102 protein-coding genes, 4 tRNA genes, 2 pseudogenes and 1 riboswitch (2 of these 109 only partly in view) are annotated in these 114,724 nt (G+C 61.4%); of the genes and pseudogenes, 59 read left to right on the forward strand and 49 right to left on the reverse strand.

Features of this window, described 5'->3' with window-relative positions:
• Positions 1 to 552, reverse strand: the 5' end (the start) of a protein-coding gene (locus ATY29_RS06645; protein WP_097535589.1) for an ROK family transcriptional regulator. 630 nt of this gene lie to the left of the window's left edge; only the first 552 of its 1,182 coding nucleotides appear in the window; it begins with the start codon at positions 550 to 552; its stop codon lies off the left edge, out of view.
• A gap of 362 nt (positions 553 to 914) precedes the next feature.
• Between ATY29_RS06645 and ATY29_RS06650 the strand changes: the two genes are divergently transcribed.
• Positions 915 to 2,672 carry a glucosidase family protein gene (locus ATY29_RS06650; RefSeq protein ID WP_097535591.1) on the forward strand — a complete coding sequence of 586 codons (1,758 nt, stop codon included), beginning with the start codon at positions 915 to 917 and terminating at the stop codon, positions 2,670 to 2,672.
• Positions 2,673 to 2,692: 20 nt separating this feature from the next.
• On the opposite strand, the gene ATY29_RS06655 is transcribed toward ATY29_RS06650, so the two are convergent.
• On the reverse strand, positions 2,693 to 3,307 hold the full coding sequence (locus ATY29_RS06655) for a GNAT family N-acetyltransferase (RefSeq protein ID WP_097535593.1): 615 nt from the start codon (positions 3,305 to 3,307) through the stop codon (positions 2,693 to 2,695).
• Positions 3,308 to 3,484: 177 nt separating this feature from the next.
• On the opposite strand from ATY29_RS06655, the gene ATY29_RS06660 reads away from it, so the two are divergent.
• From ATY29_RS06660 to ATY29_RS06670, 3 genes are all read left to right on the forward strand, one after another.
• Complete coding sequence (locus ATY29_RS06660; RefSeq protein WP_003573992.1) at positions 3,485 to 4,819, forward strand: extracellular solute-binding protein; 1,335 nt, start codon at positions 3,485 to 3,487, stop codon at positions 4,817 to 4,819.
• Positions 4,820 to 4,950: 131 nt separating this feature from the next.
• Positions 4,951 to 5,844, forward strand: a complete 894-nt coding sequence (locus ATY29_RS06665; RefSeq protein ID WP_025415856.1) for a carbohydrate ABC transporter permease — start codon at positions 4,951 to 4,953, stop codon at positions 5,842 to 5,844.
• Positions 5,844 to 6,674: a carbohydrate ABC transporter permease gene (locus ATY29_RS06670; RefSeq protein ID WP_025415857.1), complete on the forward strand. Its 831-nt coding sequence runs from the start codon at positions 5,844 to 5,846 to the stop codon at positions 6,672 to 6,674. Before ATY29_RS06665 ends, ATY29_RS06670 begins: the two co-directional genes overlap by 1 nt.
• A 15-nt stretch (positions 6,675 to 6,689) precedes the next feature.
• Here ATY29_RS06670 and ATY29_RS06675 read toward each other — a convergent pair whose 3' ends face one another.
• Genes ATY29_RS06675 through ATY29_RS06690 form a run of 4 tightly spaced genes read right to left on the reverse strand, consistent with a single transcriptional unit; the run spans position 6,690 to position 11,288 of the window.
• Entirely contained in the window at positions 6,690 to 7,922 is a 1,233-nt protein-coding gene (locus ATY29_RS06675) for an O-antigen ligase family protein (protein WP_025415858.1), read from the reverse strand.
• Positions 7,919 to 9,484 (reverse strand): undecaprenyl-phosphate glucose phosphotransferase, encoded by a 1,566-nt coding sequence (locus ATY29_RS06680; protein WP_097535595.1) that lies wholly within the window; start codon positions 9,482 to 9,484, stop codon positions 7,919 to 7,921. Before ATY29_RS06680 ends, ATY29_RS06675 begins: the two co-directional genes overlap by 4 nt.
• Positions 9,485 to 9,539: 55 nt before the next feature.
• Entirely contained in the window at positions 9,540 to 10,709 is a 1,170-nt protein-coding gene (locus ATY29_RS06685) for a glycosyltransferase family 4 protein (RefSeq protein ID WP_097535597.1), read from the reverse strand.
• Positions 10,710 to 10,712: 3 nt separating this feature from the next.
• Positions 10,713 to 11,288, reverse strand: coding sequence for a polysaccharide biosynthesis/export family protein (locus tag ATY29_RS06690; protein ID WP_003573986.1), 576 nt, complete (start codon positions 11,286 to 11,288; stop codon positions 10,713 to 10,715).
• Positions 11,289 to 11,477: 189 nt separating this feature from the next.
• Here ATY29_RS06690 and ATY29_RS06695 point away from each other — a divergent pair, with 189 nt between their 5' ends.
• Positions 11,478 to 13,652, forward strand: a complete 2,175-nt coding sequence (locus ATY29_RS06695) for a GumC family protein (RefSeq protein ID WP_003573985.1) — start codon at positions 11,478 to 11,480, stop codon at positions 13,650 to 13,652.
• 33 nt (positions 13,653 to 13,685) lie between these two features.
• Here ATY29_RS06695 and ATY29_RS06700 read toward each other — a convergent pair whose 3' ends face one another.
• Together ATY29_RS06700 and ATY29_RS06705 are read right to left on the reverse strand one after the other, a co-directional pair.
• The gene (locus ATY29_RS06700; RefSeq protein ID WP_003573984.1) at positions 13,686 to 14,927 is read right to left on the reverse strand and encodes a GNAT family N-acetyltransferase; all 1,242 of its coding nucleotides are present in this window, start codon (positions 14,925 to 14,927) and stop codon (positions 13,686 to 13,688) included.
• Positions 14,928 to 15,046: 119 nt separating this feature from the next.
• Positions 15,047 to 15,256 (reverse strand): DUF2842 domain-containing protein, encoded by a 210-nt coding sequence (locus tag ATY29_RS06705; protein ID WP_003573983.1) that lies wholly within the window; start codon positions 15,254 to 15,256, stop codon positions 15,047 to 15,049.
• Between the two features lie 115 nt (positions 15,257 to 15,371).
• Between ATY29_RS06705 and ATY29_RS06710 the strand changes: the two genes are divergently transcribed.
• Positions 15,372 to 16,475 (forward strand): COX15/CtaA family protein, encoded by a 1,104-nt coding sequence (locus ATY29_RS06710; RefSeq protein ID WP_003573982.1) that lies wholly within the window; start codon positions 15,372 to 15,374, stop codon positions 16,473 to 16,475.
• A gap of 24 nt (positions 16,476 to 16,499) precedes the next feature.
• Here ATY29_RS06710 and ATY29_RS06715 read toward each other — a convergent pair whose 3' ends face one another.
• From ATY29_RS06715 to cml, 4 genes are all read right to left on the reverse strand, one after another.
• A complete protein-coding gene (locus ATY29_RS06715) occupies positions 16,500 to 17,291 on the reverse strand; it encodes a sulfite exporter TauE/SafE family protein (protein ID WP_003573981.1) in 792 nt (263 codons plus the stop codon).
• Between the two features lie 4 nt (positions 17,292 to 17,295).
• The gene (gene argC, locus ATY29_RS06720) at positions 17,296 to 18,228 is read right to left on the reverse strand and encodes an N-acetyl-gamma-glutamyl-phosphate reductase (RefSeq protein WP_097535599.1); all 933 of its coding nucleotides are present in this window, start codon (positions 18,226 to 18,228) and stop codon (positions 17,296 to 17,298) included.
• Between the two features lie 58 nt (positions 18,229 to 18,286).
• Positions 18,287 to 19,249, reverse strand: coding sequence for an agmatinase (gene speB, locus ATY29_RS06725; RefSeq protein WP_003573978.1), 963 nt, complete (start codon positions 19,247 to 19,249; stop codon positions 18,287 to 18,289).
• A 217-nt stretch (positions 19,250 to 19,466) separates the two neighbouring features.
• Entirely contained in the window at positions 19,467 to 20,651 is a 1,185-nt protein-coding gene (cml, locus tag ATY29_RS06730; protein WP_097535601.1) for a CmlA/FloR family chloramphenicol efflux MFS transporter, read from the reverse strand.
• Positions 20,652 to 21,027: 376 nt separating this feature from the next.
• Between cml and ATY29_RS06735 the strand changes: the two genes are divergently transcribed.
• The gene (locus tag ATY29_RS06735; protein WP_097535603.1) at positions 21,028 to 22,998 is read left to right on the forward strand and encodes an acyltransferase family protein; all 1,971 of its coding nucleotides are present in this window, start codon (positions 21,028 to 21,030) and stop codon (positions 22,996 to 22,998) included.
• A gap of 311 nt (positions 22,999 to 23,309) precedes the next feature.
• On the opposite strand, the gene rpsI is transcribed toward ATY29_RS06735, so the two are convergent.
• The 3 genes from rpsI to ATY29_RS06750 all read right to left on the reverse strand — a co-directional run bounded on the left by rpsI (position 23,310) and on the right by ATY29_RS06750 (position 25,509).
• Positions 23,310 to 23,777 carry a 30S ribosomal protein S9 gene (gene rpsI, locus ATY29_RS06740; protein WP_003573972.1) on the reverse strand — a complete coding sequence of 156 codons (468 nt, stop codon included), beginning with the start codon at positions 23,775 to 23,777 and terminating at the stop codon, positions 23,310 to 23,312.
• Positions 23,778 to 23,779: 2 nt separating this feature from the next.
• On the reverse strand, positions 23,780 to 24,244 hold the full coding sequence (gene rplM, locus ATY29_RS06745) for a 50S ribosomal protein L13 (protein WP_003573970.1): 465 nt from the start codon (positions 24,242 to 24,244) through the stop codon (positions 23,780 to 23,782).
• Between the two features lie 314 nt (positions 24,245 to 24,558).
• The gene (locus ATY29_RS06750) at positions 24,559 to 25,509 is read right to left on the reverse strand and encodes a LysR family transcriptional regulator (protein WP_193550347.1); all 951 of its coding nucleotides are present in this window, start codon (positions 25,507 to 25,509) and stop codon (positions 24,559 to 24,561) included.
• A 23-nt stretch (positions 25,510 to 25,532) separates the two neighbouring features.
• Between ATY29_RS06750 and ATY29_RS06755 the strand changes: the two genes are divergently transcribed.
• Together ATY29_RS06755 and ATY29_RS06760 are read left to right on the forward strand one after the other, a co-directional pair.
• Positions 25,533 to 25,760, forward strand: coding sequence for a DUF1127 domain-containing protein (locus ATY29_RS06755; RefSeq protein WP_097535605.1), 228 nt, complete (start codon positions 25,533 to 25,535; stop codon positions 25,758 to 25,760).
• Between the two features lie 97 nt (positions 25,761 to 25,857).
• Positions 25,858 to 26,682, forward strand: coding sequence for an enoyl-CoA hydratase (locus ATY29_RS06760; RefSeq protein ID WP_097535607.1), 825 nt, complete (start codon positions 25,858 to 25,860; stop codon positions 26,680 to 26,682).
• On the opposite strand, the gene ATY29_RS06765 is transcribed toward ATY29_RS06760, so the two are convergent.
• Positions 26,683 to 27,519: an EamA family transporter gene (locus tag ATY29_RS06765; protein WP_025415870.1), complete on the reverse strand. Its 837-nt coding sequence runs from the start codon at positions 27,517 to 27,519 to the stop codon at positions 26,683 to 26,685. It abuts the gene before it with no gap.
• Between the two features lie 476 nt (positions 27,520 to 27,995).
• Positions 27,996 to 28,319, reverse strand: coding sequence for a hypothetical protein (locus ATY29_RS06770; protein WP_003573959.1), 324 nt, complete (start codon positions 28,317 to 28,319; stop codon positions 27,996 to 27,998).
• A gap of 117 nt (positions 28,320 to 28,436) precedes the next feature.
• On the opposite strand from ATY29_RS06770, the gene ATY29_RS06775 reads away from it, so the two are divergent.
• The 6 genes and pseudogenes from ATY29_RS06775 to ATY29_RS06800 all read left to right on the forward strand — a co-directional run.
• A complete protein-coding gene (locus ATY29_RS06775; RefSeq protein WP_025415872.1) occupies positions 28,437 to 28,865 on the forward strand; it encodes a CoA-binding protein in 429 nt (142 codons plus the stop codon).
• 117 nt (positions 28,866 to 28,982) lie between these two features.
• Positions 28,983 to 30,266: an O-acetylhomoserine aminocarboxypropyltransferase gene (locus ATY29_RS06780; protein WP_003573955.1), complete on the forward strand. Its 1,284-nt coding sequence runs from the start codon at positions 28,983 to 28,985 to the stop codon at positions 30,264 to 30,266.
• Between the two features lie 103 nt (positions 30,267 to 30,369).
• Entirely contained in the window at positions 30,370 to 31,104 is a 735-nt protein-coding gene (locus tag ATY29_RS06785) for a phosphotransferase (RefSeq protein WP_097535609.1), read from the forward strand.
• Between the two features lie 220 nt (positions 31,105 to 31,324).
• Positions 31,325 to 31,669 (forward strand): cupin domain-containing protein, encoded by a 345-nt coding sequence (locus ATY29_RS06790; protein WP_037092936.1) that lies wholly within the window; start codon positions 31,325 to 31,327, stop codon positions 31,667 to 31,669.
• Between the two features lie 235 nt (positions 31,670 to 31,904).
• Positions 31,905 to 34,034 carry a bifunctional diguanylate cyclase/phosphodiesterase gene (locus ATY29_RS06795; protein ID WP_025415875.1) on the forward strand — a complete coding sequence of 710 codons (2,130 nt, stop codon included), beginning with the start codon at positions 31,905 to 31,907 and terminating at the stop codon, positions 34,032 to 34,034.
• 50 nt (positions 34,035 to 34,084) lie between these two features.
• Positions 34,085 to 34,457: pseudogene (locus ATY29_RS06800) on the forward strand (phosphate ABC transporter ATP-binding protein); the annotation flags it as partial.
• 15 nt (positions 34,458 to 34,472) lie between these two features.
• Here ATY29_RS06800 and ATY29_RS06805 read toward each other — a convergent pair.
• On the reverse strand, positions 34,473 to 35,717 hold the full coding sequence (locus tag ATY29_RS06805) for a cytochrome P450 (RefSeq protein ID WP_025415876.1): 1,245 nt from the start codon (positions 35,715 to 35,717) through the stop codon (positions 34,473 to 34,475).
• A gap of 150 nt (positions 35,718 to 35,867) precedes the next feature.
• Positions 35,868 to 37,121, reverse strand: a complete 1,254-nt coding sequence (locus tag ATY29_RS06810) for a GGDEF domain-containing protein (protein WP_003573946.1) — start codon at positions 37,119 to 37,121, stop codon at positions 35,868 to 35,870.
• A 395-nt stretch (positions 37,122 to 37,516) separates the two neighbouring features.
• Here ATY29_RS06810 and clpP point away from each other — a divergent pair, with 395 nt between their 5' ends.
• The 6 genes and pseudogenes from clpP to ATY29_RS06840 form a co-directional block, all read left to right on the forward strand.
• A complete protein-coding gene (clpP, locus tag ATY29_RS06815) occupies positions 37,517 to 38,146 on the forward strand; it encodes an ATP-dependent Clp endopeptidase proteolytic subunit ClpP (protein WP_003573944.1) in 630 nt (209 codons plus the stop codon).
• 301 nt (positions 38,147 to 38,447) lie between these two features.
• Positions 38,448 to 39,725 (forward strand): ATP-dependent Clp protease ATP-binding subunit ClpX, encoded by a 1,278-nt coding sequence (clpX, locus tag ATY29_RS06820; RefSeq protein ID WP_003573940.1) that lies wholly within the window; start codon positions 38,448 to 38,450, stop codon positions 39,723 to 39,725.
• Between the two features lie 421 nt (positions 39,726 to 40,146).
• Positions 40,147 to 42,564 (forward strand): endopeptidase La, encoded by a 2,418-nt coding sequence (gene lon / locus ATY29_RS06825; RefSeq protein ID WP_097535611.1) that lies wholly within the window; start codon positions 40,147 to 40,149, stop codon positions 42,562 to 42,564.
• Between the two features lie 206 nt (positions 42,565 to 42,770).
• Complete coding sequence (gene hupB / locus ATY29_RS06830) at positions 42,771 to 43,046, forward strand: DNA-binding protein HupB (protein WP_003573937.1); 276 nt, start codon at positions 42,771 to 42,773, stop codon at positions 43,044 to 43,046.
• 121 nt (positions 43,047 to 43,167) lie between these two features.
• Positions 43,168 to 43,318, forward strand: a riboswitch (FMN riboswitch).
• A gap of 79 nt (positions 43,319 to 43,397) precedes the next feature.
• Positions 43,398 to 44,306 (forward strand): DMT family transporter, encoded by a 909-nt coding sequence (locus tag ATY29_RS06835; protein WP_425299292.1) that lies wholly within the window; start codon positions 43,398 to 43,400, stop codon positions 44,304 to 44,306.
• A gap of 20 nt (positions 44,307 to 44,326) precedes the next feature.
• Positions 44,327 to 45,388: pseudogene (locus ATY29_RS06840) on the forward strand (esterase-like activity of phytase family protein); the annotation flags it as partial.
• Positions 45,389 to 45,610: 222 nt separating this feature from the next.
• Here the strand turns inward: ATY29_RS06840 and ATY29_RS06845 are convergent.
• Positions 45,611 to 46,597, reverse strand: a complete 987-nt coding sequence (locus ATY29_RS06845; RefSeq protein WP_097535615.1) for an aldo/keto reductase — start codon at positions 46,595 to 46,597, stop codon at positions 45,611 to 45,613.
• A 248-nt stretch (positions 46,598 to 46,845) separates the two neighbouring features.
• Between ATY29_RS06845 and ATY29_RS06850 the strand changes: the two genes are divergently transcribed.
• On the forward strand, positions 46,846 to 47,247 hold the full coding sequence (locus ATY29_RS06850; protein ID WP_003573929.1) for a (R)-mandelonitrile lyase: 402 nt from the start codon (positions 46,846 to 46,848) through the stop codon (positions 47,245 to 47,247).
• Here ATY29_RS06850 and ATY29_RS06855 read toward each other — a convergent pair whose 3' ends face one another.
• Entirely contained in the window at positions 47,248 to 47,853 is a 606-nt protein-coding gene (locus tag ATY29_RS06855) for a class I SAM-dependent methyltransferase (RefSeq protein WP_003573928.1), read from the reverse strand.
• A 163-nt stretch (positions 47,854 to 48,016) separates the two neighbouring features.
• Here ATY29_RS06855 and ATY29_RS06860 point away from each other — a divergent pair, with 163 nt between their 5' ends.
• Together ATY29_RS06860 and ATY29_RS06865 are read left to right on the forward strand one after the other, a co-directional pair.
• The gene (locus ATY29_RS06860; protein WP_003573926.1) at positions 48,017 to 48,370 is read left to right on the forward strand and encodes a hypothetical protein; all 354 of its coding nucleotides are present in this window, start codon (positions 48,017 to 48,019) and stop codon (positions 48,368 to 48,370) included.
• A 130-nt stretch (positions 48,371 to 48,500) separates the two neighbouring features.
• Positions 48,501 to 49,049 (forward strand): glutathione peroxidase, encoded by a 549-nt coding sequence (locus ATY29_RS06865; protein WP_097535645.1) that lies wholly within the window; start codon positions 48,501 to 48,503, stop codon positions 49,047 to 49,049.
• A 305-nt stretch (positions 49,050 to 49,354) separates the two neighbouring features.
• On the opposite strand, the gene ATY29_RS06870 is transcribed toward ATY29_RS06865, so the two are convergent.
• Positions 49,355 to 49,567, reverse strand: a complete 213-nt coding sequence (locus tag ATY29_RS06870; protein ID WP_003573920.1) for a hypothetical protein — start codon at positions 49,565 to 49,567, stop codon at positions 49,355 to 49,357.
• Positions 49,568 to 49,832: 265 nt separating this feature from the next.
• Positions 49,833 to 49,908: transfer RNA gene (locus ATY29_RS06875), tRNA-Val, on the reverse strand.
• Positions 49,909 to 50,323: 415 nt separating this feature from the next.
• On the opposite strand from ATY29_RS06875, the gene ATY29_RS06880 reads away from it, so the two are divergent.
• From ATY29_RS06880 to ATY29_RS06985, 22 genes are all read left to right on the forward strand, one after another.
• Positions 50,324 to 50,400: transfer RNA gene (locus tag ATY29_RS06880), tRNA-Asp, on the forward strand.
• Positions 50,401 to 50,484: 84 nt separating this feature from the next.
• A tRNA-Asp gene (locus ATY29_RS06885) sits at positions 50,485 to 50,561 on the forward strand.
• A gap of 247 nt (positions 50,562 to 50,808) precedes the next feature.
• Positions 50,809 to 51,174: an NADH-quinone oxidoreductase subunit A gene (locus tag ATY29_RS06890; protein WP_007626195.1), complete on the forward strand. Its 366-nt coding sequence runs from the start codon at positions 50,809 to 50,811 to the stop codon at positions 51,172 to 51,174.
• The gene (locus ATY29_RS06895) at positions 51,165 to 51,749 is read left to right on the forward strand and encodes a NuoB/complex I 20 kDa subunit family protein (protein WP_003573916.1); all 585 of its coding nucleotides are present in this window, start codon (positions 51,165 to 51,167) and stop codon (positions 51,747 to 51,749) included. Before ATY29_RS06890 ends, ATY29_RS06895 begins: the two co-directional genes overlap by 10 nt.
• A gap of 18 nt (positions 51,750 to 51,767) precedes the next feature.
• On the forward strand, positions 51,768 to 52,370 hold the full coding sequence (locus ATY29_RS06900) for an NADH-quinone oxidoreductase subunit C (protein WP_003573914.1): 603 nt from the start codon (positions 51,768 to 51,770) through the stop codon (positions 52,368 to 52,370).
• A gap of 65 nt (positions 52,371 to 52,435) precedes the next feature.
• Positions 52,436 to 53,626 (forward strand): NADH-quinone oxidoreductase subunit D, encoded by a 1,191-nt coding sequence (locus ATY29_RS06905; RefSeq protein WP_003573912.1) that lies wholly within the window; start codon positions 52,436 to 52,438, stop codon positions 53,624 to 53,626.
• Entirely contained in the window at positions 53,626 to 53,898 is a 273-nt protein-coding gene (locus ATY29_RS06910; protein WP_003573910.1) for a hypothetical protein, read from the forward strand. Before ATY29_RS06905 ends, ATY29_RS06910 begins: the two co-directional genes overlap by 1 nt.
• Positions 53,899 to 53,914: 16 nt before the next feature.
• A complete protein-coding gene (locus tag ATY29_RS06915) occupies positions 53,915 to 55,081 on the forward strand; it encodes an NADH-quinone oxidoreductase subunit E (protein WP_097535618.1) in 1,167 nt (388 codons plus the stop codon).
• 10 nt (positions 55,082 to 55,091) lie between these two features.
• Entirely contained in the window at positions 55,092 to 56,396 is a 1,305-nt protein-coding gene (gene nuoF, locus ATY29_RS06920) for an NADH-quinone oxidoreductase subunit NuoF (protein WP_003573907.1), read from the forward strand.
• Between the two features lie 2 nt (positions 56,397 to 56,398).
• A complete protein-coding gene (locus ATY29_RS06925) occupies positions 56,399 to 57,115 on the forward strand; it encodes a helix-hairpin-helix domain-containing protein (RefSeq protein ID WP_097535620.1) in 717 nt (238 codons plus the stop codon).
• Between the two features lie 224 nt (positions 57,116 to 57,339).
• A complete protein-coding gene (nuoG, locus tag ATY29_RS06930) occupies positions 57,340 to 59,421 on the forward strand; it encodes an NADH-quinone oxidoreductase subunit NuoG (protein ID WP_025415888.1) in 2,082 nt (693 codons plus the stop codon).
• 12 nt (positions 59,422 to 59,433) lie between these two features.
• Positions 59,434 to 60,477: an NADH-quinone oxidoreductase subunit NuoH gene (gene nuoH, locus ATY29_RS06935; RefSeq protein ID WP_003573903.1), complete on the forward strand. Its 1,044-nt coding sequence runs from the start codon at positions 59,434 to 59,436 to the stop codon at positions 60,475 to 60,477.
• A gap of 40 nt (positions 60,478 to 60,517) precedes the next feature.
• Positions 60,518 to 61,009 carry an NADH-quinone oxidoreductase subunit NuoI gene (nuoI, locus tag ATY29_RS06940; protein ID WP_003573902.1) on the forward strand — a complete coding sequence of 164 codons (492 nt, stop codon included), beginning with the start codon at positions 60,518 to 60,520 and terminating at the stop codon, positions 61,007 to 61,009.
• 141 nt (positions 61,010 to 61,150) lie between these two features.
• Entirely contained in the window at positions 61,151 to 61,765 is a 615-nt protein-coding gene (locus tag ATY29_RS06945; protein ID WP_003573901.1) for an NADH-quinone oxidoreductase subunit J, read from the forward strand.
• A 23-nt stretch (positions 61,766 to 61,788) separates the two neighbouring features.
• Positions 61,789 to 62,097, forward strand: coding sequence for an NADH-quinone oxidoreductase subunit NuoK (gene nuoK, locus ATY29_RS06950; protein ID WP_003547388.1), 309 nt, complete (start codon positions 61,789 to 61,791; stop codon positions 62,095 to 62,097).
• Positions 62,098 to 62,104: 7 nt separating this feature from the next.
• Positions 62,105 to 64,105: an NADH-quinone oxidoreductase subunit L gene (gene nuoL / locus ATY29_RS06955; RefSeq protein ID WP_025415889.1), complete on the forward strand. Its 2,001-nt coding sequence runs from the start codon at positions 62,105 to 62,107 to the stop codon at positions 64,103 to 64,105.
• Positions 64,105 to 65,616 carry an NADH-quinone oxidoreductase subunit M gene (locus tag ATY29_RS06960; protein WP_003573899.1) on the forward strand — a complete coding sequence of 504 codons (1,512 nt, stop codon included), beginning with the start codon at positions 64,105 to 64,107 and terminating at the stop codon, positions 65,614 to 65,616. The genes nuoL and ATY29_RS06960 overlap by 1 nt, the downstream gene beginning before the upstream one ends.
• An 18-nt stretch (positions 65,617 to 65,634) precedes the next feature.
• Positions 65,635 to 67,080: an NADH-quinone oxidoreductase subunit NuoN gene (nuoN, locus tag ATY29_RS06965; protein WP_003573898.1), complete on the forward strand. Its 1,446-nt coding sequence runs from the start codon at positions 65,635 to 65,637 to the stop codon at positions 67,078 to 67,080.
• Positions 67,080 to 67,841 carry a biotin--[acetyl-CoA-carboxylase] ligase gene (locus tag ATY29_RS06970; RefSeq protein ID WP_097535622.1) on the forward strand — a complete coding sequence of 254 codons (762 nt, stop codon included), beginning with the start codon at positions 67,080 to 67,082 and terminating at the stop codon, positions 67,839 to 67,841. Before nuoN ends, ATY29_RS06970 begins: the two co-directional genes overlap by 1 nt.
• A gap of 17 nt (positions 67,842 to 67,858) precedes the next feature.
• A complete protein-coding gene (locus ATY29_RS06975) occupies positions 67,859 to 69,529 on the forward strand; it encodes a ribonuclease J (RefSeq protein WP_003573896.1) in 1,671 nt (556 codons plus the stop codon).
• Between the two features lie 2 nt (positions 69,530 to 69,531).
• Entirely contained in the window at positions 69,532 to 69,936 is a 405-nt protein-coding gene (gene mce / locus ATY29_RS06980) for a methylmalonyl-CoA epimerase (RefSeq protein WP_003573895.1), read from the forward strand.
• Between the two features lie 151 nt (positions 69,937 to 70,087).
• Positions 70,088 to 70,363: a DUF1467 family protein gene (locus ATY29_RS06985; RefSeq protein ID WP_003573894.1), complete on the forward strand. Its 276-nt coding sequence runs from the start codon at positions 70,088 to 70,090 to the stop codon at positions 70,361 to 70,363.
• A gap of 317 nt (positions 70,364 to 70,680) precedes the next feature.
• On the opposite strand, the gene ATY29_RS36760 is transcribed toward ATY29_RS06985, so the two are convergent.
• A complete protein-coding gene (locus ATY29_RS36760) occupies positions 70,681 to 70,956 on the reverse strand; it encodes a hypothetical protein (RefSeq protein WP_164895976.1) in 276 nt (91 codons plus the stop codon).
• Between ATY29_RS36760 and proS the strand changes: the two genes are divergently transcribed.
• From proS to ATY29_RS07000, 3 genes are read left to right on the forward strand one after another with little or no spacing between them, the layout of a single operon-like run.
• Entirely contained in the window at positions 70,955 to 72,277 is a 1,323-nt protein-coding gene (gene proS / locus ATY29_RS06990) for a proline--tRNA ligase (RefSeq protein ID WP_003573892.1), read from the forward strand. The genes ATY29_RS36760 and proS overlap by 2 nt on opposite strands.
• Positions 72,278 to 72,292: 15 nt before the next feature.
• On the forward strand, positions 72,293 to 73,597 hold the full coding sequence (locus ATY29_RS06995) for a lipoprotein-releasing ABC transporter permease subunit (protein ID WP_003573890.1): 1,305 nt from the start codon (positions 72,293 to 72,295) through the stop codon (positions 73,595 to 73,597).
• Between the two features lie 14 nt (positions 73,598 to 73,611).
• Positions 73,612 to 74,295, forward strand: a complete 684-nt coding sequence (locus tag ATY29_RS07000) for an ABC transporter ATP-binding protein (protein WP_003573888.1) — start codon at positions 73,612 to 73,614, stop codon at positions 74,293 to 74,295.
• Between the two features lie 257 nt (positions 74,296 to 74,552).
• Here the strand turns inward: ATY29_RS07000 and ATY29_RS07005 are convergent, their stop codons facing one another.
• Entirely contained in the window at positions 74,553 to 75,017 is a 465-nt protein-coding gene (locus ATY29_RS07005) for a DUF5680 domain-containing protein (protein ID WP_097535624.1), read from the reverse strand.
• A 501-nt stretch (positions 75,018 to 75,518) separates the two neighbouring features.
• Between ATY29_RS07005 and dnaE the strand changes: the two genes are divergently transcribed.
• Entirely contained in the window at positions 75,519 to 79,016 is a 3,498-nt protein-coding gene (gene dnaE, locus ATY29_RS07010) for a DNA polymerase III subunit alpha (RefSeq protein WP_097535626.1), read from the forward strand.
• Between the two features lie 84 nt (positions 79,017 to 79,100).
• Here the strand turns inward: dnaE and ATY29_RS07015 are convergent, their stop codons facing one another.
• From ATY29_RS07015 to ATY29_RS07030, 4 genes are all read right to left on the reverse strand, one after another.
• Entirely contained in the window at positions 79,101 to 80,354 is a 1,254-nt protein-coding gene (locus tag ATY29_RS07015; protein WP_097535628.1) for a L,D-transpeptidase family protein, read from the reverse strand.
• A 92-nt stretch (positions 80,355 to 80,446) separates the two neighbouring features.
• A complete protein-coding gene (locus ATY29_RS07020; RefSeq protein ID WP_003573880.1) occupies positions 80,447 to 81,739 on the reverse strand; it encodes a DNA polymerase IV in 1,293 nt (430 codons plus the stop codon).
• Between the two features lie 131 nt (positions 81,740 to 81,870).
• A complete protein-coding gene (locus ATY29_RS07025; protein WP_003573878.1) occupies positions 81,871 to 82,548 on the reverse strand; it encodes a hypothetical protein in 678 nt (225 codons plus the stop codon).
• 2 nt (positions 82,549 to 82,550) lie between these two features.
• On the reverse strand, positions 82,551 to 82,859 hold the full coding sequence (locus tag ATY29_RS07030; protein ID WP_003573876.1) for a DUF3572 domain-containing protein: 309 nt from the start codon (positions 82,857 to 82,859) through the stop codon (positions 82,551 to 82,553).
• Between the two features lie 130 nt (positions 82,860 to 82,989).
• Between ATY29_RS07030 and ATY29_RS07035 the strand changes: the two genes are divergently transcribed.
• Both ATY29_RS07035 and ATY29_RS07040 read left to right on the forward strand, forming a co-directional pair.
• Entirely contained in the window at positions 82,990 to 83,361 is a 372-nt protein-coding gene (locus tag ATY29_RS07035) for a response regulator (RefSeq protein ID WP_003547430.1), read from the forward strand.
• 18 nt (positions 83,362 to 83,379) lie between these two features.
• Positions 83,380 to 84,753 (forward strand): PleD family two-component system response regulator, encoded by a 1,374-nt coding sequence (locus tag ATY29_RS07040; protein WP_003573874.1) that lies wholly within the window; start codon positions 83,380 to 83,382, stop codon positions 84,751 to 84,753.
• Between the two features lie 751 nt (positions 84,754 to 85,504).
• Here ATY29_RS07040 and rpmG read toward each other — a convergent pair.
• The 9 genes from rpmG to ATY29_RS07085 all read right to left on the reverse strand — a co-directional run bounded on the left by rpmG (position 85,505) and on the right by ATY29_RS07085 (position 97,008).
• Positions 85,505 to 85,672: a 50S ribosomal protein L33 gene (rpmG, locus tag ATY29_RS07045; protein ID WP_003547442.1), complete on the reverse strand. Its 168-nt coding sequence runs from the start codon at positions 85,670 to 85,672 to the stop codon at positions 85,505 to 85,507.
• A gap of 93 nt (positions 85,673 to 85,765) precedes the next feature.
• Positions 85,766 to 86,950, reverse strand: a complete 1,185-nt coding sequence (locus ATY29_RS07050) for an MFS transporter (RefSeq protein ID WP_097535630.1) — start codon at positions 86,948 to 86,950, stop codon at positions 85,766 to 85,768.
• 256 nt (positions 86,951 to 87,206) lie between these two features.
• Positions 87,207 to 87,659 (reverse strand): DUF983 domain-containing protein, encoded by a 453-nt coding sequence (locus ATY29_RS07055; RefSeq protein ID WP_003573871.1) that lies wholly within the window; start codon positions 87,657 to 87,659, stop codon positions 87,207 to 87,209.
• Between the two features lie 19 nt (positions 87,660 to 87,678).
• Entirely contained in the window at positions 87,679 to 90,051 is a 2,373-nt protein-coding gene (gene rnr, locus ATY29_RS07060) for a ribonuclease R (protein WP_003573869.1), read from the reverse strand.
• Position 90,052: 1 nt separating this feature from the next.
• Positions 90,053 to 92,707: a type I DNA topoisomerase gene (topA, locus tag ATY29_RS07065; RefSeq protein ID WP_025415897.1), complete on the reverse strand. Its 2,655-nt coding sequence runs from the start codon at positions 92,705 to 92,707 to the stop codon at positions 90,053 to 90,055.
• A gap of 250 nt (positions 92,708 to 92,957) precedes the next feature.
• Positions 92,958 to 94,100, reverse strand: coding sequence for a DNA-processing protein DprA (gene dprA, locus ATY29_RS07070; RefSeq protein WP_003573865.1), 1,143 nt, complete (start codon positions 94,098 to 94,100; stop codon positions 92,958 to 92,960).
• On the reverse strand, positions 94,100 to 94,720 hold the full coding sequence (gene plsY, locus ATY29_RS07075) for a glycerol-3-phosphate 1-O-acyltransferase PlsY (RefSeq protein WP_003573863.1): 621 nt from the start codon (positions 94,718 to 94,720) through the stop codon (positions 94,100 to 94,102). Before plsY ends, dprA begins: the two co-directional genes overlap by 1 nt.
• A 45-nt stretch (positions 94,721 to 94,765) precedes the next feature.
• The gene (locus tag ATY29_RS07080) at positions 94,766 to 96,055 is read right to left on the reverse strand and encodes a dihydroorotase (protein WP_097535632.1); all 1,290 of its coding nucleotides are present in this window, start codon (positions 96,053 to 96,055) and stop codon (positions 94,766 to 94,768) included.
• Positions 96,052 to 97,008, reverse strand: coding sequence for an aspartate carbamoyltransferase catalytic subunit (locus ATY29_RS07085; protein ID WP_097535634.1), 957 nt, complete (start codon positions 97,006 to 97,008; stop codon positions 96,052 to 96,054). The genes ATY29_RS07080 and ATY29_RS07085 overlap by 4 nt, the downstream gene beginning before the upstream one ends.
• Before the next feature lie 179 nt (positions 97,009 to 97,187).
• Between ATY29_RS07085 and ATY29_RS07090 the strand changes: the two genes are divergently transcribed.
• A complete protein-coding gene (locus ATY29_RS07090) occupies positions 97,188 to 98,846 on the forward strand; it encodes an acyl-CoA dehydrogenase family protein (protein WP_003573858.1) in 1,659 nt (552 codons plus the stop codon).
• Positions 98,847 to 98,876: 30 nt separating this feature from the next.
• Here ATY29_RS07090 and vapC read toward each other — a convergent pair whose 3' ends face one another.
• The 3 genes from vapC to ATY29_RS07105 all read right to left on the reverse strand — a co-directional run bounded on the left by vapC (position 98,877) and on the right by ATY29_RS07105 (position 102,512).
• Positions 98,877 to 99,266 (reverse strand): type II toxin-antitoxin system VapC family toxin, encoded by a 390-nt coding sequence (gene vapC / locus ATY29_RS07095; RefSeq protein ID WP_003573857.1) that lies wholly within the window; start codon positions 99,264 to 99,266, stop codon positions 98,877 to 98,879.
• Entirely contained in the window at positions 99,263 to 99,472 is a 210-nt protein-coding gene (locus ATY29_RS07100; protein ID WP_003573855.1) for a type II toxin-antitoxin system VapB family antitoxin, read from the reverse strand. Before ATY29_RS07100 ends, vapC begins: the two co-directional genes overlap by 4 nt.
• 142 nt (positions 99,473 to 99,614) lie before the next feature.
• Positions 99,615 to 102,512 (reverse strand): Rne/Rng family ribonuclease, encoded by a 2,898-nt coding sequence (locus tag ATY29_RS07105; RefSeq protein ID WP_097535636.1) that lies wholly within the window; start codon positions 102,510 to 102,512, stop codon positions 99,615 to 99,617.
• A gap of 623 nt (positions 102,513 to 103,135) precedes the next feature.
• Here ATY29_RS07105 and ATY29_RS07110 point away from each other — a divergent pair.
• From ATY29_RS07110 to prfB, 3 genes are all read left to right on the forward strand, one after another.
• Complete coding sequence (locus tag ATY29_RS07110) at positions 103,136 to 104,392, forward strand: N-acetylmuramoyl-L-alanine amidase (RefSeq protein WP_025415902.1); 1,257 nt, start codon at positions 103,136 to 103,138, stop codon at positions 104,390 to 104,392.
• Between the two features lie 361 nt (positions 104,393 to 104,753).
• On the forward strand, positions 104,754 to 107,213 hold the full coding sequence (locus ATY29_RS07115) for a penicillin-binding protein 1A (protein WP_025415903.1): 2,460 nt from the start codon (positions 104,754 to 104,756) through the stop codon (positions 107,211 to 107,213).
• 98 nt (positions 107,214 to 107,311) lie between these two features.
• A protein-coding gene (prfB, locus tag ATY29_RS07120; protein ID WP_003573848.1) for a peptide chain release factor 2 occupies positions 107,312 to 108,443 on the forward strand; the annotation gives its coding sequence in 2 pieces (ribosomal slippage) (positions 107,312 to 107,380 and positions 107,382 to 108,443; 1,131 coding nt in all).
• Positions 108,444 to 108,497: 54 nt separating this feature from the next.
• Here prfB and ATY29_RS07125 read toward each other — a convergent pair.
• Genes ATY29_RS07125 through ATY29_RS07135 form a run of 3 tightly spaced genes read right to left on the reverse strand, consistent with a single transcriptional unit; the run spans position 108,498 to position 110,839 of the window.
• Positions 108,498 to 109,517, reverse strand: a complete 1,020-nt coding sequence (locus ATY29_RS07125; RefSeq protein ID WP_003573846.1) for an alpha/beta hydrolase family protein — start codon at positions 109,515 to 109,517, stop codon at positions 108,498 to 108,500.
• A gap of 34 nt (positions 109,518 to 109,551) precedes the next feature.
• Entirely contained in the window at positions 109,552 to 110,061 is a 510-nt protein-coding gene (locus ATY29_RS07130; RefSeq protein ID WP_097535638.1) for a hypothetical protein, read from the reverse strand.
• A gap of 4 nt (positions 110,062 to 110,065) precedes the next feature.
• Entirely contained in the window at positions 110,066 to 110,839 is a 774-nt protein-coding gene (locus ATY29_RS07135) for an NAD kinase (protein ID WP_003573842.1), read from the reverse strand.
• 156 nt (positions 110,840 to 110,995) lie between these two features.
• Here ATY29_RS07135 and ATY29_RS07140 point away from each other — a divergent pair.
• Positions 110,996 to 111,071: transfer RNA gene (locus ATY29_RS07140), tRNA-Thr, on the forward strand.
• 105 nt (positions 111,072 to 111,176) lie between these two features.
• Entirely contained in the window at positions 111,177 to 111,590 is a 414-nt protein-coding gene (locus tag ATY29_RS07145) for a hypothetical protein (protein WP_172643070.1), read from the forward strand.
• A 41-nt stretch (positions 111,591 to 111,631) separates the two neighbouring features.
• Here ATY29_RS07145 and ATY29_RS36765 read toward each other — a convergent pair whose 3' ends face one another.
• Together ATY29_RS36765 and ATY29_RS36770 are read right to left on the reverse strand one after the other, a co-directional pair.
• Positions 111,632 to 111,769 carry a hypothetical protein gene (locus ATY29_RS36765; protein WP_003573837.1) on the reverse strand — a complete coding sequence of 46 codons (138 nt, stop codon included), beginning with the start codon at positions 111,767 to 111,769 and terminating at the stop codon, positions 111,632 to 111,634.
• Positions 111,770 to 111,830: 61 nt separating this feature from the next.
• Positions 111,831 to 111,989, reverse strand: a complete 159-nt coding sequence (locus ATY29_RS36770) for a hypothetical protein (protein ID WP_003578649.1) — start codon at positions 111,987 to 111,989, stop codon at positions 111,831 to 111,833.
• Between the two features lie 206 nt (positions 111,990 to 112,195).
• On the opposite strand from ATY29_RS36770, the gene ATY29_RS07150 reads away from it, so the two are divergent.
• Entirely contained in the window at positions 112,196 to 112,936 is a 741-nt protein-coding gene (locus tag ATY29_RS07150; protein ID WP_003573835.1) for a hypothetical protein, read from the forward strand.
• 7 nt (positions 112,937 to 112,943) lie between these two features.
• Here ATY29_RS07150 and ATY29_RS07155 read toward each other — a convergent pair whose 3' ends face one another.
• The 3 genes in view from ATY29_RS07155 to ATY29_RS36775 are tightly spaced (at most 38 nt apart) and all read right to left on the reverse strand, a layout consistent with a single transcriptional unit that may run on beyond the window.
• Complete coding sequence (locus ATY29_RS07155) at positions 112,944 to 113,636, reverse strand: AprI/Inh family metalloprotease inhibitor (RefSeq protein ID WP_003573833.1); 693 nt, start codon at positions 113,634 to 113,636, stop codon at positions 112,944 to 112,946.
• A 38-nt stretch (positions 113,637 to 113,674) separates the two neighbouring features.
• Positions 113,675 to 114,565 carry a 23S rRNA (guanosine(2251)-2'-O)-methyltransferase RlmB gene (rlmB, locus tag ATY29_RS07160; RefSeq protein WP_003573831.1) on the reverse strand — a complete coding sequence of 297 codons (891 nt, stop codon included), beginning with the start codon at positions 114,563 to 114,565 and terminating at the stop codon, positions 113,675 to 113,677.
• On the reverse strand, positions 114,562 to 114,724 hold the 3' portion of the coding sequence (locus ATY29_RS36775) for a hypothetical protein (RefSeq protein WP_155256623.1). 14 nt of this gene lie beyond the right edge of the window; only the last 163 of its 177 coding nucleotides appear in the window; its start codon lies off the right edge, out of view; it ends in the stop codon at positions 114,562 to 114,564. Before ATY29_RS36775 ends, rlmB begins: the two co-directional genes overlap by 4 nt.

The following is a 114,724-nucleotide window of genomic DNA, read 5'->3' on the forward strand; positions in this document are numbered from 1 at the left end:
TCTGTCGCTGAAGACCTGCCGCAGATTGATCGCGTCGATGCCGGGGATATTCGGCGCCACATTGATATGGCCGGTGGCCGGATCGAGCACGCCGGGACTGCCCAGAACGACGACACGGAGCTTGTCGGCGGTCGTTCCGGCAACAAGCGCGAGGTCAGAGATAAGGTCGCTGAACTGATTGACGAGGTGCAATCCGCCGCGCGGGTCAGTGGCCACTTTGGTTTCGGCAACGATGTTGCCCAATAGATCGCAGATCGCCGCGTCGATCTTGGTGCCGCCGAGATCGATGGAGACGGCGAGACCAGCCCTCGCGTTGATTTCATAGGTAATGGCATTTCGGCCCGGGCGACCATCGGTCTGGCCCACAGGTTTCAGCCATCCAGCATCCTCGAGGTCGCGCACGACATCGGAAATCGTCTGCTTCGACAGTCCGGTCAGCTTGGCAATATCGGCGCGGGAGATCGACCCGTTGGCCAACACGGTCCGGATCACGGCATGGGTTGAGATTTTTCGCGCGATGGGAGTCTGGGCGGTAGAAAGTGTCGGTGCCATCCGGCTAGCTCGTTCCAATTAGTTCGGAGCATATACCTAATTAAGGGCCGATAATTGATCCACAGCGATGGGAAAAGGGAAGGCTGCAGTTCAATTGCGTCAGCTTACGGGATTTTAATACATGCAAGGCAGCGATTTGTCTATGTCCTTGACAAATGGGAGGTCGCCTGTAGGCTGATATCAACGTGCAATGAAATGCGCGACGAAACAAAGAGGTCGAGGACAAGTATGCGCCACCCGCATTGCCTGGATAGCCGCGCGCTCGCCAAGGTCGCTCGAAGAGGAGCAGGCCCCGGCTCGTCCCTCTATTTTTCGTTTTCGCGTTATGCAGCCTCTTCAACTTGGCTGTCGGGGTTTTATCCATGATAAAGCCCTTGACCGATGGACAGCTTTCCGCCGAACAAGGCGTTTTACTGCCTGTCATGGCGCCGCGGCTTCAGGCGGATGTTCATCCGGACGGATATGCTGATCTCGCTTTGTGGGGCGCCGGCAGTCTGGGGCGCGTGCGGTTTTCTGCCATCGCCGGCCCTTTTACCTATGCGCCGAACCGCATGGTCTCCAGGCATGGCGGCATATTCGTCGCGCAGTCGCTGCCGGCAATGCTGATCAGCGGCGTCCGCCTTCAAGGCCTATATCCGGCGCGTCGTTGCGCCTGGTGGCATGAGCCGGATGGGCAAGGCGAGAGGGTGCGGGTCACGCGGGACCAACATCGGCAGACTGCCGAAATGGGCTGGGGTGTGCTGATCGTGGACCTTCTCGGGTCCGATCTGCGCATTGCAGTCGGCGCCTCGAGAGACGAAGCCGAGAGGGCTCTCACCCTCACCAGCGACGCGATCATTGCCGAAGCCGCCGAATATGTCGCGCGTTGCGATCTGGCGCCCGAGGCCGATCCGCTGATGCGCAGCATGGTCAGCCAGGGGATCCATGCCGCCCTTTCCAGCATCCGGCGCGAGGAAAACGGCGCCTTTGCCGGCCTTGCCGCGGGCCAGGCCTACAGCGCTCCGGCGCGGACCTATTACCGCGATGGCTATTGGACGATGCAGCCGCTCCTGACGCTTGCACCCGAGGCGGTGCGTGACGAGATCCGGCTGCTTGCCAAGGGGGTGCAGCCGGATGGAGAAGCCCCGAGCGGCGTGATCTTGACGGGGCCTGCCCAATCAGAGGCGTGGCAGCGCTTTGTCGAAGACAGCAAGGCCAATCCCAAAACCCATAGAAAGGCCGTTCCTGAATACCACAACCGTCCGCAAGACTGGTGGAGCGACCACTTCGACAGCCCGCTTTTCTTCATTCTTTTCATCGATGATTATTTCAGGGCAACGAAGGACCTGGCCGAGGTGCAGGCGCACTGGCCAACGGTCAGAGCCATTGCAGATCGTTATCTCGACCTGGCCGGTCCTGACAGCGTTCTTCCCGTGAAACCGCGCAATGACCGGGACTGGGCCGACAACGTCTATCGCGAGGGGCTGGTCTCTTATGATCTCGGTCTTTTCGTCGGCGCCATGGATGCGGTGGCAAGGCTTGGCGACAGTCTTGATCCGACGCTTGCTGAACGCGCAGGCAGGACTGCACGTCTTGCCCGCCAGGAAATCGAGGCCAAGCTCTTCGTCCCGGCAACCGGTGGATATATCGACTATGGAACGCCTGGCGCCTTTGTCGAGGATCATATGGCTCTCGACAGCCTGACCTTGTCGCGGTTCGACGCAATTTCAAAACAGAAGGCCGTTGGCTTGCTGAGAGCCTTTGAAAGCCAACTGGAAACGCGCAACAATCAGGAGCAGCCCTACGGCAGCTGGGGTGTGATGTGCGCCTACCCGCCATTCAAGCGGCCAAGCGATCTGCGATCCAAGACCGCGTTTCCCTACCGCTACCACAATGGCTCGGACTGGCCCTATTGGGATGGCGCCTATGCCGAAGAACGTCTTCGCCACGGACTTGGCGGCGCGCGCTACGCTCTGACGCGCTGGTGGGAAATCTGCCTCGACAATGGCTGGATGGGAGCGGTGGAATATTTCTCGCCGCCCTATGGGCGCGGCTCCCTGCTTCAGGGCTGGAGTGCCATGCCGGCAGCGGTCGTTTTGAAATATGGGCTTGACGCCGCAAATGCGGAGCCAATCTCATGAACATGGCGGCTCGGTCGGTTCTAGTCGGATCCTTGATCGATCCGCATGGCGAAGGCGACGGAGCCATCGCGTTCAAGTTCGGAAAAGCCAAGATGACGGTAGAAACCTCTGGCGCGTTCGTTGTTTGGATCGACCCCGAGATGCACCGCTGCGACACCGTGATTGCGGAGCGCTTCAAGCTCGGTGCTGATCATCCTCCGTCCCCAGCCGCCGGCCTGAAGTCCGGGAAGGATGTTGATGTGAAGATGCGCCGGGTAGTCGTCTTGAAGCCACGTCGTTCCGCTGCGCGGATTTTGAATTCGTTCGATCACGTCCGCATCGCGCGGACGGCCGGGTGTCAGGCCGGCGATCTCCCGGCGGACGAACGGCCACCAGTTTGCTTGCAGGTCTTTGTCGAACCTGCTGGTATCGGGCACACCGACGACATAACCGACCGGCCGGTTGCCCTGAACCAGGACAAAGGCAAAGTCTCTGGCGAATTTGAGATAGGGTACCGACCAGATGTAACCGGGCAGATGCGGGTCGCTGTAAAGCGCACTGGCATCCTCGCCGCCATTGGCGGTTTTCAGGCAAATGTCGAAAAGAGCGTCGATATCGGCTTCAGTCGCCGGGCGGATGAAGCAGTTGCTGTCCATCGCTTTGCCACCTCCTGCGTGGCGCTTTGTCATTCTGGATCGCGAGAGGTGCCGATGCACTGACGATTACCTCAGATTCGCCGACCAGGCAAAGCTCTGGGGAAAGAAAACGTTCGGCCGGCGCCAGGTGCGAGGCTCGGATGGGGAGTGGAGAATAAACCAAATGAGGTGGAGCAGATGAAAAGAACCGTGAAATCGATCAGCATACTGCCAGCATACCGATTGAAAGCAGCTGTCGCGCTTGCCGGCGCGGCGCTTGTGAGTTTCGGTCTTTCCGCCGCCCGGGCCGACGATCTGGCCGTGTGGGACGACCAGACCTTCGAAGGCCAGAGCGCGGTCATCGAGCAACTGAACAAGGAGTTCGAAGCCGCCCATCCCGGTGTCACGATCAAACGCACTGCGCGCACCTTCGATGACATGAAGTTGACGCTGAAGCTTGCAGTTTCGGCAGGCGATGGTCCTGTTATCACCAAGGTGAACCAGGGCGCCGGCGACATGGGCGCGATGGTCAAGGAAGGATTGCTCCTGCCGGTTGACGAGTACATCCAGAAATATGGCTGGGATAAGCGGCAGTCGGAATCCGTGCTTGCCAGAGACCGCTGGGAAGGGACCAAATTCGGGGTCGGCAAAACCTACGGCATATCAGGTCTCGGCGAGATCGTCGGCCTTTACTACAATAAGAAGATCCTCGAGGACGCGGGCGTGACGCTGCCAAAGACCTTCGAGGAGCTTTTGGCCGATCTCGACAAGCTGAAGGAAAAAGGTGTTGCGCCCTTCATGATGGGGTCCGCCAAGCAGCATCTGGCCCTGCATATGATCGGCGCCATCGACCAGGCACATATCGACGCGGGCAATCGCGCCGAGCTTGACGACCTGATCTACGGCAAGGGCGGCTCTTGGAACACCAAAGGGAACATCGAATCGGCCAAACTCGTGCAGAAATGGGCGCAAGGCGGCTATTTCTATCCCGGCTTCGAAGGCATCTCGGGTGACGACGCCGTCCAGCTTTTCATCTCGGGGCAGGGCGCATTCCTGATCTCCGGAACCTGGTACTTCGGAGACATGCAAAACAATCCGGATATCGGCTTCATGGCCATTCCCGCTCCGAAGGGTGTCGCCAAACCCATGAGCGTTGGCGGCGTGGATCTGGCCTGGGCAATCACGAGCCTTGCTAAAGACAAGGCGAAGCAGGACCTGGCCGGCGAGTACATCGACTATATGGTGTCCGAAAAGGCCGCTGAAAGCTGGGCCGCCGCAGGTTATCTCCCGGCAACATCGCTGCCGGCGGATGCAAAGCCCAAGCTCACGCCGCTCCTGACCTCCGGCATCGAGATGTGGAAGACGCTCAATGCCAACGATGCGCTCGGCCATTACCCCGATTGGTCGAGCCCGACGATGCTGAAGACAATCGACGACAACACGCCACTTTTATTGTCCGGCAAGATCACGCCCGAAGCCTTTGTCGATGCCATGGACAAGGACTATCAGGCGTATTTGAAGGATAAGAAATAAGACGCGCGGACGCCGGTCACGACTGCCCATTCGGCGGTCCGACCGGTGTCCTGTTCATCATATGAAAATGAACGTTGCGAGCTCACGGCTTGCTGCGCGATGACCAGAGCTTTGGCTTCATGGGGTACTGGATGAAACGTTCCGCACTGGATGGCCCGCAACAGACCAATTTCATCTATTTATTGCCTGGATTGCTGCTTTATACGGCTTTTGTCTTTGGGCCGATTGTCGCGGCCTTGGGTTTGAGCCTGACCAGTTGGGACGGCTTGACCATGCCCAGATGGGTTGGCCTCGGCAATTACGCCGATCTCTTTTCCGACAGCCGTTTCTACATTGCCTTGCGTAACAATGCCGAGCTGATGATCTTCTACTGCGTCCTGCCGCTCGTGTTCGGCATCACGCTTGCTGCCTGTGTGTGGAATCTGAAGCAACGCGAGCAGCTCGCCCTCAGAACGTTCCTGTTCCTGCCTTACATCATGCCGACGGCCGTGTTGGGCATCATCTGGGCATGGCTCTACAATCCGGCATTCGGCCCGTTCAACCAGTTTCTGAGAGCGGTCGGATTGGGCAGGTTCGCATTGCCCTGGCTCGGAGATTTCAATTTTGTGCTTCCCGCAGTCGGGATCGTTGCCACCTGGTATTTCTTCGGTTTTTGCATGGTCATCTTCCTGACCGGAATTCAGCGCATTGACCCGTCGCTTTTCGACGCTGCCAAGGTCGACGGCGCGTCGGGGCGAAAGACCTTTTTCTGGATAACGCTGCCGCTTCTCATGCCTGAGATAAGGGTGGTTCTGCTGCTGACGGTGATCGCCTCGATCAAGAGCTTCGACCTGATTTTCACGATGACCCGGGGTGGACCCGCCAACGCGACGCTCGTGCCGAATATTTACATGTACCAGCTCGGCTTCGAGCTCAATCGGTTCGGCGCTGCCGCCGCCATCGCCATTGTCGGCGCCTTGCTGACTTTCGCAATCAACTATGCAATTCACCGGCTGGTGGGCTCGAGAAGCAAAGGATTGGCTTGATGGGCCGCTCGTCGAATATCCCCACCGCGCTCTTCCTCCGCATCGTGCTGTGGCTTCTTGCTTTCGTAACGATCACCCCGTTCCTGCTCCTGCTGCTGACCTCGATAAAGAGCAAGGCTGACGTTCTGAAGGGCGCTTTCGCCCTCCCGGCCTATCCGCATTTCGAAAACTACGTCGATGCCTGGAATGCCGGGCATTTCAACATTTACTTCTGGAATTCGATCGTTGTCGTCATCCCCGTGGTGGCCGCAAGCGTCTTCTTGGGCCTGCTGACCGGTTTTGCCTTCGCCTACCTGTCATTTCCGTTCCGGCGCACGCTGTTCGCGATCCTGACGCTCGGCATGATGGTGCCGGCGGAAGCCTTCATCATCCCGCTTTATTACGAAATGCGCTATCTTGGGCTGATCAATACCTATGCAGCTCTCATCGTGCCGCAGATCGCCATGTCGATACCCTTCTCAACGATCTTCCTCGCCAGTGCTATGCAGCAACTCCCGGAGGAGGTTCTCGAAGCGGCAGTCCTCGATGGCGCCGGACGCTTCCATATCCTGCGCAAGATCGTTATCCCGCTGATGATACCGGCAATGTCGACGCTGGCGCTCTTCCTGTTCATCTGGACCTGGAACGAGTTTCTCATTCCGTTCATTCTGGTCAATGACGATGCCTACCGGACGTTGCCGCTCGGCATGCTGTTTTTCCAGGGGCGTTACACCGTCAATACGCCGGTGCTGACCGCCGGCGCGGTGATCGTAATCTTCCCGCTCATTCTGACCTATCTGGTTTTCCAACGGCGGTTTATTGCCGGCTTGACGGCAGGCGCGACGAAATAGGCAGCGCCGCAGGCGCTATTTCCTCTGGCCGCGCCTATGGCGCACTTCCAGCGCCGCGCAGCCCCAGACCGTGCCGAAGAGCAGATAGACATGGCGCCAGTGGTCGATATCGATGACGTTGCCGATCGTCGCATGGCCGAGGATCGAGATCCAGGCGATCATCAGGAAGGGCTGCCAGGGTCGGTCGAGCAGCAGGTATCGGAAGCCGAGCGCGAGCGTCCAGACAAGCATGCCGACATAGCTGACGAAGCCGAGCCAGCCATAGGTGGTGAGTGATTTCAGCCAGATATTGTGCTCGTCCTCGGGAAACATCGTGCCGAACACCAGCGGGCCGATGCCGAGCGGACGCTCCATCATCATGGTGAAGCCGATCCGGTGGCGCTCGAAGCGGCCGAGATGTTCGCCGTCATATTGCTGCACCAGCTGAGCGCGCGCCGAAAACAGTTCGGCGACCTTCGGGATTTGCAGCGCCACCAGCAGCGAGGCGACCAGCATGATGATAGCCGCCAGCGACAGCACCAGGACTCGCAGGCGAAAGGCGCCACTGCGCTCCTTCAGCAGCATGATGAAAATCAACAGCACCACGCCGAGGGCGAAGAGCCCCCAGGCAGCGCGGGAAAAGGACAGGAAGATGCCGAGCGCCAGCACGAGCAGGGCGAGAGCCTTCAACGGCGATTTCTTCAGGTCGCCCACCAGGATGCCATGGACGAGATAGAGCGATGGCGGCACGAGAAAGGGACCGAAGACGTTCGGGTCCTGGAAGGCGCCCTTGGCGCGGTCATAGAGCGTGAAGATCTCAGCGCCCGGAAAGGCGTGGAAATAGCCGAGTATGCCGAGTGCAGAAGTGGCGACGGCGGCGAAGGTCCAGGCGTTGAAGATCAGCGGCAGCCGCTTGTGGCTGTCCTCGATGATGGCGGCGTAGAAGACCGCCGTCAGCGCCAGGAAGGTCGACACGGCGATATACATCGGCCCGGTCGCCAGATCCTTCATCTGCGTCAGCGACAGCATGCCGCCGATGTTGAAGGTGAGCAGCAGCGCAAGCAGCGGTGCGACGCCGCGCGAAATCCTGAGGCCGAGGATGAACCAGAGGCCGATCAGTCCCGCCATCCAGAGTTCGTAGGGCGCCGGCTCGTCGATCACGAAACCGGAGAGGAAGACGCCGAAGGCGACGAAGGCCGAGCCGATCAGGCGCAGCGCCATCCGCTGCGGCTGGGCGACACGGGGATATGTCGCCTCGATCGCGCTCAATAGGCGTTTTCCGTGTTGAGCAGCCGGATCGGCGTCAGGAACAGGATCTTGAGATCGAACCAGAGCGACCAGTTCTCGATGTAATAGAGGTCGTAGGCGGTGCGGAATTTGATCTTCTCGTCATTGTCCACTTCGCCGCGCCAGCCGTTGATCTGCGCCCAGCCGGTGACGCCGGGCTTGACGCGGTGACGGGCGAAATACCCCTCGACGACATCGGAAAAGGCACGATCGCGGGCCTGGGCGAGCACGGCATGCGGGCGCGGGCCGACCAGTGAAAGTTCGCCTCTCAGTACGTTGAAAAGCTGTGGCAATTCGTCGATCGAGCTCTTGCGGATGATACGGCCGACGCGAGTGACACGCGGATCAGCCTTGGTCACCGCGGCCTTGCCTGTGGGGTCGGCCATATTGGTGTACATCGAGCGGAATTTGAAGACGTTGATGATTTCGTTGTTGAAGCCATGCCGCTTCTGCATGAAGAAAACTGGGCCTTCGGAGGTCGCCTTGATGGCGATCGCCGTCGCCACCATTACCGGCCAGAGCAGCGCCAGCGCGACGAGGGTGAAGAAGATATCGAAGCCGCGCTTGGCAACCGAATCCCAGTCGCGGATCGGCATCTTGAAAATGTCGAGCATCGGCACCGAGCCGACATGCGAATAGGCGCGCGGCCGGAAGCGCAGCCGGTTGGCATGCGCGGCAAGGCGGATGTCGACCGGCAGAACCCAGAGTTTCTTCAAAAGGTCGTAGATACGCGCCTCGGCTGAAAGCGGCAGGGCGATGATCAGCATGTCGATGCGTGTCAGCCGCACGAATTCGACCAGTTCTGCCACAGTGCCGAGCTTCGGATAACCGGCGACCATGATCGGCGAGCGCTGTTCGCCGCGATCGTCGAAGATGCCGCAGATGCGGATGTCGTTGTCATCCTGCTGTTCGAGGATGCGGATCAGCTCCTTGGCCGGCTCGCCGCCGCCGACGATGACGGCGCGGCGCTCCATGATGCCGTTGCGCGCCCAGTTGCGGATGCCGTAGGCGACGAGGAAACGCTCGGCCGCAAGGAAGAGAGCGCCGGCCGTAAACCAGGGCATATAGGCGTCGAAGACCATCGCCCATGTGCTGCCGCGAACCAGCGCGAACAGGCCGACGGTCAGGAGAAGCGCGATCGTCCACGACGCCAGGATGCGCGGAATCGGGCGCAGTTTGGCCCGAAGCGCCGGAATCGTATAGGTGTCGGCAAGCTGCAGGCCGATGACGGTCAAGGCCGAGGCGACTGCCGCCATGCCAGCCCGCACCAGCGATGAATCATAGCCGTCGCCGGGCCAAAAATAGTGGGCGATCAGGGCGATCGAAAAGAGCGCCAGGAATTCCAGCAGCCGCAATTGCCCGATAATGATCACAGGCGAATTGGTTCCGTCGCGGAACTGTTCGGCGATCTGCCGGGCATAGGGGTTGATTTCTGTCGGGTCGGACGGTTTTTCCTGACCCGCGTCGCCGCGCGCCTCGATGTCGGAGACCTGCTTGCGCAGTGCTTCCACGTCGAATTGATCGCCTCTTTCCAGCTTGTTCATGGGGCTTTTCGCTCGTTGTCACCCAGCGAAGTACCAGAAAGCCCCTAAGAAAGATTTACGGGGCGGCGGGCATCGCGCGGCCGGCAGTGGGATCAACGAGCTCGTGGTACAATTTCAGGACATCGCGCGCCATGACGGCGGAGGAAAACACCGCCTTCACCGCCTCGGGCTTCGGCATCGTCCTGGCATGCCAGTCGGGCGTGCTCAGCGTTTCCGCCATGACGCGGGCGAGATCGTCGGAATTGCCGGCCTCCACCAGGGCTGCGCTGTCGGGGCCGAGCACCTCGGGAATGCCGCCGACACGGCTGGCGATGATCGTCTTGCCGGCCCCGAGCCCCTCGAGCACGATATAGGGCATGGCTTCGGCGCGCGAGGGAACGACGAGGTTCTGCGCCATCGAGAAGGCTTCATGGACCCGCATCGCCGGCAGCATGCCGATGCGTTTGCCGAGGCCGCGTTCGACCATCATCTCGCGATAGCGGTCGCGATCCGGTCCGTCGCCGATCATCAGCGCCGACAGCGGTCTGCCGAGCAACCGTTCGGTCTTGGCGAAGGCATCGACAAACAGATCGGGACCCTTGAGGTCCCGCAGCATGCCCACATAGATGAAATGCACGGCATCCGACCGGGTGGGGATCAGCTCGAAATCGCGCTCGGCGATGCCGTTATAGATCAGTCTCGTCTTCGTCCGCGGCTTGCCCACCTTGCGCGCATAGGTGTCGCGCTCATATTCGCAGATGAAAACCAGCGCATCGGTGAAATATTCCTGCAGGCGCTCCATCCTGAGGACGAACTGTCCACCGAGCGAGGAACGCGAATAATGCAGGCTTCCGCCATGCGCGGTATAGAGGCGGGCTACGCGATACCTGTTCACCCGCAGAGCTGAGCCGGCAAGTCGCGCGAGCACGCCGCCCTTGGCGCCGTGTCCGTGCAGCACATCCGGCCGCAAACTTTTGATTTTCTTGTATGTATCCCACATCGTCGCAATGTCCGACGGGCTGATAGAACGGCGGATCGGCACGCGTGTCAGACCAAGCGAGAGATAGGGACGGATATCGTCGAACAGGCTGTCCTCATAGTCGCCGCCGGTCGAGCTGTCGCAGAGAATGCCGATATGATGGCCGGCCCTGCTATGCTCCTCGACGAGATCGCGGACATGGCGGAAAATTCCGCCGACCGGCGATCTGAAGCAATGGAGAATGCGGAGCGGCCTTTGTGTTGCCATCGCTCAGAACAGCCGTTCGCGAACGTAGATCGTGTCGCCGGCGATGATCGGCCCCGATATGTTGATGCGACCGGTCAGCACCTGTCCGTTGATCTTACGGGTGACGTCGACCATGCTCTGGTTGGCGCGGCTGGTAAAGCCGCCGGCAACCGCGATGGCATTCTGTACGGTCATGCCGGGGACATAGGCATACTGGCCGGGCTGGCCGACTTCACCCATGAGGAAGATCGAACGATAGCGATCGACATCGATGGTGACGTCGGGATCGCGAAGATAGCCCTGCTGCAGTTTCTGGGCGATCTGCCCCGAGAGTTGCTGTAGGGTTCGGCCGCGGGCAGGGACCTGGCCGATGAGCGGGAAGGCGATATAGCCGGCCTGATCCACGGTGTAGGTGTTCGTCAGGCTCTGCTGGTCGAAGACGGTAACACGCAGCCGGTCGCCGCTATCGAGCGTATAGGGCTGGATGGTCGCCTCGTTAAAGGCTTTCGGCGCCGGTTTGTACGTCGTGCAGCCGCCCAATGCTGCCGTCATGGCTGCAAGGCTCAGGGCCAGAAGGATTTTGGGCTGGACGACAGACATCCGTTCGTGCTCACGAAAATGAACTTGGTAGAGCCGTTATCGATCCGTTAGGGTTAATGCCCGGTAAAGGCTGCTTGCAATTTCCCGCGTTCCTTTACCGAAGTTGCTCATTACTCTGCAGGATTGCCATTAACCGTTGAGTTACCATGGTCGTTTACGCTTGCGGCACCTTTGTTGTGGAGTAAGAGCATGTCCGGCGTAGCGCGTGATCAGGATGTGGACATCGACCTCGGCCAGCTGGTCCGCGCCGTCTGGGCGCGCCGTCTGCGGATTTTGACGATTACCCTCATAGGGGCGGGCGTCGCTTTTGCCGGCGCCAAGATCATGTCGCCGCAATATCGCAGCGAAACACGCATCCTGATTGAACCCCGCGCGCCCGCCTTCGCCAGCACCCAGCAGGTCAACGACGCCGGCGCCGGCCCGCTGATGGATGAACTGAATATCGCTAGCCAGGTGCAGCTGCTGCAATCGGCCGATCTCCTGAAGAAGGTCATCAACGACCTGAAGCTTTATAACCTGCCGGAATTCGACGATGCCGCCAACGGCTCTGCAATGAGCAGCATCCTGGTAAAGCTGCATTTGAAGAAGAACCCGCTGGAAAATCCGCCGGAAGAGCGGGTGATCGATGCCTTCGTCGAACGCCTGCAGGTCTACCAGGTGCCTGGTTCACGCGTCATCGGCATCAGTTTCACCTCGAAGGATCCGAAGCTCGCTGCCGCCATTCCGAACGCTATGGCGAATGTCTATCTGTCGACCCAGAGCGGCGCCAAGCTCGATTCCAATTCGGAAGCGACACGCTGGCTGGAGCCTGAGATTGAGGGCCTGCGCCGCAAGGTCAGCGAAGCCGAGAAGAAAGTTGCCGAATACCGCACCTCCCACGGGCTGTTGCAGACCAATGGCACGACCACCTTTCCGGCCCAGCAGCTGAACGATATCTCCGCCGAGTTGACCCGCGTGCGCGGCGACAAGGCCAATGCCGAGGCGAGGGCGCAAGCGGTGCGCAATGCGCTGTCTTCGGGCGAGGCCTCCGATACGCTGCCCGACATCATGTCCTCTCAGGCGATCCAGCGGCTGAAAGCGACGGAATCCGGCCTGCAGTCGCAGATCTCGGATCTGCAGACCAGCCTTCTCAACAATCATCCGCGGCTGAAAAGCCTGCGGGCCCAGCTCGCCGACATCCGCACCCAGATCCGTCAGGAAACGCAGAAGATTCTGACGAGCATCGAGAACGAGTCCAAGGTCGCGGATCTCCGCGCCAGCGAGCTCGAGCGCCAGTCGGACACGGTGCAGGCCAACAGCGCCCGCGCCGGTGAGGACGAGGTCGGCCTCAATGCGCTGGAGCGCGAGGCGACGGCCCAGCGCCAGCTGCTCGAAACCTATCTGGTGCGCTACCGCGAGGCCGCTTCCCGCGCCGACAGCAATTCGAGCCCGGCCGATGCGCGTATCGTTTCCAAGGCCATCGAGCCGGTCGATCCCTATTTCCCCAAGGTGGTGCCGATCGTCATCGTCGCTGCCGTCGCGACTTTGATCTTGAGCGCCATCGTCACCATGCTGGCCGAACTGTTCAGCGGCCGAGCGCTCCGGCCGCTCGATGGGGCTCGTGAGACGATGGAGGCGGAAACCCTTGTCGAGGAGAGGCATGCGCCGCAGGCCGCTCCGGTTGTCGCTGCCGTCAGAAAGCCCATCCAGCCGAGCATGCTCGCCATTGTCGGCGATGAAGACGAACAGGACGCGATCGAAGACAGCGAGGCCGCCGAGCAGCCGCTGCAGGACGAGAATGAATTCTCCGTCGCCTCCGTTGCGGATTATCTGACGGGCAGCCGCGCACCGCTGGCCATCGCGATATCTCCGACCGGTGACAACGGCTCGGCGGCAACGGTTTTGCTGACCCGCATGCTCGCCGATGCCGGCCGCCGCGTCATCCTGATCGACATGACCGGTTCCGGTTATCCCACAGAACTGATGGCCGAAGACCAGGTCGCTCCTGGTGTCACCGATCTCTTGTGCGGCGAGGCCGCCTTCGGCGACACGATCCACAGCGATCGTCTTTCCGATGCCCATCTGATCCCGCAGGGCCAGAGCGACGTTCGCCGCGCCATGCGCGGTGTCGACCGGCTGTCGCTGCTGCTCGATGCGCTGGCGGCCGCCTATGACCTCGTGGTGGTCGAATGCGGTTCGGCCGATGTCGCCGGCGTCTCACGGCTGACGCGCAGCCGGGATGTCGAGATCATCCTCTCCCTGCCTGAGGTCGAGGAGACGATCTTCGTCGCCCTGATGACGGAATTCCAGGCTGCGGGCTACGAACGCGTTGTGCTGATGTCGGGCGGCGACGGGGCCGAGCAGACGCTCGGTCAGGCCGCATAAAATTCAAAGATTTAAGGCGTATGCTTCAATCGCTCAGCCGAACCGCGCGCGGATGCCCTGGGCGAATTTGTAGAGCTTCGGGCGCGCCTTGATATGCGCCTTGCCGCGGGTGACAATCCGGTGCGCGGCACCGGCGGCGACGCCGAACGGCGAGACCGGCAGCACCACGTCGTAATGCGCGGTCTCCACCGGCGCCCAAGACCGTTTATAGGTCTGGTCGCCGAGGCCGAAATCGAACAGCGCCACACCCTTGCCATGCAGTCCCGAGATGGTCTGCCAATAGAGGAATTCGCCGGGGCTGGTATCCGGCACGAGCTCTTCATCGATCGCGCCGAACTGGCAGATGATGTGGTCGCCCTTGCGCGAAATCCCCGAAATCGCGGCGATCCGCTCTTCGTGCCCGCCGTTGAGCCGCAGCACGTGCATCTGCAGCCCGAAATATTGCCGATCGTCATCCCGCTTGTCGATGAGGCGGTGCAGGAAGGCCTGTGTCTCCCTGTCGGCGAAGACGTCGGGCAGGCCGAGGCTGGCGAAGCGGGCGCTCTTCAGCCGGAAGAAAATATCGAGCAGGCGGTGTTGTTCTTCTGATGTCTCGGGAAGGATGTATTGGACGCCGCCGGCCGCTTCGAGGCGTTTCGACTGAACACGGAATTTCTTGCGCCGGTTCTTGGCATTGAGCTGCTTCAGCGTCTCCTCGAAGCTGGAGAGGAACGGCAGCTGGTAGGCATGGTTCTGGTTCTGCACCATCGGCAGGCCAGCAAGCGGGCTCTGCCGCCCGCGCCATTCCAGCGGAATGTTCTGCAAGAGCAGCAGATCGGCGCGGCCCTTCAGCGCCTGCTCGAGCCGGCCGGCGAAGTCGCGAGGATCGATGCTCCCACCGGTTTCAGCAAAGCCTTCCGAGAACAGGCCGGTATTGATGTTGCTATGATCGGCGGCGATGAATTTTGCAACGGCGAGCCCACGCGACCTGACGATTTCAACCGGCAGAATGAACGCGGCCTTCCCGGCATAGGTGCCTTTGAGGATCGCCAGCGGCCGCTGAAAGGCGCTCACCCAGGCGGCGCACCAGTCATAGCTCTGATGCAGGGACTGGAGATTGTCGCGCTCCAGCGCCCGCCAGTCGTTCTCCAACGGCTGCATTGCGTCGAAGACTTCGATATGGACTTCGGCCATGGCGAGTTTCATGCTCAGCTGACGCAGGCGTGAAATGGCCGTTTGGGCCAGCGCCCCGTCCTTCGACGGCTGTTCATGAACATCGAGCTTTTGCGTCTGCACGGCTTTTCTCCGGTCAAGAATGCTGAGCGGGAAGGTAGGAATGCAGGACGTATATTTGGTTTATTCGCAGGCGAGGGGCGAGGTTTTCCACCGATCACGGTTATTCGGCCGTTAATGGCCTATTGCTGCCGCGGTCCGGCCATCCATTTGATGATCACCATCGCCGGCAGGACCCAGAGCAGACCGGTGAGCAGGAAATAGAGCAGATGCCCCCACCAGGGCGCGTTGCCGAGCGTTGCCACCGCGATCGTATTCGCCACCAGCGCATAGACCAGCACGAGCACGATGATGAGGATCGTGCCGATGAATTTGCGGAGGCGGACGGGCATCAATTATCTCTCGACAGGAACGGAACGAACCGGCGCGACGGCATGCCGCAAAGGTTCGGGGCTTGTTTTGCATGAGCCGGTGGGGCAAATCAACTGCCGGATAGAAGGAGACATCATGGCCGTCGCAAACCCGACCACGGAACAGGCGATTCTCAGCGAAGCGCGCAAGCAGAACCGCGACCGCCGCGCCTTGCGCTTCTGGCTTGGTTTCGTGCTTTTGGCGCTCTTCTGTCTCGTGCTGGTCGGCGGCGCCACGCGGCTGACCAATTCCGGCCTCTCGATCACCGAATGGAAGCCGATCCACGGTGTCATCCCGCCGCTGTCGGCTGCCGAATGGGAGGAGGAATTCCGCCTCTACCAGCGCATTCCGGAATTTGAGCAATTGAACAGCTCCATGACCGTCGATGAGTTCAAGAGTATTTTCTGGTGGGAATGGGCGCACCGGCTGATCGCCCGCGGCATCGGCGTAATCTTCGCCCTGCCGCTCCTTTATTTCTGGCTGACCGGGCGGATCGAAAAGCGGCTGCGCTGGCCGCTTCTGGGCATTCTGGCGCTCGGCGGCCTGCAGGGCTTCATCGGCTGGTGGATGGTATCGTCAGGCCTCTCCGTCCGCACCGATGTCAGCCAGTACAGGCTGGCGACGCATCTGGTCATGGCCTGCCTGATCTTTGCCGGCTGCATGTGGATCATGCGCGGGCTGTCACCGCATTCCAACGATCCGGCGCCGGCCCACAGCTCGCGCGGTTTTGCCGCCGCAATCGCCATTTTCGCGCTGTTCCAGATCTATCTCGGCGCACTGGTGGCCGGGTTGGACGCCGGTTTTTCCTACAATACCTGGCCGCTGATGGACGGCGCCGTCATCCCGTCGGACCTGCTGATCCAGCAGCCCTTCTGGATCAATGCCTTCGAGAACCCGAAGACGGTGCAGTTCATCCACCGCATCGGCGCCTATACGCTCTTCGCATTGACGTTGATCAATATGGTAATCGCGCTTCGCGCCGCAGCCTGGACCACGCATGCCCGCCGCGCCGTCGTGCTCTTTGCGCTGGTGACGCTGCAGGCGGCGATCGGCATCGTCACGCTGCTGATGCAGGTGCCGCTTCACTGGGGCCTGCTGCATCAGGCCGGCGCCCTGGTGGTTTTCGGTTTCGCCGTCGCCAACTGGCGCGGCTTTTACGGCGAATACCCGCATGGGACGGCAATTGCCGAGCAAGATTGAGTGCCCAGACGATGGGATTGGGCTCTAACGCACCACCCCATCGAGCAGCGGCATGCCGATGATCGCCGCAGCGGCGATCAGGATATAGCAGGCGATGCGGAAGGTCCGCTCCTCGGCAAGCCCGAAGAGTTTCGAGCCACCGTAGAGCCCGATCGCATAACTTGGCAGGATGACGACGGTGAGCGCGAAGACGGCAGGCACGAACAGTCCGCCGAAATAATAGCTGATGGCGCTGAACACCGACGAGATCGAGAAATAGAGGACGACATTGGCCCTGACGCGTGTGAAGTCGCTCTTGCCGCCAAGCCAGTAGGCGACGACAGGCGGCCCGCCGAGCTGTGCTGCGCCGCTGAAAAGCCCGGCGATCAGGCCGACGCCGCTGGTGAGCGGTGCGGACGCCTCCCCATGGTAACGCCATCCCGAGACCAGCAGCGCAAGCAGGCAGATGGCGATGATGGTGATACTCCAGCGCAAGAGCAGCGGGTCGAGAAACGCCAGTATCGCCGTGCCGGCCGGCACGCCGAGCGCAGCGCCTGCCGCCATGACGAACACTTCTCGCCGGTTTGCGCCGCGCCAGGCCGGTGGGATCATTCCGAGTGACGCAATGCCGTCGATGACGAGCAGGATCGGTGAGATAAGTTTTGGGCCGACGATCGCGCCGCCAAGCGGAACGAAGATCAGTGCGGCGCCGAAGCCCGAAAAGCCGCGGGCGAGCCCGGCGATGAAGGCAAAGGCCATCAGCGCGTAGACGCCATGGTCGGGCAGGGCGGCGGCAAACCAGGCGTGCACGCCGGCGATAAACGCATCGAGCGTCATGATGTCAGGAGGCGAGCATCAGGTCCATGTTCTGCACGGCGGCCCCCGAGGCGCCCTTGCCGAGATTGTCGAGCAGCGCCACCAGATTGACTTGCGAAGCGCCTGATGTGCCGAAGACGAAGAGCTTCATCGTGTCCTTGCCTTCGAGTTCGACGGCGTTGACGCGGGGCAGGGCCTTGCTTTCGGCAAGCGGCACGACGGTGACGATGTCCTGTCCGGCATAATGGGCGGCGAGGGCGGCATGGATGCTTTCCATCGTCGTGCCCTCGGCAAGATCGCCGAGATGCAGCGGCACCTGCACGATCATGCCCTGCGCGAACTTGCCGACCGATGGCGAGAAGATCGGGGCGCGGTCGAGCAGGCCATGCACGGTCATTTCAGGCACATGTTTATGGATGAGCGGCAGGCCGTAGAGGAAATGCGGCGCGGTGATCGCATCCGGGTGACCGGGATTTTCCATCTGCGCGATCATCTGCTTGCCGCCGCCGGTATAACCGGAGACCGCGTTGACCGTCACCGGATAACCGTCCGACAGGATGCCGGCCGCGCGCAGCGGCCGGATAAGACCGATCGCGCCCGTCGGATAGCAGCCGGGGTTGGCGACGAAACGGGCGGCCTTGATCCTGTCGGCCTGCGCGCCGTCCATTTCGGCAAAGCCATAGGCCCAGCCCGGATTGACGCGGAAGGCGGTCGAGGTGTCGATGACACGGACGTTGTTGTTGCCCGAAACCATCTGAACCGCTTCCTTGGAGGCGTCGTCGGGCAGGCAGAGAATGGCGATGTCGGCGCCGTTCAGCATGTCCTCGCGCATGGCGGCGTTGCGCCGCTCGGCCTCGGGAATGGACAGAAGCTCGACATCGCGGCGGCCGGCCATGCGCGTGCGGATCTGCAGACCCGTCGTGCCGTGTTCGCCGTCGATGAAGATTTTCGGTGCCATGTTAACCTGCGCTTTCAATGAGTTCAGAAGATTTCCGGATTCACTTTGAGATGATAAGTCAGCCTTGTGACACGGCGATGGCGTGTCGCTCGGCATGAAGGCCAAGCATATACATCGCCACTGTTGCCCCCGCAATGGCGGTGATATCGGCATGGTCGTAGGGCGGCGATACCTCGACGATATCGGCGCCGCGGATATCGAGTTGGTGCAGGCGCTGCAGCACCGAGAGGATCTTGGCGCTCGACGGGCCGCCGGCAACCGGCGTGCCGGTACCCGGCGCAAAGGCCGGATCGAGGCAATCGATATCGAAGGTCAGATAGGCAGGCGCACCGCGGGTGTGGGAGATGATCGCCGAAGCGATATCGCCGGCACTCATCTCCTCGACCTGATGGCCGTAGAGAATATTGACTCCGCAATCCTCCGGCGCATGGGTGCGGATGCCGATCTGGATCGAGCGGTCGGGATCGATGATGCCCTCGCGGACGGCGCGGGCCACGAAGGAGCCGTGGTCGATGCGCCGGTCTTCGTCGAACCAGGTATCCTGGTGGGCATCGAATTGCACAAGGGCAAGCGGCCCATGTTTTGCCGCGTGGGCTTTCAGCAGCGGCCAGGTGATGTAGTGATCGCCGCCGAGCGTCAGCAGGAAGGCGCCGCTGTCGAGGATGGCGTTCGCCTGGCGTTCGATGGCCGCGGGCGTATCCTGGTGATTGCCGTAGTCGAGCAGGCAGTCGCCGTAGTCGATCACCGCCATCTCGGTAAAGAGATCGCGGTTGAACGGATATTGCGGATCATTGTCGAAGATCGCCGAAGCCCGGCGGATTGCCTGCGGCCCGAAGCGTGTGCCTGGCCGGTTCGAGGTCGCGGCATCGAAGGGAATGCCCCAGACGGCAACGTCGACGCCGGCAAGCTCCTTGGTGAAGCGGCGGCGCATGAAAGACAGCGCTCCGGCAAAGGTCGGGTCGCCGGCGGCGGAGGTAAGGCTGGTCGCCGTGAAGGCGTGGTCAATCGATCTGTTCGCCAAGTCATGCTCCTTTTTTCGGGTCGCAGATCCACGGTCGCGTTCGATGCGGACGCTGCATTGCAAGGCGCCATTCGACGCCGGGCGGACGGCCGGTCTCACGCGAAGGAAATGGCGATCCGCTCACGCGCAGAAAGGGGTAGGCGAGGCGCGGGCAGATTTCAAGCAATCGTTCGGATGACGGCCGCTCGTCGTCACCGAGCGACCGTCCTTCTGCCTATCAGGCCGGTCCTCGCAGGGACCACAATCCAGAAAGCGTCGTCAGCGCCGTCACGCAGATATAGCCGACGAGCGGCCAGGCGCTGTCGCCGCCGAGCAGAAGCACGAACACGGTTCCGGCAAAGCCGACGATGATGCTCTCGACGCAGAAATACAACGCGACCGCGGTGCCTGCCGTATTGCCGAAGGCGTCGAGCGCGCCGTTGGCGGTGACTGCCGTCGCAAGGGCGATGCCTATCGCGATGACCCACATCGGCACGACGAAGCTCATCAGGGAAGGCTGCAGAAACAACTCTCCGAAGGTAAGTAGAATGGCGCCGAGAAGCAGTATCGCCATGCCTCTGGCAAGGCTGCCTGCAATGCCCCAGCGCATGATGAAGTCTCTGGCGAACCGCGCTGTCACGATCATCACGAGCGCCACCGTGGCGAAGACGAGGCTGAAGCCGATACCGGAGAAACCGGCCTTACCGATCAGGATACGGGGCGCCGTCGAGAAGAAGATGAAGAAGGCGCCCATCGAGGCGCTGAAGCCCGATGTATAGACCCAGAAGGGAAAGCTGGTGAGGATCGGGCGGACAGCGATCTTCGCGGTGGCGTTGGGGCGGGTTTCATGCCAGCGCTTACCGGCGTTGAAAAGGGCGGCAACCGATAGCAGGCCGATGACCAGGAAGATGGCACGCCAGCCGAAATGATCGGCGATCAAGGCTCCGGCGATCGGGCCCAAAGCAGGCACGAAGGAGAGGATAGAGCCGAGAAGGCCATAGATGGTGCTGCTTTCGGGACGCCCGGCGTAAACGTCACGCACGGTTGCGAAGGTTGCGACGAGCGCTGCCGAGGCGCCGATGGCCTGCAGCAATCGTAGCACCACGAAGAGCGATGCCGACGAGGAGCCGGCAAGCAGCAAGGAGGAAGTGGCAAAGAGTGCCGTTCCTGCGAGCAGCACGGGTCGTCGTCCGACAAGATCGGACATCGGGCCGAAGACGATCTGCCCGGCGCCGAACACCAGCATATAGAGGCTGAGGGTCAGCTGGATGACTTCAGGTGAGGTGCCGAGTGCCTTCGGCATAACAGGCACAACCGGCAGATAGATATCCATGGCGAGGGAGGCCAGGATGTCGAAAGGCGCCATCAACGCCAAGGCTGCCGGCACCGAATAGGTCCAGCGCTGAATTTTTGGATAAGACATGGGAAAGAACCCGCTCAAATGATTTCGTTCGGCGGCGATCTGTCTCATCAGTATCGGGATTGGCCAGACAGACGCCGCAACAACAGGGCAGAGTTGTTGCGGCCTATTTGTCTGCGGATTTGGTTGTTCCCATCATGCGCCCCTGACTGCGGCTCCGTCGTTCCTGAAGCGCTTTACCCGTTGTCTAGCAATGTCGCCGGGGTTCTGCAACAGCGCGCTCCAGCCTCCTGCGCCGCTATCTCGATAAAAGCGGTGGTTTAGTAGAATTATTTCTAAAAGTCAGACTTGCAGAAAATGACACGACTGCCTATGCAAGGCCGGGTTGCAGATTCGCTCCTGATAGCCGGCAGAGCATTATACTTTTGGGAATATTTTAGTGATTTACCGAAGAGAGATTGACGGCCTGCGGGCGGCCGCGGTGATGCCCGTTATTCTGTTTCATGCGGGCTTCAGTTTCTTCAGCGGCGGCTTCATCGGTGTCGACGTTTTCTTCGTGATCAGCGGCTTTCTGATCACCTCGATCATTCTTGAGGAGATGCGCAACGGCACCTTCTCGCTGGCGGCATTCTATGAGCGCCGCGCCCGCCGGCTCCTGCCGGCCCTGTTTCTCGTCGTCCTTTGCTGTCTGCCCTTCGCCTGGCTCTGGGTCATGCCGGAGGAGTTTCGGACATTCTCCGACAGCCTGATTGCCACCAGTCTTTCCGGCGCCAATTTCCTGTTCTGGTTCAAGAGCGGCTATTTCGCGCCGGAGGCCGGAGAGGTGCCGTTGCTCCACATCTGGAGCCTCGCCGTCGAAGAGCAATATTACATGTTCTTTCCGCTGCTCGTTCTATTCATGTGGAAGCGCAGGCCGAACTGGCTCTTTGCAGTCCTGGTTGCGATCGCGTTTGCCAGCCTTGCCTATAGCGAGTGGGCGTCGCGCGTCTTTCCCTCGGCCAATTTCTATTTCTTGCCCTCGCGGGCCTGGGAGTTCCTGGCCGGATCGATCTGCAGCTTGGCGCAGTTGAAGGGACAGAAGCGCGGCAGCAATCCGTTGTCCCTGCTCGGATTCGGCATGATCGCCTTCTCCGTCTTCTATTTCGACGAAACCTCGCCCATTCCCTCTTCGCTCGCCCTGGTCCCGGTGGTGGGCGCGATGCTCGTGCTGCTCTTCGCACGGCAGGGAACCTTTGTGGCGGCACTGCTTTCGACACGCGCCTTCACCCTGATCGGGCGGATCAGTTACAGCGCCTATCTCTGGCATCAGCCGCTTTTTGCCTTTGCGCGTATCCGCAGCATCGATCCACCCTCGCTTGCCGTGATGGGCGCTCTCGCCTGCCTTTCGCTTGTGCTCGCCTATGGCTCCTGGCGTCTCGTCGAGCAGCCGTTCCGAAGGCGCGAGCGCCGATTGCTGCCGTCGACCCGCAGCCTGGTAGCATCGGTATCCCTGGTATTGGCAGCCTTCATCGCCTTCGGCATCTACGGCCACGATACGCGCGGCATTCCATGGCGTCTGCCAGCACCGATCAAGGAATTCATGGCGGACAATGATTGGAGCAAGACCTGCCTTCTTGAGGGCTCGTCGGGCTGGGATGCGATGCCGATTGAAGATTGCATATTCAACGGCAGCCACGCAGAGACATACGCAATCCTCGGAGATTCCCTGGCATCGTCGCTGACGCCGGCGCTGGCCAAGCGCTTGGACAGCATGAATATCGGCCTGCAACAGATCACTCACAGCTTCTGCGCGCCGGTTGCCGACGTCTCGATGCTCCCTCATCAGGCGCGCGACTGCGGCACCTTCAACGCCGCGGCGATCGACTATCTCGTCAAGAGCAAGGTGAAAACGGTCTTTCTCGCGGCTTCCTGGAAGATCTTTTTCGAGCAGCCGCGCTATATCTTCAACGGCGAGGAAGTCGCGATATCGGACGGAGGGCAGAGGTTAAGGGATGCTTTCGACAAAACCGTCGGCGCGCTGACATCAGCCGGCATCCGCGTCGTCATTATCTATCCTCATCCCCGCGGCGACACGGAAATCGCCGCCAAGGTCGCGAAACTGATGCATAAGGGTACGCCGGCGCCGACGATCACGATCGCTCAGGATGATTTTCTCCAGCAATCGTCGCCTTCCTACGCCTATCTCGACGATCCCAAGGACAGACATGTCCTGCGCGTTGATCCGGCGAAGATTTTCTGTGGGATAGAGACGGGCCGATGCGATCTGGCGCGGGAAGGCAAGACCTTCATTTCCGACAAGGTGCATTTCACCCCGGCGGGTGCGGAAGCCGTCGTTGACGAAATCCTGGTCGCTCTCAGGCAGGACGACATGACGGACGGTAACGGCATGGCAGCGCTCTCCTCCAACTGACGTACGTCGCCCCGAAGGACGAGAGCGGCCAAGTTTCCCCGGAAGCGCAGAACCACTCGTCTCTTGTGTCCCCGCAAAAGCGCTTCGCGCTTGCCTGGCAAAAGCGTTTCGCTTTGCCTGAGAAAACCCACTTCGCCCTTTTCCTGCAATTGCTCTAAACGTGTCGCAATCTTTCAAGCGCGCTGCTTCTGCTTTTGTTTGGCAAGCCGTTACCGCAGCGCTGCCGTGGTTCTGCCCTTTATCAAAAGCCGATTGCCCAACAAAAAAGGCCGGGTTGCCCCGGCCTTCGTAATCTCGTCTGTCCGAAGCGATTAACGCTTCGAGAACTGGAACGAGCGGCGGGCCTTCGCCTTGCCGTACTTCTTGCGTTCGACGACGCGGCTGTCGCGGGTCAGGAAGCCGCCCTTCTTCAGCACCGAGCGCAGGCCCGGTTCGAAGTAGGTGAGCGCCTTGGACAGACCGTGGCGAACGGCACCGGCCTGGCCGGACAGGCCGCCGCCGGCGACGGTTGCGATGATGTCGAACTGGCCGTCACGGGCAGCCGCAACGATCGGCTGACGCAGGATCATCTGCAGCACCGGACGAGCGAAATATTCCGCGAATTCCTTGCCGTTGACGATGATCTTGCCGGAGCCCGGCTTGACCCAGACGCGGGCGACGGCGTTTTTGCGCTTGCCGGTCGCGTAGGAGCGGCCGAGCGAATCGACCTTGCGGACGTGGGCCGGAGCAGCAGCTTCAGAAACCGTGCCGAGATCCTTCAGGGAGGAGAGGTCAGCCATGATCAGGCGCTCCTTACATTCTTTTTGTTGAGCACGGCAACGTCGAGGGCGACCGGCTGCTGGGCTTCATGGGGATGGTTGGAGCCGGCGTAGACGCGCAGGTTCTTCATCTGGCGACGGCCGAGCGGGCCGCGCGGAACCATGCGTTCGACGGCCTTTTCGAGGACGCGCTCCGGGAAGCGGCCTTCGATGATCTGGCGCGCGGTGCGTTCCTTGATGCCGCCGGCAAAACCGGTGTGCCAGTAGTAAACCTTGTCGGAATACTTCTTGCCGGTGAAAACCACCTTGTCGGCATTGATGACGATGACGTTGTCGCCGTCGTCAACGTGGGGTGTGAAGGTTGCCTTGTGCTTGCCGCGCAGGCGCATAGCGATGATGGAAGCGAGACGGCCAACGACCAGCCCTTCGGCGTCGATGATCACCCACTTCTTCTCCACCTCTGCAGGCTTCTGGGAGAAGGTTGCCATAGTGAATACTCTCTTTTGAGACCCTTGGCCCGAAGGCTTGAAGGGCGTTTCTTGTTGCTTGGATTGGCAGGCTTGCCGCATGCCAAAAAGAAAGCAGCCCGGACAGGCTGCGTTCTGGCGCGGTGTATAGAGGGAATGTGCCAGCGGGTCAATATCGACATTCCCGATGCCTTGAAAAAAGAGTAAGCAAAACCAATGAGTTATATGTAGGGTATTATATTACCACACATTAGTCGGCTGAAGAGCTGTTACGCTTGACGCTTTTCGCACCTCCTGCCGGGTCTGAAAGAGAGTGCCATGGTCGGAAGCGGCCGCTAAACTTTGAACTCGCGCAGGCATTTTATCATTTCGCGAAGGCCGCGTGTCAGATGTTTGTCGCGGCGCAGAACCATGCCGAGCCGGCGCGTGAGCTTCGGCTGCAGCGATGATGTCGTCACGAGGCCGGCGCGGTCGCGCTTCAGCGCCAGTCCGGGCAGGATCGACCAGCCGAGCCCGACGGCGACCAACTCCTTGATCGCCTCGATGCTGCCGAACTCCATTGCCGGCCGGATCCGCATGTCCGGTGGCGCCAGCCACGCGTCGATTGCCCGCCGCGTGTTGCCACCTTCATAAAGCAGCAGTGTCCTGTCCCGCATGAAGGCGGCGTCCGGTCCGCCGTCGGGTATGAGGCTGCCCGCGGGAGCGACGGCCAGCAATTCCTCCTCGTAGAACGGTTCGATCTCGAAGTTGCGTCCCGGGGCCGGCAGGGCAACGACGGCGATGTCGAGGCTGTTGGCCTCCAGATCGCGTAAGACGTCGTCGGCATCGCCGATGCGCACGGTAATTTCGAGGCCGGGCATGGATGTTCTGGCGGCGGCGATGGCCCGAGGAAGCAGATGGATCGATGCCGTGCCGCCGCTGCCGATGCGCACGCGGCCGCTGGCGCCATCTCTATAGGGCATCATCGCCTCTTCGGCGGCGGCCGATTCCTGCAGCAGCCGCCTTGCATGCGTAAGCAGGTCGAGGCCTGCCGCGGTCGGCTGCGCCCGCCGCCCGACGCGCTCGATCAGCCGGACGCCGAGACGCTGTTCGAGTCCCTTGACCTGCAAGCTGACGGCCGGTTGCGTCAGCCCCTCCTTGTCGGCGGCGGCCGTAAAGCTTCCGAGATCGGCGACGTTGACGAAGGTTGCGAGCTGATCGAGGTTCAATGCCATACCAAAGGATTCCTTATGCTTGCTATAATATCCATAAGCTTCCTTAGCGGCGTTCTCCAGCGCATCTTTCATTCCGTCGAAGAAAGGAAGACGAGATGACTTTGGTGAGCGAGAGACTCGAAACGCCGCGCGATACAGATCGATCGAAAATGCGCCGGACGGCACGCTGGGGCCGGTGGCTGCTGGCGGCTGTCGGGCATCGCCTGGAAAAACGCCGCAGTCGCCGCACTTTGTGCGAACTCACCGACGACGAGCTTCGCGATGTCGGCCTGACCCGTGCGCAGGCGAGGGCAGAGACAGCGAAGTCCTGGTTTTGGTCGTGACGGCTCCGACCTGTGCGGAAAGCGCGGATCCCGCTCGAAATTGCCGCCGCCTTGTGGCAATACCTCCGTCTGGAAATCGAGCGCAGGGAGCAGCATCATGGCCGAAATCGTATCCTTCCCGGACGCAGGCAAGGCGGAAGCGCTGCTGGTCCGCTCTTTGCGGGACGGGGTGTTGCGGCTCCTGCTCAACAACCCGCCGGCCAATGCACTCTCTATCGCGCTTCTCGAAGCGCTGACGTCCGAGCTCGACAAGGCCGGATCGGACGCCGATGTCCGCGTCGTCGTCATCGCCTCGACCGGCAATGTCTTTTCCGCCGGCCATGATCTCAAGGAACTCACCGCCCATCGCGCAGATGAAGATCAGGGCGCCGCTTTCTTCGAGAGGGCCTTCCGGCTCTGCGCCGATCTGATGCTGAAGATTGCGCATCTGCCGAAGCCGGTCATCGCCGAGGTCGATGGGCTGGCGACGGCGGCCGGCTGCCAGCTCGTTGCCTCCTGCGATCTGGCGATCTGCACGGACACGTCGACATTCTGCACGCCGGGCGTCAACATCGGCCTGTTCTGCTCGACGCCGATGGTGGCCGTTACCCGGGCCGCGCATCGCAAGCAGGCGATGGAGATGCTTTTGACCGGCGAGACGATCGACGCCTCCACCGCCAAGGATTTCGGACTCGTCAATCGTATCGTGCCGAAGCAGTATCTGGCTCAGGTGGTTTCCAAATATGCCGGAGTGATCGCCAGCAAATCGCCGCTGATCCTGAAGATCGGCAAGGAAGCCTTCTACCGCCAGCTCGAACTGCCGGTGGAGGCGGCCTATGATTATGCCGCCAAGGTGATGGTCGACAACATGCTGACGCAGGATGCGGAGCAGGGGATCGGCGCCTTCCTCGGCAAGCGCAAGCCGGAATGGAAAGGTGAGTGACTAGGCCAGTTTCAGAACAAGGCCACCGATTGCGATGACGACGCCGGCGACGTAACGCCAGACGCTGGCCTTTTCCTTGAAGACGGTGATCGAGATCACCAGCGCAAACAGGATCGCGGTTTCGCGCAGGGCCGCGACGGTCGCGACCGGGGCTTTTGTCATCGCCCAAAGCGCCAGCCCGTAGGAAGCGATCGAGCCGGCGCCGCCGATGAGGCCGCGCCACCAGTTGCGGCGGACGTGATGCGCCACAGCGAAAGCGCCGCGCTGGGAGGCTGCCCAGGAAAACAGCAGCACCGGCGGCAGCAGCGACATCCACAATGTGTAGGAAATCGCATTGCCGGAAAGGCGTGCGCCGACGCCGTCGACATAGGTATAGCTGGCGATGACGCAGGCATTGGCAAGCGAGAGCAGCACGGCGCGGCTGCTGCCGCGCCGCGCCTCCAGTGCCAATGTCAGGACGCCGGCACAGATCGTCATCGTGCCGGCGAGAGCGCCGGCGGAAAGATCTTCCTTCAGAATGAAGCCGCTTGTCGCGGCGATCAGCAGCGGCGCGCAGCCGCGCATCAGCGGATAGACGAGGCCGATATCGCCGGCCCGGTAGGCAGCGGCGACCAGTTGGAAATAGGCGAACTGCAGAATGGCCGAGACGCCGATGAACGGCCAGGACGCGCTGTGCGGCAACGGCAGAAATGCCAGGAACGGCAGCGCTGAAACCGCGCCGCCGGCCGAGATTAGCGCCGCATCGAGGGATTTGTCGCTGCCGGCCTTGACGATGGCGTTCCATGTCGCATGCAGCAATGCGCCGAAGAGAACGAGCAGGATGACGTCGAGTGGCAAGGGAGTAATCCGCAAACAGGTGGGGAGGAGAAATCGCTTCGCCCCTGGACGGGGCAAACTCTCGAAAAGACAACTGGCATTTGCACGAAAATGAACGGGAGGCGGTCCCGAATGCGTTCATATGTGGAATACCATCCTTTCAATATCAGGACAATGTTGGGTCACCGCAGCAATTTTTACGTGCGCGCGATATGCGTTCAATCCGCGCGACACTTTCAACTATGAGATGTTTCTAATTTACGTGAGAACGAGAAGGGGTTTTATCGTGAACGAAACAAGAAAATGCCTGCGGGAATTCAGAAGTGGATTATTCTATGATGCTGAAATATAGATATTATTCTATAACTTTGACATAGAGGAAAACCAAAGCCACTGGTTGTGTTATCTCTAATAAATCGCAGCGCGCGATTGAGTTCGAGCCTCCCGCAACTGCGAATGACGTCGCAGCTCGTCATCCCGTGCGATGTTGAAAAATATCAGAGCTGATAGTGCGGAACGAACAGCATCCCGTCAAGGTTGTCTATGTTCTGGCAATTCAGAACGGGGCAGCGCGGATCGTCTTTCGAGGGGATATGGGTCCACTCCGCATAATCGGTCGCATCGCAATAATGGCTGTTGCGGACATAGCGATCGTAAAGCGGCAAGCCACGGGGCGACTGATAACGGAAGATCACGGCACCCTGATTGTGAATGGCGGCGCGCACGCTGGCGCAGTTCATGCTCAGCGGATTATAGCGCGAGATCGCCAGCGCCGGCGAGGCGGCGAGCACGAAGATGAGGGCAAGAGCGATTTTTTTCATCGAATCATCCTCAGAGAGTGTCCAATCATATATACGGAAAAGCCACGCCGCCGGTTTCACGGAAAAGCAAAAAACTGCGCGCCGTACCGGAGGGCTTTCGGGAATGGAGGAGCAACCATGAACCACGACGCCTATACGGACGATTATCTCGCCGGAATCCTGCATTCCGTAAAGACCATCGCGCTGACCGGCGCGTCGCCAAATCCGGCGCGGCCGAGCAACGGCGTCATGGGTTATCTGCTGTCGCGCGGCTACGAGGTCATTCCCGTCAATCCGGGGCAGGCGGGCAAACAGATCCAGGGCCGCACCGTCTATGCCCGGCTCGCCGACGTTCCCGTGCCGATCGACATGGTCGACGTCTTCCGCGCCGCCGAATATTTGGATGGGGTGGTCGAGGACGCGCTGGCGCTGAGGCAGCTGCCGCAGGTCATCTGGGCCCAGCTTGGCGTCCGGGACGATGCCGCTGCCGCAAAGGCGGAGGCCGCCGGCATCAAGGTGGTGATGAACCGCTGCCCGGCGATCGAGTACCCCCGTCTCATTGCCTGAGTTGCGGTTCGCTGAGACGGATTTTCCACGGAACGCCCATGGGTTGAAACGGATCGCAATTAACTTTCATCGGCGACAGGCTATGATCCTGCCCGACAGCAATAACTGGAGGACGACATGGCCAAGAACGATCCGGGATTCAACACGTTGGCGATCCATGCCGGCGCCCAGCCCGACCCGGCAACCGGCGCGCGGGTCACGCCGATCTATCAGACGACCGCTTTCGTCTTCGATGATTCCGATCATGCCGCCGCCCTCTTCGGCCTGCAGGCCTTCGGCAACATCTACAGCCGCATCATGAACCCGACCCAGGCCGTGCTTGAGGAGCGCGTCGCAGCGCTCGAAGGCGGCACCGCGGCGCTTGCCGTCGCCTCTGGCCATGCGGCGCAGATGATCGTCTTCCACACCATCATGCGCCCCGGCGAGAATTTCATCGCTGCCCGCAGACTCTACGGCGGCTCGATCAACCAGTTCGGCCATGCCTTCGAGAATTTCGGCTGGCAGGTGCGCTGGGCCGATTCTGCCGATCCGGCAAGCTTCGAAAGCCAAATCGACGACAAGACGCGCGGCATCTTCATCGAGAGCCTCGCCAATCCCGGCGGCACTTTCGTCGATATCGCCGCCATCGCCGATGTCGCCCATCGCAACGGCCTGCCGCTGATCGTCGACAATACCATGGCAACCCCCTATCTCATCCGTCCGATCGAGCATGGCGCCGATATCGTCGTGCATTCGCTGACAAAGTTTCTCGGCGGCCACGGCAATTCCATGGGCGGCCTCATCGTCGATGGTGGCACCTTCGACTGGTCGAGATCCGGCAATTATCCGATGCTGTCGAGCCCGCGGCCGGAATATAACGGCATGGTCCTGCATGCGACCTTCGGCAATTTCGCCTTTGCGATCGCGGCCCGCGTGCTCGGCCTGCGCGATCTCGGCCCGGCGATCTCGCCCTTCAACGCCTTCCTCATCCTGACCGGCATCGAGACCCTGCCGCTGCGGATGCAGCGCCACAGCGACAATGCGATCGCCGTGGCAAAATGGCTGAAGGCGCACAGCAAGATCGCCTGGGTGAATTATGCCGGCCTTGACGACGATCCGAACCACACCCTGCAGCAGCGCTACTCACCCAAGGGCGCAGGCTCCGTCTTCACCTTCGGCGTCAACGGCGGCTACGTGGCGGGCAAGACGCTGGTTGAGGGGCTGGAGCTCTTCTCCCATCTTGCCAATATCGGCGACACCCGCTCGCTCGTCATTCATCCGGCCTCGACGACACACCGGCAGCTGACCGACGACCAGAAGACCGCCGCCGGCGCCGGCCCCGACGTGGTCCGCCTTTCCGTCGGCATCGAGGACGTCAAGGACATCATCGCCGATCTCGAACAAGCGCTCTCGAAGATCTGAATGGTCGATTCACGAGTGTGAGATGGGCTCGGTGGATATCGTGGCGTCGTCAACTTTCTCTATTTTTCCGTCAATTTAATCATGACGGCCAAGGGTATCGCCAATGGGGTGGGAAGCGCTCGGGCATTGGGGTGAAGACGCGGTTCGCATCGAACCACTTACCGGCGGAGTTGCGAACGACGTTTGGAGCGTTCGCATCCACGGGCGGGTCGCGGTCGGTCGTCTCGGCTCCAGGGCGAATGCTGATCTCGCATGGGAAGCCGAGCTACTCCAACATCTCGACCGAGAAGGTATGACCGTTCCAGTGCCGATCCCGACGACTGACGGCCGGCTGTTCGTGGACGGTCTGGTGGTGATGAAATACATGGAAGGTGGACTGCCCGAAACGGGGGCCGACTGGCGTCGCGTGGCCGACACGCTCCGCGAGCTGCATCGGTTGACGCAGGGATGGCCGCAGCGGCCAGGCTGGCGATCATCGACCGATCTGCTGCATGCCGAAACCGGAACGAGGATCAACCTTACCGCGATGCCGCCTGAGGGCGTTATTCGATGTCGAGCAGCGTGGGCGCGGTTGATCGGGCGTCAGACATGCGTTGTTCACGGCAATCCAAACAACCCCGGCAATATCCGCATGACCGCGGATCGGGTCGCGTTGATCGACTGGGATGAGGCACACGTCGACGTCCCCGACCTTGACCTAGTACTGCCTGACAACGCTGCCGGTCTCGACGACAGCGCGTTTGATATCGCCGCGCAAGCGTCGGCGGCATGGGAAGCGGCCGTCTGCTGGCAGGACGAGTACTCAGTCAGGCGGCTTGCCGAAGTTCGAGCGATCTGAGCAGTTTCGGCAGATCAACGGGCCGTATCCATACGGGAACCTCCGGCTACCGCATTGGCGCCATTTGCCGTCGGGGAGGCGTCTGAGACACGGGTTCTGGTATCGGGCATCAAATTGAATAAGGAAGGCAGATGCAAGGGCTCCAAAAATTTAACGAAATCAAACGCGCATGCCCAAAACGTCTATTGCGAACGTCAATTCAGAGAGGTCTATGACGACCATGACAAATTTCATCACCTTCCGCATCGATGGCATCGAACCGGAGGTCGGCGCCCCGGAGCCTGTCCGGATCATCTCCGGCGATCCGCAATTCCGCACCTGGAATCTGGAGGAGGCCGAAGGCGGGCTCTATTCCGGCATCTGGGAGGCGACGCCGGGCAAGTGGCGGATCGTTTACGAGGAATGGGAATATTTCAGTCTGCTATCCGGCTATTCGATCGTCACCGAGGACGGCGGCAAGCCGGTTCATCTGAAGGCGGGCGACCGGATGATCTTGAGACCCGGCTTCAAGGGAACGTGGGAAGTGGTTGAAACGACTCGCAAGGACTATGTGATCAAAGTTTAAGCAGCGCCGGCAAACCGGCGCTGACGATGGCGGACCTGTCCCGATTTGCGGCGATGACGGCCTGTCTTTCGACGAATGGCTGCGCCTCTTTCCCAGATGGATGGCTTTTAACCAATCCCGTTAATCGGACTTACATCGTCAAAATGCTATATCTCTTCTGCAGCGCATTGCGGACATGATGTCTCCTGCCGTCACCAATGGACATGGCCTTGCAACTAATCTTTTCGGAATTGGCATGTCGTCGAATCTTGTCGGTAGGCACCTTCGGACCCAAACGTCTTCCATCATTGCGACAACCGTTTGCTTCCTTGTCGTCGCCCTCGTATTGACCGGCCTGATGGCGCATGTCGTCGTGACGATGACCCGGTCGGCGAACGAAATTGATGATGCCCGAGCCAGTCGCGCCGCCCGCGCGGCGATCGCAGCCTTTGTGGCTCGTTTGAGCGCGACGACGACTGATAATGCCGTGTGGGACGATGCCTATAGTGCGGCGTCAACTCCTGCCGCTGCGGATTGGGCCTATGAGAATTGGGGAAAAACCAGCGCGGAGTACGCGCTCTATGACGGCGCGATCGTGATCGGGCCCGACCGGTCTTCGATTGTCTCCGCCTATGCCAAGGGCAAGCCATTCCAGCCAAGCGCCTTTTTCGGTGAAGGCTTTTATCGGCAGATCGGTGCAGCCGCCGATCCGGCGCAGGAGCCGGTGGTCAATTTCATCAAGACCGAAAGCGGTATCGCCCTCATCGCATCGCAGGCAATCCAGCCTTTCGGCGAAAAGGCTGAGCTGCCGAAGCTCAGCACGCTGAGCTTCTACAAGGAATTTACCCAGGAAGTTCTCGACACGCTCTCGAACGAACATGAACTTGAAGGTCTGCGCCTCGAGGCGACCCCGAAGCCGGAATTTCTGAACACGCCGATCACGGACATGAAGGGGGCCGTCATCGGCTACCTCGTCTGGCCGAGCAAAGCGCCTGGAAGTACTGTGTTTCAGCAGGTAACGCCCTATGTCGCGGCTGCCGTCGCCATCCTTTCGCTGTTTTTGGTCGGCGTTCTCCTGGTTGGGGCGACCGAGGCGCGGCGCCTGCGCCAATTGGCGCAAGCAGCGCTTTTCGAAGCTGGTCACGACAGCCTGAGCGGCTTGTTGAACAGAAGTGGGCTTCTGAGCCTGCTGGGAGATATGGAGAACTCAGAGTCATCACCAACCCGCCTCTATCTGATCGATCTCGATGGCTTCAAGGCCGTCAACGACGCCTGGGGCCACGCAGTGGGCGACGATTTGATCCGAATGGTCTCGAAGGCGCTGATGGCATGCCACCCCGAAGTCGTCGCCGCGGCCCGGCTGGGGGGCGATGAATTTGCGCTGGTGCATGTCGGATCTGCCACATGCGAAGATATGGAGAAGACCGTTCTGGCGCTGTTTGCCAAGCCCTACAAAATCGACGGACGGACAATCGAAGTTGGAGCAAGCATCGGCGCTGCGGCGCGTGACGGCGATGTCGAGCCGCTGGAGCTTCTACGCAGAGCGGATATGGCGCTTTATCGTGCAAAGGCAAACGGCAGAGGCCAGGCGGTCGAGTACGACCCCGAGCTCGACCAGGAGCGTCAACGGGTCGCCGAACTGGAAAGCCTGTTGAAGAACGCCATCAGCAGTGGCGCAATCGAAGCGGTTTTCCAACCTCTCGTCTCTGCCTCGACCGGCACCGTTACCGGTCTTGAAGCCTTGGCGCGCTGGCGAACAGCAACGGGAAATGTCAGCCCGGAGATCTTCATTCCCCTCGCCGAAAGGTGCGGCCTCATCGATGCGCTCGGCGTCCATATGCTGAGAACATCGATCGAGCATGCCAAGAACTGGCCAGATCTGGCATTGTCGGTCAATGTTTCGCCGGTCCAGCTCTGCAATCCCGGATTTGCCGCCGAGGTTATCTCGGTCCTGCAGGAACTCGATTTCGATCCAAAGCGTCTGACGTTGGAGATCACCGAAGGCGTTCTGATGACCAATCCGGAGCAGGCGCGGCGGTCGATCGACCAACTGAAGCGCGTCGGCATCAAGTTCGCGCTCGATGACTTCGGCTGCGGCTATGCAAGCATCGGGGCATTGCGGCAGTTTGGTTTTGACCGCATGAAGATCGACCGTTCACTGGTGTCGGCACTCGACGAAGGCGCAAGTGGCGCCGACGTTCTTCGGGCAACCATCTCGCTGGCGACCGCCCTCCAGATTCCCGTGACCGCTGAAGGCATCGAGAATTCCCGCCAGGCGGCGATCCTGCGAGACGCCGGCTGCGATCAGCTTCAAGGCTATCTCATCGGGAGACCGATGTCGGCACGCGATATATCCGGCAAGCTGCGGGAAGACGCGGCCGCATGATGCGATCGTAGGATCGCGGCATATGTGGCGCATGGCTGCTGTTTCGGCAGCTGCGTCAGGCCGCCCTCTGGGATGAGGTCAAGGACAAGTAAAAGGAGCGGCCTCGGGCTCTCCGGCGGCCAGCAGCGGCGTCTCTGTATCGCCCGCGGCGTGGCGCTGCGGCCGGAGGTCCTGCTTCTCGACGAGCCGACATCGGCGCTCGATCCGATCTCGACCGCCAAGGTGGAAGAGCTCATCGCGCAGCTGAAATGCGACTTCACCATCGCGATCGTCACCCACAACATGCAGCAGGCAAGCCGCATCTCCGACAACACCGCCTTCATATATCTCGGCGAACTGGTGGAATACGGCCCGACCGCGGAGATTTTCCAGTCGCCGAAGGTCAAACGCACGGAAGATTACATCACCGGCCGCTACGGCTGATCTGTCAGGGGTGGATCACCACTGCAGATCCAGCCGGTCCAGCCCGTGGAAATGATAGACATCCTTGACCACGGGCGTCCTTGCCAGCCTCAGGCCGGCGAGCCTTTCGAACAGGATCGGCAGCACGACGTTGAGTTCCAGCCGTGCCAACGGTGCGCCGATGCAAAAATGGATGCCGGCGCCGAAGGAGAGGTTCGCCGCCTCGTTGCGGTCGGGCCGGAAGGCGAGGGGATCGGTGAATTTCGCCGGATCGAGATTGGCGGCGGCGAGAATGAGGCTGACCTTGTCGCCGCGCCGGAAGGTGACGCCATCGATTTCGGCGGGCTCGAGCGCCCAACGCTGGAAGATATGCACAGGCGCGCAGATGCGCAGGGTTTCCTCAACGGTGCGCGCCGTGGTCGCCTCGTCGCGGAAGAGTTCGGCCGGATTTGAGCCGCTGTCGAGGATGGTGCGCACCGAATTGCCGATCTGGTGCACCGTCGCCTCATGTCCGGCATTGAGCAGTACGATCGTCGTCGAGATCAGCTCTTCCTCAGTGAGATACTGACCCTTGTGCTCGGTATGGATCATGTGGGTGAGCAGGTCATCGCGCGGCGCGGCGCGGCGTTCCGCGATGACAGTCCTGACATAGTCGGAATATTCCTTCGCCGCCCGTTCGGCCTCGTCCTCCTGCTCGCGCGTGCGGCCGAACATATACATGCGGACATAGGCGTGTGACCAGGCAAGCAGCTGCGGCCCCATCTCCTCGGGAATGCCGATCATCCGGGCGATCATCGTCACCGGGATAATGTCGGCAAAGGCCGAGAGCAGCTCGACCTCACCCTTGTCCGCGAAGCCGTCGATCAGCCGGTTGGCAAGCTCGGCAAGCTCCGGCTTCATCTTCTCGACATGGCGGGAGACGAAGGCGCGGTTGACGAGCGTGCGCAACCGCGTGTGCTCCGGCGGTTCGAGTTCGAGCAGGGAATACCGTTCCGAGAGATCGAAACTGGCAAGATGCGGCATCGGTTCGGCAAGGCCGAGTTCCTCGCGGCTGGCAATATGCAGGATCTGCCGGCCGAAACGGCGGTCGCGCAGCAGCCCGTTCACATGGTCGTAGCCGGTGAAGAAATACTGCTTCTGCTCGCTCCAGTAGAAGGTCGGGCAATGGGCATGCAATACGGCATAGACGGCATTCGGGTTGCCGTAGAAGCCCGGATTGCGGGCGTCCAGCGAGACGTGGCGGCGGGCAGGGTCGATCGAGAGAAAGGGCGGTATCATCATGCCCCGAGGCTTAGCGGATTTGCCGGGCCTCGAAAAGGTAGGGGCAGGGGGTGTTCTCGAACGCGCGTCGAGGTCGCGCGGTCGGATGCTCCATCACTTGAGGATTTGCTCACAACCCCGAGAATCGATTCCAGTTTCCGGGGTTATGTGCTAGCCGGCGCGCGACAGCGTTCCCATGCGCCGCAAGGCCTCGACCTGGTCGTCGACCGTCGGCACGAGTTCGCCGGCGGTGGTGCTGGGCGTCGCCGGTGCCGGGGCTGCTGCTTCCGCTTCGCCGAAGGTGACCGTGCAGTTACGGCCGGCGCCCTTCGCCGCATAGAGCGCCCGGTCGGCAGCCGAGATCAATTTGTCGATATTGGCTTCGATCGAGGAGGCGAGCGCAATGCCGATGCTGACGGTCGCCGGAACGATCGCTTCACCGGTGCTTACCGGAAGACGGCAGAATTCGGTGCGGATCGCTTCAGCGATTGCCTCGGCTTCCGTCTGGTCCGTGACTGCAGCGAAGGCTGCGAATTCTTCGCCGCCCATACGGCCGAAGATGTTGTTCGGAATGTATTGGCGGGCCATGTGGGCGAAGGCGGTGAGCACCGCGTCGCCGGACTGGTGGCCGAAACGGTCGTTGACGCGCTTGAAATGGTCGAGATCGAAGAGCATCACCGCGACCTGGCGCTGCTCGTCATGGGCTTTTTCCTGAATGGCGCCGAAATAGCCGAGCAGGCCGCGGCGGTTGAGCACGCCCGTCAGCGAATCGGTCAGCGTGAGGGCGCGCAGGTGCCGTTCGGAGCGTTCCATGATCAGCCGGCAGGTGAAGGCGAAGGCGATGGTCAGCAGGAAGGCGCTTGCCATGGCGGAGGCGCCGCCGAGATTGGTCGCCTCGATATCGCTCGGCACGGTCAGCGCCATCGTCAGCGCCGAGCCGAAGCACAGGCAGCCCTGGATGACGAACACGCTCATCAGTTTGACCCGAGTGCGTTCGCGGCGCATGTCGCCGGCGGCAACCGCGAGCGCCAGCGCCGTCGCACCTGTCGCCGAAGCGAGATTGTAGAGCACCACCCGGTTTGAATAATCGCTGTTGACCCAGGGCAGGAAGACCCCGGCGAGCCAGATCGCCGGCGGCAGCAGCGCCCACCATTCGATCTTCTTGCGATCAAGCGCCAGAAAACCCGCCACCCAGGCGCTCTGGCCGAGCAGGGCAATGGCATTGCCGATTTCTATGGACAGAACGCTGGGAACTTGGCCGCGCATCGCGATCATGGCAAAGCCGATGCCGGTCAAAAGGAAGCCGAGGCCCCAATAGAGATAGGCTTCATTTCGGACGTTATGGCGCCAGGCGACGAATAGCACCAAAGCGAGCGTCATGGCCTCCGAGCACCAGATGGCGAGACCTGTAGCAATATTGAACACGGCAGCAACCCCTTGCCCGTCGGCCTTTCAATCGGCCCCTATTTGTTGGCTGCCATCCTTGCCGAGGAAGCTCGCCACTTCCTTAATGCTGCTGCGCTGCGGCATGCTTTTGGGCGGATATCTCCCGGTAGGCTTTCTGTCGGGTAAATGTGTGTGAGCACTCTCGAATGGAGTAAGCTTTCCTTCATCCTGTGATGCAGAAATCCCGGGGAAGGCGGCGCCATGGGCTCGCCGTTAACAGGCGCTTGTTGGAAAGAGGCTACAGCAAAGCCCGCCTTCTTAACGTTATCCTCATGCGTATCTTGAAGAGGAGGGCCGGGACACTCTATGTAGGGATAAGACATTTTTTCTTTGATTCCCGGCGCCGGCCGGCGAGACGTTGACAAAGGACGCACATGAGAAACCCAGTCGATACCGCAATGGCCCTCGTGCCGATGGTCGTGGAACAGACCAACCGCGGTGAACGCTCCTACGACATCTATTCCCGCCTGTTGAAGGAACGCATCATCTTCCTCACCGGTGCCGTCGAAGACCATATGGCGACGCTCGTCTGCGCCCAGCTCCTCTTCCTCGAGGCCGAAAACCCGAAGAAGGAAATCGCCCTTTACATCAATTCGCCGGGCGGCGTCGTTACCGCCGGCATGGCGATCTACGACACGATGCAGTTCATCAAGCCGGCGGTTTCGACGCTCTGCATCGGCCAGGCCGCATCCATGGGCTCGCTGCTGCTGGCCGCCGGCCACAAGGATATGCGCTTCGCGACACCGAATTCCCGCATCATGGTGCATCAGCCCTCGGGCGGCTTCCAGGGCCAGGCTTCGGACATCGAGCGCCACGCCCGCGACATCCTCAAGATGAAGCGCCGCCTGAACGAAGTCTATGTCAAGCACACCGGCCGCACCTACGAAGAAGTTGAAAAGACGCTCGATCGTGACCATTTTATGGATGCGGACGAAGCCCAGGGCTGGGGCGTGATCGACAAGGTTCTGACTTCGCGCCTCGAAATGGAAGGCGAACAGGCCTAGTAATTAATTGGGATGGTGTTTTCCTCGCCACAGTTCTATCTCATTTGTGATCGAACAAGGCTTTCAACTGGCGACGAAGACGCTAATAGTAACCATTAATGCTATGTTGAATTTTTATGGCATAGCATTCGGCATTCGAAGGGGAATTCGTTGCCGCCGGAACCCGGACATGATTGGTTGGGCCCGGTTCGTACCCCCTGAAGCCTTCTCGGCAAAGGCTCCGGAAACGGAGTGCCGCCAGGAGCTGATAGAGTGGACCGCGATTTCGCCTTGAAATGCGGCGTGCTGGAAGGAAAGTGATATGAGCAAGGTCAGCGGCAGCAACGGCGGCGACTCCAAGAACACACTCTATTGTTCGTTCTGCGGAAAGAGCCAGCACGAAGTCCGGAAACTGATTGCCGGGCCGACCGTCTTCATCTGCGATGAATGCGTCGAATTGTGCATGGACATCATCCGCGAGGAGAACAAGTCCTCGATGGTCAAGTCCCGCGACGGCGTTCCAACGCCCCAGGACATCATCAAGGTCCTCGACGAATACGTCATCGGCCAGCGGCAGGCAAAGAAGATCCTGTCAGTCGCGGTTCACAACCATTACAAGCGCCTCGCGCACGCCTCCAAGAACGGCGAAGTCGAGCTGGCGAAGTCGAACATCATGCTCGTCGGCCCGACAGGCTGCGGCAAGACCTATCTTGCCCAGACGCTCGCCCGCATCATCGACGTTCCCTTCACTATGGCCGATGCGACGACGCTGACCGAGGCCGGTTATGTCGGCGAAGATGTCGAAAACATCATCCTGAAGCTTCTGCAGTCGGCTGACTACAATGTCGAGCGCGCCCAGCGCGGCATCGTCTACATCGACGAAGTCGACAAGATTTCGCGCAAGTCGGACAATCCGTCGATCACCCGCGACGTCTCGGGCGAGGGCGTGCAGCAGGCGCTGCTGAAGATCATGGAAGGCACGGTCGCTTCCGTTCCGCCGCAGGGCGGCCGCAAGCACCCGCAGCAGGAATTCCTGCAGGTCGACACGACCAACATCCTGTTCATCTGCGGCGGCGCCTTCGCCGGCCTCGACAAGATCATCTCCGCCCGCGGCGAGAAGACCTCGATTGGCTTCGGCGCGACCGTCAAGGCCCAGGACGACCGCCGCGTCGGCGAAGTCCTGCGCGAACTGGAGCCGGAAGACCTGGTCAAGTTCGGCCTCATCCCCGAGTTCATCGGTCGTCTGCCGGTTCTGGCGACGCTTGAGGACCTCGACGAGGATGCGCTGATCCAGATCCTGTCCGAACCGAAGAACGCACTGATCAAGCAGTATCAGCGCCTGTTCGAGATGGAAGACGTCGAATTGACCTTCCATGAGGATGCCCTGCGCGAAATCGCCCGCAAGGCGATCGTCCGCAAGACCGGCGCCCGCGGCCTTCGCTCGATCATGGAGAAGATCCTGCTCGACACGATGTTCGAACTGCCGACGCTGGAAGGCGTACGCGAAGTCGTCATCTCCGAGGAAGTGGTGCGCGGTTCAGCCCGCCCGCTTTACATCTATGCCGATCGTCAGGAAGAAAAGGCCAACGCTTCGGCGTAACCTTTGCGCTTTCGCACGATTATTTTGGGGGCTTGCCATCGGCAGGCCCCTTTCTATTTGAAAAACCATCTGAGGCACTGTTAGTATTTTGCCGGTGGGGACCGGAATTGACTTTGCCGATGTTTCGCAGGCTCCGATGTTGCGTGAGGAAGAGTGCTTGGCAATGATGCCGAGATTCCGTAAACCTGTTGTCGGCGCTTGTATTTTAGCCGGTCGGAAGTGGTAAGCGCCGGTCCAGCCACGCGCTTCATAGTGTTGGCGTTCCGTTGTAACGAAGCTGTCACATCCGGGGAACGCGGGCGTTAGCGTGGCTTGAAAAGCGTAGTCAGAACCTCCACTTGTAGCAACAAGTGAGAGTGCCGGCCGGTCCCAAGCGGCCGTGCAGAGAGCCCGGCAACGGGACGATGGAAAGGACTTAAAAATGACGAAGAAAACGTCTGTAGCGAGCAGTACTGCCCACCCTGTTCTGCCTTTGCGCGACATCGTGGTTTTCCCGCATATGATCGTGCCGCTGTTCGTCGGACGGGAAAAGTCGATCCGTGCGCTCGAAGAGGTCATGGGTTCCGACAAGCAGATCATGCTGGTCACGCAGATCAACGCCAGTGACGACGATCCGGATCCGTCCGCGATCCACAAGGTCGGCACCGTGGCGAACGTATTGCAGCTCTTGAAGCTGCCCGACGGCACCGTCAAGGTTCTGGTCGAAGGCCGTGCCCGCGCCGAGATCGACACCTATACCAGCCGCGAGGATTTCTATGAGGCGCTCGGCCACGTGCTTGAAGAGCCGCATGACGATCCAGTCGAACTGGAAGCCTTGTCGCGTTCGGTCGTCTCCGAATTCGAAAGCTACGTGAAGCTCAACAAGAAGATTTCGCCGGAAGTGGTCGGCGCCGCCAGCCAGATCGACGACTATTCCAAGCTCGCCGATACGGTCGCGTCGCATCTGTCGATCAAGATCACCGAGAAGCAGGAGATGCTGGAAACCACCAGTGTCAAGGCCCGCCTCGAAAAGGCCCTCGGCTTCATGGAAGGCGAGATTTCGGTCCTGCAGGTCGAAAAGCGCATCCGCTCGCGCGTCAAGCGCCAGATGGAGAAGACCCAGCGCGAATACTATCTGAACGAACAGATGAAGGCGATCCAGAAGGAGCTCGGCGACGGCGAAGAAGGCCGCGACGAGATGAGCGAACTGGAAGAGCGCATCTCCAAGACCAAGCTGTCCAAGGAAGCTCGTGAAAAGGCCGATGCGGAGCTGAAGAAGCTGCGCCAGATGAGCCCGATGTCGGCTGAAGCCACCGTCGTGCGCAATTATCTGGACTGGCTGCTCGGCATCCCCTGGGGCAAGAAGTCGAAGATCAAGGCCGATCTCAACAATGCCGAGAAGATCCTCGAGGCCGATCACTTCGGTCTCGACAAGGTCAAGGAGCGCATCGTCGAATATCTGGCCGTGCAGGCCCGCGCCACCAAGATCAAGGGGCCGATTCTCTGCCTCGTCGGCCCTCCGGGCGTCGGCAAGACCTCGCTCGCTCAGTCGATCGCCAAGGCGACCGGCCGTGAGTATGTCCGCATGGCGCTGGGCGGCGTTCGCGACGAAGCCGAAATCCGCGGTCATCGCCGCACCTATATCGGCTCGATGCCCGGCAAGGTCATCCAGTCGATGAAGAAGGCCAAGAAATCCAACCCGCTGTTCCTGCTCGACGAGATCGACAAGCTCGGCCAGGATTATCGCGGCGATCCGTCTTCGGCCCTGCTCGAGGTGCTCGATCCGGCACAGAACTCGACCTTCATGGACCATTACCTGGAAGTCGAATACGACCTGTCGGACGTGATGTTCATCACGACGGCGAATACGCTGAACATCCCGGCGCCGCTGATGGACCGCATGGAGATCATCCGTATCGCCGGCTACACCGAGGATGAAAAGCGCGAAATCGCCAAGCGGCACCTGCTGCCGAAGGCCATCAAGGAACATGCGTTGCAGCCGGAAGAATTTTCGGTGAGCGACGACGCCCTGATGGCGATCAGCCAGCAGTACACCCGTGAAGCCGGTGTGCGCAGCTTCGAACGCGAACTGATGAAGCTCGCCCGCAAGGCGGTCACCGAGATCATCAAGGGCAAGACGAAGTCCGTGCATGTAACGGCCGCCAACATCTCCGACTATCTGGGCGTCCCGCGCTTCCGCCATGGCGAAGCCGAGGGCGAAGATCAGGTCGGCGTTGTCACCGGTCTTGCCTGGACGGAAGTCGGCGGTGAACTGCTGACCATCGAAGGCGTGATGATGCCGGGCAAGGGCCGCATGACGGTCACCGGCAATCTTAAGGAAGTCATGAAGGAATCGATCTCGGCGGCGGCCTCCTATGTCCGCTCGCGCGCTGTCGATTTCGGCATCGAGCCGCCGCGCTTCGACAAGAGCGACATCCACGTGCACGTGCCGGAAGGCGCAACGCCGAAGGATGGCCCCTCGGCCGGCGTCGCCATGGCGACTGCGATCGTCTCGATCATGACCGGTATCCCGGTGAACAGGCATGTGGCCATGACCGGTGAAATCACCCTTCGCGGCCGTGTGCTGCCGATCGGCGGTCTCAAGGAAAAGCTGCTCGCAGCGCTTCGCGGCGGCATCAAGAAGGTCCTGATTCCGGAAGAAAACGCCAAGGACCTGGCGGAGATTCCGGATAACGTGAAGAACAGCATGGAGATCATCCCGGTGTCCCGCATGGGCGAGGTGATCAAGCATGCGCTGATCCGGCGGCCGGAGCCGATTGAATGGGATGGCACGGTGGAAACGCCTGTGATCGCAACGGTCGAAGGCCTCGACGAGACGGGCGCAACCATAGCGCATTGAGCCGCCTGGGCCACATTTATGCCCCATTGGCTGAAAAGACGGAAAAAGGCTGGCGAAAACGCCAGCCTTTTTTGTGAAAACGTCATGTAGACGCTTGCTTTTCCTTGATTTGCAGGGCTTTTGGGTTCCCGGCGGGCCTGATGAAACCTATTCTGCGCCTAGCTTACATTTGAGTCGTTTCGTACCATTTAGAAAGGGGTGGAAACATGAACAAGAATGAACTCGTGTCCGCAGTCGCCGAAAAGGCAGGACTGACGAAGTCTGACGCGGCTTCCGCTGTTGACGCGGTTTTTGACGTTGTCCAGGGTGAACTCAAGAACAAGGGCGACATCCGCCTTGCAGGGTTCGGCAGCTTCACCGTTTCTCATCGTGCCGCATCGAAGGGCCGCAACCCGTCGACGGGCGCTGAAGTCGACATTCCGGCTCGCAACGTGCCGAAGTTCACGCCCGGCAAGGGCCTGAAGGACGCCGTCAACGGCTGATCTGAGATTATCCGCCAGCCGTAAACGAGACCGGCTGTGCAGGATTTGGGAGGGGTTCGGCTTTGCCGGACCCCTTTTGCTTTAGGGCCCTTGCCGCCATGCGGGCTTTGATCTACGACATTTCTGTTCTCAGGGCGGGGTGAAACTCCCCACCGGCGGTAAGGGTCTCGGCCCGAGCCCGCGAGCGCCTTCCCAAGCTCAGGCTAGGAGGGGTCAGCAGATCCGGTGTGATTCCGGAGCCGACGGTATAGTCCGGATGGAAGAGAATGAGCATGGCCGCGTGCGGGCAGGGGACTGCCGGCATGGTGTGCCGCCTCATGCGTCCTGATTTATGTTGGTCCCTAGTTGCGGATGAAGAGCATGAATCAGAAATCCCTTGCAGCCTCGCAGTCCCGCGCCTTTGCCGGCGCCGCTTTCATGGTGCTTGGAGGTGTGGCCTTCTCGCTCCTTAACGTCGTCACCCAGTGGCTGACCATGAAGCTCGCCTTTCCCCCGGCCTCTGCGGCCTTCTGGCAATACGGCTTCGCCTTCCTTTTCTCCTTGCCCTTCCTGCGCAAGGTCGGCCTTTCCGCCATGCGTACCGATTACCCATGGCGGCATGTCGTGCGCGTGGTCTTCGCCGCGCTCGGCGTCGAGGCCTGGGTGTCCGGCCTCGCTACAGTCCCGATCTGGCAGGCGATCGCCCTCGTCATGACCTCGCCCTTCTTCATCATTCTTGGCGCCCGGCTCTTCCTCGGCGAACGCGTCGGTCCCGCCCGCTGGATGGCGACCGGCGTCGGCTTTGCCGGAGCAATGATCATCCTGCAGCCCTGGTCGGACAGCTTCTCCTGGTCGGCGCTGTTGCCTGTTCTCTCGGCGCTGCTCTGGGGCGCGTCGTCGCTGATCACCAAGAACCTCACCGGCATCGAGAAGCCGGAGACGATCACTGTCTGGCTGCTGGTGCTGCTGACGCCGATCAATGGCGGGCTGGCGCTTGCGGCGGGTTTTGCCGTGCCGACGGACGCAACGCTTGCGCTATTCCTGCTGGCGGGCCTGCTGACGGTCGTGGCGCAATATCTGCTGACCCTTGCCTATGCCAGTGCCGACGCCGCCTATGTGCAGCCGTTCGACGACCTGAAGCTGCCGCTGAACGTACTCGCCGGCTGGCTGTTCTTCGGTTACGCGCCGGCCGGCTATTTGTGGCTGGGCGCCGCGCTCATTCTCTCCGCGTCGCTCTTCATCATGAGGAACGAGATGCGTCGGGAAAGGCAAGCTGCTTGACGCGAACCCTCTGAAATCTCGAACTCGTGCAGCTTCTGCCGTCGGGCATTTCGCCGGAGGGCGCGATCGCACTTCCCCAGCGCAATCTGCTCGCCACCGCCAATGAACTCGACCTCGGCAAGGACGGCGGCACACGCTCGCATGTCATGATCTATGAGCGTGCGGAAGGCGAAAAGGCCTATCCGCAGATCGTCTCCGCCGACAAGGACGGCAATCCGATCGGCTTCGCAGCCCTCTCGGGCCTTGCCGCCGTTCCGGGCAAGCCGGGCATGCTCTACGCCGTCAGCGACAGCGTTCTCGGCTCGCAGCCGACGATCTACACGATCGACGCCAGCAAGAAGCCGGCCGTCATCACCGACGCCCTCGTCGTCAAGCGTGACGGCGCCCCGGCCCAGAAGCTCGACATCGAAGGCATCGCGGCTGCCGCCGACGGCTCCTTCTGGCTCGCCTCGGAAGGTTACAGCGAGCGTCTCGTCCCGCACGCCCTCTACAACGTCAACGCCAAGGGCGACATCAAGGCCGAGATCGCCCTGCCTAGGGAATTCGCCGCCAACGAAATCCGCTACGGTTTCGAAGGCGTGACGATTATCGGCACCGGCGACGACGCCACGCTCTGGATGGCTGTCCAGCGCGAGTGGAATGACGACGAGAAGGGTTTCGTCAAGCTCGTCTCCTACAATCCGAAGAAGAAGGAATGGGGTGCGGTCCGCTATCCGCTCGACAAGACGGAAAGCGGCTGGGTCGGCCTGTCTGAAATCTCCGCCCACGGCGACAGTGTCTACATTATCGAGCGCGACAACCTCGTCGGCGATGCTGCCAAGCTGAAGAAGCTCTACAAGGTTGCGATCTCGGAACTGAAGCCTGCCAAGCTCGGTGGCGAATTGCCGGTCGTCAAGAAAACCGAAGCCCACGACTTCCTCGGTGAACTCAAGTCCGCGACCAACGGCTACGTGCTCGACAAACTCGAAGGCTTCGCCTTCGACGCATCCGGCAAACCCTACGCCGTCACCGACAACGACGGCGTCAGCGATTCTTCCGGCGAGACTTTGTTTTTCCCGGTTGAGTTGAGCGCGACAAACTAAAAGCGGCCCATCACCCTAACCCTCTCCCCGTAAAAAAACGGGGCGAGGGGACGTGCCCTGCGAGAGGTTGGAGGGAACGGAGAGGTTGCAGCACGGTCCCTTCGCCCCGCGAGCGGGGTCCGAAGGACGGGTCGAGACCCGTGGCTCGACCCCGGTCGGTGGCGGCAGGCGGATGAGGGGCGGCTCTCGTCTCGCCGCAGCCCTTACGAAGAGCCTCCAGCCCTACCAGCGCTGATGCACATGCGGCGCGATCAGCCGCTCGTAGATTTCGCGTGTTGCCGCCATGACATCGGCAGAAAGCGGCGCCAGATCGGCGGCGTCAGCGTTGGCTCTTGCCTGTTCGCCATTGCGGGCGCCGGGGATGACGACGGTGACGGCTTCGGCCATCAGGATCCAGCGCAGCGCAAAGGCTGCCATCGTGGCGCCGGCAGGCACCAGCTTGCGCACCTCTTCCACCGCCTGCAGGCCGACCTCGAAGGGCACGCCGGCAAAGGTCTCGCCGACATCGAAGGCTTCGCCGTTGCGGTTGAAATGGCGATGGTCGTCGCTGGCAAAGTTCGTCTCCCGGGTGATCTTGCCGGAGAGAAGGCCGCTTGCCAGCGGCACGCGGGCGATGATCGCCACGTTCCTGCGGCGCGCTTCCTGAAAAAACAGGTGATCGGGGCGCTGGCGGAAGATGTTGTAGATGATCTGGATGCTGACGACGCCGGGATATTCGATCGCCTTCAGCCCGTCCTCGACTTTTTCGACGCTGACGCCGTAACCCTTGATCTTGCCGGCTTTCTGCAGGGCGTCGAGACTTTCGAAGACCTCGGGCTGGTAAAGCACCTCGCGCGGCGGGCAGTGAAGCTGCACGAGGTCGAGGCTGTCGACGGCAAGATTCTCAAGGCTGCGGTCGATGAAGCCTTCGAGGTTCGCCTTGCTGTAGCCTTCGGCGACATGCGGGTTGAGCCGGCGGCCCGCCTTGGTGGCGACCATCGGGCGCTGACCGCCGCGCGTCTTCAGCACGTCGGCGATGATTTTTTCCGAGCGGCCGTCGCCATAAACGTCAGCCGTATCGATGAAGGTCATGCCGGCATCGAGCGCGGCCTTCAGCGCCGCGCCGCCGTCCGCTTCGCTGATATCACCCCATGAGCCGCCGATCTGCCAGGCGCCGAAGCCGACATTGGTGACGGTGAAGGGCATGCGGCCAAAAGCATGGTGTTTCATGAGAAATTCTCCCAATGCATGTTGCCCGGAAGTGTGCAGCGGTTCCGGGATAACGACATGCGTAAAACAAAGAACTAAAGCGCGTCGCATGAACCAAGTTCAATGCGACGCGCTTTAGGTGATGAAAGATAATGGCCTACCAGCCGGGCGACCATGCGGCAATTGCCGATCCGCCCTTGATTGGTCGCCTCGATGAAATATCGTCAGCTGACAAGGCTTCAACTGCAATGGAATGAAAAGGAAAGATCATGGAGATCAAACCAGCCGGCTCCCGTCCCTCGATGAAGCCACCGGCCGACTATTTCACCGGCGCCGTTCGCCAGGATCCGCTGATGGAGCCGCCGGCGCCGGCCCGGGTGAAGGCGACCTCCGTTACCTTCGAGCCCGGCGCCCGCACCGCCTGGCATACGCACCCGCTCGGCCAGACGCTGATCGTCACCTCGGGCAAGGGCCTCGCCCAGAGCTGGGGCGAGGAAATCCGCGAGATCCGCGCCGGCGACACCGTCTGGTTCTCGCCGGGCGAAAAACATTGGCACGGCGCTGCCCCCGACACGGCTATGGTGCATATCGCCATCCATGAGGCGTTGGACGGCAGACACGTCGACTGGATGGAGCAGGTCAGCGACACGCAATATTCCGGTATGAGCTAATCAGAGCCGCTTCAGGCAATAGGAAAAATGCGCGTGTGATTCGACCGTCAGGAACTCGAATTGCCAGCCGTAATCCTTGCAGAATTTGGTGACCGCCTCGACGACGCCATAGACGATCGGCTTGACCGTATTGCCGGTACAGAAATCATGCCCGGCAATGCGCCCGGTCCGCTTCACCTTCTTTTCGCAGAGCAGCAGCTCCTGCCAGGTGAGCTCGAAGGAATGATCGGTGTCGATATAGGCCCAGTCGAGGAAATCGTCCTCAAACTCGGCAAGCTTGTCGAGCGACGTGCCTTGCATCAGATGCAGCCGGCCGGCTTCGATCTCGGCCGCGAATTTCGTATGGACCGTATCAAGCCCGGAGCTGTAGCGATCCATCGACCAGGGATCGATGAGGTAGAGCTGCGCCGGGCGGTTCTTTTCGAGGATCTCCGCCGTATATTCGCCGAAGGCCGCGCCGACCTCGACCCCGATGCCGCCGTTCGGGATGCGGTAGAGCAGCTCGCCGCGATCCGGCAGCAGGCGGGCGTTTTCCATATGATGGGCGCTGAGCGGAGTGCGCGGCATGCTCGCCCGGAGCGCCTGCCTGTCTTCACGTGTCTTCATCTCGGATCTCAGGATTGCGGGCGGCTGATGGCCCTGATGCGGTATGACGGGAACGTAGGAGCAGCCGAGGCCGATGACAACCGCATGACAGGAATTTGCTTCTTTCGAACAAATCGCTAAGTTTCACCTGTGGACTGACGAGAGCCCCGGGAGGAGCGATTTCATGAGACGCATGTGGCCTGAAGAATTCAACGCCATCATCAGCGGAGCCGAGGAGGTGACGTTGGAAGCACCCGCCGAGGCCGGCGAAGCGCCGCTGCATCGCAAGGCGCTGAAGGCGCGCATCAGCATGGGAGATTACGAGCGGATCTGGCCGCTCGCCGAGATGCGCTTCCGGCTTGGCGAAAAAGATGGCAAGGCCATCACCCTGATCACCACCAACCCGCATTATCACGCCTGGCACCCGAAGGACGGCGGCAGCGTTGAATCCGTGTCGGACAGCGGCCGCCCCTACAAGACAGATTATCTCGTCGTGCACTTCCTGCTCGACGACGTCAAGGAAACATCCCCCGCCTGATGGGCGAAGGCCGGCGCCGCCGCAAGGCGGTCCCGGCCTCTTCTAACGCCGAATTGATTCTGACGCGGATGACAACGGCGGCGATATCGCTAAGTTTGGCGACAATGTTCCTATGAAATTGGAGGTTCCCGTGACGGGCAATGTGCTGGATATCCCGGTCAAGACTGTGGATGGTCGTGACACCACGCTCAACGACTATAAGGGCAGGGTGCTGCTGGTCGTCAATGTCGCCTCGAAATGCGGGCTCACGCCGCAGTATGAAGGCCTGGAAAAACTCTATGGCGAAAAGCGCGAGCGCGGCTTCGTCATCGCCGCTTTCCCCGCCAACGACTTCAAGGGCCAGGAACCCGGCACCGACGCCGAGATCCTCGATTTCTGCACCAGCACCTACGACGTCACCTTCCCGATCTTCTCGAAGATCTCGGTCAAGGGCGAAGCCCAGCACCCGCTCTATCACCAATTGACCAAATCGGGTGTGGCGACAACAGGCGACGGCCCGATGCGCGAACGCCTGAAATCCCACGGCATATCCGGCGGCAACGAGGACGACATCCTCTGGAATTTCGAAAAATTCCTGATCGGCCGCGACGGCAAGGTCGCCGCTCGATTCGCGCCTGACGTGACGGCGGATGATTCGCGGCTGGTTTCGGCGGTGGATAAAGAACTGGCGAAGGGATGAATGGCGGGCGATGAGCCCCGGCTGTTACCAATTCCAGAACGCCACTTCGGAATCCCGAAATTCCCCGCTTCGGGATTCCGAAATTCGCCGAGCTTCGCGCCGTGTCGACAGAAAAAATCATGCAATGATTTCAATCCCGCAACCAATTTCGGGATTCCGAAGGGCTATATAGAGTCTGGTGGGGAGTTCCCAGCTATAGGCATCTGGCCTCGATCGAAGACTCGGTCGCGATCACAGAGCCATGGAATGCCCGCGGCTACCAAGCGCGTCCGGGCTGCTTGATTCGCAAAAGCTGAGCAGCGCCTTCAGATCCCAAGCACGGTCACAAGCGGGGGCGTAAAGTCCTTGAAGCCCAGTCGCGGCCAGTCGCACCGGATGTCAAACCGCGTCTTTGGCACGTGGCGCTGGCATTTCGGATTCGTCTTGAAGGCGTATCCGGGCAGGCTGACATAGATGGCACTTGGCGTGCAAAGGGCAATCGCGATGCACAGCGTCAATACGGAGCTGAAAATCCTCATGGCACATCTCCAGGCCTCGTAGGCCTTCAAGCGCGGAGACTTTCCGGGCGGCGAATACTCCCACTTTTGCCGGCCCCCATCCATTCGCCCAATAGGAGGTGGCGGGTGACCGGAGTAGTCCGTTTTGGTGGAGCTGTCTTTCAGACAGTGTGCCGCATCAGAAACGCTGGGCGCTCTCCCGCGGATCCAATTGGAATTCCACATACGGTGACGAAGCAACTGAGGCGTCTGCCTGAAGTCGCTATTATTTGACACATAAGGGAAATGGTGGGCGATGAGAGACTCGAACTCCCGACATCCTCGGTGTAAACGAGGCGCTCTACCAACTGAGCTAATCGCCCATCGCTAGCGAAACCGGATCGGCCTGCCGCGTTGGTGGCCGTGATCTATGCGGATCGCGGCAAAACCGCAAGAGTGTTTGTGAAGATTTTTTGATTTTTTTGGCGGCGATCCTGTTGCTTGCGGCGCCGGTCGGGCGCGGCAGGGCTGTGGATAAAGGGGAGGGGCAGGGCGGAAGGCCGATCAGTTTCGACAATGCGACCGTCTCCGATGAAGCGCCGCTGCCGCCTTCGGAAACGGAATTGCCGGCTTTTCATTCTTCCCGCGCGGGCCTTGCCGAAACAATTCAACGACTGTCATGGTTTTGTCTCCAAACCTGCTTGACACTAAAAGGCGAACCCCGTAGTTAGCCGCTCATCGAAACGGGCAGCCGTTTTGGTGAGGGTGCGAAGGCATCCGGACTGCTTGAAATGAATTGCGGGTGTAGCTCAGTTGGTTAGAGTGCCGGCCTGTCACGCCGGAGGTCGCGGGTTCGAGCCCCGTCACTCGCGCCATTTCAAGTCTTGTAGAACGCAAATGCGATTTGTCGTTCGTCCGGGTTTCTTCATCCTCGCGGCCGCAAATGGCCGGTCCTATGCGCGGGTGTAGCTCAGTCGGTTAGAGTGCCGGCCTGTCACGCCGGAGGTCGCGGGTTCGAGCCCCGTCACTCGCGCCATTTTCTTCCGAGAGCCATGCAGTTTTCAGTGGTCAGGCATGCAGCTTGAAGCGGCTTGGGCGGATTTGTCGCGACATCGTTGCATCTGCTTGATAATGTCCGCGCGCGACGCGTCGAATTGCCTCGGTAAATCTCTTGCGCCGGGGCTTCGGCTGCGCTAACCACGGCTTGTTGCAACGCACGTTCGCTTGCCGGGCATTTGCCCAAATGCGCCGCCTGGCGCCTCCGGCAAGCAGGGATGAACATGATGACTGAACTGCTCAGTTCCTATATTCCGATCGCTATCTTCATCGCTATCGCGCTCGTTATCGGCCTGGCGCTGCTCATTGCGCCGTTTGCCGTCGCCTTCAAAGCGCCCGATTCGGAGAAGCTTTCGGCTTACGAATGCGGCTTCAACGCTTTCGATGACGCCCGCATGAAGTTCGACATCCGCTTCTACCTCGTGTCGATTCTCTTCATCATCTTCGACCTCGAAGTCGCCTTCCTCTTCCCCTGGGCCGTTTCCTTCGGCGCCATCGGCTGGTTCGGCTTCTGGTCCATGATGGTCTTCCTCTTCGTGCTGACCATCGGCTTTATCTATGAATGGAAAAAGGGAGCCCTGGAATGGGAGTGACCCCTGTGAGCAATCAGCCGCTCGTCGCCCAGCAGCCGAAGGGGATCATCGATCCCTCCACAGGCAAGCCGATCGGCAGCAATGACGCGTTTTTCGGCGAGATCAACAACGAGCTCGCCGACAAGGGTTTCCTCGTCACCTCGACCGACGAGCTGATCAATTGGGCCCGTACCGGCTCGCTGATGTGGATGACCTTCGGTCTTGCCTGCTGCGCCGTCGAAATGATGCAGCTGTCGATGCCGCGTTACGACGTCGAGCGCTTCGGTTTTGCGCCGCGCGCCTCGCCGCGCCAGTCCGACGTGATGATCGTCGCCGGCACGCTGACCAACAAGATGGCGCCGGCGCTGCGCAAGGTCTACGACCAGATGCCCGAGCCGCGCTACGTGATCTCGATGGGCTCCTGCGCCAATGGCGGCGGTTATTATCACTATTCCTATTCGGTGGTGCGCGGCTGCGACCGCATCGTACCGATCGATATCTATGTGCCGGGCTGTCCCCCCACGGCAGAGGCGCTGCTCTATGGCGTGCTTCTGCTGCAGAAGAAGATCCGGCGCACCGGCACGATCGAACGCTAAGGGTTAAGGACTAGGCATATGAGTGAAGCCCTGACTGAGCTTGCGTCCTACCTTGGCGAAGCACGCGGCAATTTGATTGCCGCTTCGCAGATGAAGTATGGCGAGCTGACGCTGACGGCGACGGGTGAAAACCTGATCGCGCTGCTGACCTTCCTGCGCGACGACGCCAAATGCGGTTTCGTCAACCTGATCGATATTTGCGGCGTCGACTGGCCGCAGCGTGAACTGCGTTTCGACGTCGTCTATCACCTGCTGTCGCCGAAGCAGAACCTGCGCATCCGCGTCAAGGTCGCAACCGACGAGGATACGCCGGTTCCCTCGGCCTGTGCAGTCCATCCCGGCGCCGACTGGTTCGAGCGCGAGACCTGGGACATGTACGGCGTGCTCTTCACCGGCCATCCGGATCTGCGCCGCATCCTGACCGACTATGGCTTCGAAGGCCACCCGCTGCGCAAGGACTTCCCCACGACGGGTTTCGTCGAGGTCCGCTACGACGACGCGGCAAAACGCGTCGTTTACGAGCCAGTGGAACTGAAGCAGGAATTCCGCAACTTCGACTTCATGTCGCCATGGGAGGGAACTGAATATGTTCTGCCTGGCGACGAAAAGGCGAAGCAGTAGGATCGAAAAACTACACTATTGCCTATTGCCCATTGGCTAATGCCTGCAATAGCGGAGCACGCAGCATGACCGAACATAACGTCCGCAACTTCAACATCAATTTCGGACCGCAGCATCCGGCGGCGCATGGCGTTCTTCGTCTTGTCCTGGAGCTTGACGGCGAAATTGTGGAGCGGGTTGATCCGCATATCGGCCTGCTGCATCGCGGCACCGAGAAGCTGATCGAGACCAAGACCTATCTGCAGGCTCTGCCCTATTTCGATCGTCTCGATTACGTCGCGCCGATGAACCAGGAGCATGCCTATGCGATGGCCGTGGAAAAGCTGCTCGGCCTCGAGATCCCCATCCGCGGTCAGCTGATCCGCGTCCTCTATTCGGAAATCGGCCGTATCCTTTCGCATCTCCTGAACGTCACGACGCAGGCGATGGACGTCGGTGCGCTGACGCCGCCGCTCTGGGGCTTCGAAGAGCGTGAAAAGCTGATGGTGTTCTATGAACGCGCCAGCGGCTCGCGCATGCATGCGGCTTATGTCCGTCCGGGCGGCGTCCATCAGGACCTGCCGGAACAGCTCGTCCAGGATATCGGCGACTGGTGCGATCCGTTCCTGAAGGCGCTCGACGACATCGACAATCTGTTGACCGGCAACCGCATCTTCAAGCAGCGCAACGTCGATATCGGCGTCGTCTCGCTGGAGGATTGCTGGGCCTGGGGCTTCTCCGGCGTAATGGTGCGCGGTTCGGGCGCTGCCTGGGATCTGCGTCGCGCCCAGCCTTATGAATGTTATTCCGATCTCGAATTCGACATTCCGATCGGTAAGAACGGCGACAATTACGACCGCTACCTGATCCGCATGATCGAGATGCGCGAATCGGTCCGCATCATGAAGCAATGCGTCAACCGCCTGCTGTCGGATGCCAAGACTGGTCCTTTCTCGTCGATCGACGGCAAGGTCGTACCGCCGAAGCGCGGCGAGATGAAGCGCTCGATGGAAGCGCTGATTCACCACTTCAAACTCTATACCGAAGGCTACCACGTGCCGGCCGGCGAAGTTTACGCCGCCGTCGAGGCGCCGAAGGGCGAGTTCGGCGTCTATCTCGTCTCCGACGGCACCAACAAGCCCTATCGCTGCAAGATCCGTGCGCCTGGTTATGCCCATCTGCAGGCGATGGACTTCATGTGCCGCGGCCACCAGCTTGCCGACGTCGCGGCCGTGCTCGGCTCGCTCGACATCGTCTTCGGCGAGGTGGACCGCTGATGCAGCGTCTGCCGCTTGCCGTCGCACTCCTTCTCGCGGCATCCGGGGTTTCGGCCCAGGAGACCGATAAGCTCGGCACCCCGCTGGGTCGTAAGGAAGTGACGCCGCCGGCGGCGCAAACGTCTATGGGCGAGCTTTTGTCCAAGGGCTATCAGATCAAGGCTGCCATTCCGAATGGCAGCAAATTCGTCGTATTTATGCAGAAAGACCAGTCGGCCTATGCCTGCGAAATGCAGTCTTTGACCGCTTCGCGGTGTGGAACCCTAAACTGACAAGGCGTGAGGAAGAATGTCCGTTCGTCGATTAGCCGAAGATCAATTTCAGCCTGCCGCATTCGCTTTCAGCGATGAAAATGCGGTCTGGGCGGACAAGACGATCCAGAAATACCCCGCCGGCCGCCAGCAATCGGCGGTCATTCCGCTGTTGATGCGTGCGCAAGAGCAGGACGGCTGGGTCACGCGCGCGGCGATCGAAAAGATCGCCGACATGCTCGAGATGGCCTATATCCGGGTGCTCGAGGTCGCGACCTTCTATACGCAGTTCCAGCTGCATCCTGTCGGCACGCGGGCCCATGTCCAGGTCTGCGGCACGACGCCCTGCATGCTGCGCGGCTCGGAAGCGCTGATGTCGGTCTGCAAGAGCAAGATCCACGCCCATGCCTTCGAGCGCAATGCCGAAGGCACGCTGTCCTGGGAAGAGGTCGAATGTCTTGGCGCCTGCGTCAACGCCCCGATGGTGATAATCGGCAAGGACACCTATGAGGACCTGACGCCGGCGCGCCTCGAAGAGATCATCGATGCGTTCGCCGCCGGCAATGGCGCCGGCATCAAGCCCGGCACCCAGATCGACCGGATTTTCTCCGCACCCGAAGGCGGCCCGACCTCGCTGACGACGGAAGAGCCGAAGGCAAGAACGCGCGCCAAGAAGGCCGATGCCGAAACCATTTCGGCTCCCGTTGACGCCGCTCCGGTTCCGCCGTCGGAGGCTGCCCGCCCGAAGAGCACCGATGCCGAAACCAATGCCGCCCTGAAGACGCCGGCAACAGCGCCGAAGGCGGCTGCCAGGAATGCCAAGGCTGCCGAGCAGCAGCCGGTTTCCGGCACTGCGCCTGCCGAACCGGCCCCGGCACCCGCCGTCAAGGCCGAAGCCGCTGCGGCGGCAAAGCCTGCTTTGACCGACAAGAACCGTCCGGCCGGCATCGACAAGCCCGCCGCACCGGATGATCTGAAGATGATCTCGGGCGTCGGCCCGAAGATCGAGGCGACGCTAAACGAGATCGGCATCTTCACCTTCTCGCAGGTCGCGGGCTGGAAGAAGGCCGAGCGCGAATGGGTCGACAGCTACCTGAACTTCCGCGGCCGCATCGAGCGCGACGACTGGGTCAAGCAGGCCAAGGCGCTCGCCAAGGGCGGGGAAGCGGAATATATCAAGGTCTTCGGCAAGAAGCCGCGGTAAGAGGTGAAGCATGTTACAAGATAAAGACCGCATCTTTACCAACATCTACGGCCTCAAGGACAAGTCCCTGAAGGGCGCGATGAGCCGCGGCCATTGGGATGGCACCAAGCAGATCCTCGAAAAGGGCCGCGACTGGATCATCAACGAGATGAAGGCATCGGGCCTGCGCGGCCGCGGCGGCGCCGGTTTCCCAACCGGCCTCAAATGGTCCTTCATGCCGAAGGAAAGCGACGGCCGCCCGCATTACCTCGTCGTCAATGCCGACGAATCGGAGCCCGGTACCTGCAAGGACCGCGACATCATGCGCCACGATCCGCATACGCTGATCGAAGGCTGCGTCATCGCGAGCTTCGCCATGGGCGCCAATGCCGCCTATATCTATGTGCGCGGCGAATATATCCGCGAGCGCGAAGCGCTGCAGGCGGCGATCGACGAATGTTATGATTATGGCCTGCTCGGCAAGAACAACAAGCTTGGCTGGGACATGGACATCTACGTCCATCATGGCGCCGGCGCTTACATTTGCGGCGAGGAAACCGCGCTGCTCGAAAGCCTCGAAGGCAAGAAGGGCCAGCCGCGCCTGAAGCCGCCTTTCCCGGCCAATATGGGCCTTTACGGCTGCCCGACGACCGTCAACAACGTCGAATCGATCGCTGTCGCGCCGACGATCCTGCGCCGCGGCGCCGGCTGGTTCTCGGCCATCGGCCGTCCGAACAATGTCGGCACCAAGCTGTTCATGCTCTCCGGCCACGTCAACAAGCCGTGCACGGTCGAAGAGGAAATGGGCATCACCTTCCGCGAACTGGTCGACCGCCATGCCGGCGGCATTCGCGGCGGCTGGGACAACCTGCTCGCCGTCATCCCGGGCGGCGCATCCTGCCCGATCGTTCCGGCCAAGGACATCATCGACTGCCCGATGGATTTCGACGGCCTGCGCGGCGTCGGTTCCTCCTTCGGCACGGCCGCGGCGATCGTCATGGACAAGTCCACCGACGTCATCAAGGCGATCGCCCGCATCTCCGCCTTCTTCAAGCATGAGAGCTGCGGCCAGTGCACGCCGTGCCGCGAAGGCACCGGCTGGATGTGGCGGGTGATGGAGCGCATGGCCAAGGGCAATGCCCAGAAGCGCGAAATCGACATGCTGTTCCAGGTGACCAAACAAATCGAAGGCCACACCATCTGCGCGCTCGGCGACGCCGCCGCATGGCCGGTGCAGGGTCTGATCCGTAACTTCCGCCCCGAAATCGAAAAGCGCATCGACCAGTATACGGCGAGCGCGCTCGATCATGGCGCGGTTCTGGAGGCGGCTGAATAATCATGGCGGACAAGGCATCCGATAGCAGGAAAAAAGAAGACGCAGCGGATTTCGCGGCCGGCTTCGGCCGTCTTGCCGCCGAGATGCTGGAGAATGCACGGGCGATGCCGGTGCATCCGCTGATGGCGCATCCGGCCGCAGCCTTTGCTGCGGCAACGGCGATCGGCTTCGGTTTCTCGACCCAAATGGCGGGCGCCTTCTTCGGCGCCTTCCAGAGTGCGCTGGAGACGACCGGCAAGGTCGCTGCCGCCCTCGATGACACGCCGCCGGACGCGTTGACGCCCGACGTCGAGATCCGGCCGGAGAATATTCGCCCTGCCGTCAAGGTTGTCGCCAAGCCGGTTGAGAATAAGCCGGCGGTCGAGACCGCGCCGGTGGGCGGGGGAAAGCCGGTTGCCGAGAAGAAGGCAGGGCCGAAACTGACTGTTGTAACACCGGTCAGCCAACCCGCTGCCAGCCAGCCGAAGCCCGCCGTGAAGGCCAGGCCGGTTACCCTGGCGAAAAAGGCTGACGATCTCAAGCTGATCGCCGGCATCGGCCCGAAGCTGGAGCAGGTGCTGAACGACAAAGGCATTCGCAGCTTCGCCGAGATTGCCGCCTGGGGCGATGAGGACATCGCCCGGCTCGACGCAGAACTTGGCTTCAACGGCCGCATCGGGCGTGACGACTGGGCCGGCCAGGCGAAAATTCTGGCAGCGCGGGGCCGCAGACGGAAATGAACTGCCCGGCCGTATCAATCGGCCGGAAAGAGGGGCAGATCGGCGGACGGGCGGGGGCCTCAAGCTGCAGATGCCGGTGCGGGTTCCTGACCTGGAACGCGCGACAGAGAATTTGGGCGACATCAGCTGTCAGCCGGACGAAAGATCCGGCTTGGCAATGAGACTGTTGCAAAAAGTGGTTTGTTTGCCGTCATCAGGCAAACGGGAAACAGGACTGAGCGACGATGGCAAAACTGAAGATTGACGGCAACGAGATCGAAGTTCCGGATCATTACACGCTGTTGCAGGCGTGCGAAGACGCCGGCGCCGAGGTTCCGCGCTTCTGCTTCCATGAGCGCCTCTCGGTTGCCGGCAACTGCCGCATGTGCCTTGTCGAAGTGAAGGGCGGCCCGCCGAAGCCGCAGGCTTCGTGCGCCATGAGCGTGCGCGACATCCGCGGCGGCCCGAACGGCGAACTGCCCGAGGTCTTCACCAACACCCCGATGGTCAAGAAGGCCCGCGAAGGTGTGATGGAATTCCTGCTGATCAACCATCCGCTCGATTGCCCGATCTGCGACCAGGGCGGCGAATGCGACCTGCAGGACCAGGCGATGGCCTTCGGCATCGACACTTCGCGTTACCAGGAAGACAAGCGCGCCGTCGAAGACAAGTATATCGGCCCGCTGGTCAAGACGGTGATGAACCGCTGCATCCATTGCACGCGCTGCGTCCGCTTCACCACCGAGGTTGCCGGCATTTCCGAACTCGGCCTGATCGGCCGTGGCGAGGATGCTGAGATCACCACCTATCTCGAACAGGCGATGACCTCCGAACTGCAGGGCAATGTCGTCGACCTTTGCCCGGTCGGCGCGCTCACCTCCAAGCCTTTCGCCTTCACCGCGCGCCCCTGGGAATTGAACAAGACCGAATCGATCGACGTCATGGATGCCGTCGGTTCGGCGATCCGCGTCGATACCCGCGGTCGCGAAGTCATGCGCGTCCTGCCGCGTGTCAACGAGGCGATCAACGAAGAGTGGATTTCCGACAAGAGCCGTTTCATCTGGGACGGCCTGAAGACCCAGCGCCTCGACCGGCCCTACGTTCGCCGCGACGGCCGCCTGCAGCCGGCGACCTGGGCCGACGCCTTCGGCGCCATCAAGGCCGCCGTCGGCGCCACCTCCGGTGACAAGATCGGTGCGATCGCCGGCGACCTCGCTTCCGTCGAGGAAATGTATGCGCTCTCGGAACTGGTGAAGTCGCTGGGCTCGGCCAATCTCGACTGTCGACAGGATGGGGCGGCACTCGATCCGTCGCTCGGCCGTGCAAGCTATGTCTTCAACCCGACCATCTCGGGCATCGACCAGGCCGACGCGCTGCTGATCATCGGCGCCAATCCGCGCTTCGAGGCGGCGATCCTCAATGCCCGCATCCGCAAGCGCTGGCGCCGCGGCAAGTTCCCGATCGGCGTGATCGGCGAGCCGGGCGAACTGCGCTACAGCTATGACTATCTCGGCGGCGGTCCCGACACGCTGAAGGATCTGGTCGACGGCACCCACGCCTTTGCGGAGGTGCTGAAGAACGCTGCCAAGCCGATGATCATCATCGGCCAGGGCGCGCTGTCGCGCACCGACGGCGCCGGCGTTCTCGCCAGTGCCGCCAAGCTTGCCGGTTCTGTCGGTGCTGTTGTCGAAGGCTGGAACGGCTTTGCCGTCCTCCATACCGCCGCATCGCGCGTCGGCGGCCTCGACCTCGGCTTCGTGCCGGGCGCCAAGGGCGTTAACGCCGCCGAAATGCTGACGGCGATGGATGTGCTCTTCCTGCTCGGCGCCGACGAACTCGACTTCACCGCCAAGAAGGCCAAGCTGACGGTCTATATCGGCTCGCACGGCGATAACGGTGCCCATCACGCCGACGTCATTCTGCCGGCGGCCGCCTATACCGAAAAGTCCGGCACTTGGGTCAACACCGAAGGCCGCGTCCAGATGGGCAACCGCGCCGGCTTTGCGCCGGGTGACGCCCGCGAGGACTGGGCGATCATCCGTGCCCTTTCCGATGTGCTCGGCAAGAAGCTTCCCTTCGATTCGCTGAGCGAATTGCGCGTCCGGCTCTATGCCGCTTTCCCGCATTTCGCCGCCATCGACGAGATCGCCGAAACCGATAGCGCCCAAATTGCCGCAGTAGCGAAAAAAGCCGGCAAGATGAACAAGTCAGGGTTTGCGTCGCCGGTGAAAGACTTCTATTTGACGAACCCGATAGCGCGTGCCTCGGCAGTGATGGCGGAGTGCTCGGCATTGGCCCGCAACAACTTCAAAGTCGCGGCAGAGTAAGGGCAGGGGACTATGGATTCTTTCTTTTCGACCTATGTCTTGCCGGCGATCATCATGATCGGTCAGTCGCTGCTGCTTCTGGTCTGCCTGCTTGTCTTCATTGCCTATGTGCTGCTCGCCGACCGTAAGATCTGGGCGGCCGTGCAGCTGCGCCGCGGCCCGAACGTCGTTGGCCCCTTCGGCCTGTTCCAGTCTTTCGCCGACCTTCTGAAGTTCGTCTTCAAGGAGCCGATCATTCCGGCCGGCGCCAACAAGGCGGTGTTCCTGCTGGCCCCGCTGGTGACGGTGCTTCTGGCGCTGTCTACCTGGGCGGTGGTGCCGCTCGCCGACGGATGGGTGATCGCCAACATCAATGTCGGCATCCTCTATATCTTCGCGATTTCCTCGCTCGAGGTTTACGGCATCATCATGGGCGGCTGGGCTTCGAACTCGAAGTATCCGTTCCTCGGCGCGCTGCGTTCGGCGGCACAGATGGTGTCCTATGAAGTCTCGATCGGCTTCGTCATCGTCACCGTGCTTCTCTGCGTCGGCTCGCTGAACCTGACCGATATCGTCAATGCGCAGCATACCGGCCTCGGCACCATGCTCGGCCTGCCGGCCTCGTTCCTCGACTGGCACTGGCTGTCGCTCTTCCCGATGTTCATCATCTTCTTCATTTCGGCGCTCGCCGAAACGAACCGTCCGCCCTTCGACCTTCCGGAAGCCGAATCGGAACTCGTTGCCGGCTTCATGGTCGAATACGGCTCCTCGCCATACATGATGTTCATGCTCGGCGAATATGCGGCCGTCTGCCTGATGTGCGCGCTGACGACGATCCTCTTCCTCGGGGGCTGGCTGCCGCCGGTCGATATCTGGATCCTCAACTGGGTTCCCGGCATCATCTGGTTCACGCTGAAGGCCTGCCTGGTCTTCTTCATGTTCGCGATGGTCAAGGCCTTCGTTCCGCGCTACCGCTACGACCAACTCATGCGCCTCGGCTGGAAGGTGTTCCTGCCGCTGTCGCTCGCCATGGTCATCATCGTTGCATTCGTGCTGAAACTGATGGGTTGGGCATGACCATGTCAGCTCTCGTTTCCGGCAAAATTGGAGGTTGAAGATGGGAAGCTTGTCCAGCTCCATCAACTCGCTGTTCCTCAAGGAATTCTTCGGCGCGTTCTTTCTGTCGATGCGCTATTTCTTCCGCCAGAAGGCGACGATCAACTATCCCTTTGAAAAGGGCCCGGTTTCCCCGCGTTTCCGCGGCGAGCACGCGCTGCGCCGTTATCCGAACGGCGAGGAACGCTGCATTGCCTGCAAACTCTGCGAGGCAATCTGTCCTGCCCAGGCGATCACCATTGAGGCCGGCCCCCGCCGCAACGACGGTACGCGCCGCACGGTGCGCTACGACATCGATATGGTGAAGTGCATCTATTGCGGCTTCTGCCAGGAGGCCTGCCCGGTCGACGCGATCGTCGAAGGCCCGAATTTCGAGTTCGCGACGGAAACCCGCGAAGAGCTCTATTTCGACAAGGCGCGCCTTCTCGACAACGGTGACCGCTGGGAACGCGAAATCGCCCGCAACATCGCGATCGACTCGCCGTACCGCTGATTGGGTTTTGAAATGCCGCGATGGAGCTCTGCTGCTCCGGTCGCGGTCAATATGCACAGGAGCTTTGCCGGTCAGCCGCGCCAAGCTCTATCGGGCAGAAAAACTCCCGGCTGCCCGGGGGAAGATGAAAAAGGCACCAACATGGGTCTGCAGGCTCTATTTTTCTATCTTTTCGCGTTTGTCGCGGTGGCGTCGGCGTTCATGGTCATCTGGGCGAAGAACCCGGTTCACTCGGTTCTGTTCCTGATCCTGGTGTTCTTCAACGCGGCCGGCCTCTTCCTGCTGCTCGGTGCCGAATTCCTGGCGATGATCCTGCTCGTCGTCTATGTCGGAGCCGTCGCCGTTCTCTTCCTCTTCGTGGTGATGATGCTCGATATCGACTTCACGGAGCTCAGGGCAGGGGTTCTCGAATACGCGCCGATCGGCGGGCTGATCGGGATCATTCTCGCCGCCGAGCTGATTGTCGTCATCGGCGGCAGCGTCATCTCGCCTGAGATCGCCAAATCCGTCGCCATGCCGATCCCGGCGCTCAGCGAGCGCACCAATACCGCCGCTCTCGGCGACGTGCTCTACACCAACTACGTCTATTTCTTCGAGATCGCCGGCCTGGTGCTGCTGGTCGCCATGATCGGCGCGATCGTGCTGACGCTGCGGCACCGCACCAATATCAAGCGGCAGAATATCCCGAGGCAAGTTGCCCGCACGCCCGCCACCGCCGTCGAGGTGGTGTCGGTCAAGCCCGGGCAGGGCGTCTAAAGGCAGGTCAAGGAACAAAGAACATGGTCATCGGACTTTCCCACTACCTGACGGTCAGCGCCATCCTCTTCACGCTCGGTGTCTTCGGCATCTTCCTGAACCGGAAGAACGTCATCGTCATCCTGATGTCGATCGAACTGATCCTGCTTGCCGTCAACATCAATATGGTCGCCTTCTCCTCCTTCCTGAACGACATCGTCGGCCAGGTCTTCGCGCTGTTCATCCTGACGGTCGCGGCTGCCGAAGCGGCGATCGGTCTTGCAATTCTCGTTGTCTTCTACCGCAACCGCGGCTCGATCGCGGTCGAAGACGTCAATATGATGAAGGGCTGAGTGGCTCATGTTCCTCTATAAGGCTATCGTCTTTCTTCCCTTGATCGGTGCGATCGTCGCCGGCCTGTTCGGCCGCGCCATCGGCGCCAAGGCTTCGGAATATGTCACCAGCGGCCTGATGATCATCGCCGCCATCCTGTCCTGGATCGTCTTTTTCAACGTCGGCATGGGACATCTCGAAGGCGGCCCGATCAAGGTCGAGGTGCTGCGCTGGATCCAGTCGGGCGGCATCGACGTCTCCTGGTCGCTGCGTGTGGATACGCTGACCTCCGTCATGCTGATCGTCGTCAACACGGTCTCGACGCTGGTGCACATCTATTCGATCGGTTACATGCACACCGATCCGCATCGTCCGCGCTTCTTCGCCTATCTCTCGCTCTTCACCTTCGCCATGCTGATGCTGGTGACGGCCGATAACCTGGCCCAGATGTTCTTCGGCTGGGAAGGCGTCGGTCTCGCCTCCTATCTCTTGATCGGCTTCTGGTTCAAGAAGCCGTCGGCAACCGCTGCGGCGATGAAGGCCTTCATCGTCAACCGCGTCGGCGACTTCGGCTTCGTGCTCGGCATTGCCGGCGTCTTCGTGCTGTTCGGCTCGATCAATCTCGACACGATCTTTGCCAATGCCTCGAACTTCGCCCCGCATGAAGGCGGCGGCGAGGCAAGCGAAGTGATCCTCAATCTCTTCGGCATGCAACTCGACAAGGCGCATGCGCTGACCGGCATCTGCCTGCTGCTGTTCATGGGCGCCATGGGCAAGTCGGCGCAGTTCCTGCTGCACACCTGGCTGCCGGACGCGATGGAAGGCCCGACCCCGGTCTCGGCCCTCATCCATGCCGCCACCATGGTCACCGCCGGCGTCTTCCTCGTCGCCCGCATGTCGCCTCTCTTCGAACTGTCGCCGGATGCACTCGTCGTCGTCACCGTGATCGGCGCGATCACCGCCTTCTTCGCGGCGACCGTCGGCCTGGTGCAGAACGACATCAAGCGCGTCATCGCCTATTCCACCTGTTCGCAGCTCGGCTACATGTTCGTGGCACTCGGGGTAGGGGCCTATGGCGCGGCGATCTTCCATCTCTTCACGCACGCCTTCTTCAAGGCGCTGCTCTTCCTCTGCGCCGGCTCGGTCATCCATTCCGTCGATGGCGAGCAGGACATGCGCTACATGGGTGGGCTTTGGCCGCATATTAAAGTGACCGGCATCCTGATGATCATCGGCACGCTGGCAATTACCGGCGTCGGCATTCCCTTCACGCCGATCGGCTTTGCCGGCTTCTTCTCCAAGGATGTGATCATCGAGGCGACCTATGCTTCGCATTCGCCGGTCGCGGGCTTTGCCTTCTCGTTGCTGGTCATCGCGGCTCTGTTCACCAGCTTCTATTCCTGGCGCCTGATCTTCATGACCTTCTTCGGCAAGCCGCGCGCGTCGCACGAGGTCATGCATCACGTCCACGAATCGCCGCAGGTGATGTTGGTGCCGCTCTATCTTCTCGCGATCGGTGCCGTGTTTGCCGGCGTGATCTTCGAAGGCCGGTTCTACGGCGAGGAATATGCCGAGTTCTGGAAAGGTGCGCTGTTTACCGGCGCCGAGAACGAGTTGGTGGAACAGTTCCATCATGTGCCGGCGCTGGTTGGCCTCAGCCCCTTCATCGCCATGCTGCTCGGCTTCGTCCTCGCCTGGTACATGTATATCCGTTCGCCGCAGACGCCGCGCGTCCTCGCCAAGCAGCACCGCGTGCTCTACCATTTCCTGCTGAACAAGTGGTATTTCGACGAACTTTACGACTTCCTGTTCGTCCGCACGGCCAAGGCGCTCGGCCGTTTTCTGTGGAAGAAGGGTGACGTCGGTGTCATCGACACCTACGGCCCGAACGGCGTCGCCGCTCGCGTCGTCGCCGTTACCGACCGCGTCGTCCGCCTGCAGACCGGTTACCTCTATCACTATGCCTTCGCCATGCTGATCGGCATTGCGGCGCTTGTTACCTGGATGATGCTCGGGAGTTCCTTCTGATGACCGATTGGCCTATTCTTTCAACGGTCACCTTCCTGCCGCTCGTCGGCGTGGTGCTCCTGCTCTTGATGAACGGCGAGAGCGCTAGCGGCCGCAAGAACGTGCTGTGGATCTCGCTGATCACCACCGTGTTCACCTTCGTCGTCTCGCTCTTGATCTGGACCGGTTTCGACAATGCCAATCCGGGCTTCCAGATGGTCGAGAAGCATGACTGGCTCGGCACTGGTATCGGCTACCACCTTGGCGTCGACGGCATCTCCATGCTGTTCGTCATCCTGACGACCTTCCTCATGCCCTTCTGCGTGTTGGCGAGCTGGCTCTCGATCGAGAAGCGCCTGAAGGAATACATGATCGCCTTCCTCATCCTGGAAACGATGATGATCGGCGTCTTCGTCGCGCTCGATATCGTGCTCTTCTACGTCTTCTTCGAGGCGGGCCTCATTCCGATGTTCCTGATCATCGGCGTCTGGGGCGGCAAGGACCGCGTTTATGCGAGCTACAAGTTCTTCCTCTACACGCTGCTCGGCTCGGTGCTGATGCTGCTCGCCATCATGGCGATGTACTGGCAGGCCGGCACGACCGACATCACCGCATTGCTTGCCTACAAGTTCCCGCCGGCGCTGCAGACCTGGTTATGGCTTGCCTTCTTCGCCTCGTTTGCCGTGAAGATGCCGATGTGGCCGGTCCATACCTGGCTTCCGGATGCGCACGTTCAGGCGCCGACGGCAGGCTCGGTGATCCTGGCCGGCGTGCTCCTGAAGCTCGGCGGCTACGGCCTCATCCGCTTCTCGCTCGGCATGTTCCCTGTGGCGTCGGATTATTTCGCGCCGCTCGTCTTCGCGATGTCTGTCATCGCCATCATCTACACCTCGCTGGTGGCGATGATGCAGGACGACATCAAGAAGCTGATCGCCTATTCCTCGGTGGCGCACATGGGCTACGTGACCATGGGCATCTTCGCCGCCAACATGCAGGGCGTCCAGGGTTCGATCTTCCAGATGCTGTCGCACGGCATTGTCTCCGGCGCGCTCTTCCTCTGCGTCGGCGTCGTCTACGATCGCACCCACACCCGCGAGATCAACGCCTATGGCGGCCTCGTCAACAACATGCCGAAATATGCAGTCGCAATGATGGTCTTCACCATGGCCAATGTCGGGCTTCCCGGCACCTCGGGCTTCATCGGCGAATTCCTGACGCTGATGGGCGTCTTCCGGGTCAATACCTGGGTCGCGCTCTTTGCCGCCACCGGCGTCATCCTCTCGGCCGCCTATGCGCTCTGGCTCTATCGCCGGGTGATCTTCGGCGCGCTTGAGAAGGAAAAGCTGAAGGCGCTGCTCGATCTGTCCAGACGCGAACAACTGATCCTCTATCCGCTGGTCGCACTGACCATCTTCTTCGGCGTTTACCCGGCCCCGGTCTTCGATGCGACGGCCGCCTCGGTGGATCTGCTGGTCAACAACTACACGGCCGCCGTGCACGCAGCGCAGAATGTTGCGCTGTCTATGAATTGATGACGGGACTTATCGGACATGACCGCTGAAACAATTCTCCTCAGTCTGCATCTTTCCGCGCCGGAGCTCATCCTTGCGGTCGGCGCCCTGGTCCTGTTGATGGTCGGCGTCTTCTCGGGCGAGCGGTCGGGCCTTGTCGTCACCGGCCTCGCCATCGTCCTGCTGTTGGCCGCCGGCCTGTGGCTGCTCTTCGTGCCGGCAGAAGGCCTCGCCTATGGCGGCGTCTACATGGCCGACGGTTTCTCGCGCTTCATGAAGCTGGTGGCGCTCATCGGTTCGCTGGTCGCCCTGGTCATGACGATGGGGCATGCGCGCGAAAATCAGCTCGACAAGTTCGAGTTCCCGGTTCTGCTGGTGCTGGCGACGCTCGGGATCCTGCTGATGATCTCGGCCAACGACCTGATCTCGCTCTATCTGGCGCTGGAACTGCAGTCGCTGGCGCTCTATGTCGTCGCCGCGATCAACCGCGACAGCCTGAAGTCGACGGAAGCTGGCCTGAAATATTTCGTCCTCGGCGCGCTGTCCTCCGGCATGCTGCTCTACGGCATGTCGCTGGTCTATGGTTTCACCGGCCACACGCATTTCTCCGAGATCGCCCAGGCGCTTTCGGTCGAGGGCGCGCGTTCGCTCGGCCTGATCTTCGGCCTGGTCTTCATTCTCGCCGGCATTGCCTTCAAGATCTCGGCCGTTCCCTTCCACATGTGGACGCCGGACGTTTATGAAGGCGCGCCGACGCCGGTCACCGCCTTCCTGGCCGCTGCCCCCAAGGTTGCCGCCATGGCGATGATGACGCGCATCGTCATCACCGCCTTCCAGCCGGTTCTGGCCGACTGGCAGCAGGTCGTCGTCTTCATCTCGATCGCCTCGATGCTGCTCGGCTCGTTTGCCGCGATCGGCCAGAAGAACATTAAGCGGCTGATGGCTTATTCGTCGATCGGTCACATGGGCTATGCGCTGGTCGGCCTTGCCGCCGGCAACCAGACCGGTGTTTCCGGCGTCATGCTGTATATGGTCATCTATATGGTCATGACCCTCGGCACCTTCGCAATCATCATGTCGATGCGGCGCAAGGACGGCACCGTCGTCGAAAACGTCGACGATCTGGCCGGCCTTTCCACGACCAACCCGTTCATGGCCGTGGTGCTGACGGCGCTGATGTTCTCGCTCGCCGGCATTCCGCCGCTCGCCGGCTTCTTCGCCAAGTACTTCGTCTTCGTCGCCGCCATCGAAGCCAAGCTCTATGCGCTTGCCATTATCGGCGTTCTCGCCTCGGTCGTCGGCGCCTATTATTATCTGCGCGTCATCAAGCTGATGTGGTTCGATGAGGCGACCGGCGAATTCGCCCGGGTTTCCGGCGCGCTGCGTCTGGTCTTCGGTCTCTCCGGTCTCTTCGTCACTGCCTATGTGCTCATCGGCGGCCCGATCGGCGGTGCGGCAGAGCTTGCCGCCGCGACGCTCTTCTGATGGGTTCCGACGGACGCCGGATATCGCTCGGCGATTTCAGGCACGAGGCTCTGTCGGAAACATCGTCCACCAACAGCGAATGCCTTGCCCGGGCTCGGGCGGGCGATGGCGGCAATCTCTGGGTGACCGCCGAGCGGCAGTCCGGCGGCCGCGGCCGTCGCGGCAGGCTCTGGGTTTCCGAACGCGGCAATCTCTACGCCTCGCTTCTATTGGTCGATCCGTCGCCGATGGAGCGCCTCAGTTCTCTGCCGCTTGCCGTCGCCGTTGCCGTGCACCAGGCGATCCGCCGGGTGCTGCCGCTGGGCGCCGAGCCGCTCGAGGTCAAATGGCCGAACGATATCCTCATCGGCCGAAAGAAGACCTGCGGCATCCTCGTCGAAGGCGAGGGGCTGCCGGACGGCCGCTACGCGCTGATCATCGGTATCGGCATCAATGTCTCGGTCATGCCGGATAATCCGCTCTACCCTGCCACCTGCCTGCGTCAGCAGGGAAGTGCGGCCTCGCCGGAGGAACTCTTCGCCCATCTCTTCGCCGCCATGGCGGATGTGCTCGAAATCTGGGATCAGGGCCGCGGCATCGGTGAGATCACGGCGCTCTGGCGCGCGGTCGCCTGCGGCATCGGCGAAAAGATCACGGTGAATTTGCCGGACCGATCGATTTCCGGACAATTCGCCGGAATAGATGATAATGGCTTGTTGATGCTCGATACCGGCACTGGCAGGATAATGCCCATTGCTGCCGGTGATGTGTTTTTTGAATAGCGGAAAAAACGAAAATTATGGCGAAACAGGACGAGTTGGTATTCCTGCCTCTGGGCGGCGTTGGCGAGATCGGCATGAATCTCGCTCTCTATGGCTACGGCCCGTCAGAGCATCGCCAATGGATCATGGTCGATTGCGGCGTCACCTTTCCCGGCCCCGACCTGCCGGGCGTCGATCTCGTGCTGCCCGATATCCGCTTCCTCGCCAGTGAACGCAAGAACCTCAAGGCGATCATCATCACCCATGCGCATGAAGACCATTATGGCGCGCTCGCGGATCTCTGGCCGGGTCTCAACGTGCCGGTCTATGCCTCGGGCTTTACATCAGGTCTGCTCGAAGCCAAGCGCAATTTCGAGAAGGCCAGAATCGGTGAGGTGCCGGTGACGCCGTTCAAGGCAGGCGACACGATCAATGTCGGCCCATTCAGCATCGAAGGTGTGGCCGTCAACCATTCGATCCCCGAGCCGATGTCGCTGATGATCCGCACGCCGCTCGGCAATGTCATCCACACCGGCGACTGGAAGATCGACCACGAGCCTTCGCTCGGACCCCTGACCGATGAGACGCGTTTCCGTCAACTCGGCGACGAGGGCGTTCTGGCGCTGATGTGCGATTCCACCAACGCGCTGCGCGACGGTGTCTCGCCCTCCGAAAAGGATGTATCGGAAAGCCTGCGCAAGATCATCGAGGATGCCGAGGGCCGGGTGGCGATCACCACCTTTTCGTCGAATGTCGGGCGCATCCGCACCGTTGCCGAAGCTGCCGAGGCGGCCGGCCGCGAAGTGCTGCTGCTCGGCAGCTCGCTGAAGCGGGTCGTCGACGTTGCCCAGGATATCGGCCTGATGGAGGGCGTAAAACCCTTCATCTCCGAGGAGGAATACGGCTACATCCCGCGCGACAAGGTCGTCGTCATCCTGACCGGCAGCCAGGGCGAGGCGCGGGCAGCCCTTGCCAAGCTCTCCCGCGACGAGATGCGCAATGTTGCCTTTGCCGCAGGCGATATCGTCGTCTTTTCCTCCCGCGCCATTCCCGGCAACGAAAAGGCGATCCAGGATATCAAGAACGGCCTCGTCGAGCAGGGCGTGCACATCATCACTGATACCGAGGCGCTGGTTCACGTTTCCGGCCATCCCCGCCGCAACGAATTGCAGCGGATGTACGAGTGGACGCGGCCGAAGATCGTCGTGCCGGTGCATGGCGAGGCGACGCATCTGACGGCGCATAAGGAACTCGCCGAGCAATCGGGCATCGCAATCGTGCCGCGCGTGCGCAACGGCGACATCCTGCGGCTCGCGCCCGGTGCCGCCGAGGTGATCGGCGAGGCGCCGCACGGCCGCATCTACAAGGACGGTTCGCTGATCGGCGATTTCGACGAGATGGGCATCGGCGAGCGCAAGAAGCTCTCCTATGTCGGCCATGTCGCGGTCAGCGTCGTGCTCGATGCCCGCTACGACATCGTTGGAGATCCCGATCTCGTCTCGATCGGCCTGCCCGTTTATGACGACGAGGGCGAGGAGATGGAAGATACGCTCTTCGATGCGGCGATCAGCGCCATCGAAAGCATTCCCCGCGCCCGTCGCAAGGATATCGACATGGTACAGGAGGCCGTGCGCCGCGCCATCCGCGCCGCCGCGAACCATGCCTGGGGCAAGAAGCCGGTCGTAACCGCCTTCGTCACCAAGGTCTGATCATGCTCGGCCGGGTGAACCACATCGCCATCGCCGTTCCCGATCTGGCGGCGGCGACGGCCGCCTATCGCGACACGTTGGGTGCTGCGGTATCAGAGCCGCAGGCTCTGCCGGAACACGGCGTCACCGTCGTCTTCGTCGAATTGCCGAACACCAAGGTCGAATTGCTGCAGCCGCTTGGGGAAACCTCGCCGATCGCAGCCTTCCTCGAAAAGAACCCCTCCGGCGGCATGCACCACATCTGTTATGAGGTGGACGATATTCTGCTTGCCCGTGACCGGTTGGTCGCGGCCGGGGCGAGGGTGCTCGGCGATAGCAAGCCGAAGACCGGCGCGCATGGCAAGCCGGTGCTGTTTCTGCACCCTAAGGATTTCTTCGGCACGCTGATCGAACTCGAACAGGCCTGACATCCGCTTTGGCTGCGGCAGAGTGACCCGAAGGCGGGGAAATTCCTCGTTCGCTTTGAATTGGCCGCCGTTCCGCCGTATAAGGGCGCCCAACTCAAAATGACAGAACGTCCTTCGCCGTCCTGTCGGCACGACACCACTGGGAACCACAATGCTCCAGACCTTCCTTCAGGGATTTGCCGTCTACTTCATCGTCTGGTGGATGACGCTTTTTGCCGTGCTGCCGATCGGTCTGCGCACCCAGGCTGAGGACAACGACGTCGTGCTCGGCACTGTTCCGAGCGCGCCCAGCCGGTTTCGTGCCGTCTTTACCTTTTCGCTGACGACGCTGATATCGGCTCTGATTTACGGCCTCTGGTATGTCTGTGACACCTATTTCGGCTGGGGCTTCGATGCCCTTCCACAACTCGGGCCGAGCTTCTACTAAAACCTAGCTTTTGCCCAAACTTTGGGCAGATGTAAATTTAGCCGGACGGCATGCCGTCATACCGCCGTCATGCTTTTGCAGCAAAGAGCGCACGTAACGGAATGAGGCCCATCTCCTTACGGAAGCGGGCGGATTTTGGAGTGGGATGGGAAGCCGAAAAACCAAAAAAAAACAAGGCTAAAAGCCTTGTTTTAAGTATCGCGTGATCCGTAACCGTTGCCGGGGCTGCGACGAGCGCGCCTAAGATCTGATCCTCCCAAGACTTGACCGCGAATTCGGCAAGAATTTATCCTTCCTGCCTGTTTTGTGAGCTAAAGCTAGCTCAAACATTGGGCTTTGTCATCAGCTTTTTTTGCATTTTTGCTACACTCTAGCAAAATTTTTCTGTTGACAAGATTTTCGTTCAAGTCCTTATAAACACGCGCTTTTTCACGCCCTGTCATTTTGCGGCTGCGAACATGCGCGTGCGGGAGGTTGCCGACATCAGTTGCGGGTTTCCTTCCTGCCGCGAAGCGGCTATGAACGCTGCCGACATTAACCATTGTCTTTCGATTCCGCTTTCGGCGGATCTCAACTGCTTCGGAATCCGCCATGCGTCTGTCCCGCTATTTCATGCCCATCCTCAAGGAAAACCCCAAAGAGGCGGAAATCGTCTCCCATCGGCTGATGCTGCGGGCCGGCATGATCCGCCAGCAGTCGCAGGGCATTTATTCCTGGCTGCCGCTCGGCAAGCGCGTGCTCGATAAGGTCAACGCCATTATCCGCGACGAGCAGAACCGGGCCGGCGCCATCGAGCTGTCGATGCCGACCCTGCAGTCGGCCGAACTCTGGCAGGAGAGCGGCCGTTACGACGCCTACGGCAAGGAGATGCTGCGCATCAAGGACCGGCAGGACCGGCCGATGCTCTATGGTCCCACCAATGAGGAGATGGTGACGGATATTTTCCGCTCCTCCGTCAAGTCCTACAAGGACCTGCCGCTCAATCTCTATCACATCCAGTTGAAGTTCCGCGACGAGATCCGCCCGCGCTTCGGCACCATGCGCTCGCGCGAATTCATGATGAAGGATGCCTATTCCTTCGATCTGACGCGTGAAGCGGCGGAGCATTCCTACAACAAGATGTTTGCCGCCTACCTCAGAACATTCGATCGGCTCGGCCTGCGCGCCATTCCGATGCGCGCCGATACCGGCCCGATCGGTGGCAATCTCAGCCATGAATTCATCATTCTTGCCGATACCGGCGAATCCGAGGTCTTTTGCCACAAGGATTTCGTCGGCTTCGATATTCCTGGCGAAAGCACCGATTTCGACAGCGTCGAAGGCCTGCAAGCGATCTTCGACAAATGGACCTCGCTCTATGCGGCGACTTCGGAAATGCACGACGAGGCGGCCTTCAACGCCGTTCCCGAAGGCGACCGCCTGTCGGCCCGCGGCATCGAGGTCGGCCATATCTTCTATTTCGGTACGAAATATTCCGAGCCGATGGGCGCGAAAGTGCAGGGACCGGACGGTAAAGAACACTTCGTTCACATGGGTTCCTACGGTATCGGCCCGACACGCCTTGTTCCCGCCATCATCGAAGCCTCGCATGATGATAACGGAATCATCTGGCCGGCATCGGTTGCGCCGTTCGATGTCGTGGTGATCAACATGAAGGCGGGCGATCAGGCCTGCGACGATACTTGCGAGCTGATCTATGCCGCGCTGAGCAAGGCCGGCAAGGATGTGCTCTATGACGATACCGACGACCGGGCCGGCACGAAGTTCGCGACCGCCGACCTGATCGGCGTGCCTTTCCAGATTATTGCCGGCCCGCGCGCGGTCGCAAACGGCGAAGTTGAGGTGAAGGACCGCAAGACCGGCGACCGCGAAACGATGACCATCGAAGCGGCGATCAACAGGTTCCTGGCTTAAGGAAACGGAGGCGAAATGGCAGAGGCAGCAGTGGACCGGAGTTCGAAATCCGGCTTGGGTCCGGCTGGCAAGCCATTTTCCACCTTCGAACGCCTCGTGGCGTGGCGCTATCTGCGCGCCCGCCGCAAGGAGGCCTTCATCTCGGTGATCGCCGGCTTCTCCTTCGTTGGCATCATGCTCGGCGTTGCGACGCTGATCATCGTCATGGCCGTCATGAACGGCTTCCGCACCGAACTCGTCTCGCGCATCCTCGGCATCAACGGCCATATGATCGTCCAGCCGTCCGATGGCCCTTTCACCGATTATCCCGATCTCGCCAGCAGGCTCGCGGCTGTGCCCGGCGTCAAGATGGCGCTGCCGCTGGTGGAAGGCCAGGTGCTTGCCTCCGCTCAGGCCGGCGGCAGCACTGGCGCCCTGGTGCGCGGCGCCCGTGCCGAAGACCTGACGAAGCTCAAGACGATTTCCGGCAACATCAAATCAGGCGACATGGTGGGTTATGCCTCCGGCCAGGGTGTGCTGATCGGTACCGGCATGGCCAACCAGCTCGGGTTGAGCGTCGGCGATCTCATTACACTGACGTCTCCGGATGGTGACATCACGCCGATGGGCGTCAGCCCCCGCGTCAAGTCCTACAAGATCTCCGGCCTCTTCGAGATCGGCATGTCGGAATATGATTCCTCGATCATCTTCATGCCGCTCGAGGAGGCGCAGCTTTATTTCAATGCCGAAGGGCTGGTGCAGTCGATCGAGCTTTTCGTCGATCACCCCGACGATATCGACGCGCTGAGGCCCAAGGTGGAGGAGGCGGCCGGCCGCCAGATTAACCTCACCGACTGGCGCCAGCGCAACCAGACTTTCTTTTCGGCACTGCAGGTCGAGCGCAACGTCATGTTCATGATCCTGACGCTGATCGTGCTTGTGGCGGCGCTGAACATCATCTCCGGTCTGATCATGCTGGTGAAGGACAAGGGCAGCGATATCGCCATCCTGCGTACCATGGGCGCCAGCGCCGGTGCGATCATGCGGATCTTCTTCATGACCGGGGCGGCGATCGGTATCGTCGGCACCCTTGCCGGAGTGCTGCTCGGCGTTCTCGTCTGCGTCAACATCGAGTCCATCCGCCAGTTCTTCTCCTGGATTTCCGGCACCGTGATCTTTAATCCGCAGGTCTATTTCCTCAGCCAGCTGCCGGCCGAGATGCAGCTCAGCGAAACCATTTCGATCGTCGTCATGGCGCTGACGCTCTCCTTCATCGCGACGATCTTTCCGGCCTGGCGCGCCTCCAGGCTCGATCCGGTGCAGGCCCTGCGCTACGAATAAGGAATGCCGACTTCATGAACCGCAACGTCGTTCTCAAGCTTACCGGCGTCGAGCGCCATTACGGGCAGGGCGATACGCTGCTCCCGATCCTGAAGGGCGCGGAATTTTCGCTGTCGAAAGGCGAGATCGTCGCTCTCGTCGCTCCGTCGGGGACCGGCAAGTCGACGCTGCTGCATATTGCCGGCCTGCTGGAGCATCCAGACGGCGGTGAAGTCACCATCAACGGCCATGCGTGCGACGGCCTTTCAGACGAGAAACGTACCGGGATCCGCCGCAGCGAGATCGGCTTCGTCTACCAGTTCCACCACCTCTTGCCCGAATTTTCGGCGCTCGAAAACATCATGATGCCGCAGCTGATTGCCGGACTGTCCTGGAAGGAAGCCGGCGAGCGGGCCGGCCAGCTCCTCGATTATATGCGCATCGGCCATCGTGGCGCCCATCGCCCCGGCGAGCTTTCCGGCGGCGAGCAGCAGCGCGTCGCGATTGCCCGCGCCGTTGCCAATGCGCCAAGCTTGCTTCTTGCCGACGAGCCGACCGGCAATCTCGACCCGGAAACGGCAGCCTACGTCTTCGACGCGCTGGAGGCGCTGGTGCGCCAGTCCGGCCTCGCGGCGCTTATCGCCACCCACAATCACGAACTCGCCCGCCGCATGGATCGGCGCGTGACGATCTCGGACGGCAAGATCGTCGATTTCTAAAACCGCGGTCTATGGCTGTCCGGCTTGCGCCGATGCGCAACCGGCTGGATAGTGTGCTGCCCCTCACCCTAACCCTCTCCCCGTAAAAACGGGGAGAGGGGACGCGCCATGCGAGAGGTTTGCGGGAGGCCGAGAGGGTGCGGCATATCCCGAAGGTGCCGGCAGGCGGATGAGGGGCTGGTTCCGCCGATCTCGCCGTTCTCCTGGCCGTACACCACGCACTCAATCGGCAATTCGAACCCGAGGCAGCACTGCGGTCACGGGATGACCAGTCCGCCGTGATAATCGAGCATATAGGCCTTGCGGCCGTCGACCATGATGCATTCGTGGCCGCTGAAGCGCTTGCAACTGCCCTCGCTGCGGTCGAGATAACGGCCGAGCGGATGATCGAATTCCATTCCGCCAAGAAAGCGCCCCTGCCGATACATGGCTGAAAGTGCCGCCTTGATCACCGTCCCGGCGGCAGCGCCGTCGATGACATCCGGTGCAACGATCCATCCGAAATAATTCATCACCCAGATCGGCTCGCCGGCAGACCACACCACCTCCTGTCCGGCGAAATCGGTGCCGCCGAAATAGCTGTCGAGATAGCGCCAGTCGCCGCTCTCGTAACCGATATCATGGGAACCCTGTCGGCAGGGCGCGCTCGGCACGCCGCCGCCGACATAGGTCGCGGCCTTGGCCTCCACGACGAATTCATTCAGCATCGCAATGTCGACCATATCGTTCTCCTCTCGGCCGAATGCTGGCAAATATGCAGCAACGTGTAAAGAACAAAAGCGGAACAATAGTCGGAAAGAAGTGGCTCGCTTTAAACGGAGGTCAGACGGCTGAGGCCATGCTGATCTGAGGCGGATCGGGCGAGGACCACGGCCTGTCCATTACACGCGTGTCGGTCCCTCCCGATTCGCAATGCGCTGCCGGAGATTCTCCGAACACAAGAAAGGAGGAAAAGATTCCTGTTGACAATGGAACATATATCGAACAAATTGAAAACATAACGAGTAAAGGAGAGCCAAATGACTGACATGATCCGTGATATCGCAGCATTCACCTCCATCGCAATGTTCGTTGCCAGCTTCTCGCTGATTGTCATGGCGATCTAAAGTTTTCAGGGGACCGCATGGCAATCATGCGGTCCGGACGTGGGACTTCTGCTGGACATCATCGCCCTCTATGCCGACAATGCGCCCGATTCATTCGGGTGATTGGGAAGGCATGTCATGGTGGATACGGCAAAGGGTTCTACGGCTGAGGCGACCGGCGGCACGCCGGGCTTCATCCATCTGAGGGTCCATTCTGCCTATTCGCTTCTTGAGGGCGCTTTGCCGCTGAAGAAGATCCTCTACAAGGCGACCGGCGACAGCCAGCCGGCAATCGCCATTACCGACACCAACAATCTGTTCGTCGCACTGGAATTTTCCCAGAAGGCGATGGACGAGGGCCTGCAGCCAATCATCGGTTGCCAGGTCTCGATCGACATGGAAGACGGGTTGGAAACGGAAAAGCGCGGCGGCCAGCAGGCCCTGGTCAAGCTGCCGTCGATCGTTCTTCTCGCTGCCACGGATGCCGGTTACGAACGGCTGGTCGATCTCGTCAGCCGCGCTTATCTCGGCGGTGAAAGCAACCAGGCCATTCATGTCAGAGCCTCCTGGCTGGCGGAGGCCGGCACCGAAGGGCTGATTGCTTTGACCGGCGCCCTGACCGGGCCGGTCGACGCGGCGATCAAAGAGGGCCATTCCGCCCAGGCGGAAGCCCGGCTACTCGCGCTGAAGAGCCTGTTCGGCGATAGGCTCTATGTCGAACTGCAGCGGCACGGCACCTACGACAAGCGCCACGAGCAGAGGATCGTCGGGCTCGCCTATGCCCACGACCTGCCGCTGGTTGCGACCAATGAGGCCTTCTTCCCGACCCGCGACGATTACGACGCCCATGATGCGCTGATGGCGGTCGCCCACAACGCCATCGTCTCCGACGACAGCCGCTTTCGCTTGACGCCGGACCATTATCTGAAGAGCCGGGCCGAGATGGCCAAGCTTTTCGCCGACCTGCCGGAAGCGCTGGAAAATACGATCGAGATCGCCAGGCGCTGCTCCTTTGTGCTGAAGACGCGCAAGCCGATCCTTCCCCGCTTCACCGGCGCGACCGACGATGCCGAGGAAGCCGAACGCGCCGAGGCGAGCGAATTACGCCGCCAGGCGGTCGAAGGGTTGGACCTGCGGCTTGCGACGCTCGGCATGTCGCCGGGTTACGAGGAAAAGGAATATCGCGAGCGGCTGGATTTCGAGCTCAGTGTCATCGAGCGCATGCGTTTTCCTGGTTACTTCCTGATCGTTGCCGACTTCATCAAATGGGCCAAGCAGCACGATATTCCGGTCGGTCCCGGCCGCGGTTCCGGCGCAGGCTCGCTTGTTGCCTACGCCTTGACGATTACCGATGTCGATCCGCTGCGGTTTTCGCTGCTGTTCGAGCGCTTCCTTAATCCCGAACGCGTCTCGATGCCGGACTTCGACATCGACTTCTGCCAGGACCGCCGCGAAGAGGTGATCCGCTACGTCCAGGCCAAGTATGGCCGCGAGCAGGTGGCGCAGATCATCACCTTCGGTTCGCTGCAGGCGCGCGCCGCCCTTCGCGACGTCGGTCGCGTGCTTGAGATGCCCTACGGTCAGGTCGACAAGATCTGCAAACTCGTGCCGAACAACCCGGCCAACCCGACGCCGCTGTCGAAGGCGATCGAGGAGGAGCCGAAGCTGCAGGAGGAGGCGGCAAAGGAACCGGTCGTCGCGCGCCTGCTCGACATTGCCCAGAAGATCGAGGGGCTTTACCGCCATGCCTCGACGCACGCCGCCGGCATCGTAATCGGCGACCGGCCGCTCTCCAAGCTGGTGCCGATGTATCGCGATCCGCGCTCCGACATGCCGGTTACCCAGTTCAACATGAAATGGGTGGAGCAGGCCGGCCTCGTCAAGTTCGACTTCCTCGGCCTGAAGACGCTGACGGTGCTGAAGGTCGCCGTCGATTTCGTCGCCAAGCGCGGCATCGCGGTCGACCTTGCCGCCATTCCTCTCGACGACAAACCAACCTACGAGATGCTGTCGCGCGGCGAAACGGTCGGTGTGTTCCAGGTGGAAAGTGCCGGCATGCGCAAGGCGCTGATCGGCATGAAGCCGGACTGCATCGAGGACATCATCGCGCTGGTGGCGCTCTATCGTCCGGGCCCGATGGAGAATATCCCGACCTACAATGCCCGCAAGCACGGCGAAGAGGAGCTGGAATCGATCCATCCGATGATCGACCACCTGCTCAAGGAAACTCAAGGGGTCATCGTCTATCAGGAACAGGTGATGCAGATCGCCCAGGTCCTGTCCGGCTATTCGCTCGGTGAAGCCGACCTTCTGCGCCGCGCCATGGGCAAGAAGATCAAGGCCGAGATGGACCAGCAGCGCGAACGCTTCGTCGTTGGCGCCGTCAAGAACGGCGTCTCGAAGCCGCAGGCCGACAATATCTTCGAACTGCTGGCGAAGTTCGCCAACTACGGCTTCAACAAGTCGCATGCCGCCGCCTATGCCATCGTCTCCTACCAGACGGCCTATATGAAGGCGCATTATCCGGTCGAATTCCTCGCCGCCTCGATGACGCTCGACATGTCCAACACCGAAAAGGTCAATGACTTCCGTCAGGATGCCAAGCGCTTGGGTATCGAGGTGATCGCACCCTCGGTCCAGACCTCCTTCCGCCACTTCCAGACCGGCGACAACCGCATCTATTACGCGCTCGCCGCCCTCAAGGGCGTCGGCGAATCCGCCGTAGACCATATCGTCGAGGTGCGCGGCGACAAGCCGTTTGCCGGTATCGAGGATTTCTGCCTGCGTATCGATCCGCGCCAGGTCAACCGCCGCGTGCTCGAAAGCCTGATCTTTGCCGGCGCCTTCGATTGTTTCGACATGGACCGCGCCCAGCTTGCCGCCGGTCTCGACCGCGTTCTCGGTTATGCCCAGCGCGCCCAGGAGAACAAGCTGAGCGGCCAGTCGGACATTTTCGGCAGTACGCTGACCTCGGGGCCCGAGAAGATCTCCCTGCCGCCGTTTTCGCCCTGGCTCCCCTCGGAGCGGCTGCTCAAGGAGTTCCAGGTGCTGGGTTTCTATCTCACCGCCCACCCGCTCGATTCCTACAACAACATCCTGCAGAAGATGCGGGTGCAGACCTTTGCCGAGTTTTCTCAGGCGATCAAACAGGGCGCCTTCAATGCACGCCTCGCCGGTACCGTCATTTCGAAGCAGGAGCGCAAGACCCGCACCGGCAACAAGATGGGCATCATCGTCTTTTCCGATTCCTCCGGCCAGTTCGAGGCGGTGCTGTTTTCGGAAATGCTGAACCAGTATCGCGACGTGCTGGAATCGGGAAAATCCTTCGTGCTGACCGCCACCGGCGAGGAGCGGCCGGAAGGGATCGGCCTGCGCATCCAGACGATCCAGTCACTGGAGGAAAAATCACTGCAGATGCAGAAGGCGCTGCGCGTCTATGTCAGAGATTCCGGGCCGCTGAAGATGGTCGCCGGCCATCTCAACGCCAAGGGCGACGGCCTCGTTTCCTTCATCGTCATCAAGGAGGACGGCAAACGCGAGGTGGAAGTGGCGCTGTCGGAGAAATACCGCATCACGCCGGAAATCGCGGCCGCTCTCCGCGCCGCCCCCGGCGTCGTTGATGTCGAGCTTGTCTAGAGATGATGCGCATCACCTAGGGTGATTTTTGTCACTTCGGATGATGGTTATCACCTGGGATGATGGTATCGCCCGGGATAATCATCAGCCTCGGGTGATGGTGATGAAATTCGTGCCTTCGCCGGTATCCCGGCCGAGGCCGGTATCGGAGATCGTCAGCGTCGAGCCGGGCGCGATCAGCGCCTCGATCCTGCGGCGGGTCTCCTCCGGGACCGTGATCCGGCTGAGCGAACGGGCGATCGGTCTGCCGCTGATGATCGAGCTTTCCTGATTGGTGATGCCGAGCCGCTTCATCGTCTCGCGCGAGAGATTGTTTTGGAGTGTGATGCCGAGCCAATCCGCCGTACCGGCCTTCTCATCGACTGCATGCAGCGTGAAGAAATGCGTGCCGAGCGCCAGGCCCGGATCGGCGATCGTCAGCGGCGCTTCGAAGATTGGCTTGAACGCCTGGCGCACCATGATGACGCCGTTCGGCGGCTCGCCCTTGCCTGTTGCGGCATAGACGGATTTGAGCAGCGTCTCGGAGACCAGGCTCCTGTCGCCGGTAAATTCCGCCGGCCGCAATGTCTTGAAAGCCTTGATCGCCTCGACGGTCGCCGGCCCGAGCAACCCGTCAGGATTACCGGCGGGAAAGCCGAGCTGGTTGAGCAGGGTCTGGATGTCGATCACCGTCTCGCGCAGCGTACGGCGGGTGATCAGCATGCTGATCGGTTCGGTCGGCGGTTTGGGTTGGGGCATTGCAATTGGCGCGGCCGGCATCGGCATCGCCGCCGTGTCGTTCATCGCCACCTGCACCGGTGTCCCCGGGCTGTCGGGCATCGAGGGCCGCAATTCGACATCCGAAAGCAGCAGCATCGGCGCCGGCGCCTCTGGATGGAAAAGCGTCGGATGGTCGATCGGCTGCGGGACCACTTCGCCGTCGCTGATGATGACGGGAATACCGGGCTCGGTCATCCCGTAAAGCTTTTTCGCAAAAACGCCGGGCATGCGCACGCAGCCATGCGAAGCCGGATAGCGCGGTACGGAATTGGATTCGTGCAGCGCAATGCCCGACCATGTTAGCCTTTGCATGAAGGGCATCGGCGCGTTCGAATAGAGATTGGATTCGTGGTATTTCTGCTTTTCGAGCACCGAGAAGATGCCGCTCGGCGTCGTGTGCCCGTCCTTGCCGGTCGAGACTTTTGAAGTCGCGACGACCTCGGTGCCGTCATAGACCGCAAGCGACTGCTTGTCCTTCGAGACGATGATCTGCAGCGTGCGTGCATCCGCGGCAAGAGCAGGGTGCACGAGTGCGGTGGCCGACAGCAAGCCGAGGCCGAAGACGAGACGCGAGAACATGATACCCAACCATACGCAATACTGGTCCGGCACACTATGGGACGAAGTTTAAGGAAGATTTTATAGGCTCGACAGGAACCTGGACTCACGCTTTAGTGATCGCGCTTGCCGCTGCCGAAGGTGTAACCGGTCTCGACCGTGTTCTTGCCGAACTTGTCGCGCAGCTTGTCCATCGCCGCTTCGGCGGCCGCCCGCCGGCCCGATTGCCGGTCGATGAGATCGGGCGGATCGGCGCGCGCGGCATCGCCGAGATCGGTGACGCCGATGCCGAGTAGCCGGAACTTCGTGCCGTCGGTCTCCTTTTCGAGAAGCTCGAGCCCGATGCGGAAGATCTTGTCGGCCAGCTGGGTCGGGTCTTCCAGCTTGCGATTGCGTGTGCGTAGCTTGAAGTCGGCGGTCTTCATCTTCAGGACGACGGTCTGGCCGGCGATGTCGTTTTTCTTCAGCCGCCAGGAGACCTTTTCCGAAAGATTGCGCAGGATCGGCACCAGATCGTCATAACGTGAGATGTCGTCGAAGAAGGTCGTCTCGGACGACACGCTCTTGGCCGCATCGTTGAGATGCACTTCGCGGTCGTCGATCCCGCGCGACAGCCGGGCGAGCCGCTGGCCGATGCTGCCGTAGCGGCGCATCAGGTCGTTTTCCTCCATCTGCTGCAACTGGCTGATGGTGCGGATGCCGTCGGCCTCCAGCGTCGCCGCAAAGGCCTTGCCGACGCCCCAGATCGTGGTGACCGGACGCGGCGCCAGGAACTCGACCGCTTCCTCACGGCCGATGACGGAAAAGCCGCGGGGTTTCTGCAGGTCGGAGGCGACCTTGGCGAGGAATTTGCAATAGGAGAGCCCGACCGACACGCTGATGCCGATCTCCTTTTCGACCCGGCGGGCGAATTTGGCGAGCGTGCGGGCCGGCGGATCGTGATGCAGCCTCTCCGTGCCTTCAAGCTCCAGGAAGGCCTCGTCGATCGATAGCGGCTGCACCAGCGGCGTCAGATCCTGCATCATGGCGCGCACCTGGCGCCCGACCCGGACATATTTTTCCATGTCGGGGCGGATGACGATCGCTTGCGGGCAGGCTTCCAGCGCCTTAAACATCGGCATCGCCGAACGCACGCCGTGGATGCGGGCGATATAGCAGGCGGTGGAGACAACGCCGCGTTTGCCGCCGCCGATGATCACAGGCTTGTCGGCAAGTTCCGGATTGTCGCGTTTTTCGACGGCCGCATAGAACGCGTCGCAATCGATATGCGCAAGCGTCAAAGCATAGAGCTCGCGATGGCGCACCAACCGGGGGCTGCCGCAGGAAAGGCAGCGGCGAGCCTCGCCCTTCTGCTCGGCAAGGCAGTCGCGACAGAAGCCGGGTGTCTTGTCGGGCGCGGGCGTCATCATGAGAACAAAGGTTGAACGCCGGGACAATACGCCCTAAGCTTCCGAGTCTCAAGAGAGGGCGGGAGCTTTGCCTTTGGATAACGATCTTCGTTTCGAGACGGTAACGCGGCGCAAAGAAGGCCGCCCGCTCATGCGGCTGGAACTGCAGGGCTGAAAGCGCCGGCAATGAAATGCGCCTCGATCAGGGCGGCCGCATGCGCCCAGTCGCTGACGCGGGTGATGTCGTCGGCGGCTGCCGGCGCGAAACGATGGACGGGCGAGTCGGGCATCAGGTGAATCAGCAGGCAGTCGGCAACATATTCCCTTACGGAATGCAGATTGCGCGCCATATCATCGATGAAGACGACGGGAAGGGAGCGGCTGGCATGCAAGGCGTGAACGATCGGCCCCTTGGGCTCTTCGCTGGCAAGCAGCGGAAAAAGCAGGCCCATCCTGTCGAGCAGGCGGCGGCGCTGGTCCTGGAACCGCGGCTGCATGGCGGTCAGGAAAAGCACGTCGGCCTCCCGCGAAAGCCGGTCGAGCGTTTCGACGACGCGGTCGAGCGGCGTCTGCCAGAGCTCCTGCGTCTCGAAGAATTCCTCGATCAGCCGGCTGACCTGCTGGTCCCCGATCTCGACGCCATCCGCCTGCGAGACGATGTTGCCGTGCAGCTTGAACGAGCGTGGCAGAAATGCGTGGCCCTGGCTTTGCAAGAAAAGCTGGAACGGGCCGATGAATTGCAGCACGACATCGTCGACATCGCAGACGATCAGCGGCCGTTCGCCGAGCCGGATATGCGAGATATCGAGGTCCACAATGCCGGTCACCGTCAGTATTCCCCGGAATCGAGGCCGGGCGAGGAGAAATGCTGCCAGGCGGCGGTGACCGTTTCCGGGCTGATGCCGCTCGCCGCGCAGAAAGCCATTGCCGTCGGTTCGTGGTTCATCAGGAAATCCATCATGCCGGCGAGAAACCCGGGATCGTTGACGGCGCCGCGCACCTGGCCGGGAGCCACACCGGTCAGCGCCAGGAAGCGGCCGAACATGTCGGGATCGTCGGCAAGCCAGCCGAGCACGGCGATCGCGGTAGCGTGCGGGTCGGCGGCCGGTTGTTTCGAAGTCTTGAAGTTGCTTTGCATTTCGAGGGGTAAGTTACCTTTTCTTCAACCAAATACCGCTAGCGTGCGCTATCGGTTTTACGCAGCTACCGTCCGCATGCCTTTCTCATGGGACGAACCGCTGCGCGAACGGACGTAGGGACAGCTTGTCATGCCCAAACAGGTGATGATTGTAGAAGATAACGAGCTCAACATGAAGCTCTTTCGCGACCTCATCGAGGCGTCCGGTTATACGACGATCCAGACCAGAAACGGTATGGAGGCGCTGGATCTGGCGCGCAAACATCGCCCCGACCTCATCCTGATGGATATTCAGCTTCCCGAGGTCTCTGGTCTCGAAGTGACGAAATGGCTGAAGGAAGACGACGAGCTGCACGTGATTCCCGTCATTGCCGTCACGGCTTTCGCGATGAAGGGCGACGAGGAGCGGATCCGCCAGGGCGGCTGCGAAGCCTATGTTTCCAAGCCGATCTCGGTTCCGAAATTCATCGAGACGATCAAGACCTATCTCGGCGATGCCTGACGCATCGGAAAGACACCTATGACTGCGCGAATACTGGTGGTTGACGATATTCCGGCCAATGTGAAGCTGCTTGAAGCGCGGCTGCTTGCCGAATATTTCGACGTGATGACCGCGGCCGACGGCTACACGGCGCTGGCGATCTGCGAGCGCAACCAGGTCGATCTCATCCTGCTCGACATCATGATGCCCGGTATCGACGGTTTCGAGGTCTGCGAGCGGCTGAAGGCCAGCCGCAAGACCGCCCATATTCCTGTCGTCATGGTCACGGCACTTGATCAGCCGGCCGATCGCGTCCGTGGCCTGAAGGCCGGCGCCGACGATTTCCTCACCAAGCCGGTCAATGATCTTCAGCTGATCTCACGGGTGAAGAGCCTGCTGCGGCTGAAGACGCTGAGTGACGAGCTGCGCATCCGCGCCGATACCGCCCATACGATGGGCATCGACGATCTCATGCGGGCAGGCGAGGGGCGCATCGACGAGGCCGGTCAGATTCTGCTCGTCGATGGTCGCGCCAATTCGCAGGAGCGCATCATCAAGGCGCTGAAGCCCGTCGCCGACGTGCTTGCCCTTTCCGATCCGCAGGCAGCGCTCTTCGAGGCGGCGGAAAGCCCGTTTGATCTCGTCATCGTCAACGCCAATTTCGATGATTACGATCCGCTTCGCCTCTGCTCGCAGCTGCGCTCGCTGGAGCGCACGCGCTTCCTGCCGATCCTGATCATCACCGAGCAGGGTGCTGACGAGATGGTCGTGCGCGCGCTCGATCTCGGCGTCAACGACTACATCATCCGCCCGGTCGATCCCAACGAACTGGTTGCCCGCAGCCTGACGCAGATCCGCCGCAAGCGCTGCAACGACCGTCTGCGCGCCAGCGTCAAGCAGACGATCGAGCTTGCCGTGACCGATCCGCTAACCGGCCTTTATAACCGGCGCTATCTCGACAATCACCTGAACGTGCTCTTCAACCGTTCGATGGCGCGGGGCCGGCCGCTTTCGGTGCTGATCACCGATATCGACCGCTTCAAGCAGGTGAACGATACCTATGGCCATGATGGCGGCGACGAAGTGCTGCGGGAGTTTGCCAATCGCGTCCGCTCCACCATTCGCGGCGCCGATCTCGCTTGCCGCTACGGCGGCGAGGAATTCGTCGTCGTCATGCCGGATACCTCGCCGGAAATTGCCGCCACCGTCGCCGAGCGCCTGCGCGCGGCCGTCGAAAGCGCGCCCTTCAGGCTGAAACACTCGGGGGAGGCGCTGAACGTCACTGCGTCCTTCGGCATCGCCTCGCGTATGGGCTCGGTGCTGACCCCGGATCAGCTGATGAAGCAGGCCGATCTTGCGCTTTACGAAGCCAAGAATACCGGCCGCAATCGCGTCGTCGCCGCAGCCGCTTGACGAATCACCTTGGTGCCATAGGCGCCATTTGCGGGTTTTCCACTGCGGTAAGCGAATTATTACGGATCTTTAATCTTCGGCCGCGCGATGCGGGGCGATAATTTTGCAGCTCAATAGCCCAAAAATCGCCTTTCGGCGTTGCTGCGGATATGCCGCCGCGCGATAGTGTTGAGGGTGCCGGAATCCTGGCTCCAGATGAAATAGGGACTATAAAAAGCGCCTGTCGCCTGCAGGTTCAAATAGAGCGCGGCGATCTCACCTCACGTAAGGGTAGGGGAGGCGTAAGTTGTTCAGTTATAGTGTCGAATTTCTTGGAGTGGTCGGCCAATAGGCTTCAGGCTCAAGCAGAGCCGACAAATTTCTATATGTCCCAAAATTGGACTTTTAACCATAGAATCACACTCATATAATTCACCATTAAGAATTTGTTGATTTTCTTTCATTTCTGCGCAAATTATCGGCTCATAAGAGAAGCGCTCCCGCTGAGGAGTTGTCGATACCCCATGATGCTCAGGTCCGCCGCATCTCCTGGGTCGTGGGGTCGGTCGGCTAGTAGGCAAGTTATAGCGGTTCCTCGTGCCGTTTTGCATGCTGGCCGACCCCCTTTCAAGAAAACGCCGCCACTTCCCGAAGATGGAAGGGCGGCGTTTCTCTGTTTGCGCTATCATCTTTCGAAGCGGGCCAATTCGGGCAATAAAAAACGCGCAACCCGAGGGCGCGCGCTTTTTTACGAAATCCTGAGATCAAGCGATTACTTGATCTTGGTTTCCTTGAACTCGACATGCTTCTTAGCAACCGGGTCGTACTTCGTCTTCGTCATCTTGTCCGTCATCGTACGGCTGTTTTTCGTCGTGACGTAGAAGAAACCGGTGTCGGCTGTCGACAGCAGCTTGATCTTGATTGTTGTAGCCTTGGCCATAGTCGTCCTGCCTTTAAGAAAAATGAAAGCCGTGGAAGCCGGATGGGCTCCACGGCAAATTCTGGCGCGAAACTACGAATCCAGCTCGAAAAGTCAAGTCCGTTTTCGAATGAACATCAGTCTGATGCCGGAAAGTAGGGCGTAAAGACCGAAGAAACCGGCAATCGCCCAGGCAAAACCGTTGTTTCCGGCGACATCGATCGCCGCACCGATTGCCTGCGGCCCGGCCACGGTTCCCATCGCATAACAGAAGACGAAGGCGGCATTGGCCGCCGCAAGGTCGGAACCCGTCAGCCGCGAGCCGAGATGGCTGAGGCCGACCGTATAGAGGCCGGAGACGCAGCCGCCCCAGAAAAGCAGTAGCCCGGCCATTAGCAGCCAGTTGTCGACCAGCAGCGGCAGCATCAGCGAGCCGATGAAGCCCATCAGCGCCATGCCGGCCAGCAGCGGCCGTTTGTCCGGAATGCGGTCGGAGAGCAGACCGAGCGGGATCTGGAAGATGACGTTGCCGACGCCCATCATGGTGAGCAGAAGCGCTGCCTGCGATTCGGTGAAATGGGCGCGCACCGCAAAGATCGGAAAAAGCGACAGCCCGCCCGCTTCGACCGCGCCGAAGATGAAGACCGCCGCCGTCGCCGTCGGCACCAGGAAGACGTAGCGCATGAAATGCAGCTCCGGTTTTTCCTCGAGCGCCGGGCTCTCGTCGCGGGCGATGAAGATCGGAATGGCGGCAAGCAGGATGGCGCAGGCGCCGATCAGGAAGGGGAAGATGCCGTCGCTGCCGAGGATCGAAAACAGCAGCGGCCCGGCGGCGAAGCCAAGCGAAAGCACCGTCGCATAGATGCCGAGCACGAAGCCGCGTTTGGACGGCGGCGAGGCGGCGTTGATCCAGAATTCGGAGAGGATGAACAGCGTCGTCGTTGCGCCATGGAAGGCGAAACGCAGCGGGAACCACATCCAGAAATCCTCGGCATAATAAAAACCGAGTGCGCTCAGCGCCGAAATCAGCACTGCCCAGAGCATTGTCGGCGCAACGCCGTATTTATGCGCGAGCTTGGTGGTGATGGGCGCGGCCGCCATCGCCGCCACACCTGCCATCGCCGTGTTGAGCCCGATCAGGGTGGACGAGATGCCGCGTTTTTCCAGGATGATGCTGAGAAGCGGGAGTCCGAGGCCGATTGCTATGCCGACGGCTGATATGGACGAGATGGCTGCCACCAGAGAAGGCCAATGGATTTCCTCGACATCGCCCGGTGTGCCGTTTCTCGGCTGAGACATTTATCCATCCTTAGAAAGCTGCGCGAGCGAGTCGGCCGGTCCCGTCAGATAGATAGACACAGACGTGCCAAATCCGGCTGACGGATGCCGCTTCGCAGTGTTTCCGATGTGAGTGACCATCTGCGGAATGTAAAGCCCGTTCGGCCAAGAAATGCTTACCATGTCGGGTCGTTGAGGATCGTCGGCTGCCGCATTCGGGTGGTGGTCGGTGGAGCGCTGGCCCTACACGTTAAATATGTCTGGAAGGTGAAAGCGATCAATCCGGGCGTCCGGGAAGGTCATAATCGTCCGGATCGTCGCTCTCGCCGCCGAAACCGTGCATGCGCAGCGCCCATTGCAGGCCGATGACGCCGCCCTTGATCGGCTGGATCGAGGCAAGGGCGGTGATGACGGTGATCGGCGCCCAGATGGCAATATGCACCCAAACCGGCAGCACGAAGGTCAGGTCGGTCAGCATATAGCCGCCGACCACGACATGGCCGAGAACGAGGATGACGATATAGGGCGGCAGGTCGTCGGCGCGTTGGTGATGCATCGCCTCGCCGCAGGCCGCGCAATGATCGACCGGCTTCAGGAAGGCGCGAAAGAGCTTGCCGCTGCCGCAGGCCGGGCAGCGGTTCATCAGCCCACGCAGGATGGAGCGTCCCAGCGGGCGCTCGACCTCGGGCGCATCCCCGTAGCGGACGGCCGGATCGGTCGGTGTGCTCATCGCATGTTCCTCTTCGGAGCTAGCGCCGCCCGCGCGGTGGCCTCGTTCCGGGTTTCTTGCGGACCTGACCTCTTTCGCGGCGGCCGGCTTTGTGGAAGGATCGCACCGCCGCTGGCATTTCGCGCCCTTCGCTGACCATTTCGAAACGCAGCGCACCGGCAAGCGGGATCGCCTCGGCAAGCTTCACCGTGACGTTGTCGCCAAGGCGGTAGCCGAGCCCGGTTCTTTCACCCGAGAGCGCCTGATGCGCCTCGTCATAAATAAAATAGTCGGTGCCGAGCGTAGATATGGGGACGAAACCGTCAGCGCCATAGTCCGGCAGGGCGACAAAGAGGCCTGATTTCGTCACACCCGAGACCCGTCCGGCGAATTCCTCGCCGACGCGGCCCGCAAGGTGATGGGCGATCAGCCGGTCGACCGTCTCACGCTCGGCCGCCATCGCCCGGCGCTCGAAGGTCGAGATTTCGGCGGCGATATCGTCGAGCGTGCCTTCTTCCTCGGGCGTGATGCCGCCTTCGCCGAAGCCGAGCGAGCCGACAAGGGCGCGATGCACAATGAGATCGGCGTAGCGGCGGATCGGCGAGGTGAAATGCGCATATTTCATCAGGTTGAGGCCGAAATGGCCGATATTCTCCGGGCTGTAGATTGCCTGGCTTTGCGAACGCAGCACCATCTCGTTGACCATGGTCTGGTGCGGCGTGCCGTCCGCCTTCGCCAGGATGCCGTTGAAATTGTTGGCGCGCATGTTGCCGCCCTTGGCAAGCGGGATGCCGAGTGTGGCCAGGAACTCGCGCAGGATTTCCTGCTTGGCAAGCGTCGGGCCGTCATGGATGCGGTAGATCAGCGTCTGGCGTCTCTTTTCCAGCGTCTCGGCGGCGGAGACGTTGGCCTGGATCATCATCTCTTCGATCAGCTTGTGCGCATCGAGCCGCGGCGGCACATGGACCCGGTCGACCGTGCCGTCGGGCTTCAGCAGGATCTTACGTTCCGGCATGTCGAGTTCCAGCGGCTGGCGTCGGTCGCGTCCGCGCTTCATCACCTCATAGGCGTGCCAGAGCGGCTTCAGGATCGGCTCGAGCATCGGTCCGGTCCGATCGTCCGGCTTGCCGTCGATTGCCGCCTGCGCCTGCTGGTAGGAGAGTTTGGCCGCGCTCTTCATCATGACACGATGAAAGGTGTGGCCGATCTTGCGGCCTTCCCCTGAGAAGCTCATGCGCACGGCGAGTGCCGGGCGGTCGACGCCTTCCTTCAGCGAGCAGAGATCGTTGGAGATGCGCTCCGGCAGCATCGGCACGACGCGATCCGGGAAATAGACCGAGTTGCCGCGCTTCAGCGCCTCGCGGTCGAGCGGCGACTTCGGGCGGACATACCAGGAGACGTCGGCAATCGCCACAGTGACGATGACGCCGCCGGGATTGTCGGGCGAGGGGTCGAGTTCGGCATAGACGGCGTCGTCATGGTCTTTGGCGTCGGCCGGATCGATGGTGATCAGCGGCACGTCGCGCCAGTCCTCGCGATGCGACATCGTTGCGGGCTTTGCGTCCTCGGCCTCGGCGACAACGGCGGGCGGGAAGACATGCGGAATGCCGTGCGCATGGATGGCGATCATCGAGATCGCCTTTTCCGAGCCGACGGAGCCGACGACGGAAAGCACCTTGGCGCGCGGCAGGCCGAAACGGCCGAGACGGGCGATTTCGACTTCGACCAGATCGCCGTCGGCAGCACCGCCGGTGAAGTCGGGATCGATCACCATCTCCTCGCCGCGCCGCTCAATCGGCAGTAGCCGGCCACCGCCGCCCGGCGCCGTGCGGAAAACGCCCATCGAGGCGCCGCGGCGCTTGTCGATCACCTTGATGATCCGCGCTGTGTAGGCCGGCCCGCCGCGATCGACGGCCGGGAAGATTTTCGCCAGGATGCGGTCGCCGAGGCCCGCGACGGGTGCCTTGCCCTTGCCCTGGCGGCCCGCGGGCGATTGCTGGCGGATGGCGACGGCAGGGGCGACACCCTGGTCCTCCGGCCATTCCGCCGGCCGGCCGATCAGATCGCCGTCCTTGTCGCGCGTGGTGATGTCGAGGACGGTGACGGGCGGCAGGGCACCGGGACGGATCAGCGACTTGCGGGTCTTCTGCAGCATGCCTTCCTGCTCGAGCTCCTGCAGCATGTGCTTGAGCTCGACGCGGTTGTCGCCCTTCAGGCCGAAAGCCTTGGCGAGTTCGCGTTTGGACGCTTTCTGCGGATGATCGGCGATGAAGCGCAGGATCACCTCGCGCGAGGGCAGCGCCCCGTGGACGATGTTCAGCGGCTCGACGGCGGGAGCATCCTTGCCGGCGCGGCCGATCTTGCCCGGACGTTTGCCCGCAGGGTTCGTTCTGTCGCGCGGTATTCTGCTCACGTCAGCTCTTTTTCAATTTCGCGGGCGCTTTCGCCTTCGTTGCCTTCGGCTTGGCCGCCGTCTTGGTGGTCTTGGTTGCAGCAGCAGCCGCCTTCGGCTTGGCCTTTGCCTTGGCCGTCTTGCCGGCTGGCGCCTTGCCAGCCTTCTCCGTGATCAGTGCAAGCGCCTCCTCGATAGTGACCGCCTGCGGATCCTTGCCCTTCGGCAGGGTGGCATTGACCTTGCCCCAGTTGACGTAAGGGCCGTACTTGCCGTCGCGAACGGTAATGGGGCCGCCATCCGGATGATCGCCGAGTGCCTTCAGTGCCGCCGGTGTACCGCGCGAACCCCGGCCCGGCGCCTGGTTGGCCCTTTCGGCAATGACCGTCACGGCGCGGTTGAGGCCGACCGAGAAGACGTCCTCGATGGTTTCCAGATTGGCATAGGAACCGTCATGCAGCAGGAACGGCCCATAGCGGCCGATGCCAGACGAAATCATCTTGCCGGATTCCGGATGCTTGCCGATATCGCGCGGCAGCGAAATCAGCGCCATCGCCTTTTCATAGTCGATGTCCTCAGGCTTCCAGCCCTTCGGCAGCGAAGCGCGCTTGGCTTCCTTGCCGTCGCCGCGCTGGATATAGGGGCCGAAGCGGCCGGAACGTAGCGTCAGCTCCTCGCCGGTCGTCGGATCGGTGCCGAGGTTCTTCGGTTCGTTGAGGGCCGCACCATCCGCTTCTCCGCCGTTTTCGGAGGAGAGCTGGCGGGTGTAATTGCATTCCGGATAGTTCGAGCAGCCGACGAAAGCGCCGTATTTGCCGAGCTTCAGCGACAGATTGCCGGTGCCGCAGACCTGGCAGATTCTCGGGTCGCTGCCGTCTTCCCGCTTCGGGAACACCAGCGGCGCCAGCGCCTCGTTCAGCGAATCCAGTACATTGGTGACGCGCAGTTCCTTGGTGTCTTCGATCTGGGCGAAGAAATCCTTCCAGAAGTCGCGCAGCACCTGCTTCCAGTTCAGCTCGCCGGCGGAAATCCGGTCGAGCTTTTCCTCCAGAGCGGCGGTGAAGTCGTATTCGACATATTTGGTGAAAAAGCTTTCGAGGAAAGCCGTCACCAGCCGGCCCTTGGCCTGCGGGATAAGCTTGCGCTTGTCGATCGTCACATAGTCACGGTCGCGCAGCGTCGCCAGCGTCGCCGCATAGGTGGAGGGGCGGCCGATGCCGAGCTCTTCCATCTTTTTGATCAGCGAGGCTTCCGAATAACGCGGTGGCGGCTCGGTGAAATGCTGGGTCGAATTGATCTTCTGCTTGGCGAGGTTCTCGCGCGCATTGATCTCCGGCAGGCGGCCATCCTCGTCGCCATCATCGCTCTGCTCGCCGTCTTCCTTCTGGTCGGTATAGGCGGCGATGAAGCCGTCGAAGCGGATGACCGAACCGACGGCGCGCAGGCCGGCTTTCTCGCCCTTGTTGTCGGCGGTGATTTCAGCCGTCGTGCGCTCGATTTCGGCCGATGCCATCTGGCTGGCGATGCCGCGTTTCCAAATCAGGTCGTAGAGCCGGATCTGGTCGGCATCGAGGAATTTGCGTACGCGGTCCGGGGTCCGGTCGAAATCGGTCGGACGGATCGCTTCGTGCGCTTCCTGGGCGTTCTTGGCCTTGGTGGAATAGAAGCGTGCTTTTTCAGGCATGTAGCGTTCGCCGAACTGGTCAACGATGGCGCGTCGCGCGGCATCGATCGCCTCCGGCGCCATCTGCACGCCGTCGGTTCGCATATAGGTGATGAGACCGACCGTCTCGCCGCCGATATCGACACCTTCATAGAGTTTCTGGGCGACCTGCATGGTGCGCGAGGCGGAGAAGCCGAGATTGGAGGAGGCGGCCTGCTGCAGCGTCGAGGTTGTAAAGGGCGGTCCCGGGTTGCGCTTGACCGGTTTGGCCTCGACCGTATCGACGATATAGCTGGCGCCGTCGAGCAATGCCTTCAGCCGGCCGGCTTCCTCGCCGTTGCCGATCGCCCGCGGCTGCAGGCGTTTGCCATTTGCCGAAACCAGCCTTGCCTCGAACTCGTCGCCGCGCGGCGTCTTCAGAAGCGCAGAGATGTTCCAGTATTCTTCCGAAATGAAGCGCTCGATCTCGGATTCGCGGTCGCAGACCAGGCGCAGCGCCACAGACTGGACGCGGCCGGCCGAACGTGCGCCGGGCAGCTTGCGCCAGAGGACCGGCGAAAGATTGAAGCCGACGAGATAGTCGAGGGCGCGGCGCGCGAGATAAGCGTCGACCAGCGGCACGTCGATGTCGCGCGGATCGGCCATCGCGTCGAGCACCGCCTTCTTGGTGATCGCGTTGAAGACGACGCGCTTGACCGGCTTGCCGTTCAGAACCCGCTTCTTGTTCAGCATGTCGAGCACGTGCCAGGAAATCGCTTCGCCTTCGCGATCCGGGTCGGTTGCGAGAAACAGGCTGTCGGAGGATTTCACCGCGTCGGCGATGTCCTTCATCCGCTTGGCCGAGGCGCTGTCGACCTCCCAAAGCATTTCGAAATCCTGATCGGGGAGGACCGAGCCATCCTTGGCAGGCAGATCGCGCACGTGGCCGAAGGAGGCGAGCACCTTGTATCCCGAACCCAGATACTTGTTGATCGTCTTGGCCTTGGCAGGCGATTCCACCACTACAACATTCATGATGATTCTCTAAAAAAGGAAACGACGCCAGCGTTGAAGCCAGCGCAACACACACCGTAACTTGGATACCGGCCTTCCGACATGGACAGGGAAATCGCCGCGGTCAAGGGGTTTGCTACAATTTTACCTCTTGCATCTGTTGCAATCGGAGCAAGATCCGCGATGAAAAACAATTTTTGATTGCGTATCCATCATTTTCGACACGCGGTTTCTGCAATCGGAGAGGCGTTCTCTCATATTGGGTAGGGGCTCAATCGGAAAGCGAGATAAGGCCGCCCTGATGCCGGTGCAGCCTGCCTGCAATGTCGAGTTCCAGCAGGATGAGATAGACCGCCGATGCCGACAAGCTGGTGTGGCGGATAATGTCGTCGATCTCGACCGGCGTCGGCCCGAGCGCATCGATGATGCGGCTGCGATCCGTATCGCCGGGCGGCATCGTCATTGCCCCGCCCTCACGCGGCGGTTCCTCGGCCATCGACGACGGGAACAACTCGAATTGCGCAAGCGGCGCCAAGGCCTCGATGACATCAGCGGGTGCGGTGACGATCGAAGCCCCGTCCTTCAGCAGGCCGTTGGTGCCATGGCAGCGCGGATCGAGCGGTGAGCCGGGCACGGCAAACACCAGCCGGCCGAATTCGCCGGCAAGCCGTGCGGTGATCAGCGACCCCGAGCGCGTTGCCGCTTCGACCACCACGAGGCCGAGCGCGATGCCGGCGATCAGCCGGTTCCGGCGCGGGAAATCGCGGGCGCGGGGTTCCCAGCCGAAAGGCATCTCGCTCACCGCCAGACCGTTGCCGCCGGTGATCTCCTCGAGCAGGCCGATATTCTCCGGCGGGTAGGGCTGGTCGAGACCGCCGGCAAGGGCCGCGATGGTGCCCGTTTCGAGGCTTGCCCGATGCGCCGATGTGTCGATGCCGCGCGCGAGGCCCGAGACGACGGTATATCCGGCCCGGCCGCAGTCGCGCGCCACCATTGCCGCGAATTTGGCGCCGGCGATCGAAGCGTTGCGCGAGCCGACGATACCGACAGCCGGTCGTTTGGCGGCGGCCAGCGCGCCCTTGACGGCCAAGAGCGGCGGTGCGCCGTCGATCTGCTTCAGCGCTTGCGGATAATCCGGCTCGCCGATGCCGACGAAACGGGCGCCGAAACGATGTGCCGCCTCCAGTTCCCGATGCGCCTCGGCCTCGCTGGCGATGCGGACTGCCCGCGTCGCGCCGCCGCGCGCTGAAAGCTCCGGCAGCGCTGCAAGTGCTGCCTCGGCCGAACCGAAATGATTGATGAGATCGCGAAAGGTGGCCGGGCCGATATTGTCGGAACGGATGAGGCGCAGCCAGGCAATTCTCTGCCGTTCGCTCAGCACAGTGCCTTTTGGTCCCGCGCTCAGCGCATCCATTATCCCTTTGCCCCGATCTTGCTTTCAGTCCCGCCCATCAGCCGGGAAATATTCGCCCTGTGCTTCCAATAGGAGATCAGCGTCATGATCGCCATGACGGCTGCAACCTTTTCGTTGCCCAGTATCCACAGCGCAACCGGAATGACAAGCATGGCGACCAGCGCCGACAGCGAGGAGTAGCGGGTGGTGAAGGCGACCGCCAGCCAGACGGTGGCGAAAAGCACGACCATGATCGGCGCGACGCCGAGCAGGGTGCCGATATAGGTGGCGACACCCTTGCCGCCCTTGAAGCCGATCCAGACCGGGAAGAGATGGCCAATGAAGGCGAAGAAGCCGGCGATGATCGCAGCCTCCTCACCGAGGAAATAGCCGACGATCCAGGCCGCGGCCGACGCTTTCAGCGCATCGAGCAGCAGCGTCGCCGCCGCAAGCTTGCGGTTTCCGGTTCTGAGCACATTGGTCGCGCCGATATTTCCGGAGCCGATGCTGCGCACATCGCCGAGCCCGGCGGCGCGCGTGAGGATCAGGCCGAAAGGAATGGAGCCGAACAGATAACCGATGACGGCGGCGGCAAGCGCAACCGGCAGGGTGATCTGCCATGACATGAGATTGGATAACATATGCCCCCTCGGCCCTCCGTGGCCTATCCTCAGTCCAGCCGTCTCCTAAAGCGCGTGGACAAGCTTTCCCGAGACGTAAGTCGCGACCGCCCGCCCGCTGAAGCGCGCATCCTCGAACGGCGTGTTCTTCGAGCGCGAGAGAAGCATGTCTTTGGCGACAAGCCAAGGCTCATCGAGATCGATCAGCGCGATATCGGCAGCAGCCCCCGGCTTCAGCGTGCCTGCAGCAAGGCCGAAAATCTCAGCCGGGCGGGTGGACATGGCGTCGATCAGGCGCATCAGGCTCACCTGGCCGCCGTGGTGAAGCCTGAGCGCTGCCGCCAGCATGGTTTCGAGGCCGACCGCGCCATCCTCCGCCTCGCCGAAAGGCAGGCGCTTGGTATCGACGTCCTGCGGATCGTGCGAGGAGACGATGATGTCGATCGCGCCGCTTGCCAGCGCCTCGACCATGGCGACCCGCTCATCTTCCGGGCGCAGCGGCGGATAGAGCTTGAAGAAGGTGCGGTATTCGCCGATGTCGTTTTCGTTGAGCGCCAGATTGTTGATCGATATGCCTGCGGTGACCTTGGCGCCGCGGCTGCGGGCGCGTTCGATCGCTTCGACCGATTGCGGCACCGAGATCATCGCGGCGTGATAGTGCCCGCGTGTCAGCTCTGCGATCCTGAGATCGCGTTCGAGCGGAATGAGCTCGGCTTCCCTTGGAATGCCGGAGAGCCCGAGCCAGCTGGCGAAAAGCCCCTCATGCATGACGCCGTTGGCGCCGAGATATTTGTCGCGGGTTTCGCAGGAGATGACAGCGCCGAATTCGCGCGCATAGGTCATGATCCGGCGCAGCACCTGCGTGTCGTGGACACTGGAATGGGCATCGGTGAAGGCGACGGCGCCCGCCTGCATCAACAGGCCGATCTCGGTCATTTCCTCGCCGGCAAGCCCCTTGGTGATGGCCGCGGCTGGATAGACGTTGACGGCCGCCGTATCGCGCGCCGTCTTCTTGACGAATTCGACCAGCGCGATGTCGTCGATAACGGGATCGGTGTCCGGCATCATGATGATCGAGGTGACGCCGCCGGCCGCCGCCGCCCGGCTCGCCGAGGCGATCGTCTCACGGTGCTCGCCGCCGGGTTCGCCGATATGAACACGCGCGTCGACGAGGCCGGGCGTGGCGACGAGGCCGGTGCAGTCGCGGATGACGGCGCCCGCGGGGGCGCCCTGGTTCTGCACCGCGTGCCCGGCGGCAACAATGACCCCGTTTTCGGCGATGATCGTGCCCACTTCGTCGAGGTTGCGCGAGGGATCGACGATGCGGACGTTCTGGAGGACGATCGGGTTGCTCATGCCTTCATTCCATCGGTTCGGGGACCCTGGTTCTGCGAGACGAGCAGCGTCTCCATCACCGCCATGCGCACCGCGACCCCCATTTCCACCTGTTCGGCGATGACGCTCTGCGGACCGTCCGCCACCTCGGAGGCGATCTCGACGCCGCGGTTCATCGGGCCGGGATGCATGACCAGCGCATCCTCCTTCGCCGCCTTCAGCGTTTCGGCGTCGAGCCCGTAGAAATGGTAGTATTCGCGCACCGACGGCACGAAGGCGCCGGACATGCGCTCGCGCTGCAGCCGCAGCATCATCACCACATCGGCGTCCTTCAGCCCTTCCTTCATCGAATGGAAGACCTCGACGCCCATATCGGCGATGCCGGCGGGCAGGAGAGTGGCAGGGGCGACGACACGGACGCGCGCCCCCATCGCATTGAGCAGCAGGATATTGGAGCGCGCTACCCGCGAATGCAGCACGTCGCCGCAGATTGCCACGATGATGCGCGAGAGTTTGCCCCTGGCGCGGCGGATCGTCAGCGCGTCGAGCAGCGCCTGGGTCGGATGTTCATGCTGGCCGTCGCCGGCATTGACGACCGAGCAGGAGACTTTCTGGGCGAGGAGGGCGGCCGCCCCGGCGCTCGAATGGCGGATCACCAGCACGTCGGGGCGCATCGCATTCAGCGTCATCGCCGTATCGATCAGCGTTTCGCCTTTTTTCACCGAGGAATTGCCGACCGACATGTTCATGACGTCGGCGCCGAGCCGCTTGCCGGCAAGCTCGAAGGAGGCCTGCGTGCGGGTCGATGCCTCGAAGAACAGGTTGATCTGCGTCAGCCCGCGTAGCGTCGACTTCTTCTTCTCTCGCTGGCGGCTGATCTTGACGGCCTCGTCGGCCTTGTCGAGCAGATAGGCGATATCCTGCTCGGTGAGGCCCTTGATGCCGATGAGGTGGCGGTGGGGGAAAAAGACCATGACCCTGCCTCTTGCTGTCTCTGGCGGGTCTATAAAGAGTGCTGCCCGCCGGGGCAAGCATGCGCTGTGGGCAAAGGCTTATGTCCCCATGCATTTTCGCCAAAATTCCGATAGAGCAGAATGAACCGAATCATAACTTCCGGTTTCCCTTTGCCGGGCTCTTACACTAGAAGCGAATAATGACCTCCGCCAACCGGACTGACGAAAAACTCGCAGAACTCAACCAGCCGAGCCTGTGGTCCGGCATCAATGCCTATCGGTCCGATCCGCTGATCGTCGATCTGACGGCGGCCTTGCCGCGCGGTATCCGCGAAGACCTGGAAAATATGGGCCGTTACGTCACATCGCCGGAGGCGCAGGAGCTGGCGCGCATGGCGAACCAGGGGGCGCCGCAGCTGCGCACCCATGGTCCACGCGGCGAGCGCGTCGATGTCGTCGAGTTCCACCCCGCCTGGCATGCGCTGATGCGCCGCTCGATGTCGGTCGGCCTGCATTCTTCCGTCTGGGATCCGCAAGCCGACACCGAAGCCAAGGATGAAGCCCATAAGGTTCGCGCCGCCCGCTTCTATATGACGTCACAGCTGGAATCCGGCCATCTCTGCCCGCTGACGATGACCAGCGCCTCCGTCGCCGCGCTCTCGGCCTCGCCCGCGGTGCAGAAGGACTGGGCGCCGAAAATCCTCTCGCGCAAATATGATTCGTCGAACAAGCCCGCCATGCGGAAATCCGCCGTGACCATCGGCATGGGCATGACGGAAAAGCAGGGCGGAACGGATGTGCGGGCCAACCGCAGCGCTGCCGAAAAGGTCAGCGAAGGCATCTACCGGCTGTCCGGCCACAAATGGTTCATGTCAGCCCCGATGAGCGATGCCTTCATCATGCTGGCGCAGACGAAGGAGGGCATGGGCTGCTTCCTCGTGCCGCGCCTGCTGGAGGATGGGTCCACCAACGGCCTGCAGTTCCAGCGGCTGAAGGACAAGGTCGGCAACCGCTCCAACGCCTCTGCCGAAGTGGAATTCTCAGACACCTTCGGGTTCCTGCTCGGCGGTCCGGATGCCGGCATCCGCACCATCCTCGACATGGTGACGCTGACGCGGCTCGACTGCGCCTTGGCCTCCTCGGGCATGATGCGCGCCTCGCTGGCCGAGGCCGTGCACCACACCCGCGGCCGCAGCGTCTTCGGCAAGATGCTCGTCAATCAGCCGATCATGACGCGGGTGCTGGCCGACATGGCGCTCGATGTCGCCGCCGCCACCGCGCTCTCCTTCCGTCTTGCCGACGCCTTCGACAAGGCGCGTGGCAACGCCGAAGAAGCCGCCTATGCCCGCGTCATGACGCCGGTCGCCAAATATTGGTGCTGCAAGATCGCGCCCGCGCTGATCTACGAGGCGATGGAATGCATCGGCGGCAATGGTTACATCGAGGAGCGCCCGATCGCCCGCCATTACCGCGAGGCTCCGGTGAACGCCATCTGGGAAGGCTCCGGCAACGTCATGGCGCTCGATGTGCTGCGGGTGCTCAACCGCGGCAAGGATCTGTTCGAAACGGTTTTCGCTGGCCTTGCCCGCGACCTCGGCCCTGCCGGCAAGAAGACCATCGACGTGCTGCGCGCCGCAATCGCGCTCTGCGAACAGGATGAGGGCGCCGCGCGGCTGCTCGTCGAGCAACTGGCGCTTGCCGCCGGTGCCGCCGAACTCTATCGGCTCGGGGCAGGGCGCATCGCCGATGCCTTCATCGAGACGCGTCTCGCCGGCGGCTGGCGCTCGACCTACGGCATGCTCGATTCCCGCTTCGACGCCAGCTACATCGTCGATTTGCTCTATCCGCCGGCGGCCTGATCGCAGGCAGTGAGCCGCCGACCCTTGAGATCAGGCGATCCTGAGACCGAGATGCTCGGCCATCGGATCGAAATCACGATCATCGTGCAGGAGTGAATGGCCCTCTTGTATGCAGAATGTGCCTATGATCAAGTCCATGGTCTTGCGCACTGTGATGCCGCGTTCCCGTAACAGACGGTAGTTGCGAGCTGCCCGAATGGCCAGGCTCTCGCCAAGCATCGGGCGAATGGTGAATTGGCGCAAGCTCGCTTCGATGGTGGCTGCATGGCGTTCGTTGCGCGCGCCCTGGAGCACTTCCAGAAGGGTAAGATCACCGACAAGAATCTCTAGCGGATCCTCGATATCCTGCAGACGTCGTCTTGCGGCGCTTTCTATCCCGCGCAGATGTGTAATCCAGACCGAGCTGTCGACGACGATCACTGGTTATCGTCCAGCCGATCGCGACGCATTTCGTCGAGATCGCCTTCCCAGCCGATTCCCGAGAGATTTGCGATCGCATTTTTCCGGCGGTGTCTGTCGACAAGGCTTCGCAGTGCCTGTTCGATGGTGGCTTTTTTCGTCGCCAATCCCGTGGCGGTCATCGCCGCGTCGAGCAAGGCGTCATCGATATCTATATTCGTCCGCATTTTCACCTCATGTGTATAATCTTCTTAAAAGATACACATCAGCGTCACGCGGTTCAAGATCGACGCTGACGCCATCGCCACAAACAAAAATCCGGCCGCGTCGCCGCGGCCGGATTGATCATTTACGTCCGAAAATCAGCTTTCAGAAGAAGCCACGGCGCTGCCACCAGCCGGCTTTCTTCGGCTTGCCGTCTTCGCCTTCGGCGTTTTCAGCGCGGGTGGACTTCACCGTCGGCTCGGAGGAGGTGATGTTGGATTCGCGGTTGGCGCGAACCGGCTTTGCCTCTTCCTGCGCTTCTTCCTGAACGGGTGTTCCGAGATCGGCGGCGGCTACCGCCAGTTCCGGTTCAGCCACGGCCGTCGGTGCTGTCTCTGCCACCGGCTCTTCGACCGGCGCTGCTGCGGCTTTGCGACGGCCGCGGCCACGGGCCGGCTTCAGATCCTCGGTGACGACGGCCGCACCCTCGACAGCGGCGGCTGCGGCCTGGCTTTCGCCCGCCTGCTCCACAACCGTTTCGACAGTTTCGGCTTCCTGGGAAGTGCCGTCGTTCGCGATGTCGTCGCCTTCGCCCTCTTCGACGCCCTCGTCACTGCCATTGTCTTCACCGGCTTCGCCGGCCGTCAGTTCGGAACCATCCTCGGCGCGGTTGCGGCGGCCGCCACGCTTGCCGCGACGGCGGCGCTTGCGGCGCTGCGATTCTTCGCTTTCAGCCAGTGTCTCGGGCGTGCCCTCGGCGTTTTCATCGCCTTCGCTGCCTTCGTCGTCACCGTCCTCATCCTCGTCGCCGGCTTCGCCTGCAGCCGATACCGGCTGCTCGGCATTGCCGTTGCGGCCGCGCCGACGCCGGCGGCGCTTGCGCTTGCGGTTTCCGTCACCCTCGCCTTCCGAGCGTGCCGGGACGGGTCGCTCGGCGGCGGCCGGCTTCTCCTCGAGTTCCTCGTCTTCGTCCTCATCCATCTCAATGACGATGTCGTCATCGTCATCCTCAGGAATAGCTGCGAAGTTGAAGAGCGTCTCGATCTTGACCGGGTTCTCCACGGCATCGCCCCGATCGATGGCGAAATGCTGCGCGCCGACCGAACCATCCGCATCGATGACGATAGCGACGCCGAAACGATTTTCGTAGTCGATGATCGTCTGGCGCTTGTGGTTGAGTAGGTAGAGCGCGATGTCAGGCGTGGTGCGTACGCTGATATTGTGCGTGGTATTCTTGAGCAGATATTCCTCGATACCGCGCAGGACATGCAGCGCAACGGAGGATTGCGAACGCACATGGCCACTGCCGCCGCAATGCGAGCAGACCTGCGTGGTCGATTCGAGAACCGAGGCGCGGATGCGCTGGCGCGACATTTCGAGCAGGCCGAAATGCGAGATCCGGCCGACCTGAATGCGGGCGCGGTCGTTCTTCAGGCACTCCTTCAGCTTCTTCTCGACTGCGCGGTTGTTGCGCTTCTCTTCCATGTCGATGAAGTCGATGACGATCAGGCCGGCAAGGTCGCGCAGGCGAAGCTGGCGGGCGACCTCGTCGGCCGCCTCGAGGTTGGTCTGCAGCGCAGTGTCCTCGATCGAGTGTTCGCGCGTTGAGCGGCCGGAGTTGACGTCGATCGAGACCAGCGCTTCCGTCTGGTTCATGATCAGGTAGCCGCCGGACTTCAGCGTGACCTGCGGCTGCAGCATGCGGTCGAGCTGCGCCTCGATGCCCGAACGCGAGAAGATCGGGTGGATGTCACGATAGGGCTGAACAACCTTGGCATGGCTCGGCATCAGCATCTTCATGAAGTCTTTCGCTTCACGATAGCCTTCTTCGCCGGAGACGATGATCTCGCCGATATCCTTGTTGTAGAGGTCGCGGATCGAGCGTTTGATCAACGAGCCTTCCTCATAGACGAGGCAGGGAGCGGTGGACGCCAGCGTCAGCGTACGCACGTTTTCCCAGAGGCGCATCAGATATTCGAAGTCACGCTTGACCTCGACCTTGGTGCGGTTGGCGCCGGCGGTGCGAAGGATGACGCCCATGCCCTGCGGCACCTCGAGCATGCGCGCGATTTCCTTCAGGCGCTTGCGGTCGGCAGGGTTGGTGATCTTGCGGGAAATTCCGCCGCCGCGCGCCGTGTTCGGCATTAGCACGGAATAGCGGCCGGCAAGCGACAGGTAGGTGGTAAGGGCCGCGCCCTTGTTGCCGCGCTCTTCCTTGGCAACCTGCACGAGCAGGATCTGACGGCGCTTGATGACTTCCTGGATGCGGTATTGCTTGCGCGGCTTGCGCTGCACCCGGTCCGGCACTTCTTCCATCGCGTCTTCGGCGCCGACGGATTCGATGACTTCCTCTTCGCCGTGATCGTCATCGTCGTCGTCATCATCGTGGCGACGCTTGCTGGTATCGACGTCCTCGGAAATCTCGTCGGTTTCCACCATGGCGGCCATTGCGCTGCCGGTCGAGCCATCATCCTCGTTGTCGACGTTCGCAGCGCCTTCGGCTTCGACGTCTGTGGGAACGGCGTCCTCGGTCGCGGTCGTCTCGGCAACCGGCTCGGCTGCCTTCTTGCGGCTGCGGCGCGGCCTTGACTTCTTGGCCGGCGCTTCCTCGGTGGCCTCGGGCGCTGCCGCGGCCTCAACCGCCGCCGGCTCTTCAGTTGCGGCAGAAATTTCCGGCGCCTCTACCGGCACGATGCCGACATCCGGCTGATCCTGCTTGGACAGATCGACCATCGGCGCGGTTTCGACATGCTCGACGTCTTCGTCGCGGCGATGCTCCTCGGCTTCGGCCCGAAGCAGCGCCTGACGGTCGGCGAGCGGTATCTGATAATAGTCGGGATGGATTTCGGCGAAGGCCAGGAAGCCGTGCCGGTTGCCGCCGTAATCGACGAAGGCGGCTTGCAGCGAGGGCTCGACCCTCGTTACCTTTGCCAGATAGATGTTGCCGCGGATCTGCTTCTTGTGCTGGGACTCGAAGTCAAATTCTTCTATGCGGTTCCCGCGAACGACAACGACGCGCGTCTCTTCCTCGTGAGACGCATCGATAAGCATTTTGTCTGCCATGTAAGCTGAGCTCCTCGGCGTGGCCGCGAGAGCGCATTCCCGACTGCTGTTGAAACAGAAAGAATGCGGTCCGTCGTGGCCGCGCCGGATAATGAAAGTCGCGCCTGATGCGAGGGGGAGGGCAGCAGCCAGACCGCAGCCGGAACCATTTCGGTCCGGGGCCTGTACACTTCAGATAAAACCTGCTGCGAAACCATCAACAACCAAGCGTGATCGACAAATACGAAGACCCGTTCGGGTCCGATGAGTTTGCTCCCTGAGAGCGTGGTGGCTGATCCACCAATGAATTCCGACAATGAGCCGGAAAATCAGGATCCAGTTCAAAGGATGAAGCGCATGAGACGGCGGACGATGACCGGTGTGGCGCCAGGTCCTGATCTGGCTGGCAGCCTTTGCGGCGACTCTATCCCGTCAACACTTTATCCTAAAATTCGTTGTATGTTTTCCGTGTCACAATAGCAAGGGAAAAGCCAAATGTGCCATAATATTGATGGATTTCGTGACGCATAGAAGCTGGGATAAAGCGATTGCGATTCGGCAGGCCGCAACGGGTATTTCGTCCAAGCGACGTTCGACGCGGCCGCGTCGGCTCCATCGCAATACAGATAGGGTGTGGCGGTTTATTGTTTAAGAGGGCTCGGATCGCGGCGAAGTCCGCAGAGTGGCGATCGACATTCGCGAGGCGGGTTCTGATAGTGCTTCTGGCCGTCAGCCTATTGCCGGCCGTTGCCGGCTCCGTCGAGGCCAAAGATCCGCTGCTTGCCTATGGCGCGCGTATCGTCGGCGACGATGCAAGGAGCCGCATCGTCATAGATTTCGATCGCGAACCCCGCTTCTCCGTCCACTATATCGCCAATCCGGAACGCATCGTCATCGACCTGCCGGCGACCGCCTTCGGTTTTCCGGCCAAGGATCTCGCCGCCCGCGGCCTGTTCAAGGATATCCGTTACGGCAAGATGGACGAGGAAAGCGCCCGCATCGTCCTGACGACCGCAGGGCCGGTGAAGCTGGCGCTCGCCAAGGTGCAGGCCGACGAGTCCGGCAAGGGGCATCGTCTGGTGCTTGATGCCGAGATGATCGACAAGCAGGCCTTTGCCGAACTGGTCAAGACGCAATCCTGGAGTGACCAGAGTGAGGCGGCCCAAACGACGAGCGCCATTCCGGCTCCTGAGAAAACCGCCCCCGGCGATTTCGTCATCGCCGTCGACGCCGGCCATGGCGGCATCGATACCGGCGCGATCGGGGTCGACACCAAGACCGAGGAAAAGCAGGTGACGCTTGCCTTCGCCAAGGCCCTGACCGAGCGGCTGAACAAGGAGCCGGGCATTAAGGCTTTCCTGACGCGCGAAGATGACGAGTTCCTGTCGCTTTCGCAGCGGGTGCTGATCGCCCGCCAGAACCACGCAGGCCTGTTCATTTCGCTGCATGCCGACACATTGAAGCAGAAGGATATCCGCGGCGCCACCGTCTACACGATCTCCGACAAGGCATCCGACAAGCTCGCCGCCGATCTGGCCGAACGTGAAAACCTCTCCGACCAGATTGCCGGCAAGGAGACGGTCGCCGAGCCGCCCGAGGTCGCCGATATCCTGCTCGATCTGACCCGGCGCGAGACCCAGGCCTTCTCGATCTCGCTGGCCGAGAGCGTGCTGAATTCCTTCAAGGATCAGGTCGGCACCATCAACAATCCACACCGTCATGCCGGTTTCCGCGTGCTGCAGGCCCCTGACGTGCCGTCGATCCTTCTCGAGCTCGGCTTTCTCTCGAATGCCGAGGACGAGAAATTGCTGCTCGACGAGACCTGGCGCGGCAAGATCGTCGGTCTTTTGACCGAGGCGGTGAAGCGCTACCGCGCCGCCGTCATCGCCAATGGCGGCTAGTGCCTGCGCCCCTAAATCCATCGTGGTTGAGGTTGGCAGAATCCATGAAAACAAAGACTTAACGTGCGTTGCGTGACTCAAATTCTGAGCAGGATTCCTCGGATTGGCGGCGGGGACGGGCGTTGCTTGGATGTGACAGTGCTGATGAAACGCGCCCGCAGCGGTGAATGCGGCGGGCAGAGCCCTATTTTCCTCACAATCGCGCCGTTACTCCGGCTTATGTTTCGTAAGCCTTGAGCGCGGAATCGGCTTGTGGCGGTAACGCTCATGGAGTAAGCCGCGCAACGTGCAAATTGCCTTGATCCGTGCAATCGTGGCGTTCTGCGCCGATTGAAGATCGAAGAGACCGGTAGCTGAAAATATGGTTAGACTTTTTGGATATTTCTTCGGAATGGCCTGCGTCCTGTTTCTGGTCGCGGCGGCGGGGGTTGCCATCTACCTCGCCAACGTCGCGAAGGATCTCCCGGACTATGCCGTTCTGAACAGCTATGCGCCGCCGGTGACCACCCGTGTCCACGCCGGCAACGGCGCTCTAATGGCCGAATACGCCAAGGAAAAGCGCCTCTTCCTGCCGATCCAGGCCGTCCCCGACCGCGTCAAGGCGGCCTTCCTGTCGGCCGAAGATAAGAATTTCTACAATCATCCGGGCGTCGATCTCACCGGTCTCGGCCGCGCCATCCTCGTCAACCTGCAGAATTTCGGTTCCGGCCGCCGCCCCGTCGGCGCTTCCACGATCACCCAGCAGGTGGCCAAAAACTTCCTTTTGAGCTCTGACCAGACGATCGACCGCAAGATCAAGGAAGCGATCCTGTCCTTCCGGATCGAGCAGGCCTACAGCAAGGACAAGATCCTCGAACTCTACCTGAACGAGATCTTCTTCGGCATGAATTCCTACGGCATCGCCGGCGCCGCGCTTACCTATTTCAACAAATCGGTCACCGAATTGACCGTCGCCGAGGCCGCCTATCTCGCCTCGCTGCCGAAGGGGCCTGCCAACTACCATCCTTTCCGCCATCCCGAGGCAGCCCTCGAGCGCCGCAACTGGGTGATCGACCGCATGGTCGAGAACGGCTATGTCAGCCAGAGCGACGGCGAGGACGCCAAGAAGCAGCCGCTCGGCGTCACCGCCCGCTCGACCGGCCCGTCGCTCTTTGCTTCGGATTATTTCGCCGAAGCCGTGCGCCGCCAGCTGATCGACCAATATGGTGAAAAGGTTCTCTATGAGGGCGGCCTTTCGGTGCGCACCTCGCTCGATCCGCAGATGCAGCTCGCTGCCCGCAAAGCGCTGCAGGACGGTCTGGTGACCTATGACGAGCGCCGCGGTTTCCATGGGCCCATCAAGCAGATCGATGCAAGCGGTGACTGGGGCAAGGCGCTTGCCGATATTCCCACCCTCTCCGACGTGCCGGAATGGCGGCTTGCCGTCGTGCTTGCGGTCTCCGACAGCAATGTCGATATCGGCCTGCAGCCGCCCAAGGATGGCAGCGGCAAGGTTTCAGCCGACCGTCAACGCGGCACCATCGACGCCAAGAACATGCAATGGGCCTTCCGGTCGTCCGACGGCGCCCGCAAGACGACGAAATCGCCGGTCGGCGCAGTCGCCCCCGGTGACGTCGTCTATGTCGCAAAGCTCGGCGACGATGCGTCGACCTCTTATCGGCTGCAGCAACCGCCGAAGGTGCAGGGTGGTCTGGTCGCCATGGACCCGAAGACCGGCCGCGTGCTCGCCATGGTCGGCGGCTTTTCCTATTCGCAGTCGGAATTCAACCGCGCCACCCAGGCGATGCGCCAGCCGGGCTCCTCGTTCAAGCCCTTCGTCTACGCCGCGGCGATGGACAATGGCTACACGCCGGCTTCCGTCATCATGGATGCGCCGATCGAGATCGTCTCCGGCGGCCAGGTCTGGAAGCCGGAAAACTACGGCGGCGAAGTCGGCGGCCCGTCGACGCTGCGCTCGGGCATCGAGCATTCGCGCAATCTGATGACGGTGCGCCTCGCCAACGATCTCGGCATGAACATCGTCGCCGAATATGCCGAGCGCTTCGGCATCTACGATCACATGCTGCCGGTTCTCTCCATGTCGCTCGGCGCCGGCGATACCACGGTGCTGCGCATGGTCTCGGCCTATTCGGTCATCGCCAATGGCGGCAAGCAGATCAAGCCGACTTTGATCGACCGCATCCAGGACCGCTACGGCAAGACGATCTTCAAGCACGAGGAGCGTCTCTGTGAAGGCTGCAATGCCGGCGACTGGCAGAACCAGGAAGAACCCAACGTCGTCGACAACCGTGAAACCGTTCTCGACCCGATGACCGCCTATCAGATCACCTCGATGATGCAGGGCGTCATCCAGCGCGGCACCGCAGCCGGCAAAATCGATCTCGGCGGCCGCGACGTCGCCGGCAAGACCGGCACTACCAACGACGAGAAGGACGCTTGGTTCGTCGGCTTCACCCCGGATCTGGTCGCCGGCCTCTATATGGGCTTCGATACGCCGGCCCCGCTCGGCCGCGGCGGCACCGGCGGCGGTCTCTCCGCCCCAATCTTCAACGAATTCATGCAGGCTGCGGTCAAGGATTCGCCGGAATCGAAATTCGTCATCCCGCCGGGCATGAACCTGATTTCGATCGACCGCAAGACCGGCATGGCCGCCGTCGACGGCGATCCGAACACCATCATCGAGGCCTTCAAGCCCGGCACCGGCCCGGCCGACAGTTTCTCCGTCATCGGCATGGACAGCACAATGGCGCCGGAAGAGATCCTGAAGACTTCGCCGCAGGCAAACCAGGCCGTCCAGACCGGCACGCCCGGCCTGTTCTGACCGCCGCCTGATTTTTGAACGCCCGCGCGGCCTTTACATCCGCGGCGGGCGTCTCTATGTCCACCAGCACCGGAAGAACCAGACAGAGAAGCAGGAATATGCGAGCCGAAATCGAAAACGTTGTCGATGAAACCAAGCAGGCTATCACCCTGCTGAGGAGGCATCTTTGACTGGGACCAGGCGATAAGACGGCTGGACTGGTTGAACAACAAGGCAGAGGATCCGAACCTCTGGAACGACGCTACCGAAGCGCAGAAGCTGATGCGCGAGCGTCAGCAGCTCGATGACGGCATCAGTGGCGTCAAGCAGCTGGAACAGCAGCTGAATGACAATATCGAGCTGATCGAACTCGGCGAGGAAGAGGGCGATGAAGGCGTCGTCAAGGAAGCCGAGGACACGCTGAAGGCCTTAAAAGCCGAGGCTGCGCGCCGCCAGGTGGAGGCGATGCTCTCCGGCGAGGCCGACGGCAACGACACCTATCTCGAAGTCCATTCCGGCGCCGGTGGCACTGAAAGCCAGGACTGGGCGAACATGCTGCTGCGCATGTACACTCGCTGGGCCGAACGCCAGCGTTTTAAGGTCGAGCTTCTCGAAGTTCATGACGGCGAAGAGGCGGGCATCAAATCCGCAACCCTGCTCGTCAAGGGCCACAATGCCTATGGCTGGCTGAAGACGGAATCGGGCGTGCACCGGTTGGTGCGCATCTCGCCTTACGATAGCAACGCGCGTCGCCACACCTCCTTCTCGTCGATCTGGGTCTATCCCGTGGTAGACGACTCGATCCAGATCGAGATCAACGAAGGTGATTGCCGCATCGACACCTATCGTTCGTCGGGCGCCGGCGGCCAGCACGTCAACACGACAGACTCGGCCGTGCGCATCACCCATATGCCGACCGGCATCGTCGTTCAGTGCCAGCAGGAGCGTTCGCAGCACAAGAACCGCGCCAAGGCCTGGGACATGCTGCGCGCCCGCATGTACGAAGCCGAGCTGAAGAAGCGTGAGGACGCCGCCAGCGCCGAAGCCGCCTCCAAGACGGATATCGGCTGGGGCCACCAGATCCGCTCCTACGTGCTGCAGCCCTACCAGCTGGTCAAGGACCTGCGCACCGGCGTCGCCAGCACCGCGCCGGATGACGTGCTGGACGGCGAGCTCAACGAGTTCATGGAAGCGGCCCTTGCCCACCGCATCAGCGGCGCCGCCGACGCAGTCGTCGACGATGTGGACTGATGGACAAAACCAGGATGGAGACGAGAAAGCCCCGGAGACGGGGCTTTTTTATGCTCAGGCGATCGCTTCGACGGTGCTGTCCTGGAACAGCGCTGCCGACAGATCGGCAATCTCGTCATGAATGGCTGCGCGCTCGACGCCCGGGGGATCGGTAAAGAGCTCTGCGGCAAAGGCGAGGCCGAGTGCGGTGCCCTCCGGCACGAAGACATAATGTCCAAGCCCGCCGCCGAAGATGCTAAGAGAACCGCGCCGGAGCCGCGCATGCAGCCATGCCGAACATTCCTCGGCCGGCGCCGCCCTGTCGGCATCGCCGACGAGAATGAGGGCGGGCGCGTCGACGGCTTTCAGGCTTTCCTCGCTGAAACCGAGAACGGACCGGCCCGGCGCGCACAGGAGCGCAGCCTTGATTCTGTCGTCCCGGTAGGACTTCGACATCCGCGACCATGAATCGCGAAACACATCGCTGCTGCGAAGCAAGGTGGGGATATGGTCGGCAAGATCGGGAAATTCCCTTGGTCCGCGCGCCCCACCCGACTTCATCCTTGATGGTTCGAATTGCGAAAACTGGGCGACAGCGCCAAGAAGCAGCATCACGCTATAGGCGCCGGCCGAAAATCCGGCGGCGAACACGCGGGTCATATCGATAGAACAGGAGAGATCACCGAGCCAGTCATCGCTGTGGTCGAGCATAAAGCTTAGATCCGGCGCCCGCTCCCAAAGGCAGGCGAAGCCTTCGGCGCGATAGGGCTCGTTGCCGGTATTGCCGTGATGGTTGACGCCGAGCGCTGCAAATCCGCGCTCGGCGAGCCGTCGCGCCAGCCACTCCAGTCCGGCCGCGGATCCGCCGGTGCCATGTGACAACAGGACGAGGGGATGGGGCAGGAGATCCGGCCGGATGGGTGCGTTGCGGGCGATGGCGGCCTTCTTGAACCAGCTTCTTTCCGTTGCATCGCTTTCCCGCGCCTCATCGGCAGCGGGATACCACAGCGACCAGCTGATGGGTCTGGGACCGTTTGCGTCCCAGTTCGACCTGTTTTTGTCGTAAAGCACGCCATCGCGGAAGCCGAGTTTCATCTCTTCCACTCTTTCCCGAACGCTTCCCCGTGGTTCAATTCGTCGCTTTCTCGACGGTGATGTCGCCGAATTCATCGATCAGCACGGTCCAGCCATCCGGCTCGGCCTGGGGATCGGTCTTCAGATAGATCGTCGCGAATAGCCCCGGCTCCTTGATGATGCCGTTCGAATTTTCCGGGCGTATATCGGTAATGTAAGGCTTGAGGTCGCTGATCTCCTGCAGTTCGACGGTAGAAGCGATCGCCGGACCGGTCTCGGTCTGGGCGACCTGCTGCAGATAGACCTTCGAGGTCCTGTCTGGCTGTCTTACGGCAAAGAGCTTGTAGTAGCCGTGGCGCTGCGTGCGCTTTCCTTCGGGGTTGGCAACGGGCTCGGCGCCTGTCGGCGCCCGCTCGACATCAGGGGCGTTGCCGTCATCCTCCCAATAGCCGGTGCTGGTCGCGAAAATCACCGATGCCGGCAGGATGTCATCGTGCGCGGGAAAGGCTGCGGCCGACCATCCGATGAAAAAAACCGTGGTCATCAATATCCGTCGCACGGCCATCGTCTCAATCCTTGAACTGCTCGGCGAGAATACGGTCGGACCAGGAACGGTCGGGATCGGAAAGAATGCGTGCCGTCATATGTTCCGACTGGGCAATGCGGACATGCAGCACCGATTTGACCTCGGTATTGTCGGCCACCGCATTTACCGGCCGCTTCACCGGCTCGAGCACATCGATGTCGACGGTCACCTTGTTCGGCAGCAGAGCGCCCCGCCAGCGCCGCGGCCGGAAAGCGCTGACCGGCGTCATGGCGAGCAGCGGCGCCTCGAGCGGCAGGATCGGGCCATGGGCGGAAAGATTATAGGCCGTCGACCCGGCAGGGGTCGCCACCATCAGCCCGTCGCAGATCAGCTCCTCCAGGCGCACGCGTCCGTCCACCGTCACCTTCAGGTTCGCCGCCTGATAGGACTGGCGGAAAAGATAGACCTCATTGATGGCGAGCGCCGTCGAGTTGGTGCCGTCGGCATTGGCCGTCGTCATCTGCAATGGCCGGAAGACGTTTTCGACGGCGAGGCAGATGCGCTCCTGAAGCTGTTCGCTGCGATAGTCGTTCATCAGGAAGCCGACCGAGCCGCGGTTCATGCCGTAGACCAGCTTGCCGGAATTCATGGTGTTGTGCAGCGTCTGCAGCATGAAACCATCGCCGCCGAGCGCGACGATGACATCGGCATCGTCAGCCGGCACATCGCCATAGATACGAATCAACTCCTCGCGCGCGGCGAGCGCCTCCGTCGTCGGTGAGGCGATAAAGGAAAGAGTCTGAAATGAACGGCCCATGCAATGCCCTTTGTGAAGCTGCTCTAGCTAACGGATAAAGTGCTGGTGCGACAAGGACGTTTTCTCCAACCAAGCGTTTGAGCGGCAGCCGACCCGTCCGCACAGACACGAATTTTCCTTTACAGAATCATAGAATCTGCTAGTTGGGCACCTATTGCCCTTGTAGCTCAGTTGGTAGAGCACCTGATTTGTAATCAGGGGGTCGCGGGTTCGAACCCTGCCGGGGGCACCATTTTTTCCGCGCGGTACCGCTCGTCCAGACCATGATCTCGATTCGATGCGCTCGATCGCGCCGGCAGATCTTTCCAGCCATCACGTATCGTTTGATGAACCTTGTCTGAAGGGCTGCTTCAGCGCCAATTCAGCCGTGCGAACTTATCTTCGCCTCATCATCAATGAGGAAACTGCCATGAGGCTCGCACATCTCTTTCTCGCCGCAACCCTTTCTGCCGGTGCGGCTTTCGCGTCCGTCGCACCGGCCGCCGCCATGCCGGCCGACCGGCCTGCGGTCTCGGCGCAGGGCGATATCATTCAAATCCGCGATGGCTGGCGCCATGATCGCGACCGGGACTATCGTGACGACCGTGGCTGGCGTGACGACCGTGGCTGGCGCGACGAGGGCGATTGGCGCCGGTCCGACTGGCGCGACGATGACCGCCGCTGGCGGCGGTGGCGTGCAGAGCGTTGGCAGGAACGGCGCGAGTGGCGCCATCGCAATCGCGATATGCCTTTCTGGCTCTATCGCAGCTGATCGTAGCTGAGAGGAACGGCCCGGATCATCCGGGCCATTTTTCAATGAGCGACGGGCTCGTTGACGCTCGCCTCGATCCTGCTGCCATTGCCGGTCTGGCCGGCGCCGGAGGGCGATAGGATTGCGATGCTGAGCACGGAAACGACCATGAAGGCGACGACGGCAATCATTATGCGCATAGGCGTTCAATCCTCATTCAGTGGGGATTAACGCGCGATTGCCGCCGGCGTTCCTATCAGCCTATTGCACCGTTCCCGGCGTCGCGGGGCCGGGCGCCGTCGGCGACAGGGGATCGGGCTGGTGGATGGGATGAGACGTGTCCACCCAGATGATGCTGAGAATGATCCCGACGAAGACCGCGATGAAGAGGATACCGAAAATCAGCGGTCGAATAGCCATGATGGGGATCGTTCCTTCTTGCTTCCGACCGGTCGTTGCGATCGGTCATCGCCCGATCATAATGCTCCAGGAGGTCTTTCCAAGGCAAAATCGAATTTCTCCGGCATCCGTCGTGCCTTGCGCGGCTATCGCCGGCATTCGTTTTCCATCTGTCGCACCGGCTTGAACTGTGTCAGGGATGCCTGAAACAATTGGGGACGGACGCGATGAAACGGACGGTTATAACATCGGTCATTGTCGCGGCATTCGTCTGCGTCGCCGGAGCCTCTTCAGACCCAGCAGCTTTCGACAAGCCGATAAAAGTGGATGTCGTCACTCTGCCGAAGGATGAGCTCAATCCCGATGCAAAGCCGAAGATCACCTGCAGCCGCTATCCCGCCTTCATGGTCAAGGAGGTCGATCTCGGTGAGGTCGGCGCCGAAAAACTGGCGCTGCTTGCAGCCGAAGCGCCCTGTGAGCGCGCCGGCGGGCGCGAGCGGGTGATCGAGGACGATACCGCCGGCTATCTCATGGGCGTCAGCGGTGGTTTCGTCTTTTTCCGTGCCGCGGATGGATGGAACGGCGGGCTGCCCTTCGTCGTCTACGATGCGGCGACGGGCGAGCGGCTGCTTGACGATTCGTTTGAGGGCGAGGACTTTGCCGTGATCAGCAGCGGGAAGGGGGAGCTGACCGTTCATTTTCGTCGCGTCTACACGGCATCCTGCTCGCTCTACCTGAAGGAGGCCGACTGCGCGAAGGCGATTACCGCCGATACCGGCCTGTCACTGACCCAACTGCCTGATTGCGCCGCAGCCTATAAGGCGGAAATCAAACGCAGCCCCGATCACGCAAGCGAAATTGAGAAACTGCCGAGCGTTATCGTCTACCCCATCGAATTGGCCTACGCGGCTGGCGATACGACGCGCCGGCCGATGGATGGCCCGACCACTTGCGGGAGGCCCGACTGACGGAGAATCAGCGACGCACGAGCGAAAGCGGCTTGCCGCCTTCCTGCTTCGATTTGTCGAAATTGCCGTCCGCGCGCATGTCGAAGCTAAGGGATGAACCGTCACCGCCCATCAGCGTCAGCCCGAAACCCTCGATATGCCAGACCGCAAGCTTGAGCTTGGCGACATTGGCGGCGCAGTCACCGGAAAGTGACAATGGCGCATTGCCGTCCGTCCCGACATTGCTGCCGAGCGTTACGCCGCAAAGCCTTTCGCCGTCCGGCCGTTGCATTGTCCACGGCCCGGCAAGGCTGTTGACGGTCGGCAGGTGATCGACGCCGTCGGGTGCCGCGCTCAGCAGGAACAGCTTGCCGTCCTCAGTCTTCATCGGCGAGCCTTCGTTTTCGACGAAACGGGCGATCACTTTGCGCGTCGGATCGATCAGGATGAGGCCGCCATTGCCGTCGAAATTCCACGAAGAGGCTTCCGCGAGGGCCGGCAACGGCTTGGCGCAGGCGTCCTGCCCGGAAATCGAATAACCGCCGATCGCCATGTCGGTTTCGAGCGTCATCCTGCATCCCGTGCGCCCGTCTTCGGGCGCGACGAGATAGGTTCCTGCCTGCGCTTTGAGGATATCGGGATCGATATCCTGTCCGTACGCCAGACCGCAGGCGAGCAGGGCGGCTGCGGTAGCCGCGAGCCGAAAGACGAAACGGATCATGACAGTTCCCCTTTGTCGCGGCCCGCCTGCGGACCAGCCTATGCCTTCAGGTAAAGCCGCGCCGCATAAAGCGCGATCGCCGCCGCATTCGAGACGTTCAGCGATTTGATCGCGCCCGGCATGTCGAGACGGGCAAGTGCGTTGACGGTTTCCCGCGTCTTCTGGCGAAGACCCTTGCCCTCGGAGCCGAGCACCAGCGCCACTTTCTTGCCCGAAAACGTGCCTTCGAGCGCCGCAGGCCCCTCCGAATCGAGGCCGATGGTGGAGAAGCCGAGCTTGTGCAGTTCACCGAGTGCATCGGCGAGATTGGTCACCTGTATATAAGGTATCAGTTCCAGCGCGCCGGAGGCGGACTTGGCGAGGACGCCTGACTCGGTTGGGCTATGTCTCTGAGTAGTGATAACGGCGCCGCAATTGAAGGCGACGGCCGAGCGCATGATCGCGCCGACATTGTGGGGATCGGTGACCTGGTCGAGGACGAGCAGGAGAGGGCTGTCCTTCAGTGCTTCGAGACGGCGCACCGGCAGCGGTCGCGTTTCCAGCATGACGCCCTGATGGATCGCCTCGGGGCCGAGCACCTTGTCGATATCCTGCGGCGAGACAATCTCGAAGGGGATTCCGAGCGTTTCGGCGTCGACTTCGAGCCGCGCCAGGGCGTTCTGCGTCACGAAGAGCTTGATCTTCTTGCGCTCGGGATTGTCGAGGGCGGCGCGCACCGTATGCAGGCCGTAGAGATGCACCTGGTCAGGCGCCAGCGCCGGCGGTTTCCAGTCCTCAGCCCCGCGCCTGCGTTTCTGCGGCTGAGGTGTCGGAATTTCGCCGCGTTCGCGCTTGGCGTCGCGATGCGCGCGCCGCAGCGTGGCGTAATGCGTGTCCTTGGCCGATGGGTCTGTCGCGGCCTTGCCGCCGGGTTTTTTGTCTTTGCTCATGCGGCTTTATAGCCATGGCGCTCGCCGCCGCATAGGCTTTCTTTCATATGCCGGCTTTCGGCGGAGAATGAAATTTTTCGTGTTTTTTCCGTTGTTGTCGTGTTGACAGACTGAAATGCTCCGGTCATATACGCGGCGCAGACGACGGGCGGCAACGCT

Source organism: Rhizobium hidalgonense (assembly GCF_002914525.1).
Classification (GTDB): Bacteria; Pseudomonadota; Alphaproteobacteria; order Rhizobiales; family Rhizobiaceae; genus Rhizobium; species Rhizobium hidalgonense.

Coding starts and splice junctions, on each gene's coding strand:
- ATY29_RS07100 (WP_003573855.1), bottom strand. CDS start 99,472: ATGCGGACGAATATAGATATCGATGACGCCTTGCTCGACGCGGCGATG.
- ATY29_RS06760 (WP_097535607.1), top strand. CDS start 25,858: ATGGCCGAAATCGTATCCTTCCCGGACGCAGGCAAGGCGGAAGCGCTG.
- dnaE (WP_097535626.1), top strand. CDS start 75,519: ATGGTGGATACGGCAAAGGGTTCTACGGCTGAGGCGACCGGCGGCACG.
- ATY29_RS06905 (WP_003573912.1), top strand. CDS start 52,436: ATGACCGAACATAACGTCCGCAACTTCAACATCAATTTCGGACCGCAG.
- ATY29_RS07085 (WP_097535634.1), bottom strand. CDS start 97,008: ATGGTCTTTTTCCCCCACCGCCACCTCATCGGCATCAAGGGCCTCACC.
- ATY29_RS06690 (WP_003573986.1), bottom strand. CDS start 11,288: ATGTCTGTCGTCCAGCCCAAAATCCTTCTGGCCCTGAGCCTTGCAGCC.
- ATY29_RS06850 (WP_003573929.1), top strand. CDS start 46,846: ATGGAGATCAAACCAGCCGGCTCCCGTCCCTCGATGAAGCCACCGGCC.
- ATY29_RS06650 (WP_097535591.1), top strand. CDS start 915: ATGATAAAGCCCTTGACCGATGGACAGCTTTCCGCCGAACAAGGCGTT.
- lon (WP_097535611.1), top strand. CDS start 40,147: ATGACGAAGAAAACGTCTGTAGCGAGCAGTACTGCCCACCCTGTTCTG.
- ATY29_RS06710 (WP_003573982.1), top strand. CDS start 15,372: ATGGCCGTCGCAAACCCGACCACGGAACAGGCGATTCTCAGCGAAGCG.
- nuoH (WP_003573903.1), top strand. CDS start 59,434: ATGGATTCTTTCTTTTCGACCTATGTCTTGCCGGCGATCATCATGATC.
- clpX (WP_003573940.1), top strand. CDS start 38,448: ATGAGCAAGGTCAGCGGCAGCAACGGCGGCGACTCCAAGAACACACTC.
- nuoF (WP_003573907.1), top strand. CDS start 55,092: ATGTTACAAGATAAAGACCGCATCTTTACCAACATCTACGGCCTCAAG.
- ATY29_RS07050 (WP_097535630.1), bottom strand. CDS start 86,950: ATGTCTCAGCCGAGAAACGGCACACCGGGCGATGTCGAGGAAATCCAT.
- ATY29_RS06775 (WP_025415872.1), top strand. CDS start 28,437: ATGAACCACGACGCCTATACGGACGATTATCTCGCCGGAATCCTGCAT.
- topA (WP_025415897.1), bottom strand. CDS start 92,707: ATGAATGTTGTAGTGGTGGAATCGCCTGCCAAGGCCAAGACGATCAAC.
- dprA (WP_003573865.1), bottom strand. CDS start 94,100: ATGGATGCGCTGAGCGCGGGACCAAAAGGCACTGTGCTGAGCGAACGG.
- ATY29_RS07115 (WP_025415903.1), top strand. CDS start 104,754: ATGGTTAGACTTTTTGGATATTTCTTCGGAATGGCCTGCGTCCTGTTT.
- mce (WP_003573895.1), top strand. CDS start 69,532: ATGCTCGGCCGGGTGAACCACATCGCCATCGCCGTTCCCGATCTGGCG.
- ATY29_RS06925 (WP_097535620.1), top strand. CDS start 56,399: ATGGCGGACAAGGCATCCGATAGCAGGAAAAAAGAAGACGCAGCGGAT.
- ATY29_RS06780 (WP_003573955.1), top strand. CDS start 28,983: ATGGCCAAGAACGATCCGGGATTCAACACGTTGGCGATCCATGCCGGC.
- ATY29_RS06785 (WP_097535609.1), top strand. CDS start 30,370: ATGGGGTGGGAAGCGCTCGGGCATTGGGGTGAAGACGCGGTTCGCATC.
- ATY29_RS36765 (WP_003573837.1), bottom strand. CDS start 111,769: ATGCGCATAATGATTGCCGTCGTCGCCTTCATGGTCGTTTCCGTGCTC.
- ATY29_RS06890 (WP_007626195.1), top strand. CDS start 50,809: ATGACTGAACTGCTCAGTTCCTATATTCCGATCGCTATCTTCATCGCT.
- ATY29_RS06770 (WP_003573959.1), bottom strand. CDS start 28,319: ATGAAAAAAATCGCTCTTGCCCTCATCTTCGTGCTCGCCGCCTCGCCG.
- proS (WP_003573892.1), top strand. CDS start 70,955: ATGCGTCTGTCCCGCTATTTCATGCCCATCCTCAAGGAAAACCCCAAA.
- ATY29_RS07015 (WP_097535628.1), bottom strand. CDS start 80,354: ATGTTCTCGCGTCTCGTCTTCGGCCTCGGCTTGCTGTCGGCCACCGCA.
- ATY29_RS06835 (WP_425299292.1), top strand. CDS start 43,398: ATGAAGAGCATGAATCAGAAATCCCTTGCAGCCTCGCAGTCCCGCGCC.
- ATY29_RS07020 (WP_003573880.1), bottom strand. CDS start 81,739: ATGACGCCCGCGCCCGACAAGACACCCGGCTTCTGTCGCGACTGCCTT.
- ATY29_RS36760 (WP_164895976.1), bottom strand. CDS start 70,956: ATGGCGGATTCCGAAGCAGTTGAGATCCGCCGAAAGCGGAATCGAAAG.
- ATY29_RS06900 (WP_003573914.1), top strand. CDS start 51,768: ATGAGTGAAGCCCTGACTGAGCTTGCGTCCTACCTTGGCGAAGCACGC.
- ATY29_RS06970 (WP_097535622.1), top strand. CDS start 67,080: ATGGGTTCCGACGGACGCCGGATATCGCTCGGCGATTTCAGGCACGAG.
- ATY29_RS07125 (WP_003573846.1), bottom strand. CDS start 109,517: ATGAAACTCGGCTTCCGCGATGGCGTGCTTTACGACAAAAACAGGTCG.
- ATY29_RS06665 (WP_025415856.1), top strand. CDS start 4,951: ATGAAACGTTCCGCACTGGATGGCCCGCAACAGACCAATTTCATCTAT.
- ATY29_RS07005 (WP_097535624.1), bottom strand. CDS start 75,017: ATGGTCGACATTGCGATGCTGAATGAATTCGTCGTGGAGGCCAAGGCC.
- rplM (WP_003573970.1), bottom strand. CDS start 24,244: ATGGCAACCTTCTCCCAGAAGCCTGCAGAGGTGGAGAAGAAGTGGGTG.
- ATY29_RS07000 (WP_003573888.1), top strand. CDS start 73,612: ATGAACCGCAACGTCGTTCTCAAGCTTACCGGCGTCGAGCGCCATTAC.
- ATY29_RS06755 (WP_097535605.1), top strand. CDS start 25,533: ATGACTTTGGTGAGCGAGAGACTCGAAACGCCGCGCGATACAGATCGA.
- ATY29_RS06705 (WP_003573983.1), bottom strand. CDS start 15,256: ATGCCCGTCCGCCTCCGCAAATTCATCGGCACGATCCTCATCATCGTG.
- ATY29_RS07080 (WP_097535632.1), bottom strand. CDS start 96,055: ATGAGCAACCCGATCGTCCTCCAGAACGTCCGCATCGTCGATCCCTCG.
- ATY29_RS06670 (WP_025415857.1), top strand. CDS start 5,844: ATGGGCCGCTCGTCGAATATCCCCACCGCGCTCTTCCTCCGCATCGTG.
- ATY29_RS06750 (WP_193550347.1), bottom strand. CDS start 25,509: ATGAAAGATGCGCTGGAGAACGCCGCTAAGGAAGCTTATGGATATTAT.
- ATY29_RS07030 (WP_003573876.1), bottom strand. CDS start 82,859: ATGCAAAGCAACTTCAAGACTTCGAAACAACCGGCCGCCGACCCGCAC.
- ATY29_RS06945 (WP_003573901.1), top strand. CDS start 61,151: ATGGGTCTGCAGGCTCTATTTTTCTATCTTTTCGCGTTTGTCGCGGTG.
- nuoN (WP_003573898.1), top strand. CDS start 65,635: ATGACCGCTGAAACAATTCTCCTCAGTCTGCATCTTTCCGCGCCGGAG.
- ATY29_RS06995 (WP_003573890.1), top strand. CDS start 72,293: ATGGCAGAGGCAGCAGTGGACCGGAGTTCGAAATCCGGCTTGGGTCCG.
- ATY29_RS06985 (WP_003573894.1), top strand. CDS start 70,088: ATGCTCCAGACCTTCCTTCAGGGATTTGCCGTCTACTTCATCGTCTGG.
- ATY29_RS07105 (WP_097535636.1), bottom strand. CDS start 102,512: ATGGCAGACAAAATGCTTATCGATGCGTCTCACGAGGAAGAGACGCGC.
- ATY29_RS06695 (WP_003573985.1), top strand. CDS start 11,478: ATGTCCGGCGTAGCGCGTGATCAGGATGTGGACATCGACCTCGGCCAG.
- cml (WP_097535601.1), bottom strand. CDS start 20,651: ATGTCTTATCCAAAAATTCAGCGCTGGACCTATTCGGTGCCGGCAGCC.
- ATY29_RS06680 (WP_097535595.1), bottom strand. CDS start 9,484: ATGAACAAGCTGGAAAGAGGCGATCAATTCGACGTGGAAGCACTGCGC.
- ATY29_RS06895 (WP_003573916.1), top strand. CDS start 51,165: ATGGGAGTGACCCCTGTGAGCAATCAGCCGCTCGTCGCCCAGCAGCCG.
- ATY29_RS07150 (WP_003573835.1), top strand. CDS start 112,196: ATGAAACGGACGGTTATAACATCGGTCATTGTCGCGGCATTCGTCTGC.
- ATY29_RS07135 (WP_003573842.1), bottom strand. CDS start 110,839: ATGGGCCGTTCATTTCAGACTCTTTCCTTTATCGCCTCACCGACGACG.
- rpsI (WP_003573972.1), bottom strand. CDS start 23,777: ATGGCTGACCTCTCCTCCCTGAAGGATCTCGGCACGGTTTCTGAAGCT.
- ATY29_RS36770 (WP_003578649.1), bottom strand. CDS start 111,989: ATGGCTATTCGACCGCTGATTTTCGGTATCCTCTTCATCGCGGTCTTC.
- ATY29_RS07040 (WP_003573874.1), top strand. CDS start 83,380: ATGACTGCGCGAATACTGGTGGTTGACGATATTCCGGCCAATGTGAAG.
- ATY29_RS07055 (WP_003573871.1), bottom strand. CDS start 87,659: ATGAGCACACCGACCGATCCGGCCGTCCGCTACGGGGATGCGCCCGAG.
- ATY29_RS06870 (WP_003573920.1), bottom strand. CDS start 49,567: ATGAGGATTTTCAGCTCCGTATTGACGCTGTGCATCGCGATTGCCCTT.
- ATY29_RS07130 (WP_097535638.1), bottom strand. CDS start 110,061: ATGGCCGTGCGACGGATATTGATGACCACGGTTTTTTTCATCGGATGG.
- ATY29_RS07090 (WP_003573858.1), top strand. CDS start 97,188: ATGACCTCCGCCAACCGGACTGACGAAAAACTCGCAGAACTCAACCAG.
- ATY29_RS06685 (WP_097535597.1), bottom strand. CDS start 10,709: ATGGCAACACAAAGGCCGCTCCGCATTCTCCATTGCTTCAGATCGCCG.
- rpmG (WP_003547442.1), bottom strand. CDS start 85,672: ATGGCCAAGGCTACAACAATCAAGATCAAGCTGCTGTCGACAGCCGAC.
- ATY29_RS06860 (WP_003573926.1), top strand. CDS start 48,017: ATGAGACGCATGTGGCCTGAAGAATTCAACGCCATCATCAGCGGAGCC.
- ATY29_RS06805 (WP_025415876.1), bottom strand. CDS start 35,717: ATGATGATACCGCCCTTTCTCTCGATCGACCCTGCCCGCCGCCACGTC.
- plsY (WP_003573863.1), bottom strand. CDS start 94,720: ATGTTATCCAATCTCATGTCATGGCAGATCACCCTGCCGGTTGCGCTT.
- nuoL (WP_025415889.1), top strand. CDS start 62,105: ATGTTCCTCTATAAGGCTATCGTCTTTCTTCCCTTGATCGGTGCGATC.
- argC (WP_097535599.1), bottom strand. CDS start 18,228: ATGGCACCGAAAATCTTCATCGACGGCGAACACGGCACGACGGGTCTG.
- ATY29_RS07035 (WP_003547430.1), top strand. CDS start 82,990: ATGCCCAAACAGGTGATGATTGTAGAAGATAACGAGCTCAACATGAAG.
- ATY29_RS06915 (WP_097535618.1), top strand. CDS start 53,915: ATGTCCGTTCGTCGATTAGCCGAAGATCAATTTCAGCCTGCCGCATTC.
- ATY29_RS06845 (WP_097535615.1), bottom strand. CDS start 46,597: ATGAAACACCATGCTTTTGGCCGCATGCCCTTCACCGTCACCAATGTC.
- ATY29_RS06910 (WP_003573910.1), top strand. CDS start 53,626: ATGCAGCGTCTGCCGCTTGCCGTCGCACTCCTTCTCGCGGCATCCGGG.
- nuoG (WP_025415888.1), top strand. CDS start 57,340: ATGGCAAAACTGAAGATTGACGGCAACGAGATCGAAGTTCCGGATCAT.
- ATY29_RS06960 (WP_003573899.1), top strand. CDS start 64,105: ATGACCGATTGGCCTATTCTTTCAACGGTCACCTTCCTGCCGCTCGTC.
- nuoK (WP_003547388.1), top strand. CDS start 61,789: ATGGTCATCGGACTTTCCCACTACCTGACGGTCAGCGCCATCCTCTTC.
- ATY29_RS06975 (WP_003573896.1), top strand. CDS start 67,859: ATGGCGAAACAGGACGAGTTGGTATTCCTGCCTCTGGGCGGCGTTGGC.
- ATY29_RS06660 (WP_003573992.1), top strand. CDS start 3,485: ATGAAAAGAACCGTGAAATCGATCAGCATACTGCCAGCATACCGATTG.
- rlmB (WP_003573831.1), bottom strand. CDS start 114,565: ATGAGCAAAGACAAAAAACCCGGCGGCAAGGCCGCGACAGACCCATCG.
- nuoI (WP_003573902.1), top strand. CDS start 60,518: ATGGGAAGCTTGTCCAGCTCCATCAACTCGCTGTTCCTCAAGGAATTC.
- ATY29_RS07155 (WP_003573833.1), bottom strand. CDS start 113,636: ATGATCCGTTTCGTCTTTCGGCTCGCGGCTACCGCAGCCGCCCTGCTC.
- ATY29_RS06855 (WP_003573928.1), bottom strand. CDS start 47,853: ATGAAGACACGTGAAGACAGGCAGGCGCTCCGGGCGAGCATGCCGCGC.
- clpP (WP_003573944.1), top strand. CDS start 37,517: ATGAGAAACCCAGTCGATACCGCAATGGCCCTCGTGCCGATGGTCGTG.
- ATY29_RS06795 (WP_025415875.1), top strand. CDS start 31,905: ATGTCGTCGAATCTTGTCGGTAGGCACCTTCGGACCCAAACGTCTTCC.
- ATY29_RS06655 (WP_097535593.1), bottom strand. CDS start 3,307: ATGGACAGCAACTGCTTCATCCGCCCGGCGACTGAAGCCGATATCGAC.
- ATY29_RS06715 (WP_003573981.1), bottom strand. CDS start 17,291: ATGACGCTCGATGCGTTTATCGCCGGCGTGCACGCCTGGTTTGCCGCC.
- hupB (WP_003573937.1), top strand. CDS start 42,771: ATGAACAAGAATGAACTCGTGTCCGCAGTCGCCGAAAAGGCAGGACTG.
- ATY29_RS06790 (WP_037092936.1), top strand. CDS start 31,325: ATGACAAATTTCATCACCTTCCGCATCGATGGCATCGAACCGGAGGTC.